Annotated in this window: 104 protein-coding genes (1 of these 104 running past the window's edge); 51 read left to right on the top strand and 53 right to left on the bottom strand. The window is 50.4% G+C overall.

All coding sequences use genetic code 11. The features are described 5' to 3' along the window. The 6 genes from Undi14_RS00520 to Undi14_RS00495 form a co-directional block, all read right to left on the bottom strand. Nucleotides 1–365, bottom strand: the 5' portion of a protein-coding gene (locus Undi14_RS00520) for an alpha/beta hydrolase (RefSeq protein ID WP_200177506.1). Its footprint begins 196 nt before the window's first position; 365 of the gene's 561 nt are visible here — the first part of the coding sequence; the start codon lies at nucleotides 363–365; its stop codon lies off the left edge, out of view. Between the two features lie 7 nt (nucleotides 366–372). Beyond that, nucleotides 373–1,266, bottom strand: a complete 894-nt coding sequence (locus tag Undi14_RS00515; protein ID WP_200177505.1) for a ParB/RepB/Spo0J family partition protein — start codon at nucleotides 1,264–1,266, stop codon at nucleotides 373–375. A gap of 2 nt (nucleotides 1,267–1,268) precedes the next feature. Then, nucleotides 1,269–2,045 (bottom strand): ParA family protein, encoded by a 777-nt coding sequence (locus Undi14_RS00510; protein ID WP_200177504.1) that lies wholly within the window; start codon nucleotides 2,043–2,045, stop codon nucleotides 1,269–1,271. 18 nt (nucleotides 2,046–2,063) lie between these two features. After that, nucleotides 2,064–2,711 carry a 16S rRNA (guanine(527)-N(7))-methyltransferase RsmG gene (gene rsmG / locus Undi14_RS00505; protein WP_200177503.1) on the bottom strand — a complete coding sequence of 216 codons (648 nt, stop codon included), beginning with the start codon at nucleotides 2,709–2,711 and terminating at the stop codon, nucleotides 2,064–2,066. Beyond that, on the bottom strand, nucleotides 2,711–4,663 hold the full coding sequence (gene mnmG / locus Undi14_RS00500; protein WP_200177502.1) for a tRNA uridine-5-carboxymethylaminomethyl(34) synthesis enzyme MnmG: 1,953 nt from the start codon (nucleotides 4,661–4,663) through the stop codon (nucleotides 2,711–2,713). Before mnmG ends, rsmG begins: the two co-directional genes overlap by 1 nt. A 176-nt stretch (nucleotides 4,664–4,839) precedes the next feature. Beyond that, nucleotides 4,840–5,601, bottom strand: a complete 762-nt coding sequence (locus tag Undi14_RS00495; protein WP_200177501.1) for a TSUP family transporter — start codon at nucleotides 5,599–5,601, stop codon at nucleotides 4,840–4,842. Nucleotides 5,602–5,724: 123 nt separating this feature from the next. Here Undi14_RS00495 and Undi14_RS00490 point away from each other — a divergent pair, with 123 nt between their 5' ends. Continuing rightward, nucleotides 5,725–6,882 (top strand): iron-containing alcohol dehydrogenase, encoded by a 1,158-nt coding sequence (locus Undi14_RS00490; protein ID WP_200177500.1) that lies wholly within the window; start codon nucleotides 5,725–5,727, stop codon nucleotides 6,880–6,882. A 287-nt stretch (nucleotides 6,883–7,169) separates the two neighbouring features. Here Undi14_RS00490 and Undi14_RS00485 read toward each other — a convergent pair whose 3' ends face one another. The 8 genes from Undi14_RS00485 to Undi14_RS00450 all read right to left on the bottom strand — a co-directional run bounded on the left by Undi14_RS00485 (nucleotide 7,170) and on the right by Undi14_RS00450 (nucleotide 16,693). After that, the gene (locus tag Undi14_RS00485) at nucleotides 7,170–8,150 is read right to left on the bottom strand and encodes a branched-chain amino acid ABC transporter permease (RefSeq protein WP_200177499.1); all 981 of its coding nucleotides are present in this window, start codon (nucleotides 8,148–8,150) and stop codon (nucleotides 7,170–7,172) included. A gap of 11 nt (nucleotides 8,151–8,161) precedes the next feature. After that, nucleotides 8,162–9,046, bottom strand: coding sequence for a branched-chain amino acid ABC transporter permease (locus Undi14_RS00480; RefSeq protein ID WP_200177498.1), 885 nt, complete (start codon nucleotides 9,044–9,046; stop codon nucleotides 8,162–8,164). 183 nt (nucleotides 9,047–9,229) lie between these two features. Further along, nucleotides 9,230–10,441: an ABC transporter substrate-binding protein gene (locus Undi14_RS00475; protein ID WP_200177497.1), complete on the bottom strand. Its 1,212-nt coding sequence runs from the start codon at nucleotides 10,439–10,441 to the stop codon at nucleotides 9,230–9,232. Between the two features lie 69 nt (nucleotides 10,442–10,510). Continuing rightward, complete coding sequence (locus tag Undi14_RS00470; protein WP_186884102.1) at nucleotides 10,511–11,245, bottom strand: ABC transporter ATP-binding protein; 735 nt, start codon at nucleotides 11,243–11,245, stop codon at nucleotides 10,511–10,513. Next, complete coding sequence (locus Undi14_RS00465; RefSeq protein WP_200177496.1) at nucleotides 11,242–12,015, bottom strand: ABC transporter ATP-binding protein; 774 nt, start codon at nucleotides 12,013–12,015, stop codon at nucleotides 11,242–11,244. Before Undi14_RS00465 ends, Undi14_RS00470 begins: the two co-directional genes overlap by 4 nt. Nucleotides 12,016–12,309: 294 nt before the next feature. Then, the gene (locus Undi14_RS00460; RefSeq protein WP_200177495.1) at nucleotides 12,310–13,935 is read right to left on the bottom strand and encodes a GMC family oxidoreductase; all 1,626 of its coding nucleotides are present in this window, start codon (nucleotides 13,933–13,935) and stop codon (nucleotides 12,310–12,312) included. A gap of 11 nt (nucleotides 13,936–13,946) precedes the next feature. Then, complete coding sequence (locus Undi14_RS00455) at nucleotides 13,947–15,008, bottom strand: nitronate monooxygenase family protein (RefSeq protein ID WP_200177494.1); 1,062 nt, start codon at nucleotides 15,006–15,008, stop codon at nucleotides 13,947–13,949. Between the two features lie 188 nt (nucleotides 15,009–15,196). Continuing rightward, on the bottom strand, nucleotides 15,197–16,693 hold the full coding sequence (locus Undi14_RS00450) for a CoA-acylating methylmalonate-semialdehyde dehydrogenase (protein WP_200177493.1): 1,497 nt from the start codon (nucleotides 16,691–16,693) through the stop codon (nucleotides 15,197–15,199). A gap of 169 nt (nucleotides 16,694–16,862) precedes the next feature. Between Undi14_RS00450 and Undi14_RS00445 the strand changes: the two genes are divergently transcribed. From Undi14_RS00445 to Undi14_RS00430, 4 genes are all read left to right on the top strand, one after another. Continuing rightward, nucleotides 16,863–17,756: a LysR family transcriptional regulator gene (locus Undi14_RS00445; RefSeq protein WP_186884107.1), complete on the top strand. Its 894-nt coding sequence runs from the start codon at nucleotides 16,863–16,865 to the stop codon at nucleotides 17,754–17,756. A 259-nt stretch (nucleotides 17,757–18,015) separates the two neighbouring features. Next, entirely contained in the window at nucleotides 18,016–18,702 is a 687-nt protein-coding gene (locus Undi14_RS00440) for an ABC transporter substrate-binding protein (protein WP_200177492.1), read from the top strand. Beyond that, on the top strand, nucleotides 18,702–18,965 hold the full coding sequence (locus Undi14_RS00435; protein ID WP_186884109.1) for a hypothetical protein: 264 nt from the start codon (nucleotides 18,702–18,704) through the stop codon (nucleotides 18,963–18,965). The genes Undi14_RS00440 and Undi14_RS00435 overlap by 1 nt, the downstream gene beginning before the upstream one ends. 82 nt (nucleotides 18,966–19,047) lie before the next feature. Continuing rightward, nucleotides 19,048–19,488 carry an FKBP-type peptidyl-prolyl cis-trans isomerase gene (locus Undi14_RS00430; protein ID WP_200178139.1) on the top strand — a complete coding sequence of 147 codons (441 nt, stop codon included), beginning with the start codon at nucleotides 19,048–19,050 and terminating at the stop codon, nucleotides 19,486–19,488. A gap of 40 nt (nucleotides 19,489–19,528) precedes the next feature. Here the strand turns inward: Undi14_RS00430 and Undi14_RS00425 are convergent, their stop codons facing one another. Continuing rightward, nucleotides 19,529–19,798 (bottom strand): hypothetical protein, encoded by a 270-nt coding sequence (locus Undi14_RS00425; protein ID WP_200177491.1) that lies wholly within the window; start codon nucleotides 19,796–19,798, stop codon nucleotides 19,529–19,531. Between the two features lie 112 nt (nucleotides 19,799–19,910). Between Undi14_RS00425 and glpK the strand changes: the two genes are divergently transcribed. From glpK to Undi14_RS00395, 6 genes are all read left to right on the top strand, one after another. Next, on the top strand, nucleotides 19,911–21,380 hold the full coding sequence (gene glpK, locus Undi14_RS00420) for a glycerol kinase GlpK (RefSeq protein ID WP_200177490.1): 1,470 nt from the start codon (nucleotides 19,911–19,913) through the stop codon (nucleotides 21,378–21,380). Between the two features lie 210 nt (nucleotides 21,381–21,590). Then, nucleotides 21,591–21,998 (top strand): hypothetical protein, encoded by a 408-nt coding sequence (locus tag Undi14_RS00415; protein WP_200177489.1) that lies wholly within the window; start codon nucleotides 21,591–21,593, stop codon nucleotides 21,996–21,998. Between the two features lie 125 nt (nucleotides 21,999–22,123). Continuing rightward, nucleotides 22,124–23,338 (top strand): DUF3419 family protein, encoded by a 1,215-nt coding sequence (locus Undi14_RS00410; RefSeq protein ID WP_200177488.1) that lies wholly within the window; start codon nucleotides 22,124–22,126, stop codon nucleotides 23,336–23,338. A gap of 13 nt (nucleotides 23,339–23,351) precedes the next feature. Further along, nucleotides 23,352–24,431: a hypothetical protein gene (locus Undi14_RS00405; RefSeq protein ID WP_200177487.1), complete on the top strand. Its 1,080-nt coding sequence runs from the start codon at nucleotides 23,352–23,354 to the stop codon at nucleotides 24,429–24,431. Nucleotides 24,432–25,455: 1,024 nt separating this feature from the next. Next, a complete protein-coding gene (locus Undi14_RS00400; RefSeq protein WP_200177486.1) occupies nucleotides 25,456–25,983 on the top strand; it encodes a DUF2059 domain-containing protein in 528 nt (175 codons plus the stop codon). Between the two features lie 264 nt (nucleotides 25,984–26,247). Further along, nucleotides 26,248–26,718, top strand: a complete 471-nt coding sequence (locus tag Undi14_RS00395; RefSeq protein ID WP_200177485.1) for a GNAT family N-acetyltransferase — start codon at nucleotides 26,248–26,250, stop codon at nucleotides 26,716–26,718. A 143-nt stretch (nucleotides 26,719–26,861) separates the two neighbouring features. On the opposite strand, the gene putA is transcribed toward Undi14_RS00395, so the two are convergent. Next, nucleotides 26,862–30,521, bottom strand: a complete 3,660-nt coding sequence (gene putA / locus Undi14_RS00390; protein WP_200177484.1) for a trifunctional transcriptional regulator/proline dehydrogenase/L-glutamate gamma-semialdehyde dehydrogenase — start codon at nucleotides 30,519–30,521, stop codon at nucleotides 26,862–26,864. Nucleotides 30,522–30,672: 151 nt separating this feature from the next. Here putA and Undi14_RS00385 point away from each other — a divergent pair, with 151 nt between their 5' ends. Then, the gene (locus Undi14_RS00385) at nucleotides 30,673–31,131 is read left to right on the top strand and encodes an Lrp/AsnC ligand binding domain-containing protein (protein ID WP_110254407.1); all 459 of its coding nucleotides are present in this window, start codon (nucleotides 30,673–30,675) and stop codon (nucleotides 31,129–31,131) included. Nucleotides 31,132–31,258: 127 nt separating this feature from the next. Here Undi14_RS00385 and Undi14_RS00380 read toward each other — a convergent pair whose 3' ends face one another. Further along, a complete protein-coding gene (locus Undi14_RS00380) occupies nucleotides 31,259–31,771 on the bottom strand; it encodes a MarR family winged helix-turn-helix transcriptional regulator (protein WP_200177483.1) in 513 nt (170 codons plus the stop codon). A 93-nt stretch (nucleotides 31,772–31,864) separates the two neighbouring features. Here Undi14_RS00380 and Undi14_RS00375 point away from each other — a divergent pair, with 93 nt between their 5' ends. Beyond that, nucleotides 31,865–32,749, top strand: a complete 885-nt coding sequence (locus Undi14_RS00375; protein ID WP_200177482.1) for an EamA family transporter — start codon at nucleotides 31,865–31,867, stop codon at nucleotides 32,747–32,749. 122 nt (nucleotides 32,750–32,871) lie between these two features. On the opposite strand, the gene Undi14_RS00370 is transcribed toward Undi14_RS00375, so the two are convergent. The 3 genes from Undi14_RS00370 to Undi14_RS00360 all read right to left on the bottom strand — a co-directional run bounded on the left by Undi14_RS00370 (nucleotide 32,872) and on the right by Undi14_RS00360 (nucleotide 36,850). Next, entirely contained in the window at nucleotides 32,872–33,576 is a 705-nt protein-coding gene (locus tag Undi14_RS00370; protein WP_200177481.1) for a riboflavin synthase subunit alpha, read from the bottom strand. A 121-nt stretch (nucleotides 33,577–33,697) separates the two neighbouring features. Further along, a complete protein-coding gene (locus Undi14_RS00365) occupies nucleotides 33,698–35,743 on the bottom strand; it encodes a sensor histidine kinase (RefSeq protein WP_200177480.1) in 2,046 nt (681 codons plus the stop codon). Nucleotides 35,744–35,881: 138 nt separating this feature from the next. Beyond that, the gene (locus Undi14_RS00360; RefSeq protein ID WP_200177479.1) at nucleotides 35,882–36,850 is read right to left on the bottom strand and encodes a LysR family transcriptional regulator; all 969 of its coding nucleotides are present in this window, start codon (nucleotides 36,848–36,850) and stop codon (nucleotides 35,882–35,884) included. Between the two features lie 139 nt (nucleotides 36,851–36,989). On the opposite strand from Undi14_RS00360, the gene Undi14_RS00355 reads away from it, so the two are divergent. Continuing rightward, nucleotides 36,990–37,307 (top strand): hypothetical protein, encoded by a 318-nt coding sequence (locus Undi14_RS00355; protein ID WP_186884124.1) that lies wholly within the window; start codon nucleotides 36,990–36,992, stop codon nucleotides 37,305–37,307. 47 nt (nucleotides 37,308–37,354) lie between these two features. After that, nucleotides 37,355–37,747, top strand: coding sequence for a DUF2798 domain-containing protein (locus tag Undi14_RS00350; protein WP_200177478.1), 393 nt, complete (start codon nucleotides 37,355–37,357; stop codon nucleotides 37,745–37,747). Between the two features lie 223 nt (nucleotides 37,748–37,970). Here Undi14_RS00350 and Undi14_RS00345 read toward each other — a convergent pair whose 3' ends face one another. Beyond that, on the bottom strand, nucleotides 37,971–39,821 hold the full coding sequence (locus Undi14_RS00345) for a phosphoenolpyruvate carboxykinase (GTP) (RefSeq protein ID WP_200177477.1): 1,851 nt from the start codon (nucleotides 39,819–39,821) through the stop codon (nucleotides 37,971–37,973). 341 nt (nucleotides 39,822–40,162) lie between these two features. On the opposite strand from Undi14_RS00345, the gene Undi14_RS00340 reads away from it, so the two are divergent. From Undi14_RS00340 to Undi14_RS00275, 14 genes are all read left to right on the top strand, one after another. Then, complete coding sequence (locus Undi14_RS00340) at nucleotides 40,163–41,137, top strand: D-2-hydroxyacid dehydrogenase family protein (protein WP_200177476.1); 975 nt, start codon at nucleotides 40,163–40,165, stop codon at nucleotides 41,135–41,137. Nucleotides 41,138–41,511: 374 nt separating this feature from the next. Further along, nucleotides 41,512–41,847, top strand: a complete 336-nt coding sequence (locus Undi14_RS00335) for a hypothetical protein (RefSeq protein ID WP_200177475.1) — start codon at nucleotides 41,512–41,514, stop codon at nucleotides 41,845–41,847. A 176-nt stretch (nucleotides 41,848–42,023) separates the two neighbouring features. Beyond that, nucleotides 42,024–42,665, top strand: a complete 642-nt coding sequence (locus Undi14_RS00330; protein ID WP_200177474.1) for a hypothetical protein — start codon at nucleotides 42,024–42,026, stop codon at nucleotides 42,663–42,665. A gap of 417 nt (nucleotides 42,666–43,082) precedes the next feature. After that, nucleotides 43,083–44,093 carry an alpha/beta hydrolase gene (locus tag Undi14_RS00325; protein ID WP_234030348.1) on the top strand — a complete coding sequence of 337 codons (1,011 nt, stop codon included), beginning with the start codon at nucleotides 43,083–43,085 and terminating at the stop codon, nucleotides 44,091–44,093. Nucleotides 44,094–44,292: 199 nt separating this feature from the next. Next, nucleotides 44,293–44,715 (top strand): hypothetical protein, encoded by a 423-nt coding sequence (locus Undi14_RS00320; RefSeq protein ID WP_200177473.1) that lies wholly within the window; start codon nucleotides 44,293–44,295, stop codon nucleotides 44,713–44,715. A 171-nt stretch (nucleotides 44,716–44,886) separates the two neighbouring features. Then, nucleotides 44,887–45,120 (top strand): hypothetical protein, encoded by a 234-nt coding sequence (locus tag Undi14_RS00315; RefSeq protein ID WP_200177472.1) that lies wholly within the window; start codon nucleotides 44,887–44,889, stop codon nucleotides 45,118–45,120. A 94-nt stretch (nucleotides 45,121–45,214) separates the two neighbouring features. Continuing rightward, nucleotides 45,215–45,502, top strand: coding sequence for a hypothetical protein (locus tag Undi14_RS00310; protein ID WP_200177471.1), 288 nt, complete (start codon nucleotides 45,215–45,217; stop codon nucleotides 45,500–45,502). A 98-nt stretch (nucleotides 45,503–45,600) separates the two neighbouring features. Next, on the top strand, nucleotides 45,601–46,014 hold the full coding sequence (locus Undi14_RS00305; protein ID WP_200177470.1) for a hypothetical protein: 414 nt from the start codon (nucleotides 45,601–45,603) through the stop codon (nucleotides 46,012–46,014). Nucleotides 46,015–46,091: 77 nt separating this feature from the next. Then, nucleotides 46,092–46,607 carry an SMI1/KNR4 family protein gene (locus tag Undi14_RS00300; RefSeq protein ID WP_200177469.1) on the top strand — a complete coding sequence of 172 codons (516 nt, stop codon included), beginning with the start codon at nucleotides 46,092–46,094 and terminating at the stop codon, nucleotides 46,605–46,607. A 37-nt stretch (nucleotides 46,608–46,644) separates the two neighbouring features. After that, the gene (locus Undi14_RS00295) at nucleotides 46,645–47,295 is read left to right on the top strand and encodes an SGNH/GDSL hydrolase family protein (protein WP_200177468.1); all 651 of its coding nucleotides are present in this window, start codon (nucleotides 46,645–46,647) and stop codon (nucleotides 47,293–47,295) included. Nucleotides 47,296–47,365: 70 nt separating this feature from the next. Next, nucleotides 47,366–47,638: a hypothetical protein gene (locus tag Undi14_RS00290; protein ID WP_200177467.1), complete on the top strand. Its 273-nt coding sequence runs from the start codon at nucleotides 47,366–47,368 to the stop codon at nucleotides 47,636–47,638. Between the two features lie 357 nt (nucleotides 47,639–47,995). Further along, nucleotides 47,996–48,793: a hypothetical protein gene (locus tag Undi14_RS00285; protein WP_200177466.1), complete on the top strand. Its 798-nt coding sequence runs from the start codon at nucleotides 47,996–47,998 to the stop codon at nucleotides 48,791–48,793. A 25-nt stretch (nucleotides 48,794–48,818) separates the two neighbouring features. Further along, nucleotides 48,819–49,145 (top strand): hypothetical protein, encoded by a 327-nt coding sequence (locus Undi14_RS00280; RefSeq protein ID WP_200177465.1) that lies wholly within the window; start codon nucleotides 48,819–48,821, stop codon nucleotides 49,143–49,145. A 376-nt stretch (nucleotides 49,146–49,521) separates the two neighbouring features. Next, on the top strand, nucleotides 49,522–50,052 hold the full coding sequence (locus Undi14_RS00275; protein WP_200177464.1) for a hypothetical protein: 531 nt from the start codon (nucleotides 49,522–49,524) through the stop codon (nucleotides 50,050–50,052). Nucleotides 50,053–50,368: 316 nt separating this feature from the next. On the opposite strand, the gene sugE is transcribed toward Undi14_RS00275, so the two are convergent. Together sugE and Undi14_RS00265 are read right to left on the bottom strand one after the other, a co-directional pair. Further along, nucleotides 50,369–50,689, bottom strand: a complete 321-nt coding sequence (sugE, locus tag Undi14_RS00270) for a quaternary ammonium compound efflux SMR transporter SugE (RefSeq protein ID WP_200177463.1) — start codon at nucleotides 50,687–50,689, stop codon at nucleotides 50,369–50,371. 321 nt (nucleotides 50,690–51,010) lie between these two features. Next, nucleotides 51,011–51,784, bottom strand: a complete 774-nt coding sequence (locus Undi14_RS00265) for an L-asparaginase (protein ID WP_234030347.1) — start codon at nucleotides 51,782–51,784, stop codon at nucleotides 51,011–51,013. A 119-nt stretch (nucleotides 51,785–51,903) separates the two neighbouring features. Between Undi14_RS00265 and Undi14_RS00260 the strand changes: the two genes are divergently transcribed. Both Undi14_RS00260 and Undi14_RS00255 read left to right on the top strand, forming a co-directional pair. After that, entirely contained in the window at nucleotides 51,904–52,389 is a 486-nt protein-coding gene (locus Undi14_RS00260; protein WP_186884211.1) for an asparaginase domain-containing protein, read from the top strand. Between the two features lie 10 nt (nucleotides 52,390–52,399). Further along, nucleotides 52,400–52,894, top strand: coding sequence for a hypothetical protein (locus Undi14_RS00255; RefSeq protein WP_186884135.1), 495 nt, complete (start codon nucleotides 52,400–52,402; stop codon nucleotides 52,892–52,894). Between the two features lie 132 nt (nucleotides 52,895–53,026). Here the strand turns inward: Undi14_RS00255 and hisC are convergent, their stop codons facing one another. Both hisC and alaC read right to left on the bottom strand, forming a co-directional pair. Continuing rightward, on the bottom strand, nucleotides 53,027–54,088 hold the full coding sequence (hisC, locus tag Undi14_RS00250) for a histidinol-phosphate transaminase (RefSeq protein WP_200177462.1): 1,062 nt from the start codon (nucleotides 54,086–54,088) through the stop codon (nucleotides 53,027–53,029). A gap of 162 nt (nucleotides 54,089–54,250) precedes the next feature. Further along, complete coding sequence (gene alaC / locus Undi14_RS00245; protein ID WP_186895928.1) at nucleotides 54,251–55,516, bottom strand: alanine transaminase; 1,266 nt, start codon at nucleotides 55,514–55,516, stop codon at nucleotides 54,251–54,253. A gap of 191 nt (nucleotides 55,517–55,707) precedes the next feature. Here alaC and Undi14_RS00240 point away from each other — a divergent pair, with 191 nt between their 5' ends. Continuing rightward, nucleotides 55,708–56,583: a Dyp-type peroxidase gene (locus tag Undi14_RS00240; RefSeq protein WP_200177461.1), complete on the top strand. Its 876-nt coding sequence runs from the start codon at nucleotides 55,708–55,710 to the stop codon at nucleotides 56,581–56,583. Here Undi14_RS00240 and Undi14_RS00235 read toward each other — a convergent pair. After that, the gene (locus Undi14_RS00235; RefSeq protein ID WP_200177460.1) at nucleotides 56,542–59,460 is read right to left on the bottom strand and encodes an EAL domain-containing protein; all 2,919 of its coding nucleotides are present in this window, start codon (nucleotides 59,458–59,460) and stop codon (nucleotides 56,542–56,544) included. The genes Undi14_RS00240 and Undi14_RS00235 overlap by 42 nt on opposite strands. 409 nt (nucleotides 59,461–59,869) lie before the next feature. On the opposite strand from Undi14_RS00235, the gene Undi14_RS00230 reads away from it, so the two are divergent. After that, nucleotides 59,870–60,184: a metal-sensitive transcriptional regulator gene (locus tag Undi14_RS00230; RefSeq protein ID WP_186895925.1), complete on the top strand. Its 315-nt coding sequence runs from the start codon at nucleotides 59,870–59,872 to the stop codon at nucleotides 60,182–60,184. Nucleotides 60,185–60,241: 57 nt separating this feature from the next. On the opposite strand, the gene Undi14_RS00225 is transcribed toward Undi14_RS00230, so the two are convergent. After that, a complete protein-coding gene (locus Undi14_RS00225; protein WP_200177459.1) occupies nucleotides 60,242–61,762 on the bottom strand; it encodes a B12-binding domain-containing radical SAM protein in 1,521 nt (506 codons plus the stop codon). A 273-nt stretch (nucleotides 61,763–62,035) separates the two neighbouring features. Here Undi14_RS00225 and Undi14_RS00220 point away from each other — a divergent pair, with 273 nt between their 5' ends. Then, nucleotides 62,036–62,350, top strand: a complete 315-nt coding sequence (locus tag Undi14_RS00220) for a hypothetical protein (protein ID WP_200177458.1) — start codon at nucleotides 62,036–62,038, stop codon at nucleotides 62,348–62,350. A gap of 205 nt (nucleotides 62,351–62,555) precedes the next feature. Next, the gene (locus Undi14_RS00215; protein ID WP_317889223.1) at nucleotides 62,556–62,771 is read left to right on the top strand and encodes a SlyX family protein; all 216 of its coding nucleotides are present in this window, start codon (nucleotides 62,556–62,558) and stop codon (nucleotides 62,769–62,771) included. A gap of 119 nt (nucleotides 62,772–62,890) precedes the next feature. Here the strand turns inward: Undi14_RS00215 and Undi14_RS00210 are convergent, their stop codons facing one another. From Undi14_RS00210 to Undi14_RS00200, 3 genes are all read right to left on the bottom strand, one after another. Beyond that, the gene (locus Undi14_RS00210) at nucleotides 62,891–63,856 is read right to left on the bottom strand and encodes an MBL fold metallo-hydrolase (RefSeq protein ID WP_200177457.1); all 966 of its coding nucleotides are present in this window, start codon (nucleotides 63,854–63,856) and stop codon (nucleotides 62,891–62,893) included. 131 nt (nucleotides 63,857–63,987) lie between these two features. Then, nucleotides 63,988–64,851 (bottom strand): HDOD domain-containing protein, encoded by an 864-nt coding sequence (locus tag Undi14_RS00205; protein ID WP_200177456.1) that lies wholly within the window; start codon nucleotides 64,849–64,851, stop codon nucleotides 63,988–63,990. Nucleotides 64,852–64,896: 45 nt separating this feature from the next. Beyond that, on the bottom strand, nucleotides 64,897–66,564 hold the full coding sequence (locus tag Undi14_RS00200) for a methyl-accepting chemotaxis protein (RefSeq protein WP_200177455.1): 1,668 nt from the start codon (nucleotides 66,562–66,564) through the stop codon (nucleotides 64,897–64,899). Nucleotides 66,565–66,876: 312 nt separating this feature from the next. Here Undi14_RS00200 and Undi14_RS00195 point away from each other — a divergent pair, with 312 nt between their 5' ends. Together Undi14_RS00195 and Undi14_RS00190 are read left to right on the top strand one after the other, a co-directional pair. Further along, a complete protein-coding gene (locus Undi14_RS00195; RefSeq protein WP_234030346.1) occupies nucleotides 66,877–67,485 on the top strand; it encodes a hypothetical protein in 609 nt (202 codons plus the stop codon). A gap of 40 nt (nucleotides 67,486–67,525) precedes the next feature. After that, nucleotides 67,526–67,954: a PaaI family thioesterase gene (locus tag Undi14_RS00190; RefSeq protein WP_186884213.1), complete on the top strand. Its 429-nt coding sequence runs from the start codon at nucleotides 67,526–67,528 to the stop codon at nucleotides 67,952–67,954. 61 nt (nucleotides 67,955–68,015) lie between these two features. Here Undi14_RS00190 and Undi14_RS00185 read toward each other — a convergent pair whose 3' ends face one another. Then, a complete protein-coding gene (locus Undi14_RS00185) occupies nucleotides 68,016–69,683 on the bottom strand; it encodes a long-chain fatty acid--CoA ligase (protein WP_200177453.1) in 1,668 nt (555 codons plus the stop codon). Between the two features lie 171 nt (nucleotides 69,684–69,854). Here Undi14_RS00185 and Undi14_RS00180 point away from each other — a divergent pair, with 171 nt between their 5' ends. After that, nucleotides 69,855–71,237, top strand: a complete 1,383-nt coding sequence (locus Undi14_RS00180; RefSeq protein ID WP_200177452.1) for a hypothetical protein — start codon at nucleotides 69,855–69,857, stop codon at nucleotides 71,235–71,237. A 22-nt stretch (nucleotides 71,238–71,259) separates the two neighbouring features. Here Undi14_RS00180 and Undi14_RS00175 read toward each other — a convergent pair whose 3' ends face one another. Next, a complete protein-coding gene (locus Undi14_RS00175; RefSeq protein WP_234030345.1) occupies nucleotides 71,260–71,715 on the bottom strand; it encodes a DUF2721 domain-containing protein in 456 nt (151 codons plus the stop codon). A 220-nt stretch (nucleotides 71,716–71,935) separates the two neighbouring features. Between Undi14_RS00175 and ygiD the strand changes: the two genes are divergently transcribed. Further along, on the top strand, nucleotides 71,936–72,712 hold the full coding sequence (gene ygiD / locus Undi14_RS00170; protein ID WP_200177451.1) for a 4,5-DOPA dioxygenase extradiol: 777 nt from the start codon (nucleotides 71,936–71,938) through the stop codon (nucleotides 72,710–72,712). 54 nt (nucleotides 72,713–72,766) lie between these two features. Here ygiD and Undi14_RS00165 read toward each other — a convergent pair whose 3' ends face one another. Then, a complete protein-coding gene (locus Undi14_RS00165; RefSeq protein ID WP_234030344.1) occupies nucleotides 72,767–74,116 on the bottom strand; it encodes an ATP-binding protein in 1,350 nt (449 codons plus the stop codon). Beyond that, nucleotides 74,116–74,841: a response regulator gene (locus Undi14_RS00160; protein WP_200177450.1), complete on the bottom strand. Its 726-nt coding sequence runs from the start codon at nucleotides 74,839–74,841 to the stop codon at nucleotides 74,116–74,118. Before Undi14_RS00160 ends, Undi14_RS00165 begins: the two co-directional genes overlap by 1 nt. Nucleotides 74,842–75,250: 409 nt before the next feature. Between Undi14_RS00160 and Undi14_RS00155 the strand changes: the two genes are divergently transcribed. Next, nucleotides 75,251–75,772 carry a Spy/CpxP family protein refolding chaperone gene (locus tag Undi14_RS00155; protein ID WP_186895916.1) on the top strand — a complete coding sequence of 174 codons (522 nt, stop codon included), beginning with the start codon at nucleotides 75,251–75,253 and terminating at the stop codon, nucleotides 75,770–75,772. A 76-nt stretch (nucleotides 75,773–75,848) separates the two neighbouring features. Here Undi14_RS00155 and Undi14_RS00150 read toward each other — a convergent pair whose 3' ends face one another. Beyond that, nucleotides 75,849–77,123: an Hsp70 family protein gene (locus Undi14_RS00150; RefSeq protein WP_200177449.1), complete on the bottom strand. Its 1,275-nt coding sequence runs from the start codon at nucleotides 77,121–77,123 to the stop codon at nucleotides 75,849–75,851. A gap of 82 nt (nucleotides 77,124–77,205) precedes the next feature. Further along, nucleotides 77,206–78,516: a hemolysin family protein gene (locus tag Undi14_RS00145; RefSeq protein WP_200177448.1), complete on the bottom strand. Its 1,311-nt coding sequence runs from the start codon at nucleotides 78,514–78,516 to the stop codon at nucleotides 77,206–77,208. 128 nt (nucleotides 78,517–78,644) lie between these two features. On the opposite strand from Undi14_RS00145, the gene Undi14_RS00140 reads away from it, so the two are divergent. After that, a complete protein-coding gene (locus tag Undi14_RS00140) occupies nucleotides 78,645–79,868 on the top strand; it encodes a TCR/Tet family MFS transporter (protein WP_186884154.1) in 1,224 nt (407 codons plus the stop codon). A gap of 79 nt (nucleotides 79,869–79,947) precedes the next feature. Here the strand turns inward: Undi14_RS00140 and Undi14_RS00135 are convergent, their stop codons facing one another. Together Undi14_RS00135 and Undi14_RS00130 are read right to left on the bottom strand one after the other, a co-directional pair. After that, nucleotides 79,948–81,258 carry a dicarboxylate/amino acid:cation symporter gene (locus Undi14_RS00135; protein WP_200177447.1) on the bottom strand — a complete coding sequence of 437 codons (1,311 nt, stop codon included), beginning with the start codon at nucleotides 81,256–81,258 and terminating at the stop codon, nucleotides 79,948–79,950. Nucleotides 81,259–81,464: 206 nt separating this feature from the next. Continuing rightward, nucleotides 81,465–82,982, bottom strand: coding sequence for a PLP-dependent aminotransferase family protein (locus tag Undi14_RS00130; RefSeq protein WP_200177446.1), 1,518 nt, complete (start codon nucleotides 82,980–82,982; stop codon nucleotides 81,465–81,467). 173 nt (nucleotides 82,983–83,155) lie between these two features. Between Undi14_RS00130 and Undi14_RS00125 the strand changes: the two genes are divergently transcribed. Then, nucleotides 83,156–83,482: a hypothetical protein gene (locus tag Undi14_RS00125; RefSeq protein ID WP_200177445.1), complete on the top strand. Its 327-nt coding sequence runs from the start codon at nucleotides 83,156–83,158 to the stop codon at nucleotides 83,480–83,482. A gap of 22 nt (nucleotides 83,483–83,504) precedes the next feature. Here Undi14_RS00125 and Undi14_RS18095 read toward each other — a convergent pair whose 3' ends face one another. Further along, the gene (locus Undi14_RS18095) at nucleotides 83,505–84,365 is read right to left on the bottom strand and encodes a hypothetical protein (protein WP_234030343.1); all 861 of its coding nucleotides are present in this window, start codon (nucleotides 84,363–84,365) and stop codon (nucleotides 83,505–83,507) included. 324 nt (nucleotides 84,366–84,689) lie between these two features. Between Undi14_RS18095 and Undi14_RS00115 the strand changes: the two genes are divergently transcribed. After that, nucleotides 84,690–86,399, top strand: a complete 1,710-nt coding sequence (locus tag Undi14_RS00115) for a DUF1800 family protein (RefSeq protein ID WP_200177444.1) — start codon at nucleotides 84,690–84,692, stop codon at nucleotides 86,397–86,399. 10 nt (nucleotides 86,400–86,409) lie between these two features. Continuing rightward, nucleotides 86,410–87,810, top strand: a complete 1,401-nt coding sequence (locus tag Undi14_RS00110) for a DUF1501 domain-containing protein (RefSeq protein ID WP_234030342.1) — start codon at nucleotides 86,410–86,412, stop codon at nucleotides 87,808–87,810. Here the strand turns inward: Undi14_RS00110 and Undi14_RS00105 are convergent. The 4 genes from Undi14_RS00105 to Undi14_RS00090 all read right to left on the bottom strand — a co-directional run bounded on the left by Undi14_RS00105 (nucleotide 87,807) and on the right by Undi14_RS00090 (nucleotide 90,573). Then, nucleotides 87,807–88,403: a chromate transporter gene (locus Undi14_RS00105; RefSeq protein WP_234030341.1), complete on the bottom strand. Its 597-nt coding sequence runs from the start codon at nucleotides 88,401–88,403 to the stop codon at nucleotides 87,807–87,809. The genes Undi14_RS00110 and Undi14_RS00105 overlap by 4 nt on opposite strands. Beyond that, nucleotides 88,403–88,975 (bottom strand): chromate transporter, encoded by a 573-nt coding sequence (locus Undi14_RS00100; protein ID WP_200177443.1) that lies wholly within the window; start codon nucleotides 88,973–88,975, stop codon nucleotides 88,403–88,405. The genes Undi14_RS00105 and Undi14_RS00100 overlap by 1 nt, the downstream gene beginning before the upstream one ends. 60 nt (nucleotides 88,976–89,035) lie before the next feature. Further along, nucleotides 89,036–89,524: a phage regulatory CII family protein gene (locus tag Undi14_RS00095; protein WP_186884161.1), complete on the bottom strand. Its 489-nt coding sequence runs from the start codon at nucleotides 89,522–89,524 to the stop codon at nucleotides 89,036–89,038. 155 nt (nucleotides 89,525–89,679) lie between these two features. Next, on the bottom strand, nucleotides 89,680–90,573 hold the full coding sequence (locus Undi14_RS00090) for a methylglyoxal synthase (RefSeq protein WP_200177442.1): 894 nt from the start codon (nucleotides 90,571–90,573) through the stop codon (nucleotides 89,680–89,682). 161 nt (nucleotides 90,574–90,734) lie between these two features. Between Undi14_RS00090 and Undi14_RS00085 the strand changes: the two genes are divergently transcribed. Beyond that, the gene (locus Undi14_RS00085) at nucleotides 90,735–91,499 is read left to right on the top strand and encodes a tetratricopeptide repeat protein (RefSeq protein ID WP_200177441.1); all 765 of its coding nucleotides are present in this window, start codon (nucleotides 90,735–90,737) and stop codon (nucleotides 91,497–91,499) included. Nucleotides 91,500–91,519: 20 nt separating this feature from the next. Here the strand turns inward: Undi14_RS00085 and Undi14_RS00080 are convergent, their stop codons facing one another. The 6 genes from Undi14_RS00080 to Undi14_RS00055 all read right to left on the bottom strand — a co-directional run bounded on the left by Undi14_RS00080 (nucleotide 91,520) and on the right by Undi14_RS00055 (nucleotide 102,479). Then, nucleotides 91,520–93,913 carry an EAL domain-containing protein gene (locus Undi14_RS00080; protein WP_200177440.1) on the bottom strand — a complete coding sequence of 798 codons (2,394 nt, stop codon included), beginning with the start codon at nucleotides 93,911–93,913 and terminating at the stop codon, nucleotides 91,520–91,522. Next, a complete protein-coding gene (locus tag Undi14_RS00075) occupies nucleotides 93,910–95,196 on the bottom strand; it encodes an HD-GYP domain-containing protein (protein ID WP_200177439.1) in 1,287 nt (428 codons plus the stop codon). Before Undi14_RS00075 ends, Undi14_RS00080 begins: the two co-directional genes overlap by 4 nt. A 251-nt stretch (nucleotides 95,197–95,447) precedes the next feature. Continuing rightward, nucleotides 95,448–96,467, bottom strand: a complete 1,020-nt coding sequence (locus Undi14_RS00070; protein WP_186895902.1) for a transporter — start codon at nucleotides 96,465–96,467, stop codon at nucleotides 95,448–95,450. Between the two features lie 286 nt (nucleotides 96,468–96,753). Next, nucleotides 96,754–100,497: a methionine synthase gene (gene metH, locus Undi14_RS00065; protein WP_200177438.1), complete on the bottom strand. Its 3,744-nt coding sequence runs from the start codon at nucleotides 100,495–100,497 to the stop codon at nucleotides 96,754–96,756. A gap of 335 nt (nucleotides 100,498–100,832) precedes the next feature. Beyond that, nucleotides 100,833–101,789 carry a TerC family protein gene (locus tag Undi14_RS00060; protein WP_200177437.1) on the bottom strand — a complete coding sequence of 319 codons (957 nt, stop codon included), beginning with the start codon at nucleotides 101,787–101,789 and terminating at the stop codon, nucleotides 100,833–100,835. A 3-nt stretch (nucleotides 101,790–101,792) separates the two neighbouring features. Beyond that, a complete protein-coding gene (locus Undi14_RS00055; RefSeq protein ID WP_190476422.1) occupies nucleotides 101,793–102,479 on the bottom strand; it encodes a Bax inhibitor-1/YccA family protein in 687 nt (228 codons plus the stop codon). A 159-nt stretch (nucleotides 102,480–102,638) separates the two neighbouring features. On the opposite strand from Undi14_RS00055, the gene nhaR reads away from it, so the two are divergent. Further along, a complete protein-coding gene (gene nhaR, locus Undi14_RS00050) occupies nucleotides 102,639–103,556 on the top strand; it encodes a transcriptional activator NhaR (RefSeq protein WP_200177436.1) in 918 nt (305 codons plus the stop codon). A gap of 136 nt (nucleotides 103,557–103,692) precedes the next feature. On the opposite strand, the gene Undi14_RS00045 is transcribed toward nhaR, so the two are convergent. The 4 genes from Undi14_RS00045 to def all read right to left on the bottom strand — a co-directional run bounded on the left by Undi14_RS00045 (nucleotide 103,693) and on the right by def (nucleotide 106,524). Next, nucleotides 103,693–104,262: a FlgO family outer membrane protein gene (locus Undi14_RS00045; protein WP_186884171.1), complete on the bottom strand. Its 570-nt coding sequence runs from the start codon at nucleotides 104,260–104,262 to the stop codon at nucleotides 103,693–103,695. A 2-nt stretch (nucleotides 104,263–104,264) separates the two neighbouring features. Beyond that, nucleotides 104,265–104,825 carry a hypothetical protein gene (locus Undi14_RS00040; RefSeq protein WP_200177435.1) on the bottom strand — a complete coding sequence of 187 codons (561 nt, stop codon included), beginning with the start codon at nucleotides 104,823–104,825 and terminating at the stop codon, nucleotides 104,265–104,267. A 209-nt stretch (nucleotides 104,826–105,034) separates the two neighbouring features. After that, nucleotides 105,035–106,000 carry a methionyl-tRNA formyltransferase gene (gene fmt, locus Undi14_RS00035; protein ID WP_200177434.1) on the bottom strand — a complete coding sequence of 322 codons (966 nt, stop codon included), beginning with the start codon at nucleotides 105,998–106,000 and terminating at the stop codon, nucleotides 105,035–105,037. Then, nucleotides 105,997–106,524 carry a peptide deformylase gene (gene def, locus Undi14_RS00030; protein WP_200177433.1) on the bottom strand — a complete coding sequence of 176 codons (528 nt, stop codon included), beginning with the start codon at nucleotides 106,522–106,524 and terminating at the stop codon, nucleotides 105,997–105,999. Before def ends, fmt begins: the two co-directional genes overlap by 4 nt. Before the next feature lie 159 nt (nucleotides 106,525–106,683). Between def and Undi14_RS00025 the strand changes: the two genes are divergently transcribed. From Undi14_RS00025 to Undi14_RS00005, 5 genes are all read left to right on the top strand, one after another. Beyond that, nucleotides 106,684–107,799: a LysM peptidoglycan-binding domain-containing protein gene (locus Undi14_RS00025; protein ID WP_200177432.1), complete on the top strand. Its 1,116-nt coding sequence runs from the start codon at nucleotides 106,684–106,686 to the stop codon at nucleotides 107,797–107,799. Between the two features lie 12 nt (nucleotides 107,800–107,811). Further along, the gene (gene dprA, locus Undi14_RS00020) at nucleotides 107,812–108,915 is read left to right on the top strand and encodes a DNA-processing protein DprA (protein WP_200178125.1); all 1,104 of its coding nucleotides are present in this window, start codon (nucleotides 107,812–107,814) and stop codon (nucleotides 108,913–108,915) included. Nucleotides 108,916–109,116: 201 nt separating this feature from the next. Further along, nucleotides 109,117–109,581: a DUF494 family protein gene (locus Undi14_RS00015; RefSeq protein WP_200177431.1), complete on the top strand. Its 465-nt coding sequence runs from the start codon at nucleotides 109,117–109,119 to the stop codon at nucleotides 109,579–109,581. Between the two features lie 165 nt (nucleotides 109,582–109,746). Then, complete coding sequence (locus Undi14_RS00010) at nucleotides 109,747–112,323, top strand: DNA topoisomerase III (RefSeq protein ID WP_200177430.1); 2,577 nt, start codon at nucleotides 109,747–109,749, stop codon at nucleotides 112,321–112,323. A 109-nt stretch (nucleotides 112,324–112,432) separates the two neighbouring features. Beyond that, entirely contained in the window at nucleotides 112,433–115,006 is a 2,574-nt protein-coding gene (locus Undi14_RS00005) for a DUF1631 family protein (protein ID WP_200177429.1), read from the top strand. The last annotated feature ends 337 nt before the right edge of the window (nucleotides 115,007–115,343 follow it).

Raw genomic sequence — 115,343 nt, 5'->3', positions numbered from 1 at the left:
TTGACTGGAAATGGAAAGCTCGTCGTCGGCATCGGCGCGAAACTTGGAGCAGGAAAGTTTTCCCGGTTCACGCCTGGCGGAGCAACCAATAAAGCAGCCTTGACTTTACTTTTGTCCCGAACACCGGGGAAATCCTGCGCAACCCACCATGCAGTCAATGCACAACCGAGGCTATGGGCTACCAGAACAATATCGTCGTCACAGGCATTGATTGCTGCGGATAAAGTCTGCACCCATAAATCACGGTCCGGCTGTTCCCAATTCGTTTGCTGAACACGTTCGACATCCGGCAAAGATGTCTCCCATAAACTTTGCCAATGTCCGGGCCCAGAATTGTACAAGCCCGGCAGGAGAAAAATTTTCATTTTGAATTTATTGACCTCGGATTTTCAAAATAATGCCATCCAGAGAATCCAGATCGGCGAAATCAATCACCATCTGACCACGTCCTTTGCTTCCCATCTTCAAAGTTACCTGTGTCACTAACACATCCGACAACTCTTCCTCCAGGCGCGTGATATCGCGTGATTTTTCGGATTTATCGCGAGGCTTTGCGCCAGTACTCATTTCAAGTGTCGTTTTTGCAACTAATTTTTCTGCTTCCCGCACAGACATACGCTTTGCGACAATCTGATTCGCCAGTTGTATCTGCGTCGCCGCGTCAGTCGCCAGCAGCGAACGTGCGTGACCCATATCGATATCACCAGCCATCAACATGGTTTGTACCGGCTTTGCCAGGTTCAACAAGCGCAATAAGTTCGATACTGCGCTACGTGATCGACCGACTGCGGTTGCCGCCTGTTCATGCGTAAACGAAAAGTCAGTAATCAAACGGTGGATACCTTGCGCCTCCTCGAGAGGATTCAGATCTTCACGTTGTATGTTTTCAATCAATGCCATCGCGGCGGCGGCCTGATCGTCGACGTCTTTGACCAGTACCGGCACTTCGTCCAGCCCGGCCATTTGTGAGGCGCGGAAACGGCGTTCACCGGCAATAATTTCGTAGCGAATCAAACCATTGCTTTGCCCCACCGGACGCACCAGTATCGGTTGCATCAGCCCTTGTGCCTTGATTGAGGCTGCCAGCTCTGTGAGTGCGCCTTCGTCCATGCGTGTGCGCGGCTGATATTTACCCGCTTGCATTTGCGTTACCGGCAAGCTCGTCGGTGCACCGCTGACCGTTGGTACTGCTTCTGCAAAATCCCCTGCACCACCTAATAATGCGTCCAAGCCACGGCCTAAGCCTTTTTGTTTTTTTGTGACCATGCTTATTTGTCCAATTGTTTAATTCTTTCAACCATTTCTGCACCGAACGCGATATACGCCTGCGCGCCTTTCGACGATGGGTCAAATACCACGCCAGGAATGCCATATGAAGGGGCTTCTGCCAGGCGCACGTTACGCGGAATCAGTGTTTTAAAAACCTTGTCGCCAAAATGTTGCTCCAATTGATCTGATACCTGCTGCGACAAGGTCATGCGTGGATCAAACATTACACGCAGTAAACCAACGATTTTCAGATCAGGGTTCAGATTGGCGGAGACCTTCTTAATGGTATTTGCCAGATCGGATAAGCCTTCGAGCGCATAGTATTCGCATTGCATAGGAATGATCACGCCATGTGCGGCACACAAGCCATTCAACGTCAGCATAGACAATGCCGGAGGGCAATCGATCAGTATGAAATCGTACTCATCAGCAACGGCTGAAAGCGCGTCACGCAGACGTTTATCACGGTTGTCGAGCTCGACCATCTCAACTTCGGCACCAGCCAGCTCACGGTTCGCCGGCAGCACGTCAAACTTACCCGATTCAGAACGCTGGCGAGCCGTCACTACATCGGACATGCCAAGTAACACTTCATAAACAGACGCTGTCAGCTTTGCCTTATTGATCCCCGCCCCCATGGTGGCATTGCCTTGCGGATCGAGATCGACCAGCAACACACGCTGCTCAAGCTTTGCCAGACCGGCGGCAAGATTAACGGTGGTCGTCGTTTTGCCGACACCACCTTTTTGATTTGCGACACAAAATATTTTTGCCATAGAGGTTCCGTGTAAATTTCAGACTGTAATTTTCTTGACAAAGACCAGGTGACGCTCTGCCTGCAGACCAGGTACTGACAGAGCTTGTACACCCGTCACAACCCACCCCTCTGGCAAACGCTCAATTTCCTGTGCAGGAGCGATGCCTTTCATCGCAATAAACTGGCCGCCATCGGCCAATAAATGACCAGACCAGTTAATGAAGTTACACAGCTCGGAAAATGCACGTGAAGTAATGACGTCGAACTTTTCCTTCACTTGCAAAGACTCGACCCGTCCTGTGTAGACCGTCACATTACTTAGGCCAAGCTCAGTTTTCGCTTGCGTCAGAAAAGCCGTTTTTTTACTGACGGTATCGATCATGGAAATTCGGGTATCAGGGTATGCAATTGCCAGCATCATTCCTGGTAAGCCTCCGCCAGCGCCGACATCCAAAATGTTTTTTGCGTCTTTAAATGCTGGTGCCGCAGACAGGGAGTCCAACAAATGCTGTTTCACCATTTCTTTAGGATCACGGATGGCGGTCAGATTATAAACAGAATTCCATTTAGACAACAATATTAAATAGGCAATCATTTTGTCGATTTGTGCATCACTCAGGTCGAGACCTAACTCCTGAACACCATTTACAAGCATATTCCGTAATGCTGAAATATCTCCACTCATTATGCATCTTCCCCTGTTGCGATCTCAGCGACAATTTCCGGCGTTGCAGCGAACTCTTTGAAGCCACGCTTTTTTAAGTGGACGAGTAAAAGCGAAATAGCTGCCGGGGTCACACCAGATATACGCCCGCATTGGCCCAAGGTTTCCGGCTGATGCTTATTGAGTTTCTGACGAACCTCGATCGATAAGCCATTCACTTCCATGTAATCAAAACCGACTGGCATTTTCAGGTTTTCGAAATGGGCGTGGCGCTCCACTTCTTTTGCCTGGCGATCAATATAGCCAGCGTACTTAATCTGAATCTCAACCTGCTCGCGGACAGCCTCATCGCCAACACCTGGCCCAGCCAGCGCCTGCCCTTCTACACCTTGCAAACTCATCAGACTTTCATACGTCACTTGTGGGCGACGCAGTAAATCAGCCAATGAATATTCACGCTCCAACGCTTTACCGATCACACGCTCGGCTTCAACATCAGCCAGAATGCGTGGATTCACCCAGGTGGAACGCAGGCGTTCTAATTCACGTGAAACGCTTTCCCGTTTTTGCTCGAACATCTGCCATTGCGCATCACTGACGCAACCAAGCTGACGACCGATTTCCGTCAGTCGCATATCGGCGTTATCTTCACGCAGACTTAGTCTGAATTCCGCGCGACTGGTGAACATCCGGTAAGGTTCCTGTACACCTTTGGTAATCAGGTCGTCAACCAGCACCCCGAGGTAGGCTTCATCACGGCGTGGCACCCACGCATCCTTGCCCTGCGTTTGCAATGCGGCATTCAGGCCCGCCAACATTCCTTGTGCGGCCGCCTCTTCGTATCCTGTTGTGCCATTAATTTGTCCGGCAAAGAACAGTCCCTGAATTTGCCGGGTTTCCAGCGAAGATTTCAATCCACGTGGATCGAAATAATCATATTCAATTGCATACCCTGGACGCAGGATGTAGGCATTTTCCATACCGCGCATTGATCGCACCAGATCAAGCTGCACATCAAACGGCAAACTGGTAGAAATGCCATTTGGATAGAATTCGTTCGTTGTCAAGCCTTCGGGCTCAAGGAAAATCTGATGCGACTCTTTGCTCGCGAAGCGATGAATTTTATCTTCAATCGATGGGCAATAACGTGGACCAACGCCTTCAATAACACCCGTGTACATCGGGCTACGGTCTAAGCCAGCACGGATGATGTCATGCGTTTTTTCATTGGTATGTGTGATCCAGCACGGCATCTGCTTGGGATGCATGCTCGCATTACCCATATACGAAAACACCGGCACCGGATCCAGATCACCCGGTTGCTCCTGCATCACTGAAAAATCGATACTACGACCATCGATGCGCGGTGGCGTTCCTGTTTTCAGGCGACCTTGCGGCAAGGCTAGCTTTTTCAACCTCGCTGACAAAGAAATCGCTGGCGGGTCACCCGCTCTGCCTGCGGAGTAATTATTCAGGCCTACGTGAATTTTGCCGTCTAAGAAAGTACCTGCGGTCAACACCACTGCACGGGCACGAAATTGAATACCCACCTGAGTTACAGCGCCGACAACCCGATTACCTTCCACCAGCAGATCATCTACTGCCTGCTGAAACAGCCAAAGATTAGGCTGATTTTCCAGCCGACTGCGTATTGCTTGCTTGTACAAAATTCTGTCGGCTTGCGCCCTTGTCGCACGTACCGCCGGCCCCTTAGATGAATTCAATATACGAAACTGTATGCCCGCCTCGTCTGTCGCAATCGCCATTGCGCCACCCATTGCATCAACCTCTTTCACCAGATGCCCCTTGCCAATACCACCAATAGATGGATTGCAGGACATCTGACCAAGTGTCTCAATATTGTGGCTTAATAACAGTGTGGACTGACCCATACGAGCCGAGGCAAGCGCGGCTTCGGTACCGGCGTGACCACCACCAACAACAATTACATCGAATTCTTTAGGATAAAACATAGCTAGCTTTTGACAAACAAGGATTGCACGAGGCTCGATTATAGTTTGTTTTACGCCCCACTCACTTTTAACAAAACAAAACAGTCAAAAAATTAGCCCGATTGTTTCACGTGAAACACCGGGCTAAATAATTAAACATCCGTTTTACCTCAAAAATTATGTTTCACGTGAAACAATCATCTCAAAAATCCATCGTAACTTGTTTTGCAAATCAGGCAGATAACAACGAACAAAAACATTTTTCTGACAAACCCAGTACCGTGTTTGATAGCGAGATGGGTTCCAAGCAACGACCCGCCTATACCGCAAACCGCCATTAAACCGCCAAGTATCCAAAGGACATGACCACTGAAGCCAAACCACGACAAGGCGGCGGCATTACATGCAACGTTTAACACTTTCGCGACAGCCGATGCTCTCAAAAAATCGTAGCCAAAAAATCTGACAAACAAAAACATGAAAAAGCTACCCGTTCCCGGGCCAAAGAATCCATCATAAAAACCTATGCCGGCACCCACCAGCATCGCCAGCCAGATTTCTTTATTTCCGGAAAATAGCGGCCTATCTGCCGAACCAAAATCTTTTTTCTTAAACGTATAAATAGCAACTGCAACCAATACAAACGGCAATGCTTTCCGCAAATGGGTAGGCGGAATATGTGTGACCAGATACGCACCACCAAAAGAAAAAAGGAAAGCCATGGCAGCTGCGGGTACCAACATCGCCCATCGCACCTTCACCTGACGTAAATAATTGCGTGCAGCTACTGTCGTTCCCCATACTCCGGCAAACTTGTTCGTTCCCAATAAGGTCGCAGGTGGCGTACCTGGAAAAAAAGAAAACAATGCCGGGACTTGCACTAATCCACCGCCGCCAACAATAGAATCAACAAAACCTGCGAAAAATGCAGCTAGCCCCAACAAAAGCATATCCATCATGAAATTTATTAACCTTAATCAAAATACAGACAACATCTGGCAAGCTAGGGAGAATAACAATTCTTCGCAGTCTTAGGTAACACCGACACAATTATCTTTTGCCCGTCAAGAAAGGCATGTGCCATGAACAATTTCGAATTCCAGACCGTCCCTCACCTCATCAGTGAATCCGGTGCGGCCAGTCGTTGCGGCGACATCATACGTAAATACTATCCAGAAGCCCGTCATGTGTTGATTGTCACCGATGCCGGATTTCTAAACACGGGATTAGTGCAACCGGCTCTCGATAACATAAAAAGCCAGCAAATCCGGGTCAGCGTGTTTTCTGATGTGATTGCCGATCCACCGGAAGCTGTCGTCATCCAAGCGGTTGCAAACGCGCGCGAACTCGGCATCGATCTGGTTGTGGGATTGGGTGGCGGCAGTTCTATGGACGTTGCCAAGCTGATCGCCGTTCTCGCCGGAAGCGAGCAGCCATTATCGACAATGTATGGAATAGGTAATGTAAAAGGTGAACGATTACCCTTAATACAGATTCCGACAACGGCAGGTACGGGTTCAGAAGTAACACCGATCTCTATCGTCACCACCGGCACCACTACCAAAATGGGGGTCGTCGCACCACAGCTATACGCCGACATCGCCATTCTTGATGCAACGTTAACGACAGGATTGCCAGCAAAAGTAACCGCAGCAACCGGAATTGACGCCATGGTGCATGCGATTGAAGCCTATACAACGCGTCATAAAAAAAATCCGATTTCTGACATGCTGGCGCGTCAGGCACTGAAATTATTGTGGAATAACATTGATCAGGCCTGCAGCAATGGCAGTAATTTAGCGGCGCGCCAGGCCATGCTGGTAGGTGCGATGATGGCCGGTCAGTCATTCGCCAATGCGCCGTGTGCAGCTGTTCATGCGCTCGCCTATCCGATAGGCGGCATCTTCCATGTTCCACACGGTTTATCAAACTCCCTAGTTTTACCACACGTCTTGCGTTTCAACGCGCCTGCGGCAGCAGAACTGTATGCGGAACTCGCTGAAATTATCGCGCCCGAGGCCATGGGTAGCGCGGAAGCGCGCACCAATGCCCTTATTACCGCGATGGAAGACCTCGCTGAGCGTACCGGTATCGAAACCCGTCTTACTAAGGTTGGCGTTACTGAGAGCGATCTCGACCGCCTGGCGGCGGACGCAATGCTACAAACACGTTTGCTGGGAAATAACCCCAGAGAAGTCAGCCTCGTCGATGCAAGAGCAATTTATGCTGCAACACTGTGAACTGCAGCTATTTGAAAAACCGGCAAAGACAAGACTGAATAGCTGCGCGGGTTTCACTACATAATCCTGCTGCGGGGATCATGGATATTGGACATCCGTTTTTTTACAAAGAGCTGTGTTTATCCGGCAGTGGATAACATCCGTGTTTCACGTAAAATAAGCAAGAGAAGGCTCGTCTTAAGATGAAACTTAATTGTCATTTTTATATCATATTAAAATTGATGTCATAAATGAAATACCCCGCTTTTGCGGGGTATTTTTTACGGCAGGACAAAATCTGAACTAGCTCAACTCAGTTTCGCTTTACGTACGCGCTGGAGCCGGTCACTCAACTCACCGACAATTCCTTTACGGAACGCCAGTACGCAAACAATAAAAATCAGCCCTGTCACGATCGTGACGGAATCACCAAGATTACGGAACCAGTCAACCGTCGTCCAGTCCGCCAGCAGATTGCCGAAGTCACCAAGTTTATTCTCCAGTGCGATGATAATGATGGCGCCGACAATCGGGCCCACCAAGGTACCTAAACCGCCCACCAGGGTCATTAACACCACGAGGCCAGACATTGTCCAGTGCACATCCGTCAGCGTCTCAAAACCGAGTACCAGCGTTTTAGTCGCGCCAGCTAATCCGGCAAGTGCGGCAGACAAGACGAAGGCCACGAGTTTGTACTTATCCACATCGTAACCAAGCGACACGGCACGCGGTTCGTTTTCTTTCACCGCTTTCAATACATGACCGAAAGGAGAATGAATCGCCCGCACGACCACTGCGAAACCTGCAATCGCAATTGCCAGCACCACGTAATACAAAGTCAGATCCGATGTCAGATCCAGGCTCCCCAGTAATTTCGCGCGTGGAACGCCTTGCAAGCCATCCTCGCCACCGGTGAACTTCGCTTGCAGAAACACGAAGTACAACATTTGCGCCAGCGCCAGTGTGATCATGGTGAAATAAATCCCCTGCCGCCGTATCGCCAGTACGCCCATCACCAGACCAATCAGAGCCGCGGCGAGGACACCAAGCAAGATGCCCAGTTCCATCGGCAAGCCTGCATCACGGATAGCCCAGCCGGCGATGTAACCGGCACCGCCGAAGAAAGCCGCATGACCAAACGACAGCAAGCCGGTGAAACCGATCAGCAAATTAAAAGCGCAGGCAAACAAAGCAAAGCACAACAACTTCATCAGAAACAGGGGATAGACATAAAACGGTGCTGCCAGCAATACGGCAAGTGCAATGCCATAGCCAATTTTCTTATTCATAGAAGCTCCGATTATTTTTCTTTACCGAACAGGCCAGCGGGACGAATCATCAGCACGATCGCCATCACGATGAAGACAACGGTCGCCGATAACTCAGGATAAAACACGCGTGTCAGACCTTCGATAATTCCGAGCGCGAGACCCGTCAGTATGGAACCGAGAATCGAGCCCATGCCACCGATCACCACGACCGCAAAAACGGTAATGATCAGATTCGAACCCATCAGCGGTGACACCTGAATCACCGGTGCTGCCAGCACGCCGGCAAACGCGGCGAGCGCCACGCCGAAACCGTAAGTCAGCGTCACCATTAACGGTACATTCACACCGAAAGCTTCGACCAGTTTCGGATTTTCCGTGCCAGCGCGCAAATAAGCGCCAAGCTTGGTTTTCTCAATCACAAACCAGGTTGCAAAACACACGGTCAGAGAAGCGATCACCACCCATGCGCGATAGTTAGGCAGGATCATGAAGCCAAGATTCGTCGCCCCCATCAATGCATCCGGTACTGAGTAGGGTTGCCCGGAAACGCCATAGACCGAACGGAAGACTCCTTCCAGCATCAGCGTGATACCAAAGGTCAGCAACAAGCCGTACAGATGATCGAGCTTATACAACCAGCGCAGCATCGTCTTTTCTATGATGATGCCAAACAAGCCGACCAACACCGGAGCCAGAATCAGCATCATCCAATAATTGATGCCGAAATAATTCATGCCCATCCAAGCCAGGAATGCGCCCATCATGTACAGCGCACCATGCGCAAAATTAATCACATTCAGCAAGCCAAAAATGACTGCCAGTCCGAGAGACAGCATCGCGTAAAACGAGCCATTGACCAAGCCCAGCAACAGCTGGCTCAGCATCGCCTGAAGCGGAATACCAAATATTTCCATGGCACTCTTTAGAAAATAACCCGCAAAACCAGCGGGCAGATGTCAGGAAAAGGATGTACTTCAACGTCGCTAAATCATTGCCAAGCAGCGCCAACGTACATCCGGCTTACGTATCAATTTATGTGTCAATACAAGCAGAATGAACTTCCCTGCTCCAAGGACAGGAGCAGGGAAATCAGTGCATTATTTCCACAGAGCGCACTTGGATTCGGCTTTCGTCGTGAAGGCCTGTTCACCTGGAATCGTCTGCGCCACTTTGTAGTAATCCCAAGGCTCTTTTGATTCGGCTGGCGACTTCACCTGCATCAGATACATATCGTGAATCATGCTGCCGTCAGCGCGGATGTAGCCATTTTTCGCATAGATATCGTTGATCTTGGCGGCCTTCAGTTTCGCCATCACTTTATCTGTATCATCTGAACCAGCGGCTTTGACTGCATTCAGATATTGCAAGGTCGCGGAATAATCAGCCGCTTGCAAACTCGATGGCATCTTTTTCATTTTTTCAAAATAACGACGTGACCATTTACGTGCTTCATCATTCTGATTCCAGTACCAGCTGTCCGTCAGATACATGCCACTCGTCAGGTTCAGTCCCAGAGAGTGAATATCATTAATAAACATCAGCAGACCAGCGAGCTTCATGGTTTTGGTGACACCAAATTCATTCGCTGCTTTAATCGCATTGATCGTATCGCCACCGGCGTTAGCCAGCCCCAGAATCTGGGCTTTCGATGCCTGTGCCTGCAACAGGAATGAAGAAAAATCAGACGCGGATAATGGATGTTTTACCGATCCGGAAACACTGCCACCAGCGGCTTTCACAACGCTGGACGTATCACCTTCCAGCGATGCACCAAATGCATAATCGGCAGTCAGGAAATACCAGCTTTTGCCGCCTTGTTTAACAACCGCTGAACCCGTTCCCTTGGCCAGCGCGACCGTATCGTAAGCATAGTGAATTGTGTTTGGTGTGCATTCTTCGTTGGTCAGACGTGCAGTACCGGCACCGATAGAGATGAACACTTTTTTCTTTTCTGCAGCCACTTTCGACATCGATAAAGAAGTGCCGGAATTAGTACCGCCGATCAGCATATCCACACCATCACGGTCAAACCATTCACGTGCACGGCTTGCCGCAATATCCGCTTTATTCTGATGATCGGCCGTTACAAGCACGATCTTTTTCCCGAGCACAGTGCCGCCGAAATCAGCGATCGCCATTCTGATCGCTTCTGCACCGCCGTTACCGTCGATATCAGAATACAAGCCGGAAATATCTGTGACGAAGCCAATCTTGACGACGTCGCCAGATACCTGAGCGCTGGCCGTCCCTGCGAAAGCCGCGAGTGCAGTACTGACAGCCAGGCTGGCAATTTTAAATTTTGTATTCATTTGTCTTCTCCTATCGTTTTTATAAACGCCCACGCCATTGCTATGGCTGCAGGAACCACCACCATCAATTTACACGCCCAACAACTCATTCAACACAGGCATTTTTTCCTGCAATTGCGAGGCTGCAAAAGTCTCGACAATCTGTCCATGTTCCATCACATAAAACCGGTCCGCCAATGGGGCTGCGAAACGGAAATTCTGCTCCACCATCACGATGGTGTAACCCTTCGCCTTCAGGGTGGTAATCATGCGTGCCAAAGCCTGCACAATCACCGGTGCCAGACCTTCGGAAATTTCGTCCAGCAATAACAAACGCGCCCCGGTACGCAGAATGCGGGCGACTGCCAGCATCTGTTGTTCACCACCGGACAGACGCGTACCCTGACTGTTTTTACGTTCAGCCAGATTCGGAAACATGTCGTAAATTTCTTCCACCGACATGCCTTGCGCATCACGCGAAACCAGCGGTGGCAACATCAGATTTTCTTCTGTCGATAAGGAAGAAAATATTCCGCGTTCTTCAGGGCAATAGCCAACGCCAAGATGCGCGACTTTATGCGTAGCTAAATGGATGGCTTCGACACCGTTGATTTTGATCGAGCCTTTGCGGGCGCCTGTCAGCCCCATGATCGCGCGCATCGTTGTCGTGCGGCCTGCGCCATTCCGACCAAGCAAAGTCACGACCTCACCCTGATTCACTACCAGGTTCACATCATGCAAAATATGCGACTCACCATACCAGGCTTGCAGATGCGAAATCTCCAGCGCTGGGTTTGTTCCGGCTTGATTCGTTGAAACACTCATGCGTGCGCTCCTTCCAATTCGCCGCTGGTGCTTCCCATGTAGGCTTCCATGACTTTAGGATTTTTCGATACTTCAGCATAAGTGCCCTCGGCCAGCATGGCACCGCGTTGCAACACAGAAATTTTGTCGCAGATACCGGAGACGACGCTCATATTGTGTTCAACCATCAGAATGGTGCGTCCTGCCGATACTTTTTTGATGAGCGCCGTAACACGATGCACGTCTTCATGCCCCATTCCTTGCGTTGGCTCGTCAAGCAACATCATCTCCGGCTCCATCGCCAGCGTCGTGGCAATTTCCAGAGCGCGTTTGCGGCCATATGGCAGATCCACGGTCATGGTATCGGCAAATTCAGTCAGATCGACTTCAGCCAGCAACTGCATCGCACGATCATTCAGGTTACTGAGGCTATTCGCGCTTTTCCAGAAATGAAACGACGTACCCAAACTGCGTTGCAAACCTATGCGTACATTTTCCAACACGGTCATGTGCGGGAAAACAGCAGAAATCTGAAATGAGCGGATGATACCCTGGCGTGAAATCTGTGCCGGTTTCGCAGACGTAATATCACGCCCGTTAAACAGAATTTCACCGGATGTCGGTACCAGGAATTTGGTCAGCAGATTAAAACAGGTGGTTTTACCGGCACCATTCGGCCCGATCAGCGCGTGGATATGCCCACGCTGCACCTGTAAATTTACTTCGCTTACGGCAGTGAAGCCCTTGAACTCTTTGGTCAAGCGCTTAGTCTCGAGGATGACATTGGTCATCGCGTCTCCTTATTGTCTTGCTTCAGGCCCTCTTTGGGGATCCAGTTTTTTTAACATGACAAACTTACTGTTCGTGCAGTAAGTATTTATTATTTTTTATTCAAAAAGCACCTGTCACCATCTCTGATGTTGCCGCAGCTCAACGCATTGAAGCGTTATGCCATGCGACTTCCGACAAATACAGTACTGGCGTTTCTTTGAATTTTTGATAGTACCTATCAAACGGATTTTTCAACAATACGGTATAACTACTGTACGTAGTTTCACGCAAGCTGACATAAAAATAAAGTTCGTTTATCGTTCTCCAGACAAAATAGACCGCGCCGCTTTTTCAGCAATCATGACAGTCGGTGAATTGGTATTACCTGAAGTGATTGTCGGCATCACAGAAGCATCTGCCACCCGCAGCCCGGCGATCCCTATGACGCGTAAATCGCTGTCGACAACTGCACTGGTATCATCACGCCGTCCCATCTTGCAAGTACCGACCGGATGAAAAATTGTCGTACCGATATCACCGGCTGCTCTCGCCAATTCTTCTTCCGTACGGAATTGCGCACCGGGTTTCATTTCCTCCGGCTGATATTTTTTTAACGCAGGTGCCGCAACGATCTTGCGTGTCAGCGTCAGCGAGTCTGCGGCAATCTTACGGTCTTCATTTGTACTCAGATAATTCGGTACGATTTTTGGTGCCGCTAAAGGGTCAGCCCCGGTGATCCGCACATAGCCGCGCGACGTCGGTCGCAGGTTACAGACACTCGCGGTAAACGCCGGAAAATCATGCAAAGGATCACCGAATTTTTCCAGCGATAAAGGTTGCACGTGGTATTGCAGATTCGGTGTTGCCTGCGACGCGTCAGAGCGGGTAAAAGCCCCCAGTTGTGACGGTGCCATCGACATCGGGCCAGTCTGGAATAACGCATATTCGAGACCGATACGCGCCTTGCCCAGCAGACTGTTAGCCATCTTGTTCAGTGTTTTCGCACCCGTAATTTTGAAGGCAGAACGGATCTGCAAATGATCCTGCAAATTACCACCAACTCCTGCCAAATCGTGGACAACAGACACACCGGCTTGCTGTAACTGGCTGCCGTCGCCGATCCCGGAATACTGCAAAATCGCGGGTGATCCTATCGCGCCTGCGGCCAGCACGGTCTCCTGAACGGCATCAGCAAACCACTCGCGGCCACCGCCAATAAATTCGACACCGGTACAACGTTTGCCGTGTTCATCGTCAACAATGCGCAGACGCCGGACCTGGCAGCCAGTCATGATCGTCAGGTTGCCGCGTGTTGCTGCAGGCTTCAGAAAAGCTTTCGACGCATTCCAGCGTATGCCGCGTTTCTGGTTCACATCAAAATAGCCGCAGCCTTCGTTATTGCCGCGATTAAAGTCGTCGGTTTTCGGGATACCGACTTCTGCCGCCGCATCGCGAAATGCATCCAGAATTTCCCACGACAAGCGCTGCTTTTCCACGCGCCATTCACCACCCTGACCATGAAATTCCGCATTGCCGCTGTAATGATCTTCGCTCTTTTTAAACAGTGGCAACACCTGATTCCAGCGCCAGCTATCGTCCCCGGTCAGCGCCGCCCATTCATCGTAATCACGCTGCTGACCGCGCATATAAATCATGCCGTTGATCGATGAACAACCACCCAGCACTTTGCCGCGCGGATAGATCAGGCTGCGTCCATTCAGACCCGGTTCGGCTTCGGTACGCAACATCCAGTCTGTGCGTGGATTATTGATGCAATACAGATAGCCAACCGGAATATGTATCCAGACATAATCGTCTTTACCACCGGCTTCGAGCAACAACACGCGCTTGTCCGGGTTCTTCGACAAACGGTTCGCCAATACACAGCCGGCAGTACCGGCACCGATCACGATGTAATCAAACTGTCCTGCTGATTCCATGGATATTTTCCTTAGCTTTTACGAGTCGCTGTCTGCATTTCCTGCACCAGCGTGGCGACCAGATCTGCGGCATGAACATCACGCGCGCGGGCAACGCCCTGCCCACACCACATTGACATGAATTCCGTCTTGTTTTCTTTCGCCGCTGCCGAGCGTATCACTCCGGTCAGCGCGTTTTGCACAGGGTAAGCTGGCACCTGATCTGCCACGGATTCCATCAGTTGCATGAAACGGTTATCCAGACCACGCGCAAAACGGCCGGAAAACGCGCGGGTCTGACGGGTGGTAGCACTGGTGTCGCTGGTCGCTGCCAGTAAACGCTGCTTGTAAGCGGGATGAATTCCAGACTCTTTCGTGGTAAGGAATGCCGTTCCCATCTGTACCCATTGCGCGCCGGCAGCAAGAGCAGCAGCGATATCTGCGCCATCCATGATGCCGCCCGCAACGATCAGCGGAATCTGTATCTGCGGACGGCAAACCGCCAGCAATTCTGCGGTGCTCAGCGTTGCGTCCTGCTGCGCCCCGATGAAAGTGCCGCGATGTCCGCCAGCCTCCGTGCCCTGCAGGCAAATCGCATCGGCACCGATCGCTTGCCACACGATTGCTTCCGCCAGATTCGTCGCGGTACCGATCACCAGTATTCCGGCCTCATGCAGACGCTGTACCTGGCTGCCATGCAGAACATCGAAAGTAAAACTGGCAACTGCCGGACGTGCGGTGATCAAGGCATCTAATTGTGCTTCAAAATCCTCGCACCAGCGGGTCGGTGTCGGCAAGGTCGTCCAGCCTAATTCGGCGCACACCGGTTGCAGCAATAATTTGGCCGCCTCTATCTGGGCAAAATCGACTTGCGGGCGCGTCTGTACAAACAGATTGATGGCAAAGGGTTTATCCGTCAGGCGGCGGATATGTTCGGCTTGCTCAATAATCGCCAGCGGTGTCAGCAAAGGCGCTGCGAGAGAGCCCAGCGCACCGGCTTCCGATACTGCCGCCACCAGTTCCGGCGTCGTCGCGCCGCCTGCCATCGGCGCCTGGATAATCGGGTACTGGCATAAGGTGTTGATCGTCAACATAATGTGGTTCTTTCACATACTGGGGAGGAGTATGAGTTACGGCACCCGTCATCCCCTTTATTTATAAGGACATCAAATGCAAACTGAAAGATACTCCCCCATCCCGCAGAGGCAATCTGGGTGCGGAGTGTTATTCGGGCGGCTCACGGCAAGTCTTTACAACATCAACGCACCGGGAACAGTGAAAATTACTTCGCTACCGGCATCGTGAATTCAGCACCTTTGCCTATACTGTCTGGCCAGCGCTGCATCACGGATTTGTAGCGGGTATAGAAGCGTATGCCTTCTTCACCATACGCATGCTGATCACCAAATAAAGAACGTTTCCAGCCGCCGAATGAATGCCATGCCATAGGCACAGGAATAGGCACGTTAATGCCGACCATCCCGACCTGAATACGGCGTGAAAATTCGCGCGCCGTATTGCCGTCGGAAGTAAACAAGGACACACCATTGCCGAATTCATGGCGGTTAATCAGCTCAACGGCCGACGCAAAGTCCGGCACGCGGATGATGCACAACACCGGCCCGAAAATTTCTTCGCGATGAATTTTCATGCCTTCTTTAACGTGATCAAACAGTGTGCCACCGAGGAAGAAACCGCCTTCATGACCAGGCACAGAAAAGCCGCGTCCATCAACCAGCAATTGCGCACCTTCAGCCACACCGTCGGCAATATAGCCTTCGATTTTTGCCTTGTGCACCGCTGTTACCACCGGCCCCATTTCGGCGTCGGCTTCTATGCCGTTTTTAATAATCAGCGTTTTTACGCGAGGCACCAGTGCAGCCACCAGTTTATCGGCCACATCACCGACCGCCACCGCCACTGAAATCGCCATGCAACGTTCACCGGCAGAGCCGTATGCCGCGCCCATCAAAGCATCAACGGCCTGATCCAGATTTGCATCCGGCATCACAACCAGATGATTTTTAGCACCGCCGAGCGCCTGTACGCGTTTGCCCAGGCGTGTGCCTTCGCTGTAAATATATTCGGCAATCGGGGTCGAACCAACGAATGAAACAGCGGACACATCCGGATGCTGCAGCAAGCCATCCACCGCGACTTTATCGCCTTGCAAAACACCGAACACGCCGTCCGGCAATCCGGCTTTTTTCAACAGATCCGCAATCAGCAATGCGCAGGAAGGATCGCGCTCAGATGGTTTCAAAATAAACGTATTGCCGGTCGCAATCGCCAACGGCGCCATCCACATCGGCACCATGAAGGGAAAATTAAACGGCGTAATCCCGGCAGTCACACCGAGCGGCTGACGCAGGTTGTAATTGTCGATGCCACCGCCGATGTTGTCAGAAAACTGGGTTTTCAACAGTTGCGGCATACCACAGGCAAATTCAACGATTTCAATACCGCGGGTGACTTCGCCCATCGCGTCCGACAAGACCTTGCCATGTTCACGCGTGATCAGCGCGGCGATTTCTTTATGATGCTGATCCAGCAGTTCTTTGAACTTGAACATAATGCGTGCACGTTTGAGTGGCGCGGTCTCCGCCCACGCTGGTGCTGCCGCTTTCGCCGCCGCCACCACCGCATTCACCTCGTCCAGATTCGCCAACACCACTTGCGCCACAACCGCGCCGGTCGCCGGATTAAACACGTCCTGCTGACGGCCACTGGCCGAGCTTACTACCTGGCCATTCATAAAATGCTGTATCAACGATGTCATAAGAAACCCTTAGTCAGAAATGGAAGTTCGATAGCAGATTAATGGACTACTCATAGCAAATCCAATTAATTATTTTCAATAGCAATATAAGACATGCTTATAATATTCAAAAAATTCTGCGTGCCAGTGTTATCAACACCAGTTTATATCCCACGCTGATGGAGACAACATGGATTTCACTCAATTACGCGCTTTTGTGACCGTCGCCAGAGAAGGTAATCTGACACGCGCCGCCGAGCGTCTGCATGTCACACAACCCGCCGTCAGCCTGCAAATCAAAGCACTGCAGGAAAGTCTGAATTTACAACTGTTCAGCCGCAGTGCCAGCGGCATGACGCTGACAAATGATGGTGCAAAATTGCTTCCGTATGCAGAACGGGTCTTAAGTTGCCTCGTTGAATTTCGTCAGGCATCGAATTCCTTGCACTCCACGCTGAGTGGCGAACTGGCGATAGGAACGATACTCGACCCTGAGTTCACCCGCCTCGGTGCGTTTCTGAAACGGCTGGTAGAAACTTATCCACAGTTATCCACACGACTGCAACAAGGAATGTCCGGCTCGGTATTACAACAAATCCGCGCTGGCAGTCTGGATGTCGGCTTTTATATCGGCGAAGCACCGGACGATGGAAAAACGCCGGTTTACAGTGTGGTACTGACCAATTTTACTTATCGCGTGGTCGCACCCAGCGGCTGGAATAAGCGTGTGCTCGGTCAGAGCTGGCAAAGCCTCGCGCAATTGCCATGGATATGGACACCGCCCGAATCGGCCCACAATCGTCTGTTGACGAAAATCTTTGCCGAACTCAATCTGACGCCGAATAAAGTCGCGCTTGTGGACCAGGAACCGTCGATGCTGGATCTGGTGAAATCGGGTGTTGGCCTGAGTCTGATCCGCGATGCGATTGCGATACGGGAAGCGCACGCACATGGTTTAGTCATCGCCGACGCCGTCAGCGTTGAAACGCAACTTTGTATTATTTGTCAGGAAAAACGGAAAAACGAAGCGATGATCGCCGCCAGTTTTGAATTGATCAAACAATGCTGGCAATTATTAATTTAGCTTTTTCAACAGAACCGACGACAACAGAAAGAGGCAAAAAAAATTTGCTGTCGCCCTCGCTTTTTTCCCAGATCAAATTCACGTTGTATTTGCAGCTTTTATTGTCATTCTCAACATCAATTTTTTGTCGCAGACGTATACAATCCGGACTACCGCAAATAAAAATAAATCTCGATGCCGGTAGTTCCTGTAAGCCGCACTGAAAGTAAATGCTTTGAAAGCCCAGACTCTTATTATTCTCTCCGCCGGTCTTATCTCTATGCCCTCAATTGCACTGGCTGAGAGTCTGCATTTGCTGATACAAGAATACGCACCGTTCTCGTATACCGAAGCGAAAACGGGAGAAATCCGTGGTTTCGTCACCGACAAAATTATAGAAATCATGAAGCGGGCAGGTGAAACCCCGGATATCAACAGCACCTCACTCGCACGCGGGCTGAACGCGACACTAAACGACGATAACACTTGCCTGTTTGCTTTTCGTCGTACACCTGAACGAGAAAATTTATTCAAATGGGTAGGCCCGCTCACCAATGATAACTGGGTTCTGTACGGGCGGAAAAACGATAGCCGCGTATTAAAGAAATTTGAAGATGCCAAACCTTACTCTATCGGTTCCTACAAAAATGCAGCGACCGGCCTACAGCTGACAGAACAAGGTTATCGCATCGCTTTCGCCAGCGAAGACGATGACAACCCGCGTTTACTCGTCAACAAACGCATCGATTACTGGGTGGTTTCCGAATTACATGGCATGTCGTTGGCCCAACAACTGGGTTTTGCCAATGACATCGTACGCGCTGCCCGCTACAAAAACATCGAACTCAATATGTTGTGTAATATCCGCATGGATAAACAACGCATTGATCTCTTTAACAAAATCAATCGCGAATTAGATAACGATGGCACGATGGAAAAACTGATGCGTAAATATGGAATCCGCTGATGGCACGCTCGACGAAAGCAAGTAATGCAGTGCAAAGACTGAAAGACCGTAGCAACGGCACCGCCTATTCTATGGTCAGCATGGCCGATGGTCGTTTTTTTCTGACGCGCTCCAACGGCACCAACACGCCAGACGTATTACATGAGCCGCTGGAAATCGATGCCTTCGTCGCCTACGTCAATTCTCTCGAAAAACAGGCGCCGAAAAAAGTCAGCAAACTCGATCTGGCGTTTGAGCAGAAATTACAAAATTCAAAAAAATAATTAATAGCCGTGGCGCGCATATCGAGAGCCGGTTGGTTTTCTCGGTTGCAGTCATGGCTTACTCAAAAAGGATGTTTTAGTGATGAAATCTCGTCTGCTTGTTGCTGCATTCGGTTTGTCTGTTCTTTTAACTGGCAATATTGCCACTGCACAGATGCAAAGTGATATCGCGACAGTCGGTAGCAGCTTGCAAAAAATCGACGTTAAAACCGGGACCGGACAAGAAATTGCAGCAGGAAATAATGCCCTGGTACATTACACCGGCTGGCTGCATGATCCTCTCGCTGCGAAAGAACATGGAACCCAGTTTGACAGTTCTTCCGGCAGACCACCGTTCAGTTTTACAGTCGGTGCCGGCAAGGTCATTAAAGGCTGGGATCAGGGAGTTGTCGGCATGAAAGTCGGCGGCAAACGTACCTTGATTATTCCGCCGGAACTGGCGTATGGCGCGCGCGGTGCTGGTGGCGTCATACCGCCGAATGCGACCCTGATTTTTGATGTGGAATTAGTCGGAATAAGGTAAAAAAGCCAGCTCTTCTGGCGCTTATCCTGGCTGAACGAGTTTATTCCCGGTCACTGGTTTGTCGGGGTTCCGACTGTGGTGGATCGAATGTATACACCGCATAAAAAAAACAAGAAACCACCAGCACGGTGGCCAGCGTACCTATAAAAAACAAGGGTTCTAAACCCTGGGGGAAAACAAACTGGTACCAGTTAACCAGGCCAGACAATACCATCGCGACGAACGACAAATTCATTAGCAAACGCGACCGACGCAAAGTCGCCACCGCAAATAACAGCATCACCAATAAAGATAATGAAAAGCTGATCATTCCCGCCACAATCTGACCTTTTGTTTTTTATATTATTAGCAAAATAACATAATGGTTTTGTCTCAGCCAAAGTTTTACATCTTTTTTCAATTTCCTTACAGCAGGATCATCGATGGCTTATTTGCTCGCACTTGATCAGGGAACTTCCAGTTCACGCAGTATTATTTTCGATGAACAGGGTCAGATAGTTGCCTCGGCACAGCAAGAATTCCGTCAGATATTTCCGCAGCCGGGTTGGGTCGAACATGATGCCAATGAAATCTGGCAAAGTCAGTTTTTCACCTGCCAGCAAGCCATGCGCAATGCACGTCTGCAGGCAAATGACATCGCTGCCATCGGCATCACGAATCAGCGTGAAACCACGGTGTTATGGGATAGAAAAACCGGTCAGCCTTTATACAACGCGATTGTCTGGCAAGACCGCCGCACTGCAGCGTATTGTGAAGAACTGCGCGCACAAGGTTATGCTGAAAAAATTCAGGCAAAAACCGGGCTGATACTCGATCCGTATTTTTCGGCAAGCAAACTTAAATGGCTGCTCGATCACATTCCCGGCGCGCGGCAGCGGGCGGCACGCGGCGAGCTGGCATTCGGCACCATAGATACCTGGCTGGCGTGGCAGCTCAGCGAAGGCAAGCTGCATGTGACCGATATCACGAATGCCTCACGCACCATGCTGCTGAATATTCATCAGGGACAATGGGATCAGGAATTACTTGATCTGTTTGATATTCCGGCTGCGGTGTTACCCGAAGTGTCGCCATCGAGCCATCTATTTGGTACTTGCAGTTTGCTCGGCAGCGCCATCCCCATCGCCGGTATTGCTGGTGATCAGCAAGCAGCGCTGTTCGGGCAGGCGTGTTTTACACCCGGCATGGCAAAGAATACCTATGGCACCGGTTGTTTCATGCTGATGCACACCGGCCCGCAAGTTGCGACATCGCACAATGGTTTAATCAGCACGAGTGCTTGTCAGACGGGCGTCACCAGCCAATATGCGCTTGAAGGCAGCGTATTTATTGGGGGAGCCGTTGTGCAATGGCTACGCGATGGGCTGCAGGCGATACAACATTCCACCGACGTTGAACAACTGGCCAGCAGCGTGCCGGATTCCGGCGGCGTGGTCTTTGTACCTTCGTTCACCGGCCTTGGCGCACCGTACTGGGTGGCCGATGCCAAAGCAGCGATTGTCGGCCTGAGCCGTGGCAGCACAGTCGCCCATATTGCCCGCGCAGCACTTGAATCCATTGCGTTTCAAAGCACCGCCGTGTTGCTGGCGATGGTGAAGGATGCGGTATCCCCGATCACAGAATTGCGCGTCGATGGCGGTGCGGCAGCCAACAATCTGTTGCTGCAATTTCAGGCAAATTTACTCGGCATTCCCGTCATCCGGCCAAAAGTAACGGAAACCACGGCTCTGGGCGCAGCTTATCTGGCCGGGCTCGGTGTCGGTATTTTTGCGAATCAGGATGAATGCGCGGCAACCTGGAGAATGGACAGACAATTTATCCCGACCATGAGCCGCGCGCAGGCACAAGCGCTGATGGCTGAATGGGAAACGGCGGTAAACCGGGTGCGCTGAACATTAACGCACAAGGCAGTCAGCCAGCGATAAGGTCACCATGAACACGGTTTATGGATAAAATGCAGGCTGGTTCGTGACCGGCAATGACGATGAACGAACCGAAACTGCCTTCGTTTTGCGAAATGCAGCGAAGCTTCACCTGCGATTGACGCGGCATTTGATGCTCAGCGTTTTATATTTTTCTGTACTTTTTACTGCTCTCCACTCATGAAACTCAAGTGCGCTCTGGTTCTGGCAATGCAATTATTCAGCGTCACAGTCTTTGCTGCTGATACCACGCCATCAGCGCCACCAGCACCAACCTCACCAACGTCACAATCAATCGCCCCATCCGTCTCGCAATCGGTGTTCGTCGTCGCGCCGGAAGATTTACCAAAACAAACGACCGGCGTCGTCATCGACACACCGAAAATGCCTGAACCGGAAAAGAAAAAAGAATCCGCCCCTATCACTGCTGCGCAAGTCTGGTCTGGCCCGGTGCCGCTGTCGGGTGGTTTGTTTTTTCTGGTCGCATCAATGCCCGTCTTAGCTTCGCTCTATTTTGCGTATCAATTGTATCTGTTCATCGTTGCCCGTCGCCGTCGCTTATCTATCCGGCATAGCAAAGAAAACTGAGCCCGCCGTTGGCGAAACACTGCTACCGCTGTTCGTTTTTCACCAAAACTTCATCTGTTTGTCACCAGCCTGTCACCTGCCCGGCCTACAGTCTCCATTATCAATAACGATAATCGGAGAACAATATGTCCAGCAAAGCACTGATCGCCAGCGCGGTGTTTAACTCGACGACCCAGGGTCGTAAAGGCGTCGCTGACAAACTGTTCGCGCACTGGTTCAGCCGCCTTGTCCATGCGCAGATCTGGGAAGACCCGCAAGCCGATCTGCATGCGCTGCAATTACGTCCCGGTGCCAACATCGTCACTATTTCCTCCGGCGGTTGCAATGCGCTGGCGTATTTATCCGCCGAACCGGCAGCTGTGCACGCAGTTGATCTGAACGCCGCCCATCTGGCGATGCTCAACATCAAACAGACCGCGATCAAACATCTGCCCGATTATGATGCCGTGCTGGCATATCTCGGTGACGCGAATCATGCGGATAATCTGAAACGGTATAAACGTCATATCCGCCAGCATTTATCCGAAGATGCGAGTAGCTTCTGGGAAAGCCGCACGATCACAGGCAAACCACGTTATCACTACTTTACCGATCAGGCATATCAACACGGTTTGCTTGGCCGCTTCATCAGCTTCGCCCACGGCTTTGTCAGATTGATGGGTGGCGACATGAGCAAAATGCTCGAAGCCCGCAGCGTGCAGGAACAACGCGATATATTCGACCATTACATTGCCCCGGTATTTGATACAGGCTTGTTCAAACTGCTGGCCCAACAGCCGCTGGCGCTGTATAGCATTGGTGTACCACTCTCGCAGTTCGCGGCGTTGAAAAAAGATGCCGGAGAAGGATTACATGTCTTGTTCAAAGAAAGAATGCGGCATTTATCCTGCGATTTTCCACTGGACCAGAATTGTTTCGCGCAACAGGCATTTGGCCGGCGTTATGATATACGGCGTCAGACTGCCTTGCCCATGTATCTTCAACAGGCCCATTTTTTCAGCCTGCGCCGCAATATCGACCGCCTGCATGCGCATCATCTGACGATGACCGATTTCCTGCGTACCCAGCCACGTGCTTCGATGGATGCCTATGTTTTCCTCGATGCACAAGATTGGATGGATCAATCACAACTCACCAGCCTGTGGGAAGAAGTCAACCGCACTGCTGCCCCCGGTGCCAGAGTCGTGTTCCGTACCGCTGGTCAATCGTCGCCATTGGAAGCAGCATTACCAAGCACATTGTTATCCACATGGCATACCGATACCGGACATAACCGTGCGTTGCACGCGCTTGACCGTTCGGCCATTTACGGCGGCATGCACCTCTATCAAAAAACCTGAGTCTTTTCCTGATTTGAATACTTCCATCCCACCGCGTCTGGTGGCTGATGCCCTCTGGTTGCTGACCGCACGTTCGCGCGGTGGCAATCACTGGGTCAGTAATGCCCATTGCCAGATCCAGACCATAGAATTTGATGGACACAGCCATCCCGTCAGCTTGCTTGAACACAGCGATTGGCAAGAATGCGCCGCGTCCAGCCCGCGTTCGGCTTGGCTGCGAGCACATCGTCAACGTCTGAAGCAATCGACGTCAGCCACCGCCCGCATAGCTGATGCCCTGTCTTGTCTGGTCTATGGGCCGTTATCGGCACTCATGCACGCCGGCAAGCTGGATCAGGCTGCCTTGGTCGCCAATTACCTGCTGCCGACCAGCCTTTATCCGGCCTGGGGTGCAGACGATATCCGGCTGATGACAGAACGATTGCACACAGCACATCCGCAACGTCCGCTGATGATGCAACATCTCAGCTCTGAAGTTTGTCCGCAACTGATGCAACATCTGTGTAATCTGGGTTGGAAAATGATACCGACACGTCACATCTTTCTGTCTGACCCACAGCAAACCCATCAAACCAGTTTCTGGTCTGACACTGATGTCGAGATTGTCCATCAGGATCAGCTCAACAATAGCGATCTGCATGCATTACATGCGCTATATCAACTGCATAAGCGATCTAACGTCGGGCAAACAAACCATCTGCAGACAGATTTCAGTCTGACATTTTTTGAATTATGTCTGGAAACCGGCTTTGTCGAACTAACTGGCCTGCGCTGGCAAGGACACTGGGTCGGCATCCTGGGAACTTATACACAAACAGACAGCGACTGGCTAACTGCCCCGTTGATGGCGTGGGATCACAACTTGCCTATGTCAGTAAAACCGGAACACCTCCTGCATGACTTATTCATCCGGGAAGCACGGCAAAAACAATTGCGCCTGCACTGGGGTACTGAGCAGAAAATCGCTCCCGACCACAGTCATAGTGCGATTGAATATACCGCCATTTACGATCAACACTTGCCAGCTACTCAGAAAATCGCCAACCGGTGGTTCTCTGCGCTGTTTCAGCAATGTGTTTATCGTCCTTCATAATCAATCGGTATCAATCTGCATCAATCAACAGCACGACATCGCCGTTTTACTGAATACCGGAATAAAAATAAAGACAACAGTTGCAAGCATTCAAGCTCAACGCTGAGCCTATAAAACCGCAACAAGTGCAAAAATCAACACAGAATCAGAGTTAAAACCCTGTGGATAAGGCTTTGCATATCCACAGTATCGTTTGGGGAAAACCGTCAGACTTTCCCCCAGGTTTTTATTTATCCCAAAACTGTCATCAAACGATACAAGGCTTATCAGAACAGATATACAGTCACTAAGTCTTTGTTTATGTGAATAAATAAGGACTTATCCACAAAATATCGCGCCGTTAACTATTACTACTATGTATATATAAACTAAGTTATATAAGTAAACCGGTTTTGAATATTTTTCAAAGTTTCAGCTCATCGCAAACCACAAACAGATTTAAATTTAAAAATTTTTAAATCTGATCCTGTTTCAACTCAATTTAAAAATAGATCAGCAATCCATGTAGAAAGAACGCCTGATTTTTTTTAAACGTCGAAAAAATGAATAACACCATGTTGAAAAGCCAGTTTTTTTACCCACAAAAGCCGTATGCCAGTGGAAAACAAGTTTATTGCTGACCATTTTTTTATCAAAACAGCCGCAAAAAGACAGAAAAGCCACGTTTTTTGAAAATATTTTTGTGGATAAGCTCACTGATATCCACTGCATACATTGTGCGTAAACAAGTAAATGCTGGCCGGATACTTTTCTATCCAAATTTTGTCCTGTGGATATACAGACTTTTTGCACCGCCTTATCAATTGCTTAAATAATTGATTCTGTGGACGTTTACTGACTTATCCACAGCACATGAATGGCGTTAACAACTACTACTATTTATATATAAAGTTATTATCTTTAAAGGTATCCACAGGCAAAAAAAGCTAAATCCCCACAAGCAAAAATTTCCTTTAGAATCCGTTACTTAGAAATCCAGCACCGCATTCCTACAGGTGCTTCGTTTTTTTTTCTGGGGATATTGATGAAACTTTGGCATACCTTGTCGCTTAGCCTGTCACTCAGTCTTTTTGTGGCAACAGCTCACGCTGCTGCACCGACCGATGCGTCCATCAGAGAGCTATTGCAGGCAACGCAGAGCAAAGAATTGCTGCAATCGGTTCAATCGCAAATTGATAATATGACCGCCGGCATCATGCGTGACGCTGCCAGCAGTACGAAAATCGATGAAGAAAAGCAAAAAGCGCTGGATAAATTCCGCGAAAAGATGATTGCGATTCAAAAAGAAGAACTTTCCTGGGAAAAAATGGAACCGATGCTGATCAGCATCTATGCCAGCTCGCTGACGCAGGAAGACGTTGATGGCATTACTGCATTTTATAAATCGCCTGCTGGCAAAGCCTATGTGCAAAAAATTCCGGCAATCATGCAGCAAACCATGATGCAAATGCAGGCAAAATTAAAGCCTATGGCTGAAAAAGTGAAACAGGCTCAAAAAGAATTAAACGAAGAATTTGCGAATATCGATAAAAAGAAAAAATCATTAAAGTGATTTATCTTCATTTAAAATTATTTTAATTTTCATTAAATATCGTTAATTTTTTTGTTAATTCATTTTTCTGCTGATGCCAAAAAAATCTTCATCAGAAAAAAATGCCTGATTTGTTCCAGTTTTTCATGCATTTCGGGGGAGTATCATTAATTTCGGCCCTAATCTCAGCGTCAATACTGGGCTTTAAAATATACTCCCCCCAGTATTTTTTATCGCTGAAAGCCGGTTCTGGCCGTTGGAATACGCTTATTTCGCTGACAATTTATGTATTTACGATCTCTCGATGCTGCCGACGCGACACATATTGCAGGCCTCTGGCTGACGGGAGCAGCAGAAAGTGGAAAAACAGAAGCCGCTTACTTACCGCAAGTATCTCAGCAAGCCTATGCGGCGACGCTCGCGGTCGATCTGGCCTCTGAGGCTTGTATAGGCTGGGGGATCTTTGATGCCGCCACAGCAAGCTTACTGGCCTATCTGACGGCAAAAATCGCCACCCCCGAAGCTGAATTTAAGCAAGTTCCGTATTTATACCTGTTGGATCTGGATGTGCATCCGCAACAGCGGCGGCGCGGATTTGGCGCAAAACTGATTGCCGCTGCCAGAGCGTATGCAGAGACGCAGAAACTTGGCAGCATCGAAGTCAACTGGCTCAGCGAAGACGCGCAGGCATCTGCGTTCTGGCTTAGCCAGGGATTTGGACAATTTCTGGTACGTGGACGCTATCGCTTGTCCTGAGACTGCCAGCACCGCTCAAAACGTCACTGGCCGCGTATTTGCAAAGCAAAAAGCAAAGCACTGAACAACATCCTAAGCAAATGCAGCTCAAAAAAAAAGCCCGCACATCAGCGGGCTTTTTGCAAATGATGATCAGGCCGCAATCAGCTCGCCATCGCCATCAGGCTGGCATTACCGCCAGCTGCTGTCGTGTTGACGCATAAAGCCCGTTCCGCGACCAAACGCCAGAGTGGAATCTCAGCGGCATGCGTTGTCTCGATCACGGATGCAATCGCCCCATCAAGCGCCGCAAAGACGGGTTTGTAAATATTCAGCAAGCTGCTTTCGACCAATGCAATCTGTGCGCCGCAATCCTGCACTTCCGCACTGATGATCTGCTGCCGCAGTTCTGCCGGAAAACTGGCTGGCAACAGCATCAATGCCTGTTGTGGCAGAACCGCTGTGTTACCGGTTGCCAGTGTCGCTGCAAGCTGATTCAACAGGCACGGCAGGCTGCTGGCCGCACAATAGATACGACCACGCGGTACAAAAGATAAAGTATTGCGTTCGCCTGTTGGACCAGGCAGCACTTGCGTGATCTTATATGGCGTCTGGTGGCTGTATTGTTCGCCGAGATTGCCCAGTTCCTGCATGTGCTGGGTTTTCGCCCACACGAGTAAGGTGCTCAGCGCGGCAGGTTCTTGTCGCTCATAGACGGTGTGGCCGCCAAGGCTGATATCCGGTGTGCGTTGCAGACGTTTCAGATAAAGCGGACCACCGGCTTTCGGGCCTGTGCCGGATTTACCTTCACCTCCAAATGGTTGCACGCCGACAACTGCGCCGACGATATTACGATTCACATAAATATTGCCGACATGAGCACGGCTGGTGATGAAATTAATTGTTTCATCAATCCGTGAATGCACACCCAGCGTCAGGCCGAAGCCTGTGCCATTGATCTGATCAATCAGTTCGGACAATTGATCGCGGCGGAAGCGCAGGATATGCAGTACCGGGCCGAATACTTCTTTTTGCAGTTCGGCCAGATTGCTGATTTCTATAACCGTCGGTGCGATAAAGGTGCCTTGCTGGCAGCTTTCTGGCAGTGTCAGGCTGAATACCGATTTGCCCTGGCCACGCATCGCATCGATGTGCCGTTGTAAATTGTTTTGCGCTTCTGCATCGATGACGGGGCCGATATCGGTTGCCAGGCGATCGGTCTGACCTATACGTAACTCCTGCATCGCACCGTGCAGCATTTCTATCGTTTTGTCAGCGATATCTTCTTGCAGACACAAAATACGCAGTGCTGAGCAACGCTGACCTGCACTGTCAAAGGCAGAGGTCAAGACATCGTTGACGACTTGCTCAGGCAGAGCGCTGCTATCAACGATCATCGCATTTTGGCCGCCGGTCTCTGCGATCAGCGGTATATCGATGCCTTCAGCGACCGCGCGTTTGCTGAGAGTGCGGTTGATGATCTGTGCGACTTCGGTTGAACCTGTAAAAATAACACCTTTGACGCGGGCATCTGCAACCAGTTGCGCACCGACGATTTCGCCGGTCCCAGGCAAAAATTGTAATGCAGCACGCGGGATGCCTGCTTCGTGCAACAGCTGTATCGCGCGATACGCAATCAATGGCGTCTGTTCTGCAGGCTTCGCCAACACCACATTACCTGCCGCCAGAGCTGCGCTGACTTCACCGATAAAAATCGCCAACGGAAAATTCCATGGGCTGATACAAACTACCGGACCGAGCGCTTTGGTATCGGCGTGTGATTCGACCTGCGCTGCGTAATAGCGTAAAAAGTCGACCGCTTCACGCACTTCTGCAATCGCATTCGGCAGCGATTTTCCCGCTTCGCGTATAGCGAGTGCCATGAATTCAGGAGTATTTTCTTCCAGTAAATCAGCGGCTTTTTTCAGGCTGGCCGCACGGATCGATGGGGCGGTTGTTTGCCATTCCAGTGCGTAGTGTTCTGCTGTGTACAAGGCTTGTTGCACGTCTTGCGTATTGGCTTCAATCACCGCACCTACGTTATCAGACAGACAGGCCGGGTTGCGTACATCGCGCTGTTCGATGGCGCTGCTGTCATTCGCTAATAATGGCGTGGCAACGATGAACTGGCTGGCGGCGCTATTGAATTCTTTTGATATTTCCTGCAGCGTGATTTCATTAGAAAAATCCAGCCCGGCAGAATTCTGTCGTTCATGACCAAACAATTCGCGCGGTAAGGCGATGCCTGCATGTGGCTTGCCACCGAGTTCGCGTGCAATGGCAATCGGATCTGCGATCAGTGACTCAATCGACACGCTTTCATCGACGATCTGATTCACAAACGACGAGTTGGCGCCGTTTTCCAGCAAGCGACGCACCAGGTAGGCGAGCAAAGTCTGATGCGAACCAACCGGTGCATAGATACGGCAAGGCTTATTCAGTTTATCTTTACCGACAACCTGATCGTATAAAGTTTCGCCCATACCGTGCAGACACTGGAACTCGTAATCCGTCACACCTGCTTCTTTTGCCCAGGTATAAATCGTCGCCAGCGTCAGCGCATTGTGCGTGGCGAACTGTGGATAAATCACATCGGTCGCCGCCAGCAAACGTTGCGCACAGGTCAGATACGATAAGTCGGTATACACCTTACGTGTATAGACAGGAAAATCACACATGCCATCGACTTGCGCACGTTTGATTTCCGCATCCCAGTAAGCGCCTTTCACCAGACGCACCATGAATTTGCTGCCGCTGCGGCGCGCCAGATCAATCAGGTAATCAATCGCATACGGGCAACGCTTTTGATAGCCCTGAACCACGTAGCCTATGCCTTCAAAGCCTTTCAGGTCGGGATCGAACGCCAGTGCTTCCATCAGATCCAGCGATAATTCCAGCCTGTCGGTTTCTTCTGCGTCAATGTTCAGGCCGATGTTGTAGTGCTTTGCCAGCATCAATAAATTTTTCAGCAGCGGCAATAATTCCGTCATCGTGCGCTCGCGTTGTGCACGTGAGTAACGCGGATGCAAGGCCGACAATTTCACCGAAATACCCGGACCATCTTTGATGCCGCGACCATTTGAGGCTTTACCGATCGCGTGGATCGCGGTTTCGTAAGACTGATAATAATAGGCTGCATCTTTGGCGGTCAGTGCTGCTTCACCCAGCATGTCATACGAATAGCGGTAACCGCGTTTTTCATTTTCCTGACTGTTTTTCAGCGCTTCTTCTATGGTTTGCCCGGTGACGAACTGATTGCCGAGCATACGCATGGCGAGATCCACACCTTTACGGATCAAAGGTTCGCCGCCTTTGGCGATCAGGCGCGTCAACGCAGCCCCCAGGCCTTGTTCGCTATTGGTTGCCACCAGCTTGCCTGTCACCAGCAAACCCCAGGTGGCAGCATTAACGAACATCGACGGAGACTCGCCCAGATGTTTTGCCCAGTCGCCTTTGCTGATTTTGTCCGCGATCAGGCGATCTGCGGTCTGATGGTCAGGAATACGCAACAGCGCTTCGGCCAGACACATCAGTGCGACACCTTCTTCGGACGACAAAGAAAATTCATGCATCAGCGCATCGACACCGGATGCACGCGTGCGTTGCTGACGTACTGAGCTGACTAATTTTTGCGCAAGTTCTGCAACATTATTTTGTAACGAGGGGTAAGAATTAACTTGTGACAGCAGATACTGCACAGCCTCGGTTTCATTGCGACGGTAAGCGTTGGTAATTGCATTTCTGAGTGGGCTGATATTCACTAACAGCTCGGCATGCAGTGCCGCAAACGGGGATGTAGATGTAGTCACAGAGGTCGCAGTCATATAGAAATAATAAAAACAAATATGATTTCATTGTATCGACGCTGCTCAATGATTAATTCTGGAAAATAGAACTCATATCGAAATTTTCTTTTTTGTGAGAAAATAATCCCGAATATTATTAATCACCACTCTGATCAATTTTTGACTTCTTATGCTAGACAAAATCAGTAAAAGAATTCTGGCCGAATTACAAAACGATGGCCGTATCAGTAATGTAGAACTGGCGACACGGGTTAACCTATCCCCGGCAGCCTGCTTGGAACGCGTGCGTAAATTGCAGGAGTCCGGCTACATTCTTGGTTACACAGCACAACTCAATCCGCATCTGCTGGATGTGGCTTTGCTGGTGTTCATCGAAGTTGTGCTCGACAGAACCACTCCCGATGTATTTGATGCGTTCCGCCGCGGCGTGCAGGCCATTCCCGAAGTACTGGAATGCCACATGGTTGCCGGTGGTTTTGATTACCTGGTCAAAGCCCGTGTGAAAGACATGAACGCCTACCGCGACTTTCTCGGTAAATCATTGCTGCAATTAAATGGTGTACGCGAAACGCATACCTATGCGGTGATGGAAGAAGTTAAAAATACCAGTTGTCTGCCGATCAAATAAGTGGCTTGCTGTTGCCGGTATCATGCCGGTAATGGGTTCACTACGATAAGTGGATAACCCGCCACATACAAACGCTGTAAAAAATATTGGCCACCTGACGCAGGTGGCCAATTTTCATGCTGCGTTGTTATTGCTGGTTAAGTTCCTCAAGCACTGCAAGCAATTCCGTCAGACGCGCGTTCAGCGCTGCCTGACTGCTCGCTTTCAGCGGTGCCAGTATCCGTCTTTCATTTTCCACATGCGCTGCGACAGCGCGATCGATCAGCTTCAGGCCACTGGCAGATAATTGCACCAGCATACTGCGTGCATCAGCCGGGTTTGGCAGACGCTTGATCAGTGCGCGGTTCTCCAGACTTTGCAGGCGGTGCGTCATCGTACCGGAGGTAATCATCATGCTGGAAAATAAGGCTGTCGGCGTCAGGCGAAATGGCTTACCTGAACGCCGTAGTGTCGCCAGCACATCAAATTCCCAGGCGCTGAGGTTAAACTCTGCAAATGTAGCGTCCAGCTGCGGTCGTAACAGCGCTGTACAACGCCCGAGTCTCCCAATAATTGCCATGGGGCTGACATCCAGATCAGGTCTTTCATTGCGCCATTGTTCCAATACTGCATCAACGGCATCTGATTGAATTTGAGTCATTCTAGTTCCTTCATTTATCTTGATATCAAGATTATATATCTTCTCTTTGTCTTCTTTGTGATAAGATTATTTATCTTGAATTGAAGATAAATAATGAAAAAATTTTCCGCAAACTCTGTCGCTTGTGGCGACATTTTAATTACGGCGCTCGCGCCGGTTATCTGGGGTAGCACGTACATCGTCACTACGCAATTTTTACCGCCAGATCGCCCATTTACAGCAGCGTTGATACGGGTGCTACCCGCGGGTATTTTGCTGTTGTTGATGACGCGTTGTCTTCCGCAATTTTCTGCCTGGCCACGATTACTGTTACTGGCCGCACTGAATATAGGATTTTTCCAGGCTTTATTATTTGTCGCTGCATACCGCTTACCCGGTGGTTTAGCAGCCGTGGTCGGTGCCTTGCAACCTTTACTGATGATCGTTCTGGTATGGGTTTTTGATCAGCGTAAGCCGGGTATGCCAGTGATTTTCGCCGCGATCACCGGCGTTCTCGGCATGGCTGCATTATTACTGGGGCCAGGCTCTGTTTGGGATCCGGTTGGCATTGCAGCGGCACTCTCAGGAACGGCCTGTATGGCAGTGGGAACTTATTTATCGCGGCGGTGGAACATTGCCTTACCAGTGCTGGCATTCACCGGATGGCAATTGCTTCTGGGTGGCTTAATATTGCTGCCACTTGCCTGTTTGTTTGATCCGCCATTACCGGTACTGACGCCGGTGAATATCGCCGGCTATGCCTATCTGTGTGTGATCGGTGCCTTGTTCGCGTATGTGCTGTGGTTCCGCGGTGTTGCACGACTACCGGCAGTGGCCATATCGTCGCTGGGACTGTTTAGTCCTTTGACTGCAGTATTGTTGGGGTGGATTTTTCTCGGGCAAACAATACGCGGGTTATCGTTGGCTGGATTATTGATGGTGCTGTTAAGCATCCTTGCAGTGCAATGGCTGAGTAAACCTGCAGCGCCGAAAAAATAGTGACAAGCGTCGTCTGTTCGACTTAACCTGCAAATGGTGTGATGACTGAATCTATGCAAGATGAATTCGTCATTAACCGAAAGAACGCATTTCACCGCGACAGTTGAAATGAGTTTTGCCTGTCACTTTTCTGCTTTGATACTGTTCAGTAGTTGTGCGCTGCTGACGCCTTGTTGTTGCAGCAGCGATTCGAGTGCTGGCAGCAAGGGCCCCAGCGTTTCACTCAGAATATTGTGCACCGTATCGACGATTACCTGAGTGCTGCGCTCGATTTCTATATTCAGTGCAGCACCTACTTTTTTCTCTGCAAATACTGTCATGCGCAATGTTTCCGGGATTAGCCAAACTTCAAACCAGGCTTCATCTCGGTTGACCTCAGCAATCGTCAGACTGGCACCGTTGATGGCGATGTAGCCTTTAGCGAAGATGTAACGTAACCAGACTGGCGGAACCTCGATACGGATCACGTAGTTATTTTCCAGTTCACGGATCTGGGCTACGTGCGCTGTGAAATCGACGTGCCCGGATAAAGGATGTCCACCGATTTCAGCGCCGTCTCTGGCAGCACGTTCAACGTTGACGCGGCTATTTTCAGCATAACTGCCGAGAGTGGTGATCGTGAGACTTTGTTGCATCACATCGAAGTCTGCTGCACGCTCACCGTGCAATTGCGTGACGGTCAGGCAAACACCATCAACGGCAACGCTGGCACCGATTTCCAGTGCGTTCGCAAAGCCATCGGGAAATTCAATCTGAAATGTGCGTAAGCCCGGTTTGTCGCTGATGTTGGCGATGCGGGCGATACCTTGTACTATGCCTGTGAACATGATGATAACAATGGAAAGTAAATGGAAAATTGGCGAGCAGCCGTGATTGTAAGGCGAATTGCAAATACAAATGCAGCTACACGGATAGTCGGTTATTTGATCCGCTAGTTCATTCGTTGGTTCAAGTGCCGGTCAGAACCTGCACCTGTGACGGAGATACCGCCGCTAGCGGTAATTCGACCATGAAACTGGTCCCAGCACCCAGCGTACTGACGCAACGGACGCAGCCATCTTGTGCTTCGCTGAGTTTTTTAACGATGGATAAACCCAGCCCGCTGGAATGTTCGCCAGCCGTTGGTGTCGGCGATAATTTTGAAAACTTCGTGAACAAATGTTGCTGATCTTCACCGGATAAACCCGGCCCCTCATCGCGCACTTCGAACCGGCCCATGCCAGTGTGCTGACTGATTGTCAGCCAGATTGTTTTTTCTGCCGGAGAAAATTTGATCGCGTTTGAAAGCAGGTTATCGAAAATACGTATGCAGGCATTCAGATCAGCGGTAACAAAAACACTGCTGTCGATATCCACAACTGTATGCAGTTTTTTCGCTTTCAGTGCCGATTCATATTGCTGAATGATATCTCTTAATAACTGACCGAAATCGACGGTTTGTGCCGACAGATGAAAGTGTCCTGATTCCAGCGCATTCACATCCAGCAGATTGGTGACGATATGCATCATCCGCTGACCGCTGTTACTGATGCGTTCAAGATACTGATGCTGCTGTTCTTCGGAAATCTGATGGCGCATCTTACGCAGCAGATCACTCATGCCAATAATGCTGGTTAATGGGTTTTTGAGATCATGTGCCGCAATCCCGAGTATGTCGTCTTTCTCTTTATCCAGCAGTTTCATGCGTTGAACTGCATCATCCAGTTCAGCGGTTCTCAATTGCACTTTGGCTTCCAGCTCATACTCAGCCTGCTGCGAAATTTTCAGCAACTGCCGCTGTATATCGACGCTTTCTTTTTTAATCAGACTGATTCTGTAAGCCTGTGCTAATGCCAGCAAGATGGCTTCCATTGCAGAGCCGATCTGGAAACCGTAATCCGTGATCCAGCTGGATTCCAGAATACCGAGATTGCGTAAAGGCAGGAGAAAAATACTGACGACCCAGGAAACAGACGCAACACAAACGATATACCCCGGCAGGTACCCACGCAGACCTGCCATAAAACAGATCGGTAAAAAAAAGATGACCTGAACCAATCCGACCAATTGCACAAACTCAGCAATGGTCGTGTTGTATCCAGCCAGAATAAGGGCAATAAAAATCATCACCATGACCTGCATGATTTTGAATGCCTTGTAGAAAAATGGCATCGTTTCTTTGAGCCGCAGAAAACTGCTGATAAATAACGAGGAGACGAGAATAATTAATTGCGGTAACAGTGCCGGCATGATGTCGACCAGCCAAGGCCAGTCGGGGGCGATAAACATGCCTATGTGGCCGTTGATACTCATACCGGCAGCCAAGGTCCCGAATGACAGCAGCAGGTAATAGAACATGGAAATATCGCGATAAGTGATCAGCAATATCGCGTTGTAGATAATCATGGCCAGCATCACACCGTAATAAATACCCATCAGGCTAGCGATGTAGTCAGAGGTCTCTGTGAATTTATTCGGTGTCCACAATACTGCGCGGAAAAAGACGGAGCTGGTGCTTTGTATCCGTAAATACACTGTCGTCGTTTCTGTATCCTGCAGATAAAGTTTAAAAATGGGATAGTGGTGCCGGATTTCCTGCTGCGAGAAAGCAATGTGATCGCCCGCCCGTTGAATTTCCATGCTGCCGTCTTTGCCGCGGCGATACATGCGGATATCGTCAAGCATAATGGGCATCATTTCCAGTAACCACATCTTATTGCTGTCGGCGCTGCTTCTTTGTAAATCCAGGCGTAGCCAGAATGCCGATTCGGAATAACCTGCGCTCAGATTTTTTGACAGTGGTTTGAATTGGCGCGCGATCTCCGGTGACAGAATATCCTGAATATCAAGCTTGCCAGTGGTGTCTTCAAATAATTGAAAATTATTATGGAGAGGTATTTTCTGTTCGCCTTTTTCGAGCAAAGTCACTGCCGCCTGCGCTGTTAATCCTTTGACTAAAAAAGATAACAGCAACAAGGCGAAAATAAAAAATCGGCGATAGCGGGCTGTATGCATCTTTCTGGGCGGGTAAGTCGCTATACGGAAACGAAGCGAAAAATCAACGCGGAATGTAAAAAACTGTTAAACAGATGAAGCAGCCTAACAAGTTTCAATCCGCTTAGCAATCAGAAAGAACAATAAGATACTTTTCAGTTATTCCGGTTTGTCCTGCTGCAATTCCGGGATCAGATTGGAATGCGTCATCGTGATCAGATTGTTTCTCAGCCATTGATGCGCGGGATTGCGGGCATCGCGTTCATGCCACAGCATATCGATATGTACCGCCGGGGTTTCAAACGGCAATTCTGTCCAGATCAGCGCGTCGGTCATGCCGGTGGCTGAAATCAGGTGTCTTGGCAAGACCGTCAGCAAGTCAGAATTCGCAACCACGCGGCCTGCTGTAAAAAACTGGTTGATGGTCAGCAAAATGCGTCGTTCACGGCCCATTTTGCTCAAAGTTTCATCAATTAATCCATGGGCCCGTCCTGAGAAACTCACCAGCAAGTGATTGGCACCGCAATAATCATCGACCGTCAGGGTTTTCCCTGCCAGTGGATGATTCTGCCGCATCACGCAGACATAGTGACCAGAATACAGCCGTTCATGGCGGATGGCGCTGTTACCAGCGGTCTGGCTTCCGGAAAGCTGAGCGACGACACCTGGAAAAAAACCGACCGCAATATCGATATCGCCATGTAGCAGCATAGGGCGGGGTTCGCGTGTTGTCAGCGGCATCATCCTGACGTTAATACCGGGAGCGTCATTCTGAATGGAGCGCACCAGTGTTGGCATCCACAGTGCTGCAGTGGCATCTGCCATTGCCATGCGAAACGTCAGCTGCGCCTGTGAGACATCAAAAACACCGGGCGCAATGGCTGATTCCAGGCTGGACAAGGCCTGCCGTATGGTCGGCCACAATGCCTCGGCGCGCGGAGTCGGCTTCACGCCGTATGCGGTGCGTATCAATAATTCATCGTTCAGTGAATGGCGCAGGCGTTTTAATGCATTTGACACGGCGGGCTGGGTCATTGCGAGTTTATCTGCTGCGCGCGTCAGGTTTTGCTCAATCATTACCGCATCAAACACCCGCAATAAATTCAGATCCAGTGTCAAAAAGTTCATGTTGTTTGCCTCCGTTAATATCGTTATCTGCAATTATTCACAAACAATATATTGATTATAGGAAATCGAAATTAGAATTATATGTTGCGATGCAATATGATCTGATTATTCCCAAATGTAAATAAAAGTAGAGATCATCATGACTTTCCTCAATATCGCTTTCCCTGCCACCAGTGCACTCCCTGTTGCCGAAGTTGCTATCAGCGCTTTGGTTGCCGCTGCCCGTCCTTTGATTGGCCTGAGCATCCTGACCACAATGTTATTGGTCTTTAAGCCATTGATTACAGGCATGTTGCGCGCATTGAAGCTGGCTGTATTCCCAAACAAAACACGCGAAGAAAAATCTGCCATGCGCAATTTGCGCAGCATGCTGGCCGTTCGCAATATCGCCAACGAACTCGACAGCACTTCGCCTAACATGGCCGCTGAGCTGCGCGCACTTGCGGCTCGCGGTTAATCAACAATTTTGCAATGCAACATAGCCCAGTGTACAGCGAGTTAACCATGTCTGCCTATACCCCAGCTTACCAGCGTACAACACCGCGTGAAGTCGCTGGTTCCAGAAGTCTGGCATCAATGCTGCCAAGTCTGCTGATGACAGGTTTGCTGACCTTGATCGTCACCGCCATCTTGCGTTTGTTGTGGGTTGGTCTGACTAACGACTTCTTCGCATCGTGGATGGAAGCGTGGCTGACGACTTGGCCTATCGCATTTCCACTGGCTTACATGGCGTTGCCTGTGATTCAGAAAATCTCACGCAGCCTGAGCAAACCTGCTGTGTTGAAGCGTCGTACACAGGGCATCACTATTGCAGCGATACAGCAAGTGTCTGATGAAGTCACCGTGCAGAATGGCTTAACAGTCAAAGCACCACAACTGCCGAAAATTGTACGTTAATTGCACGCTGACCGACCCGATTTGTCTCAAAAAAGCCGCTGATTCGTAGCGGCTTTTTTTACGTGCTCTGCTGCTGTCGGCGTGATTGTTAGCGTCAGTATTTTTGCTGCGCTGCTCAGGTCAAAACGGATAAACACTTATCACAGCTTGATTTGCATCGATATAAAAAAAGCGCGACATCGTCGCGCTTTTTTACCAGGCTGAATTCATTGCACTGAGAAACTTACATGCTCAGGCGGTTTTTCAACGCCACACGGGTTGCTTCCAGTTCTGCCGGCAGGCGATAAGCCAGTTTTTCAAACAACTCGGTATGCAAGACCAGCTCTTCTTCCCACGCAGCAACGTCGATTGATGTGATGGTGTGGAATTGTTCCTGAGTGAATTCCAGACCATCCCAGCTCAGATCATCGAATGTCGGTGTTACACCAAACACGTTTTCAATGCCGTTCGCCTTGCCTTCGATACGTTCCAGCATCCATTTCAGCACGCGCATATTGTCGCCGAAACCTGGCCAGACAAATTTGCCGTTTTCATCAGTACGGAACCAGTTCACGCAGTAGATCGATGGCAAAGTTGCGCCGATCGCGTCGATTTTCTTACCCATATCCAGCCAGTGCTGGAAATAGTCGCTCATGTTGTAACCCATGAATGGCAGCATCGCGAATGGATCACGGCGCACCACGCCTTGCTGACCAGCTGCAGCAGCGGTGGTTTCTGAACCCATGGTCGCGGCCATGTAAACGCCTTCGATCCAGTTACGTGCTTCCGTTACCAATGGCACTGTCGTTGAACGACGGCCACCAAAGATGAATGCAGAAATCGGCACACCAGCCGGATCATCCCATGCGGCATCAATCACAGGGTTTTGTGTTGCAGCGACAGTGAAGCGGGCATTTGGATGCGCTGCTTTACGGCCGGTTTCTTTGCCGATGGCTGGCGTCCAGTCTTTACCTTGCCAGTCGATCAGATGCGCTGGCGCTTCTTTCGTCATCCCTTCCCACCAGACATCGCCATCATCGGTCAGCGCGACGTTAGTGAAAATCGTGTTGGCTGTCAGCGATGCCATGCAATTTGAATTCGTTGCCGTGTTGGTGCCCGGTGCCACGCCGAAATAACCTGCTTCCGGGTTGATCGCATACAAGCGACCGTCTTTACCTGGTTTGATCCACGCAATATCGTCACCGATGGTTGTGACTTTCCAGCCCTTGATTGCCGGAATCAGCATCGCAAAATTCGTTTTACCGCAAGCTGACGGGAACGCCGCTGCCACATAATGTTTTTTACCTTCCGGTGATTCCACACCCAGAATCAGCATGTGTTCTGCCAGCCAGCCCTGATCACGACCCATCGTGGACGCGATACGCAGCGCAAAGCATTTTTTACCCAGCAGCGCATTGCCGCCGTAACCAGAACCAAACGACCAGATTTCGCGGCTTTCAGGGTAATGCACAATGTATTTCGTCGCATTGCATGGCCATGCCACGTCTTGCTGACCAGCGGCCAGCGGCGCGCCGACAGTGTGCACGCAAGGAACGAAATCGCCATCCGTACCCAGCACGTCATACACCGCTTTGCCCATACGCGTCATAATGCGCATGTTCACTGCCACATACGGCGAATCAGACAATTCAACGCCGATATGCGCGATTGGTGAACCCAGTGGACCCATAGAGAAAGGCACCACATACATCGTGCGGCCTTTCATGCAGCCATCAAACAGCGGTTTCAGCGTCGCGCGCATTTCTGCCGGTGCCATCCAGTTATTGGTCGGGCCTGCATCTTCTTTTTTCTCAGAACAGATAAAAGTGCGGTCTTCCACACGCGCCACATCAGTAGGATCAGAACACGCCAGATAGCTGTTCGGGCGTTTTGCATCATTCAGTTTTTTCATGGTGCCGCTGGCCACCATTTGCGCGCACAGGCGATCGTATTCTTCCTGTGTGCCGTCGCACCACACGACATTGTCTGGCTTCGTCAGCGCAGCAATATCAGCGATCCAGCTGATCAGCTTCTGATGTTTGACATACGCTGGTGCATTGATTGCCGCGATGTCATTAGTGGTTGTTTGACTCATACTGACTCCAATAAGATTGCAATAAAAAACCGGGGTAGCAGCGCGGCAGGGTCGTCATTAGAAAGTCAGGCGATGCGAGCACGAATGGGGAAATTCCCAGCTCCAGCAAGGCGAACACGATGGCGGCGGTTCTGTCGGATAATAGGCCACCGGGACGATGATCCCGATGCCAGCTTGCGTCGGCGCGGTAGGCGGACGGAAGAATCAAAAAGCTACGTAACCGGATATTCTACACGGACGCGCCCATTTGGGTGCAGTTCACATCAGATTTATTATCACAGTAGTACCGTTTTTGAAAGTGAAACTGTTTCAACAGTGGCGCTCTATAAGGAAAAAAAATCATGAAGATTGCCATCCTCGATGATTACCAGGATGTCGTGCGGCATTGCCAGTGCTTTGCCATGCTCAAAGACCATGACGTCAAAGTATTCAACAGCAGCGCCGTCGGCGTCGGCCAACTGGCGATACGCCTCGCCCCGTTTGATGCACTTGTGCTGATCCGCGAGCGCACCCGCTTTCCGCGCGCCCTGCTGCAACGCCTGCCGAATTTAAAACTCATCTCACAAACCGGCAAAGTCGCCGGACACATCGACCTCGCCGCCGCCAGAGAAAAAAACATCGCCATTGCCGAAGGCGTGGGCGACGCCACCGCCCCCGCCGAGCTGACCTGGGCACTGATCATGGCCGCCTCGCGCCGCCTCACGAATTACGCGTCTTTACTGCAACAGGGAACCTGGCAGGCATCCTCCGTCCAGCCCGCGCACAACCGCCTCGGCAGGGTCTTAAAGCAACGCCGCCTCGGCATCTGGGGTTATGGCAAAATCGGCAAACGCATCGCCAGTTACGCCACCGCGTTTGGCATGCAAGTCATCATCTGGGGCAGCGCAGCCAGCCGCGCCCAAGCAGTGCAGGATGGCTATCAGGCCGCCGCTTCGCGCGAGGCATTTTTTGCCGACAGCGACATCCTCACCCTGCACCTGCGCCTGAATGACGCCACGCGCGGCATCGTCCAGCCAGACGATCTGGCTCGCATGCAACCGGATGCCCTGTTTGTCAACACCAGCCGCGCCGAGCTGCTGGCACCGGACGCCCTCGTCCACGCGCTTGATGCCGGCCGACCCGGCTTTGCCGCCATCGACGTCTTTGAAACCGAACCCGTACCGCAAAACCACCCGCTGCTGCACCGTGAAAACGTCCTCGTGACACCGCACATCGGCTACGTCGAACAAGACAGCTACGAACTCTATTTCGCCGCCGCATTTCAAAACATCCTGAATTTCGCCGCCGGAACGCCGACCAATTTATTGTGGGAGTGAAGGTGGGGTGTGGATAAGGTTAGAGATATGCACAATCAGCGGCGGTGCGCGATGTGGCGACAGAACGTCTGATTTTTAACGAGCGTATGAAAAAACGTCTATCCAGTACACGCACACTTTTTCAGTCGATAAGCGGTCAGGCTGATAACGCAAACGTTCGCGCATCTGATCCAGCAAGCGCGGTTTTTGTGGGGTGATGTTTTTGTCGATTTGTTTATACTGTATTAATTATTAGTATAAACAAAAGTAGTCAATGTTCATGCGGTTTTCAAGAGGATTGCAACATGTTGACAGTTTGATCATTGACGGTTAATGTTGTAAAATGAGAATTAAAACACGTTAGGCGATTGGCCTGCTAATCTCCAGGATAGAAAATGAAATTCTCATACCAAGCTGAAAAGTTGTCGGTTGCTAGACGGAATCTTATGCTTCCGCATCCAACGGGAGAGGCAGCTTCAATCGCTGCCGCCTTCCACGAATGCCATAATGCCTTTCACAACATTGATCGTGAGGGCCTCGATGACAATTCCAGACAGTGGGTCGAAAAAATTGAAGGGTTAATGGGCACCAATGGGCTTCAAGATCCGAATGGTGTTGGCACTTGGCACATCAAAGCAGAGCAACTATCTGTTGATGAAAAGCGGGAGCTATCGAGTGCAGTTAATGAGTTGGCGCATTGGTTCGACCGCGCGTTTTGGCAAGATGTTTAATACCCAAGCTTACTGCCGAAGATCGCATAACCCTACAGTCAAGCGGATCGCCACAAGCTGCGCTTGTGGTTCCCTCAGCGCTTCGCGCTCCGGCGTCCGCTTACTTCCACGATGCTATTGGGGAGAATGTTTCGAGTTCAATAGCAAGTATAAGTACAACCAAAAGGAGAGTTCCAATGCCGATGATCAATTGCCCCGACTGCAATAAGGAAATGTCAGATGCCGCGCCGGCATGCCCGAGTTGTGGGCGCCCAAACTCGGTACCCACCGCAATGCCGACGGAACGTTCAGTAAGCATCCCTCTAGGCATCGGAATATTTCTGCTACCACTAATATTTGCTTGGTTCACCCTACGGAAAGGTTATTCCACTAAGGCGAAGGTGATTTCGTTTACTTGGCTTGCGGTGAGCTTGGCATTCTTCGCATTACAAGATGGCGGCAAGAATCCACCAACGCCAACTGTTTCGTCGCAAGCCTCAGTTGAGGCGGCAGCTCCTGCAGATACCGCACTACAGGTAGATATTCGTCAGATTCTTTCCGATTACGAAGGCAATGAGGTGGCCGCTGACAATCGCTATAAAGGAAATCAGGTGCAAGTCACCGGAATCGTCGGTGACATCAAGAAGGACGTCATGGATAACTTGTACGTTACGCTTGGAACTGGAAAGGAGTTTGAAATTCCCCAGATTCAGGCGTTCTTCGACGACTCAATGAATAGTCAGCTTGGCAGTCTCCGGAAAGGGCAGAAGCTCACAGTTGTCTGCACAATCAAAGGACTCATGATGAATGTCCTCGGAGAGGACTGTGTCATCAAATAGCATCTAACTAGTCGTTGAAGCGGACGGCTCTGACGGGCCGCCGCTTAACGCCAACGTTGAACCCCAATTCCCAACCTTCTTCCTACAACAACCATCGCATCAGCCTGAGTCTGGCATTATCCATTTGCCCTCGGTGATCGAATTCACTGCGTCCGACACCCTCAAAACACCAAAAATATACTCCCCTGAGTATGTTTACAAGCCCAATGTTTATGCTGAAATTTAGGGTGTTTTCTTAAAAACAGGGGGGAGTATGCAGAATTCTGGTTGTTTGCTTGTATTTTAGAGGCAGATGTACTCGCGTTTGCCGGATGCGCCTGTGCGTAAATCCGGCGTTATGCACAGGCGTATTTTCCAAGTTAAAACACGCTGGCTTATTTTGCTCATACGATAGACTCACACGAAGGTTTTTTTGCGATGAAACGATACTGTCCCTTTTTGTTGATGCTCTTCGTTGTCGTCGCCTGCGGCGCGAATGCTGGTTTGCCCGATCCGCGTCAGGCACCGGGCTCGGCGGCGAGCGTGTGGGAGCCGCCTTCTGGTTTGCAGCAAATCGCGATCTGGCCGAATGCTGCGCCGGATAGGTCAAAGCGGCCTCACATGCCTGAAACGGTTCAAATCAAACAGCCCCCCGAGGTGGCACCGGGGCGTGAATACACGCAGATTCTGGATGTGAGCACACCAACAATGACGATTTTCCCGCCCAAAGGTGTGAATACCGGCGCTGCGATGGTGGTGTTTCCGGGTGGCGGATTTCGCATCCTCGCAATCGATCTGGAAGGCACCGAGATCTGCGATTGGATCACGGCCAAGGGCGTGACATGTGTTTTGTTGAAATACCGCGTTCCTAAGGGCAACCACTACTGGGATAAAGACTGCAATTGCCACATCACACCCAAGGTTCCTTTGGCGCTGCAGGATGCGCAGAGAACGATCAGGCTGGTGCGCGCCAAGGCAAAGGAATTAGAGATCGAGCCTCACAAGATCGGCGTCATCGGTTTCTCTGCCGGTGGCTATCTCGTCGCGCAAACCAGCAACATCGTCAAGCCCAGCTACACGCCTGTGGATGCCGCCGATCAACTCAGCAGCCGGCCTGATTATGCGATTGCACTTTATCCGGGTCACCTCTGCCGCGCTGGTGCCACGTTCGACCCTTCGATCAAAGTCACCGCGCAAACGCCGACGACATTTTTACTGCAAGCGTGGGACGACCCTGTGGACAAGATTTGCAACAGCACGCTGTATGCGAAAGCACTGAACGAAGCGGGCGTTCCAACAGAAGTTCACCTGTTCGCCAAAGGCGGCCACGCTTTCGGCCTGCGACGCAATCCCCATCCCATTTCGTCATGGCCGACCCTGGTTGAACACTGGCTCAGAAGCATCCAGATACTCCCGCCATTGGCACCTGACCTGAACAGTGAACAATAGCGAAGCAATTGAGCTACATTCGGTGGTTTCAAGGCATTTGAAGAAAATTGTCTTTTTTAACATTCCGGGTTAAGCTTCACTTTCGTTAGATTAAATAGAAGTTGGGCATCAAGGTAACGTATCCGTGCGAATTCTGACCTACAAGCGAACACACACAGGCGACCCAGATAGTAGTGGGCACTTTGGCATCCATGGATGCATGGGTCAAGTTAGAGGCTACCATTTTGACGCGGTAATCGGAGTTGGTGGCATTGGTACAGACCCACGCGCAGATCGAATTGACCGAAAAATTAATTGGGTTGGCATCAATCCAAAACCGACAAAGAATCAAGTAAATGGTGCACCAGTTATTTCCTTTGAGTATTTCATTTTGCTTGAGCAAGATGGGCCGTTATTGCACGTCATCGCACCCAAATTAGCGCGCAGGATGTATGAAAATGGCGTCCGTATCTTAATAACTGGATATTCAGAGGAAGAAAAGGCCGAAGCCGTTTCCATAATAAACTGGGCTCGAAAAGCCAATCACAAACAAGTTGGCATCACGGCTATTCAGCCCTCGCCAAATGTGGGTGATTGTTCGACGGGATGCGGAACCAAAAAATCAAAGGGAGGGTGTAAATGATGCCCAACCTAACGTTCGAGCGGGACGCCGCAAAGCAGCCTGCGTTAGTCCCTCAACTTAACGTTATGCCGCATGATTTTCGCTATAGAAACTGAGGAACGAACTCTGATCGCATTCCCGAGCGAGCTGGACGCAGTGGGATACTGTGAGGGTCTTGATGTGGAGGCTGCAGTGTGGCTTTTTTGGAGCGACCGTGGCCAACTGCTCGAACCGCAATTCACAGTTCCAAACAAGCGAGGATTCTTCGTTGTGCGAAACGGTACTTACAATCTGGTACCTGCAGAAGCAGATCACCATGCAATACTGACGGAAGCGCTGGAGGAGGTGCTCACGTTTGAATCACCAGCGCCGTTTAACTCCGCGCAGGGTGTTCGTAGCTACTTGGAAAGTCGCAATACTGCATAGGCTGTCTCGGTCCAGTCGAGACAGCCTATGGCTGCCGCTGGGGATTCAACCACCACGGGCAACGTTCTTTTTCTGTTACTCAAAGGAAATCCAAGTGAATAGATTCGCCTATCGCGTGTATTATGAATACAATGGCTGGTCGCATGACGATCCTTTTCGTTCGTTGAAAAATCCCCACCAAATTTCCGAGGCGCTGAGAAACTTTCCAAACGACTTACCGCGCTACCTTTCTGATCATGACGCGACCGTTTCTCATGAGCCCACCAAGAAAGATGCCAATTCGATTATTGTCGTCGTCATAACATCACTTGACGAAACCAAGTCAGACGAGGCCATGAAACGATGTCTCAATAGCCTTGATCTGTTTGGCGAAAAAACTTGAGTTCGTGTGAGCTAACCCACCGATCAACCCCGTTCGCTTCGCTCTCTGGACGCTACGCGAAAAGGCCGCGCAGCGCCTAGCTCTACGTTATGGTGAATATGACCCCTGTACGCTTCTACCGACTCTCGTTGCTTGCTCCAATACTGCTTCCGTTACCCTTCCTACCGTTTGGAATCGGCGCACTCTTGCTTTTTACATTGGGTTTCGGTGGTGTTCAATACGCCATCTTTGCAGCCATTCTTTATGTTGCTATTGGTCGCCTCAAATCCGCTGAGAGTATTCAGAGGTTAGCGCGATGGGTGCCGGTTCTTTTTATTCCTTTCCAAGCAGCCGGGTGGTTAATCAATTGCTATTTCGAACGTCTGTCAAACCCAGCCTTAATCGGCAATTGGGACCCCTTACTCCCTTTTGCCGCTTATATACTTGTCGCGGGCTATGGGTATGTCGGTCTTGTGGCTTTAACTTACCACTTCGCAAAATCAGCAGGGTACATTGAGAACAATGAGCTCTAACCCATTATTCCCGTGGATCGCCTTAGGTGCCCGCTGAATTCAAACGTCAGGCGTTCCCAATTACTCATAGGTGTCAAATGTCGCTTTCTAGAATATTCCCAGATATATTGCGTGAGCTTCATAAGCTTGAATTTGACTATGCCGATGGAGATGGCATCGACTTCGAACCATACCAAGAGTTCACTTCGCGCATGTACGTTCAAGACTGGTTCAAAGCTTGGACCGGGAACCAGAACTCCGACTGTGATGACTATTTGATCTTCGGGCAGGATGGTACTGGTGGTTACGCCGCCATATGGCCTGTTCGGGAGAACAAGAGTCTGATCGAACAGCCCATTGTATTTTTTGGTTCTGAAGGAGAGTTGGGGATAGTTGCCTCAAATTTTTCCGATTATCTATGGCTTCTGGGTAACAACCATGGCCCATATGAGGCGGTTGCGTACCCGGACGACGAACGCTCATCAAACGAAGACTTCCTAGCGTTTGCCAATAAGCACGCGACAACACCTAGAAGGCAAGTTTCGGAAATAATTAAAGATGCTCAATCCGAATTCCCAAAGTTCGAGCAAAAAATCCGTGCCCTATGTGGCTAGAGATTCCTAACTGGACAATCAATTACACTGGCCCGCCATGCAAAACATCCTTGTCTACTCTGATTCTTTGTCCTGGGGCATAGTCCCGACGACGCGAAAGCGCCTGCTGTTTGAGCAGCGCTGGCCGGGCGTCATGGAAATGTCTCTCTGTTCCGCTGGTTCGAAGGTTCGTGTCATCGAAGATTGCCTGAACGGACGGCGTACGGCATGGGACGATCCCTACAAGCCAGGGCGGAACGGGCTTGTCGGGCTGGCTCAACGAATCGAAATGCATTCGCCGCTTGCGCTTGTTGTTCTGATGCTTGGCACAAACGATTTCCAGTCTATGCACGAGCACAACGCCTGGCATTCATCTCAGGGTATCAGTGCGCTTGTCTCCGCCATCCGCAGCGCGCCTATCGAACCCGGTATGCCCGTGCCAGAAATTCTTGTCGTTGCGCCGCCGCCGATCAGAACACCGAAAGGGCCGATTGCACCAAAATTCGCGGGTGGCGACGTTAAGTGCGTTGGTTTGTCCGCCGCCTACCGTATCGTGTGCGAAGAAGCGGGCTGCCATTTTTTCGATGCTGGCAGCGTCGTCACATCAAGCAAGGTCGATGGCGTGCATCTTGATCTTGAACAGCATTTGACCCTTGGTAGCGCGGTGGCTGACGTTGTTAAACCACTGCTCTCGAAAAATGTAGCCTAACCCTGAGGTTCACCGGACGCCGCGCGATAATGCCGCGTCTGTGTCGGGAGCCTTCACACCTTAAAACGCTATGACCATTAAAGACATCGTTGGGCTGATCTTCTGCGGCGCAGGTGCCACGTTGGGGACAATAGGCTATCGGTTGCTGGGTCTGGAATGGTTCTTTGGTGCCTGCATTTTATTGATCATTGGCACACGTCTCATTTGGGATGCATCACGTGATCGAAAATTACGCAATCCATTGGATGATGTGCCAGGTGATTGGGGTGATCGGCATTACATCTCGGGCACAAGTTCTACGGACGGTTTTGACGTCGGAGGAGATGATGGCGATGCGTCTTAATTTAATGTTCAACAAGGAATCAACGATATCTGCCACAAGGGGGCGTTGGTTTGCCAATCCACCACCTCCCACGCCCATAAAACGCCAAAAATATACTCCCAGGGTATCTCTACAAGCCCAATGTTGATGCAGTGATATGGGGTGTTTTCTTAAAATCTGGGGGGAGTATGCATAAATTGCGTTGTTGGTCTGTGGCTGACGCGATGATTTTTTAACGGTGTGCTTCAACTGTATTGGTATCAGGCATTCGCAATCGCAACCTGGCACTATGGAGTTTTAAGTGGGTGCAGCAAATTGTCTTTTTGAACAATCCTGATTAAGCTTTACTTTTGTTCAATTCAATTAATCTAAGAGGCGATGATGGGCGCGTGGGGGACGGGTCTTTATTCGGACGACACAAGTTGCGATGTGCGGGATGACTACGTCACGCATTTGACGCAGGGTTGTGCAAGCGAAGAGGCTGAACAAAAAATTCTTGATGGTTACGGCCCGCTTTTGGCACAGCCAGAAATTGCCTGCTGTGTTTATTTTGCTTTGGCAGACGCCGCCTGGAAATATGGTCGCTTGTCGGCGTCGCTCAAGGCGAAAGCGCTTTCTTTATTGCAATCAGGTGGTGATATCTTTGTGTGGCAACGTGATGCGCCGGCAAACGTCGCCGCACGAATCAAGGTTCTGAAAGCACTTGAGGCACGGTTGAACCGCGTTCAACCTCCAGAATTGCCGATGAAACTCACGCCGTCCAAACCCCAAAAAGTGCGTACCACAGCACCAATCGGTTCGGTTTTTTCCTTAGTTTTGCCGAGCGGTAATGCGGCACTACTCATTCTGGTTGGCTACAAAGAATTGGCGGAAAGTATTGATCCTGTTTTTTCAGCGTTGTCCTGGCGAGCTGCCTCGGTTGACGCTGCACCTCATCACATTGCGGCCACTGATCCAACCTTGCCCTTCAATGCATTTCGCAAACAGTGCGCGCATGTTGCGATTCTCCCGGGCGATCAACGACGCAATATTCTGTTCGGTCTGGAACAAACAAGTATCCGGGTCGAGGCTCTGCTGCCGTACAACCCGGAAAGCATCGTGTGGTTAGCCATCGGCAGAATCGCCAGAGAAATCGATGCTTTCTATCATAACCACGCGTCATCACCGACACGTTAACGCTTGATTCAGACAAGGATGAGCGATGCAGATGGAAAAAAAATTGATCGACTATAACGGCACGCAGGTCATCGAAGGCTGGCCGGAACGAATCGAAGAGTCGCAGTTGCAGCACAGCTATTCAATTGCTGGCGCAGAGCAACAACGCATTCGCTATGGCGAAGAGAACGAAGACTGGGGCGCCAATGAGCACCCTTGCCATGACTGCGCCGTTATCAAAGGCCAATACCACGTCATCGGATGCGATGTGGAAAGGTGTCCAAGCTGCGGAGGACAGGCGTTCTCCTGCGATTGCAAGTATGACGATGACGAGGATCAGGAAAAAGATGAGCAAACAGATCAAAACGAATAGCAGACACGACACCGCCATCAAGGGACAGGTTTGGGATGCCGGGATACGAAGTTCATCATCCAAACGACATGTGTAAAGACAGAAAATCCGCGCGCTTTAACAGACCAGCGCAGGAAAGAACGTGTCCGGTACACATGGTTTTTCAGTGGCGATGCACTTGTGGATAATTGAAACGTCCCGTGCCTGATCGAATAAACGGGGTGTTGGCGATGTCGGTGAAGTGATATTTTTTCATCTGGTTATACTGCATTGATATTCGCTACCACTAATTACAACGAGGCTGCATGCGGCTTTCAAGGCAGACTAAGAAAATTGTCTTTTTGAAATTCCAAGTTAAGCTTCATTTCTGTCAAATTAAATAAACGTTAGGTCTCCCATGCCAAGCCAGCTCCACATCGTTGGCACCGGCCATCACTACCAATTTGGTGCCGGCATGAAGTTTGGTGCGTATGAATGCACACTCGAGGATCAGGCAGTCTTCCTTGCCATGTTGAGAAGCCTTGCAGAGTCAGTCAAAGCTGACGCGATCGCTGAAGAACTTAGCGAGCAGTCCCTTTCAGAAGTAGGCGCAACGGCATCTGTTCCGCAGCTTCTTGCCAGAGGGCTCGGTCTCGTTCATCTCTTCTGTGATCCAAATCGAGACGAGAGAAGGACTCTCGGAATTTTTGACGATAATGCAATTCGCCTTTCTGGCTTTCCAAGTAAGAAGCCAGATGAAACAGAGATTCAACGCCGAATTGACGAGAGCTGCCGCTTTCGTGAGGAGGAGTGGCTTAGGCGGTTGCAAGCACTACCCTCGTCTCAGATTCTGTTCGTTTGCGGGGCAAATCATGTCAACACGTTTCAGCTACTCGCTATCGACGCAGGCTTCAAGGTTTCCGTTGCGTACGCCGACTGGAAGGCCTAACCCTTCGTATATGGGCTCTTTCCCAAAGTACAAGAAATTACTCGATAGATTTGGCGCGTGGAATCAATCCGAAGTAGACCATCCAGTATCTGTGCTCAAATCCACCATGCGCTCAAAACGCCAAAAATATACTCCCCTGGGTATGTTTACAAGCCCAATGTTTATGCAGAGATTTGAGGTGTTTTCTTAAAAACAGGGGGAGTATGCAGAATTCTGCCTGTTCATCTGCCATTTAGAGAATGATTTAATCGCTATTGCCGGATCCACCTGTGCGTAAATCCGGCCTTATGCACAGGCGCATTTTGGCGAGATAAGTTCAGGCAGGCGTGGCGAGTTTCAGGCTGATGATGCCGCAGACGATCAGGGCGAGGCTGAGCAGGCGGGCCGGGTTGGCGGGTTCGCCGAACAGGATGATGCCCAGAATCGCGGTGCCGACTGCACCGACGCCGACCCAGATCGCGTAGGCAGTGCCGACCGGCAGGCCTTTCATGGCGATGCCGAGTAAGCCCACGCTCACTGCCATGGCAGCCAGCGTCAAGGCACTCGGCCAGAAGCGGGAAAAGCCTTCGGTGTATTTGAGGCCGATCGCCCAGACGATTTCAAACAAGCCTGCGGTGATGAGGATAAGCCAGTTCATGTTGTGTTCCTTGTGCGGTGGCAGGGTCGTCCCTGCAAAAAATCGGAACCGCAGAGGTCGTCCTCTGGCGGGGATGCTGCTGAATTCGGCGTTACCGGCGATGGCGGTGTCGGCAGTTTTTGCCGCGCTTGCATGTTGGCCCGCATTGTTGTGCTCATTGTTGTGTACTCGGTGGCGCCGATAGTGCCAGTCATTGTGTGGCCATCAGGCTGCTACAGGCACTGAAAAATACTCCCCCCAGTATATTTTACAGCCCAATGTTCATGCTGAGATTTGGGGTGTTTCCTTAAAAACAGGGGGGAGTATATCTGTCGACACTATTTAAAAATCGATGGGCAGGCTCCAGCCGGACGGAATCACATCGTGGCGCACGACGGCGCGTTGCTGGTGGCGGCGGGCGAGGCTGTCGGGGCTCCAGGTGCGTTCCCAGCCGGGTGGATAGGGCAATTGCCGCTGCAGCGCGGGCTGGCGTTGGCGCACGCCGATCACCGGCAGATACAGCGGCAGCGGGTTGTCGGCGGTGTCGGCACCGAGGCTGTAGGCGTAATCGGGCAGCAGCGCATCGCAGACGCTGGCAAACCAGGCGCTGTGATCTTCGTCGCGGCCCAATGCCTGTGCCAACCCGGCGGGGTCGAACTGGGCCAGCGCCTGACTCAGTTCGGCGCTGCTGGCACCGGGCGCGTCGCCCCACCCCATTACCGGATTAAAAATATAGTCAGCCCCAGAGCCATACCAGCCTTCGCGGCACGGGCGTTGCATCCAGTTGCGCGTGCCTGTGAATAACTGCCAGCGCCAATGCAGGCCGGAGGCTTTCGGCCAGATATACAGATACAGTTGTTGATAACCGGCGGCGTGCAAGTCGCGCACCATCGCCATCAGGCGCGCTTGCGGCATGCGTTCCGGCGGGTCGCGCCGAAACAGGATGGCGCTGCCGTCGGCATGGTGAATCTCGTCTGTGGATAAGTTCAGGTCAAGGCTGCGCTTTTCATCGCCAAAACGGGCGGCGACCCAGCCGGTCAGCAGATTCACCGTCGTCAGCACGCCGTAGCCGCGATGACGGTGAAAGATAACAGTGCCGGGGGCGATCGTTTTCATGATGGTCGTGGGACAGAAAAAGCAGGTCAGCGATGATGAGGCGCAAGTGTAGCAGTTTTCAGCGCGCCGCCTGGCGCGTTACAATGACAGCCTCTGACACTTCATTTTTCCGGCACACCATGAGCTTGCGTATCCTCGCCACCGGCGGCACTTTTGACAAACATTATGATGAAATCGCGGGCAAGCTGAGTTTTGCCGACAGCCATTTGCCGGAAGTGATACGCCGCGCGCGGCTGACGGTGCCAGTCGAGCTGGACATCTGCATGTTGATGGATTCGCTCGATATGGATGACAGCCACCGTCAGACCATCTTAGCGGCGTGCCAGGCCGCATCGGAAAAAGCGATCGTGATTATTCACGGCACCGACACCATGCGTGAAACTGCCGAAGTATTGGGCGCGGCGAATCTGGGTAAAACCATTGTGTTTACCGGTGCGATGATTCCGTATGAAATTGCGAATTCCGATGCCTTATTCAATCTGGGTTTTGCCTGCGCAGCCGCTCAGTTACTTCCGCCTGGTGTGCATGTGGCGATGAATGGCAAAGTGTTCCCGTGGAACGATGTGCAAAAAAACCGCACGGCAGGCGTGTTTGTGAATAAATGAGGATGACATCATGAGATGGCTGCTGGCAGCGGTATTGCTGAGTTTGTCGACGTTGGCGTCGGCAGCAGATGTGCGTTTTGATGCGTTTTATTTCTTTCAGTCAGAAAGCGTGCTGCAACAAAAAGGCATCAATGTGGACAGCCTTGGCCGTTATACACGGGCGCTGCAATCGCAGATTTACAAAGCGTTCAAAAAATCGAAAGTTGCACCCAGCACGGGTTATGTCGTGATCGCGATTCGCTCGGATGGCGCGACGTATTCGTGGCTGGATATGACGCCAACGGTGCACGAATATTTTGATAATCAGATCTACGATATCGTGCAGAAACTGCCGCCACCAGATGTAAAAACCGGCATCTTTGTGTTTGCGATGAAGATGGCGATCGATACGCCGGTGTTCACCAGAAAACCTGTACCCGAGCCAGCTGATTGGCCTGCTGCGAAAAAGAAAATCAGCAACCCGGATAACATCGAAGAACTGGTGATGTCGCTCTGGCCGGATTAAAAAAATCAGTATTGGCGGGCATCATGTTCGCCATCGCAAAAAAAGCGGCGTGATTTCTGAGTAAGGAAATCACGCCGCTTTTGTTTGGATTGTCTTTTGCTGGCTCGTTGCGGTAGATGCAGTAGCGAATGATTACGCCAGCAATTCTTCCAGCGCTTCGATCAGCAATTGCGATTCCGCATCGGTGCCGATGGAAATTCGCAGGAACTGTTCTATCCGCGGCAACCGGAAATGGCGCACGATGATATGCCGCGCGCGCAGGTCTTGCGCCAGTGTTGCCGCATCATATTCAGGGTGACGCGCAAACACAAAATTGGCCGCTGATGGCAACACCACAAATCCTAATTCTTGCAAACGTGCCGTGAGCTTTTGTCGCGTGTTGATGACGGCATCACAGGTCAGTTTGAAATAGTCCTGATCTTCAAACGCCGCAATCGCACCGGCAACCGCAAGCCTATCTAACGGGTAAGAATTGAAACTGTTTTTGACGCGGTTCAGCGCTTCGATCAGATCAGGATGTCCGACCGCCAGCCCTACCCGCAAGCCCGCCAGCGAGCGCGATTTTGACAAGGTTTGCACCACCAGCAGATTTGGAAACTGCGCTACCAGGCTGATCGCCGAAGTGCCGCCGAAATCAATATAGGCTTCATCCACCACCACAACTGAGCGCGGATTATTCGTCAGCAACTCAGTGATTTTTGCCAGACCGAGCGCGCAGCCGGTTGGCGCATTCGGGTTCGGGAAAATAATCGCGCCGCCATTTGCCTGTGCATAATCCTCAACATCAATCTGAAATTGCGCATTCAGCGGAATGGTTTTGTACGCGATGTCGTACAGGCCGCAATAGACCGGATAAAAACTGTAAGTAATATCGGGAAACAGCAAGGCGCTATCGTGTTTCAGCAGCGCCTGAAACGTGTGCGCCAGCACTTCATCTGAGCTGTTACCGACAAACACATGTTGCGGTGTGACCGCGTAATAATCAGCAATCGCTTCGCGCAGACGGTCTGAGCCCGGATCAGGATACAGGCGCAGATCGCCGGATGTGGCTTGCGTAATCGCTGCCAGCACTTTCGGTGACGGCGGATACGGGTTTTCGTTGGTATTGAGTTTGATCAGATTTTGCAGCTTGGGTTGTTCGCCCGGCACATACGGTGTCAGGGTGTGTACAAGCTTGCTCCAGTATTGGCTCATGATGATGTTTTCATGTGGGATCGCGCACAGCAGATGCCTGGCGCTGATCTGGTGAAGATAAAAATATCGTTGGTGTTCGCGATGTTGCTGGTATTGCCGATGTTGCTGATTGCAGGAAAAAAGTAAGGGCATATCTGCCCTTACTTTTTTATCAGACATAGTTTAGCCGATCAGACCGTCTTCTTTGAACATGTGCTTCAGACCACGCAAAGCCTGACGGATGCGTGATTCGTTTTCGATCAACGCAAAGCGCACATAGTCGTCACCATATTCACCGAAACCGATGCCCGGCGAGACGCAGAGTTTGGCTTTCTCCAGCACTTGTCTGGCGAATTCGAGTGAGCCGAGATGGCGATAATGTTCGGGAATATGTGCCCAGATATACATCGACGCTTTCGGCTTATCGACCATCCAGCCTATATCGTGCAAACCTTTGACCAGCACGTCGCGGCGATTCTGATACTGATCGCGAATCTCGTGCACACAGGTCTGATCGCCTTCCAGCGCGGCAATTGCGGCCACCTGCACCGGTGTGAAACTGCCGTAGTCGTGATAGCTCTTGATGCGTGCCAGTGCCGCGACTAATTCCTTGTTGCCGACCATGAAACCGATACGCCAGCCGGCCATGTTATAGCTTTTCGACAGCGTGAAAAATTCCACCGCCACGTCACGCGCTCCCGGCACCTGCATGATGGATGGCGCTTTCCAGCCGTCATACACGATATCGGCATACGCCAGATCATGCACTACCAGAATATTGTGTTCTTTGGCGAGCTTCACCACGCGTTCGAAAAATTCCAACTCTACACATTGCGCGGTTGGGTTCGATGGGAAACCGAAAATCATCATCTTCGGTTTCGGATAGGTTTCGCGTATCGCGCGTTCCAACTCACTGAAAAAATCTACATCCGGGCTCATGCGTATCGAGCGGATATCCGCGCCGGCAATAACCGCCCCGTAGATGTGAATCGGGTAGCTCGGATTCGGCACCAGTACGGTGTCGCCTTTGTCCAGCGTCGCCAACATCAGATGCGCCAGACCTTCTTTCGAACCTATGGTGACGATGGCTTCGGAATCGGGATTGAGATCAACGGCGTAGCGGTCTTTATACCAGCGCGCAATCGCACGACGCAGGCGCGGTATGCCCTTGGAGGCCGAATAACCATGCGTATCAGGGCGTTGCGCGACTTCGACGAGTTTATCGACGATGTGTTTTGGCGTCGCGCCATCGGGATTTCCCATCGACATATCGATGATGTCTTCGCCACGGCGACGGGCGGCCATCTTGAGTTCGGCCGTGATGTTGAACACGTAAGGCGGCAGACGATTGATGCGGGAGAACGAAAATTTTGGCGAGGAAGCAGGCGTGGATGCAGGTGTATTTTCACCCGTTGAACCCCGGCCCGGCGGAGTAAGTGTGTTTGTCATGATCAGTTTGTATGTGGTTAACGTAGCGCCCGGAACCGTCCGAGCGACGTGGAAGCGCGAACTTCCTTTTTTTATTGTACCCACCAAATCAATATGTTCACAAGGCTTTTGTAAAGCGATTACTGTCAAAAAAAGAGGCATACGTTATGCTGTGGACATTGATAGATTTTGACAGAAAGACGGAGAAAATTATGTCGCAGCATCAGGCAGCAATCGTGCAGGATTTACCTTTGCACGCGGTGTATCTGAGTTTTGATTTGCAGGAAAATGTCAGCCAAAGCGCGGTACGCGAAGCTTTGCAGCGATTACAAACGCTCGCTGACGGTGAACGTCTGGTGATCGGCATCGGTGCTTCGCTGGCCGGCTTTTTACAGGCCAGCATACCTGGCTTACGTGAATTCACCGGCATCGCAGGCAGTAAAGTACGCTTGCCAGCGACACCGGCGGCGTTGTGGTGCTGGTTGCGTGAAGATGAACGCGGCGAGTTGTTGCATCAGCAAATCCGCTTGCAACAGGCATTGGCAGGCGCGTTTGTTTTGCAGCAAAAAACTGATGCGTTCAAATATGCCGGTGGCCGCGATCTCAGCGGTTACGAAGACGGCACAGAAAATCCGCAAGGCGATGAGGCGCTGGCGGTAGCGATTGCAGCCGATGGCGGCAGCTACGTCGCGATACAGCAATGGGAACACCGTTTTGAACGTTTGCAGGCCATGCCGCAAGCGGAACAGGACGATATGATAGGGCGGCGTAAAGACGACAATGAAGAATTGGAAGAGGCGCCGGAATCAGCGCATGTGAAACGCACCGCGCAGGAAAATTTCGAGCCGGAAGCCTTCGTGATGCGCCGTTCTATGCCGTGGGCAGATGGCGTGCGCGGCGGTTTGTATTTCGTCGCTTTCGCGACTTCTTATGATGCATTTGAAGCACAGTTGCGTCGGATGTCTGGTGCCGAAGATGGCATTACCGATGCGTTGTTTCAATTCACGCAGCCGCAAACCGGCAGTTATTTCTGGTGCCCGCCGCTGTTATCCGGTAAAGCCGATCTGCGCTTGCTTGGTGTGGGCTGAATGTTCCTGTTCTAACAAGCACATAAATTCTTCCATCGGCAAAGGTTTGGAAAACAGATAGCCCTGAAATGCCGTGCAGCTGTGTTTAATCAGAAATGCACGCTGGGCGCTGGTTTCCACACCTTCCGCAATAACGTTCAGACCGAGATTGATGCCAAGTGCGATGATAGCGCGAACGATGGTCGCATCATTTTCATCGTGGCTCAGATCCCTAACAAATGACTGATCGATTTTCAGCTGATTCAGCGGCAGTCGCTGCAGATAGGCTAATGAAGAATACCCGGTACCGAAATCATCCATAGAAAAAGCGATACCGAGTTTTTTCAGCTCGCGCATTTTTTCTGTAGTGGCGTCGATGTTGTCGAGAATGGCGCTTTCGGTCAGCTCAATTTTAAGCAGCGCTGGATTAATCTGATGCCGTGCGACGATCTCACTCAGTGTTTCGACAAACGACGCGAGTTGAAATTGTTTGGCACTGACATTCACTGCCAGGCTCAGGTTTGAAGTGGCTGCTGATTTTTCCCATTGCTTCAATTGCGCACACGCGGTTTCTAACACCCACTGACCGATAGGAATGATCAACCCGGTTTCTTCTGCCAGCGGAATAAATTCAGCCGGCGAGATGAAGCCGCGATCCGGATGCCACCAGCGTATCAGTGCTTCAGCACCCAGAAATTTACCGTCAGCATTCACCTGCACCTGATAGTAAAGCTGGAACTGGTTCTGTGATAATGCCAGTCGCAGATTCGATTCCAGCAGCATGCGCACCAGTAATATCGCCTGCATTGCCGGATCGAAAAAGCGAACGGTATTTCGCCCGGCTGTCTTGGCTTCATACATGGCGGTATCGGCCCGCTTGAACAAATCTTTGACCGTGATTTCGTCACCCTGAAATAAGCATACGCCTATGCTGCTGGAACCATGATGTTCAAAATCGGCAATCTGGTATGGTTCACTCAGAATCTGGCGGACTTTTTCTGAAATTTTATCTGCCTGAATAATCGCTTCTTTTCTGTCTGTACTGAGTTCTTCAAGTATGACAACAAACTCATCGCCACCTAATCGGCCAACGGTGTCGCTTTCGCGTATGCAACTGCTTAAACGCTTTGCTGTTTCTATCAATAACAAATCGCCCGCATCGTGCCCACGGGTGTCGTTCAGATTTTTGAAGTTATCCAGATCGATGAAAAAGATGGCGCTGTGACTGCTGTTGCGCTGACGAACAGAAATCAGATGTTCCAGGCGATCCATCAGCAAGCGGCGATTCGGCAACTGCGTCAGCGAATCGTAAAATGCGAGTTTGCGGATATCCGCTTCATAACTTTTGGAAAGACTGATGTCGGTGAATGAGGCAACATAGTTGCTGATTTCCTGGCCTTCCATGATGGCTGTCAGTGTCAGCATTTGCGGGAACGCTTCGCCATTGCGGCGGAGGCTCCACAGTTCTCCGTTCCAGAAATGTTTCTCTTTCAATGAGTCAAAAATTCTCTGAAAAAAAGCGCTGTCCTGCTCATCGCTTCTGTAAACAGGGGGGCGTTTTCCCAGCATATCTTCTGCGGTGAATCCTGTGATCCGGGTGAATGCCTGATTAACTTTCAGAATTTTCCAATTGGCATCGGTGATGAAAATGCCTTCTTGTGATTCGAAGGTGCAGGCAGCGATATGCAAATCTCTTTCCGCTTGTTTGCGGTCTGTAATATCGCTGAGAAAACAATGCCAGAGCATAGCGCCATCGGCTTCGCGCTCAGGCAGTCCATCGACAAACAACCAGCGCACACTGCCGTCAAGGCGATAAAAGCGAAATTCCGTTTGCCATGGCGACAGTTCTCGGGTTGCCTGTGCGAGTTGTTGTCTGGCTGTCTCGACATCACGAGGATCGATTCTGTCTATGAGCTGTTGCGCGTTATCTTTGACGTCTTGATGACTGACTTCTAACATCTGCAAGATGCCGATACTGGCGTAAGGGATACTCGTGGTTTTGTCAGAACGTACCCGGTATTGTATTGCCAGGCCGGGCAGGCGGGACGTCACTTTATTGAGCCGCTGATAGGTTTCGTTTATTTTTTTACTGGCGATCGCGTTTTCTGATCGCATGGCGTTGATCATCAGAGCAATCAAGGCAATGGTGCTCACATACGCCCAGACCACAACCAGACCGGACGCCTCGAAACTGGAAAACCTGCCGAGATTATTCGATGCGGCCCAGGTCGAGAATATGGCCAAGGCCAGGCTGATGCTGCTGACCGTCAGCAGACTGAATCGCATCGCGGCCCAGATCATCATGGCGACAATCACGAAACTGAGACGCAGATAGTTATACGGCGACAAAAAAACGAACCAGTTCGCAGCTACGAGCAGAATCAGAAACATCAAAATTTCTTTTTTATGCTCAAGTGCACGTAAAGAGTGTCGCGATATTGCAAGTAATACCGGGCTGGCCAGTAAAGCACCCACGATGTCACCGGCAACCCAGATGTACCAGGTGCTAACGGTGAAGGGTTTACCAGAAAGAATGCTTAAAGCCAGTGTGCCAAATGTGGCAGAAATCATCGCGCCGGCGAGCGAAGACAGCGTAAACCACAGTACATCGCGGCGCGCCGCAAAGTGCAGGTCGAAATTTTTTTTATGAAGCATCCAGCAGGTCGCCGCAGGCCCTGTCGTGGAACCGATGGCAAGTAAGATTGCTTGATAAATGGATAATTTCCACCATAACTCCGTGAGCAGAATCGCGATGAAAATTGCTGGAATCATCACTTTGCCATAGCGAAAAATAACCGCAATCGCGACACCGGCAGGCAACCAGAGCAGGCTGAGATTTGAATCGCGATAAGTAATGGAGATTGCCAGGCTGCAAGCGAGAAAATAGATCAGTATCACTGACAGTATCCGGGGAAGCGACTGCTTTGATCTGAAGCGGGCAAACAAGCTGGGGTTCTGCGTCTTTAACATGAAAATTGAATGATGACTAAGCCTGGCTATTATGCGTTATAACGGCAATGAATTGAGTTGGGACATTGCCGGAATTTTTTGTTCAGACATAAAGAACTGATGTCTCTCTTTTGATGTATCTCTTTCTTAGCGGAATGAATCATGCTAATAAAATGATGCTGCGGGTTTTGTCTGAGTCTGATCGGTTCTTCTGTGCAGAATGCTGTCCGGCATTTTTGCGTGTGTCGCATGAGGCGACACAGTTTCCTTGTCTGGCTTGAATGCTGTTAGCATACTCGGTAGAGTATAGGGGATCATGCCCGTATAACTCATATAAACACTACTCAGGAGAACGAAGATGGCAGATACTCCCCCATTAAAGATAGTTCCAGGGAATGCGTTAAGCGATGCACAGAAAAAAGATCTGATGCACAGACTGGCGCGTATCGAAGGTCAGTTGCGCGGTGTGCAGAAACTGATTGCCAAGGCGGATACAGCCGACGATTGTGAAGGTATCGCCCAACAGATGTCGGCGGCGCGCAAGGCGCTGGATCGTTCTTTCGTGACTTTGCTGACGGATTCTGTTGTTACTCAGGCTGAAAAAGCGAAGACGACGGCGGAAGCCATTGAGGGCAGCAAGCGCCTCGCTGCGCTGTTAGAAAAATTCGCCTGATGTTGCCAATGCCACAGACGCTGCCTGCCTGAAGCATCAGCGTTTGTGAGCCTGTATTCAGGCAGCGATATGTCTGCTTTGGCGTTGCGGAGTGGCTTTTGCCGTCGTTTTTTCTGCTACGGGTTTACTGCTGCTTTGTTTGTGCTTCGCATCACCAGCATAATCGCTGGATACCAGCGCCAGCGCTGCTTCTCTTTCCATGCCACGTTCTTCCTGTAACCATTTGCTGACCAGGCCGGCCAGACGATCAAGGGCAATTCTGTGGGTGGCATCTGTACTCGTGTAAATCCAGTCAGAGAAAGCCAGGAAGTTTTCAAATGGCGCGTCGGCCAGAATGACAGGGAGGGTGTTTGCAAAGCGTCCTGAATTAGCCACCATGTCCCAGTAGCGGGCAAAGCGCACCAGTTTTTGCATGTCGGCGAAGGGTACATCTTTATTCGCCAGTATCGTGTATGGTGGTTGCGGATCAAATACTAAGCCGAATGCTTCGGTATGGCGTATCACGGGTGTTCCGCGTAAGCGTTTCAAAATGCCGAATTGAATTTCATGCGGCCCGAGCGCAACCAGCTTGTTAAAACCCGCCGCAAAACTTTGCATCGTTTCACCGGGCAGGCCAGCAATCAGATCGACATGCAAATGGGCGTGCGAGTGTTCGCATAACCAGCGTATGTTCTCTGCCGCTTTGTCATTATTTTGCTTGCGACTGATCAGGCTTTGCACTTCAGGGTTAAAACTCTGAATGCCGATTTCAAATTGCAGCGTGCCTTCGGGGAATTTTTGTATTCCTTCTTTCAGGGCGTCGGGTAAATGATCTGGAACCACTTCAAAATGCGCAAACACCGGATCATCCGGCGCGGCTGCCAGCTTATCCAGAAAAAACTGCATGATTTTCAGGCTGGTTTTGATATTCAGATTAAATGTGCGGTCAACAAATTTGAATAAGCGCGCGCCGCGTTGATACAGACTTTCCATCTCAGCCAGAAAAACATCGATATCAAACGGCCACGCGGTTTTATCGAGCGATGATAAACAGAATTCGCATTTGAACGGGCAACCGCGTGAGGCCTCGACGTATAAAGTGCGGTGGCGGATATCCTGATCGCTGTAGAGCTGATACGGCAGGCGGATATCATTCATCGGTGGCTGCAGCCCGGCATGAATTTTCATTAAAGGTTGTGGGCCGCGCAAAATTTGCTGGCACAAATTGGCAAAGCTGATATCGCCCCAACCGGTAATCACATAATCAGCAAGACGGATAATTTCCTGATTGCCAGTTTCGTGCGATACCTCTGGCCCGCCAAGAATGACGATGACCTCAGGCGCCACCCGTTTCAGAATCGCAACGATCTGGGTAATCTCGACCACATTCCAGATATAGACGCCAAAACCGACGATGAATTTTTGTTCGGGTTGGCGATAGGCAAGAATTTTTTCCACCACGTCAGTGCTGCGCGCACCGATGACGAATTCATGAATCTTTGTCTGTTCCTGTAACTCTCCCATATTCGCGAGCAGATAGCGCAGCCCCAGTGAAGCATGGGCATAGCGGGCATTAAGGGTCGTCAGCAGGATAGTCATGGAGCGGAAAGCGGGCGGAAAGCCGCTATTGTACGCTGGGTGCGGGCTATCCCGATGAATGTCGCCTTGGCGTACACGTGCTTTCGTGGTTGATGCGGATTCATACCCGCAACCGCAGTGAAACGGAGGTGTTGGAAAGCATAGGATGTATTCTTTATTCCGGATATTTGTAATTTCAATCCTGCGTTTCTGCAGTTCGTCGCATACCGCTCGCTGCTGGACAAATGATCTTCTACAGTACACACATCAAACAACCACTGAAGGAGAAATAAAATGAAATCATCACTGAAAAACACCACAATTTTTGCAGTTGCTATGTGTGCTGCAGTCTTTATCAGCGGCAGCGCTTTCAACACTGTTAAGCATGGGACGCACGATAAAATCCAGACCGTCACCATCTCTGCGAAGGCGATGACGGAAGCGCAAAAACTGGCTTACGACGCTGAACAAAATGGGATACAAACTGTCGTGATTTCTGCGAAACGTCTGACGACAGAGCAAAAACTCGCTATGGATCAGCAAGATCAGCAAAATCAATTCAAGCAACAATCTGTCGCAGAGAAAAACAACCGTCGCACTGCGATCTGAGGATGAACACAGATGATGTATGCATTCTTAAAAAATGGCGGGCAATCAGGGGTTGCGACTAACTAGCACGGGTGCGTTTTTAAAACAAAGTGATGCACCTGATTTTTGTAGTGGATTGCTTTGCTTTGAAAACATGCCGAAACGTGAATTTTTTGTCGCCCCCAGTATGTGGCATACTGTGACCCCTTTCCTATCAAGTGGTTGCATGATGAATACCGAAGAACGTCTGATTGATCTGGAAATCCGTTTGTCACGGCAGGATGATCTGGTGGATACCCTGAATACGCAGGTGTATCGTCAACAGAAAAAAATTGATGAGCTGGAAGCTTTGTGTGCTGCGATGGCAGGCCGTATCCGTGAACTGGCTGTGATGGCGAGTCAGAAAAATACGGTACTCGATGAAAGACCGCCGCATTATTAAATTTTCACTCAGCATTGCCGGTTGCTGAAAAATACGGCGGATGGAAAAAAGGACGAAAGCCGCAAGGCGATTCGTCCTTTTTTGTTGTTGCCTGCGCTATGACGCAGGCACGAAGCAGATTATGGCTGTGGTGCGTAATTTAATGGTGCCCAGGCATAGCCTTTACCTTCCTTGCGCACATAACCCAGACCCGGGAATGCCAGATGTGCCGCGCCTACCAGATAAGACTGTTGTGCTGCATCGGCATAGCTTTTCTTGCGTTCAACAGCCGCAGCTTTCGAGTCAGAATCAAATTGTATCGTGACGGATGGATTCTCAAACTGTACCGCTGCCACATGCATCAGATCCCCCCAAAGTACCAGTGTCTGCCCTTTGCTTTCGATTTTATAAGTGCTGTGGCCTGCGGTATGACCGTGAGCTGGTATTGCCTTAATACCAGAAACCAGTTCGGTGGCGCCATCGAATGATTTGAATTGTCCTGCTTTGACATAAGGGTTCAGTGATGCCATTGCGCCTTGAAAGTAGCCTTTACTTTCTTGTGGCGCTTTGTCCAGATTGGCCTGACTCAACCAGAAGTCGACATCATGCTGATCAGCGCGTACTACTGCGTTCGGAAAGGCCATTTTGTCGCCGTTCATCAGACCGCCGACATGGTCAGGATGCATGTGCGTGATGTAAATTTCATCGACTTGTTCTGGTTGATAACCTGCAGCTTTCAGGTTGGCCTGCATTTTTCCCAGAGTCGGACCAAATAATGCGCCAGCGCCGGTATCGATCAGTATCAATTTGCTGCCGGTGTTGATCAGATAAGTATTGACAGAGGTGTCCAACGGGCTGTGCTGGTGCAATTTACCGAGTGCTTTGTTGACTTTCGCCGGCGTTGTGTTTGTCAGCAACTTATCGACAGGAAGTTGCACCGTGCCGTCTGAAATTGCCGTGACTTCAAAGTCACCCAACATCGTCTGGTAATAACCCGGCGCAGCAGTTTTTACCATAGGTGCGGCTGCATAGGCCGTGCTGACGGAGAGTGTCAAGGCACTGGCAGTAGCAAGGATTCCTGCAGATAACAGATGTGAAACTTTCATTTGTTCTTCCTTCAAAGTCATTGGTCGGGCAAACATGGGAAGCTGATTATGCCGAATAAATGCAAAGCCTGCAGATGACCAGTCTATTTTTAGTGGGCTGCTATGATTGACTGGGCTGGTTATGCAAAAAATCAGTGGATCAGCGCCTCGGTCAGGGAATCAAGGTCTTCTTTCGATTCATCCAGAATCTCTTGTAAAGATTTGTCTCCGACCATGAAGTCGATTTTTCCGGTGTTCGCTGTCAACTTCGTTTGATGGCGTTGCGTCAGCGGAGAGACCGTATCGGTAAGATGATTCGCCAGCAATAAGGTGTCGCCCAGACTGACCGGTGGAAATACCGCGGCGCCATGCCAGCAGCTTTCTATGCTGCTCATGACCCGCTTGGGAATCAGTAATTTTTGCAGCACTGCGCGGGCGATTTCCAGCTCGTGGGATTGGTCTGCAGATGGATAATCGATCTCTGTTCCGCTTTCTAATAATGCAGGAAATTCTTCTGCTCGCGACAATAAATAGAAACCGCCAACTTCATGGACAACACCGGCAAACAGCGCAGTTTCAGGATCAATTTTGCTGACTTTACGTGCTAACAGATGCGCCATTGCCGCTACGGTTGCGGAATGCACCCACAGATATTCCATCTTTTCCCGGATGGCATTATCGGAAATTGCCAGACATATCTGGCGCATGATCACGGCGGCGACAACGGAACGTAAGGTGCTGAATCCCAGAATGGAAATCGCCATGCGGACATTGGTAATGCCTCCGCCAAAACGGCTGTAGGCGACGGAATTAGCGACGGCAATGACGCGGGCGGCGACCAACGGTTCCTGAATAATCAGTTTCGCGATCTCGTCTGTCCCGTATTTCGGTTCATCAAGCGCTTCCTGAATTTTTAAAGTGGCCCGGACGTTGGCGGGAAAAACCAGTTCGCCCGAGCTGATCTGTGCAACGATATTACGTAATGCTTCTGACTTTATAACTGCTGACTTCTTCATATCTGCTGACTATCGTCTGTTTTTCCAGACGTCTGATGGTGGGAGTCATGTTTTCATCCCTAGAGTTTTTACAATTGCTCCAGCCGTCGCAGAAAGCAGAGACATGGGTGTAGCAGTGTCGGTGATTTCTTTCTGCACCCGCTGTACGGGACGATGGTGACGTCCGTCTGTGTCGAGTTTAAATGCAGATACCGCACGCGCAAGATTGCCTGCCTGTTCTTCCATACTTTCTGCTGCTGCGGCGGCTTGTTCTACCAGCGCCGCATTTTGCTGAGTCATTTCGTCCATCTGTGTGATCGCACGATTGACTTCTTCAATACCGGAACTTTGTTCCTGGCCTGCTGCGGTGATTTCAGCCATGATGTCCGCCACATGTTTAACGGAACGGACTATTTCATCCATGGTTTTGCCCGCTGCTTCGACTAACTTGTCGCCAGTTCCGACTTTTTCTACTGAATCACCGATCAGGGTTTTGATTTCTTTGGCTGCGTTGGCACTGCGTTGTGCCAGATTCCGGACTTCGCTTGCAACCACGGCAAACCCGCGCCCTTGTTCTCCGGCACGAGCAGCTTCTACTGCAGCATTGAGCGCCAGAATATTGGTTTGAAATGCAATTCCATCAATCACACTGATGATGTCGACTATTTTACGCGAACTTTCTTTAATCGAATTCATGGTGTGAACAACTTTGCCGACCTCTTCGCCGCCTTTGACCGCAAAATTCGAAGCCGAAGTCACCAGCGCGTTTGCCTGACGAGCATTGTCGGCATTCTGGCGCACGGTTGCGGTGATTTCTTCCATGGAGCTGGCCGTTTCTTCCAACGCGCCTGCCTGCGTTTCTGTGCGTGATGACAAATCGGCATTGCCGGTTGAAATTTCGACCGAAGCAATGGCGATGGCATCCGTGCCTTGTCTGACTTCGCTGACAATGTGATAAAGATTGTCGTTCATTTCTTTCAGTGCCAGCAGCAGTTCGCTGATTTCATCATTGCCTTCAGGTTCTGTATGAAAAGATAACTCACCGGCGGCGACTTGCTTGGCAATTGCCACTGCTTCGCGTAATGGTGAAGTGATACTGCGTGTGAGTAACACAGAAAAAGCGATGCCTGCGCATAAAACAAGCAACGCCATGAGCACCAGTGTTCCTATGGTTTTGTTTGCAGAACTTTCCGATTGCGCCGCCAGTTCAGCCGAGGCGGCATCTTGCAATGCAACCAGCTTGTTAATTTCCTGCAGTGCTTTTTGTTGCAAAGGATCGATCTGCGTGGAGATCACTTTGACTGCTTCTTCACCATTAAACGACAGCAGCATTTTGAATGCTTCTTTGGTCGGGCCATCGACTTGTTGATCTAAACTGAGCACGCTATCGAGAATTTTTTTCTCTGCATCGTTGAGCCCCATCGCTGTTAATTTCTGACGTGCTTCGTTAAATGCGTTCTGTTGGTTTTTGACGATCAGTTTTTGTTTGTCGATTTCAGCCAAATCTGTCTGCAATCCTATATTCCGGATTGCCATACCACCTTCCAGCATGCTGCTTCTCATTTTTGCTGCCAGTGCTGTTTTGCTATGAGACAGTTCTATGCCTGTCAGCATCTGTTGCCGGTTGCGTGCACTGAGCGCGCTGCCGATAACGAGCATCGCAATCAAAGAAACCAGGATAACGCCGAAACCAGTTGCGAGACGTGTTCCGATATGAAGTTGGCGGAGATTCATTTTGGCGTCCTTTGAGTAATTTTAATCAAATGATTGCATCTAAAATAACGTCCGTGAAATAATCGATCCGGTTCAGGTATCGCCTGTGACCGGACTTTATCGTTCACTCAATGCCGTCCAATCTTTTAAGCAAATGCAATGCCAGAAGCATCGTGTTGTTATACCAGCCTGTCAGCTTCTGAGTCCGCCATTCACTTTGTTGCATATCCTCTAAGATAGGAATTTGTCAGAATGATCCTGGTTGTTACTTTCGTATTGATATCTGCTCTTGCTGCGGCATTGCTCTTTGTCTGGTTGCGTACACGACGAGTTATGCGAGCCGACTATATCCGTAGTTATATGTTCCCGCCTGGCCTGTTGGAACGCTTGCATCAACGTCGTCCAGACTTATCATTAAAGGATAGACAACTGGTGGCCAGAGCACTGCGACAATTCTTCTTGGTGTATCTGAAGTCTGGATACAAGCATATCTCTATGCCGTCACAAGTGGTGGATGATTTGTGGCACGAATTCATTTTGTACACAAAAAACTACGATGCATTTTGTCAAAAAGCTTTTGGCCGTTACATGCACCACACACCAGCGGCCGTATTAGGTGAGAGCCAGCGTAGTAATATTGGTTTGCGTCGCACCTGGTGGTTTGCCTGCCTTGAAGAAAATATTAATCCACGCAGCGCTACACGCTTACCGTTGCTGTTTGCGCTGGATGCAAAGTGGAATATTGCAGATGGTTTTCGTTATGAACCAGATTGCAGTGCCTTACGCAGAAATGGCGATGGCACGGTGTACTGCGGCGGAGATTTTTATTCTGGGGGCAGTGTAGGAGACAGCATTGATTTTGGCGATTCGACCTCTTTTGGCGATGTTGCTGATAGCGGTGGTGACAGCTCATCATGCAGCGGTGGATGCGGCGGCGATTAACGATCGTTTGCCGGTGAATGAAAAAAACAGAAAGATGAAGATGGAACAAGTGTTATCAAATCAGGCAGAACATGCCGAAAAACTGAATCAGCTAGGCAGTAGTTTTTTACCTGGTCATCTTGGTGTACGGATGTTGTCGGTAGAAAAAGGTCGCTCACATGGTGAGCTGGAAGTGCTTCCTCATTTGCTGGCACCGAATGGTTTTTTACATGCCGGTAGCGTGATCACGCTGGCTGATACTGCTTGCGGTTACGCTTGCATGGCAAGCTTGCCAGAAGGCGCGCACAGCTTTACAACCATAGAATTAAAATCGAATCATCTGGGAACTGCCCGTAGCGGCAAAATCGAAGTGGTGGCGAGCGCATCTCACCTCGGGCGTACGACCCAGTTATGGGACGCCGAAGTGACATACGAGGGAAAGACGATAGCCTTATTCCGATGCACGCAAATGATACTTTATCCAAAATGAGGCTGGCTTGCAGATGGTGCATACAGTCGGTGCACCATCTCAGCGGAAGTTTCTCAGTCTGTTAAGCCGCGTTATTTGCGGCTTCTTTTTCTTGCAGCAGGCGCCACATGATTTTGCCCGAACCGGATTTGGGTAGCGTCTCGACAAACTCAATCAGACGCGGCACTTTATAAGCCGCCATTTTCTCGTGCGCCCAGGCGATGATTTCTTTCGGGTGAATCACTGCACCAGGTTTTTTGACTATCAGCGCCTTCACCGTTTCACCGCGATACGTATCCCGTGCTGCGATGATGCAGCATTCCTGTATAGCCGGATGTTGATACATCATGGATTCGACTTCGGCTGGCCAGACTTTAAATCCGCTGGCATTGATCATGCGTTTCAGCCTGTCCGTAAAAAAGAAAAAACCTTCCTCATCGATAAAGCCGAGATCACCGGAACGGAAAAATTTTTTACCGTCGAGTTCAGCGAACGCATCGGCTGTTTTTTCCGGATCATTCCAATAGCCTTGAAATAATTGCGGGCCGTGTATCCAGATTTCACCGGCCTCACCTTGTCTGACTTCCTGCATCGTAATGGGGTCAACAACGCGGGAATCGACGTTGAAAAATGGAATGCCCAGACATTGCTGTTTCATTCTTTGCGGCGGGTTCAGATGTGATGGCGCCATCGTTTCAGACAAACCGTAACCTTCCATATATACCTGACCTGACAGATCCAGCAATTTTTGTGCGATTGCCGCCGGCATCGCAGCACCGCCACCGGATACGCGCGTCAGTTTGGAAATATCATATTCTGGGAGACGTGGATTCGATAAAAAATCTATCATCATTGATGGCACCAGTGTCCAGTTGGTGACGTGGTAACGAGTAATCAGTTGCCCCGCAACGTCTCTGTCCCAGCGTGGCAAAATCACCAGCGTGCCGCCACAGTAAAGCGAAGCATTCATGACGGATTGCATACCGGTGACATGAAAGAAAGGCAGCACCGCAAGCGCGACGTTATTCGGCACGATAGGGCCGGACCAGGTCGGGCTGGCGACAATATTGAACATGACCGAGCGATGGGTATGAATGCAGCCTTTCGGATGCCCTGTTGTGCCAGACGTATAAGGCATGCAGGCCAGATCATCCGGTGTCGCCTGATGTGCTGCGGGAGACAGAGCTGCAGCAATCGCCGTTTTCCAAGGCGTGATCTGAGGTGACGCAGGTACATCGGCCGCGGCTTTAACGAACTCAGGAACGGTCAGCGTGGTGTCGCAAGTCAGATGATCTGAGTATGTCGCCACTACTGCATGCCGGAGTGCCGTGCTGCCGACGAGTGGTGCTAATCGTGAAAAGACATCCTGCGACACCAGTGCGGCTTTGGCGCCACTGTCTTTAATGTAGTAATCAAGTTCGTCCGTCATCAGCATCGGATTGACTGGCACGACCATCGCGTCCGCCCGCAGAATCGCGTAGAAACCGATGACGAACTGCGGGCTGTTCTGCATATCCAGCAACACCCGGTCGCCACGCTGAATACCGCAAACTTGTTGCAGATATCCGGCTAAAGCGAGCACCTCCTGATGTAGCTGACGATAAGTCAGCACGGAGTCGTAAAATATGATCGCTGCTTTATCCGGGTAACGTTGCGCGGAAATTTGCAGATTTTCATACACACTGATGGAGGGGACGATCAAATGGTGCGGCAGCCCTTTTGGCCAATGGACGTAGTGAGTGGTATTCATTCAGAGTCTCCTTGGAATAGTGTTTTATTTAGAGTGCCATATTTCGGCTGGAATTGCATGATCGTTCGTAAAATTGGAACTAATTTCTGAGTTTTGTAATTTTGAACATATTCTGTTTTACTGCTGACGTTACAATGTGCCGTCAGTCTCAATTTTCATATCGGAGTTACCGTGGTTTTCAGCAGATTAATTACTTTTAGTGCCATCAGCATTCTGTTGTCCGCTTGTGGTGGAGGCGGTACTGGCAGCACTAGCGCTGGCAGCACCCCGGTTGCTGTCAGCGTGCCCTCTGCATCCACGGTGTCAGTTGGCGATGCACTCAGCTTTGTCGGGCAGGCCAGCAGCTCTGCGGGACAGATAACGCAAATGTCCTGGCAGACCGAGGCTCTGACGCTGGGGGCCAATCCGCTGACAGCGATCACGAATGCCGACTGTAAAACGATGCAGACCTCGGGCAATTCGGCGAGTTGCACCTTACAACTGACGCCTCCCGCAAAACTGACTGCCGACTATACTTATAAGCTGACCTTGCTGGCAACTGATGCAAAAGGAAATACCTCTAGCTCTTCGACGACATTAAAGGTACTGCAATCCGCTTCGGTGACCAATAATCCTGTGGCGCAGACCGGTGCCGACGCGAGCGTGACTTCCGGTGATAAGGTCAGCCTGAGTTGCGCTGGTAGTGGCGGAACGCCTGCCACCAGTGGCGCCGCTTATGCCTATCAATGGGTGGTCGAAGATGCAGCCGGTCTGGCGATTTCTCTGGCCAGTACGACTGGTGCCAGCAGCAGTTTTGTCGCACCCGTAGTGAAAGATGCCACGACCGTCAAGTTGCAATGCCGTGTCACTGACGATAAACAAAAGACCGGTACCGCGACACAGAAAATCACGATCACGCCTGTTCTCAAGCCAACGATCGTCCCGATTTCTTACAGTGGCGGCACCGTGCAACCCGGCGCTGCGGTGGCGCTGGATGGCAGCAAAACTACGATGTATGACGTTAATGGCAAAGAAGTCAGCGGTACGATTTATTATCTGTGGAAATTCAAATCCGGTCCGGCGGGCGCTACCCCGCTGACGGTCTACAACCCGACCAGTAGCGTTGCCAGCGTTGTCTTTCCCAGCGTCGTCACGACCACGTCAACTTATGTATTTACCTTGAACGCCTCTACTGCACCGATTGCTGCGGATGGTACTTCGGCAGATACCGTTAAACAAAAAGATGTGGTGTTCTTTGTCAGTGCCCTGCCACCGATTACATTAACTTCATACAATCTGGTGCAGGTAGTACAGAGCGGAGCCAGCGTACAGTTGAAAGCAGAAACACCGAATTACACCGGATCATCGCCGCTGTATTTCAGTTGGACACAGACAAATACGCCGCTGGTGACACTGGTTGGTACGAATTCCCAGATTGCTGGTTTTATCGCACCGACCGTATCTGTCGCGACAACCCTGAGCTTCCGGGTATCGGCAGATTATTTTCCGATTACGGTGGCCAACCCCGGAAGTGCCAGTGTCGATTTGCTGGTGCAGGTACAGCCCAAGAACTGAAAGCGATATGCCGACGACAGAATCAGCGTTGTAAATGTCTGATTCTGTCGCGTTGATGTTGGCGATCCAGCGTTCTTGTTGCAACGATAATTTCACTCATAAAATAAACAAAGCTGCCGATCAGCGACAAAATACCGCCAACAAACAGACCCGCAATCAGTTTATCAAGGTTTAAACCCATTGCATCCCCGACGAAGAGCGCCGCAATCACCAGGCAGATCAATAAGCCGCAGGTTGTGCTCAGCGTAATCGCACGATTAATCAGATGTGAGCGTTGAAATAATTCAACCAGTTCCTCTTCGAGACCCACCGTTGCGTTTGTCTGCAGTAAATTTTCCACCACCCTCGCTCGGTCGATAATCCTTGCCAGACGGCTGGTCAGTACGGCGAGTTTCGTGCCAACACCGGTCAGCAGAAAAACGGGGGCAATCGCGAGTTGGATGATATGGCTGACGTCGCCAAGCTGAAGACTGATCATGGAATTCCTTTCTAATTTTTGCGTGATTCTACCTTGTGGTTGAATTGCATTGATGTTCTTCCCTACCTGCTTTTCAAAAATATTCTATCCTAGAGCCCGTTACCGTTAACTATCTGTAGCTTGTGTGCCTGCCTGATACCGGTTTGTGCTTGCAATAATTGACCTCAGGTTACATATATTGTTGATAGATTCAAAACCAGATCACTGTCAGGACTTATTTATGACTCAGTCACAGCGCATGCCAGCCATTTTCGTCGGACATGGCAGCCCCATGAACGCCATCGAAAATAATATTTATACCCAGGCCTGGGAGGCATTGGGGCAACGTTTTCCTGCGCCAAAAGCGATATTGATGATATCGGCACACTGGATGACGCGTGGTGTGGCGGTAACGGCGATGAAGCAGCCGCAGACGATTCATGACTTCGGTGGTTTTCCGCAAGCCTTGTTTGACATTCAATATCCGGCTCCCGGCGATCCGGCGCTGGCGCAGCATATTGCACAACATCTTGCACCGTTACCGGTGGTACTCGATCAGCAATGGGGGCTGGATCACGGTGCCTGGTCGGTATTGGTGAAAATGTATCCACAGGCGCAAATTCCAGTGATACAACTGAGTCTGGATCTGACCCAGCCAGCCGGCTGGCATTTCGAATTAGGACAGAGACTGGCGGCCTTGCGGGATGAGGGCGTCATGCTGATGGCGAGCGGCAATGTGGTGCACAATTTACGCCGTATGGCTTTTCAGTCGCCCGGTTTTGACTGGGCGCACCGCTTCAATAATGTTATGCGCAAGGCCATTCTTGAAGATGACACTGAAAAGCTGGTGAATTACCAGCAATTCGGTCAGGATGCGGCACTCTCCGTACCGACCTCTGAACATTTTCTGCCCTTGCTGTATGTGATGGGAAGTAAAAATGGTCATGACAAGACCGAGATCGTAGTGGATGGTATGGATCTCGGTGCCATTAGTATGATGACTGTCCTCATATCATGAGGCGAGTGCCGGAAAGCCTGCGACTATGTGACTATAGGGCTTTCTGGCAGACAGTTATTGCGGATTCTGAATGGGCAGGGTCAGGCGTACTTCCAGACCGCCCTCGGGCAGATTGCGTAGTTGCAGTTGTCCGTCATGTTGTTGTGCGATATTTTGCGCGATGGTCAGCCCGAGACCAGAACCGCCGGATTCGCGTGAGCGTGATGTTTCCATGCGATAAAACGGCTCGAATACTTTTTCTTGCAGTTCCGTTGGAATGCCTGCGCCGCCGTCCCGTATGAAAATCTGTAAAACGTCTTTGCCGCCTTCTTTTTCTTTTGACATACTGACTTTTGCGTAGTGTCCGTATTTGACAGCATTATCAATCAGATTAGTCAGGCAGCGGCGCAGCGCCTGAGGTTTGGCCAGGACGGTTATTCCTGGCAATCCTGAAAAACTGACGTCTTGCCCCGCCTCGCTGGCGTCACTGCAAACACTGTCGAGCAGTGAATCAATATCCAGCGGTCGGCGCGCTTCACTGCTTTCTATACTGCGTGCCAGATCCAACCCTTCCCTGATCATCATCTGCATTGCGGATAAATCACCGATCAATTTTTCGCGTAATTCAGCATCACTGACTTTTTCCAAGCGCAGACGCAAACGGGTTAAGGGCGTTTGTAAATCGTGAGTAATCGCCGCCAGCATATGTGTGCGCTGTGAAATATGGTGGCGTATCCGGGCCTGCATCGCATTGAATGCCCGCGTTGCGGTGACGATTTCGCTGGCACCTTTTTCAGGTAAGGGCGGACGATTAATGTCTTGCCCTAGCGCCGTGGCCGCTTCTGCCATATGACGCAGGGGACGCATCGTCATTCGGGCGATAATCAAGGCTAATACTGCAATGAAGGTCAGAAATAAAAAGAAATATTGTATGAAATCATCACGCAGCGGTGGCGCTGGTGTTTTTGGTGGCATCACCGTCAGACGTAACACGGTGCCGTCGTGCAAGGTAATACTGAGCGCCTCACATGGCACTCGCATCAGCACGGCATTTTTGGGTGGACGCGGGCAGGTTGACGGATCAGTTGGCAGAGACAGTACGCGGAAATTCCGACCCAGCCGTTCGCTGACAGCTCTGGCGTAATCCGAGCGTGGCCCGGTATTGCTGATATTTTCGGGTAATGTGGTGACCTCCAACCCCAACCTCGGAGCCGTCGCCAGGAAACTCTCGCGGTTTGCTGTGGGCAAGGTATCGAGCGCACTGATTAACTGTTCTATCCTGTCGATAGAATGTGATTCACGGTATTGCATCAGTGTTTTTTCGCGCTCACCAAAGGCCAGCCATACTGTCAGGGTGGCGGATAATAAAACACCGATCAGAAGCGCGCCAAAGACCCGTCCCCACATTGACGACAACATCGCCATCAGTGCTTCTCTGTCGTTACAGTCACCGCCAGCACATAGCCGCCGTTACGAACTGTTTTAATGATTTGCGGAGAGCGCGCATCTTCCCGGAGTTTCTGGCGCAGACGGCTGATCTGGATATCGATAGAACGATCAAAAGGATCGGCATCGCGGCCGTGCGTCATATTCAATAACTGATCCCGATTCAGAACGCGATTCGGGTGTTCGAGAAAAATATTCAACATCCTGTATTCGGCACCGGACAAGGAAACGACCATATCGTCCGGGGCGATCAGATGGCGAGCCGTCATATCCAGCACCCAGCCGGCAAATTTCAGTTTTTGCAAACCGTCGTTATTCGAGCCCAGCTGATTATTTTGTGTCCGCCTTAACACACTGCGTATGCGTGCCAGCAATTCGCGTGGTTCGAATGGTTTCGGCAGATAGTCATCAGCACCCATTTCCAGCCCGAGTATCCGGTCTAAAGGTTCGCCACGCGCGGTCAGCATAATGACGGGAATCGTCGATTTGCTGCGAAGATTCCGGCATAAAGTCAGACCGTCATCACCGGGTAAATTAAGGTCGAGGACGATCAGTTCAAATTGATGTTCCTGTAATGCCGCCCACATCGCGGTGCCATCTGCCGCCATGACAGCGGAATAGCCGTTCTGATCCAGATATTCAGCCAGTAAACTGCGGATATCGCGGTCATCGTCAACAATGAGTATTTTATTTGAGGTATCCATGGTCTTCATTATGAACCGGGTCTCCGTGAAAGGCATTGTGGGTTTGTATCGTCTTGTTATGATAACGCTTTGCCGACATAGTACGAAACATCGGACGGACACGCGTTCCGGCGTTGTTACACAGAGATACAAACCTGAACGTAATTGATATTTACCGGTTACAAGACGCAAGCACAATGAGGCCGTTGACTGTTACCCCGGCAAGATGTGTAACGGTTAATGTTGCTCAACTGCAGTTGTTTTATTTTATAGGACTGACGCAAAACCGCCCCAGCGGCGTTATGGCTCCTGGCCGTACTATTCGTACTGTCTTTGTCGCCATGCCTTGCCGGAGCAATTTTGCGTCAGTCCTGTTTAAAAAATAAGTATCTGCAAAGTCTGAGCTTTTTCCGTGCATTCAGAAAGATAAATGATGAAAAATTTCAAACAAACTTTGCTGGCAGTTGTCCTTACTTCCTGTTGTGGCGTCAGTGCGATAGCTTTGGCACAAACCGCACCGGACGTTCCTCCGCGTCCGCAACATCCTATGGGCGAGCCTGGTAAAAATCCAGAGCAGATGAAAGAACGTTTTGCCAAGCATCAGGCAGAGCTGCACGATACCTTAAAGATTACGGCAGCACAGGAGCCCGCGTGGAAAACATTCATACAATCGGTCACGCCTAAAGCCATGCCGCAGCGCGAAGACTTTAAAGAGCTGGATAAGCTGACCACACCGCAGCGCATGGAAAAAATGCTGGAAAAAATGAAAGAGCATCAAGCGGCATTGCAGGATCGTCTGGCTGCTACTAAGACTTTCTATGCAACATTGACGCCTGAACAGCAAAAGATTTTTGATGAAAGCCATCGTCGCCTGCAGCACAAAATGCAGAGCCACATGGCGCGGCAAATGCATAAACGCGGTGATGCTCCCGGCATGATGGACAAGCCATAAAACATTCAGAAGCAAAATAAAACGGGCACCTTCATCGGGTGCCCATTTTCTTTTTTAATCGGTATCTTTGATATCGTCAGGCGAATCGCCGTGCTGCATCTAAGCCCAGACCTGCACCGATACTGCCGAATAAATCGCCTTCCACCTTACGTGCGTTCGGAACAATCGCAGCAATTTGCTGACGCAAACCGCGCACGCCACTCGACCCACCGGTAAAGAAGACTGTATCCACCTGATCTGGACGAATACCAGCCTGCTGCAATACTTTGGCGACAGCCTGTGCAATATCGCGGCTCAGATGGCCGATGGCTGATTGCAAACCTTCTTGTTCCAGTATCAGTGAACAGGGCACAGATACCGGTTTGCTGCGCAGGCGTTCCAGCGGCAGATTGATGGCATCCTGATCCGACAATAAAATTTTTGCTTCTTCCGATTTGATCGCCAGCCAGTGTCCATCCCGGTCTTCGACCAGATTCAATAAGCGTTCAAAGCGTTGACGTACATCGCTGCTTTGTATATCGCGATATACATCCTGTAATTCCCGCCAGACTTTTTGCGTATACGCCAGATTAATTGTGTGCCACGTCGCCAGATTAAAATAATAACTCGATGGCACATCGGTCTGATTCGCCAGTCTGCCGCCTAAACCCAGCAAGGGCATGATGTGCGTTAGACTCAGATATTTATCGAAATCCGTACCGCCGATATGGATGCCGCCATTACCCAGAATATCATCACGGCGATCCAGCAAATGCGCGCGTTCCGGTGCCAGACGCACCAGAGAAAAATCGGAAGTACCACCGCCGATATCGGCGATCAGAACCAATTCTTCTTTTTCTATGCGCGACTCATAATCGAAGGCGGCCGCGATAGGTTCAAACTGAAAATGTACTTCCTTGAAACCAACCGCGTGGGCAATATCTTCCAGCGTGTTCTGGGCGATCTGATCAGCCTGGCGGTTATCGTCGATGAAATGGACGGGGCGACCGAATACCGCATGTTCAAACGATTGTCCGGCGGATTGTTCGGCACGTTTTTTCAGTTCACCAATAAATTGCGACAGTAAATCGCGAAATGCCAGTGGCTTGCCCATGACTTCCGTTTGACCGTCGATCAGACTGGTGCCCAGCAAGCTTTTCATCGAGCGCATCAGGCGCCCTTCGTACCCAGCCAGATAGTTCGCCAACGCGGCACGTCCGTAGCTGACTTCATGTTCTTCGGCATTGAAGAAAATGACCGATGGTAAAGTCAGCTTATCTTGTTCCAGCGCCAGCAAAACGGATTGCGCGCCACGATGCCAACCCACGGTTGAGTTTGAGGTACCAAAATCTACTCCACAAGCTTGCGACATGAAACTTCCTGATAAAAAAACGAAAACGCCGTCAACCTGATGCTGGCGGCGCTGAAAATGAGTGACCTCTATACAGAAGCCTTTATTCCGGTGTTGCTGGCGGTTCTTGCTGAAGAACGACAAGCAACTGATCTATACGGTAATGGTCGATATCGACAACTTCAAACTTATACCGGTCTACCATCACGAAATCGGTACGCTTCGGTATCTTTTTGAGCATCGTCATCATGAAGCCCGCAATAGTCTCATAGCTGCCCTGCCCGGGCAAGGAATCTATGTTCAGGGCACGACAAACGTCTTCTATCGTTGTCGCACCGTCAATCAGCCACGAGTTCGTGTCGCGCTGGACGATCTGGTCTTCCAAAAACGGATGCACCAGATTTCCCATCAGCGTACTCAGGACATCGTTGAGTGTGATAACACCGACAACTAGCGCGTATTCATTGAGGATCACGGCGAAATCCTCGCGCGTCCCTTTAAATTGCTCAAGCATCTCTGATAAAGTCAGTGAATCCGGTACTGCCAGCGCGGTTCTGATCGACAGTTCCTGCACTTTGGAAAACGCCTGATTGGTCAGGACGCGCTTCAGAATATCATTGGATTCGACGTAACCGACGACATTATCGATATGGCCGTCACAGACCAGAAACTTGCTGTGCGGATTATCCGCAATTTTCTGGCGTATCACGGCATCGGTGTCTTGCAAGGTAAAAAATACGATGCTGTCGCGCTGTGACATCGCGCTCGGAACAGTGCGGCTTTCCAGCTCAAACACATTGCCTATCATGTGGTGTTCACGTGCCTGCAGCACGCCAGCCTCAGCACCGGCATCCACCATCGCATAAATTTCGTCCGAGGTAATCTGTTCATCTCTTACGGTTGGTAAATTCAGCACTTTGAAAATCAGATTGGATAAGCCATTGAATATCCAGACCAGCGGCTTAAACAGGCGGGCGCACAAACGCATCGGGGTAATGACCACCATTGCTACTGATTCCGGTGCGATCATTGCCAGCTTTTTCGGAATCAGATCCGCAAACAGAATGAAAATGGAAGTAACAAAGACAAACGATGTCAGAAAACTTGCAGTATCGACCCAACTATTATTCCCAAACATCGCGTGGAATACGGTCGAGAAATACGGCGTCAGCGCTTGTTCACCCAGAATACCGCCAAGTATCGCGACCGCGTTCAGGCCGATCTGTACAACAGTAAAAAAATGACCGGGCGCCTGTTGCAGCTCCAGTACTTTCGTTGCGCGCAACTCCCCTTCTGATTCCAGTACCTGTAATTTCATTTTTCTCGCTGCGGCAAGAGAAATTTCTGCCATCGAGAAAAATGCACTGATCGCAACCAGTAAAGCAATCACCAGAAAGTGATCAAATAAGGCCATGTTAACTCCCGTGAAGCATGTTGTCAGGGTTAATCATATACTATGCAAACCTCCGCCTGAGAATGCAAGTAAGACGGCGACACCGCAAATTGATCCCTGAATTTTTATTGTATCGAAAGAGAGTGCAGATGCCTCCACCGGATTCTTCTGAGCAAACGTCTTTGTCGACGAATGTGCGTTTTGTGCTGATTACTGTCTTTCTGGATATTCTCGGCATCGGTCTGATCATTCCTGTTCTGCCCCGGTTGGTGGCGTCGTTTACTCTGCAGAGCGATATGCAGGCATATTGGTATGGCGCGATTGTCGCCATCTACGGTGTGATGCAGTTTTTCTTTGCACCGGTGATCGGCGCACTGAGTGACCGCTTTGGTCGCCGTCCGGTGTTGCTGACCTGTGTATTTGGACTGGGGCTGAATTTTGTTTTACTGACTCAGGCAACATCCATTTACTGGCTGCTGTTTATCCGGGCTTTAGGCGGTGTGACTGCGGGTAATCTGTCAGTCGCAACGGCCTATATTGCGGATGTCAGCGCACCGGAAAATCGTAGCAAGGCGCTGGGAAAAATTGGCGCGATGTTTGGTCTTGGCTTTATTTGCGGACCTGTGATAGGCGGGCTGCTAGGTGAAGTTCATATTCATTATCCGTTTTATCTGGCTGCCCTTGTGTCGCTGGCAAACGTGGTCTACGGCTATTTCTCTTTGCCTGAATCCTTATCGCCGGAACACCGTAAAGCCTTTTCACTGTTATCGGCCAACCCATTTGCAGGACTGAACGGGCTTGCGCATTTACAGAGCGTCGGGCCGCTGGTATGGGTGTACGCATTGTCGATGTTTGCCCAGTTTATTTTGCAAACGACCTGGGTTTTATCGACAGAATTACGTTTCGGCTGGACACCGATGCAAAATGGTTTTTCCCTGTTTATGGTCGGTATTTCCAGTGTGCTGATGCAAGGTGTTTTTCTGACGCGTTATATTCAGCGTGTCGGTGATGCGAATGCTGTTTTGTTTGGCCTCACGTCTTCGTGTATTGCGCTGAGTCTTTACGGCGTGGCCACGCAGGGATGGATGATGTACGTCCTGATCCTGTGCAATATGCTGGCGTTTGCTTCCGGGCCAGCTTTACAGGCCTTTTTCTCCCGTGCTGTGAATGCGCGTTCGCAAGGCTTAGCCATGGGTTCACTAAGTGCTCTGGCGAGTATTATGAGCGTTGCGGCGACACTCACTGGCACTGCTTTGCTGGCACAGGTGAGTCATTTTCCGCGCGGTAGTTGGATGCTTGGCGCGCCTTTTTTTATGGCGGCAACAGTACAATTATTTGCGCTCTTGCTGGCGATGCGTCACCTGAAAAAATAGCGCATTATCATTTGCGTACGATAATTTGTGCTCATAAAAAAAGCGGACTAATGTCCGCTTTTTTTTGATCATCAACCGATCAGCGATGCCGTGGTACATCCATCATCGCTTCGTAATCATCATTGTCCACTGGGTTGACTGAATTCAGACCGTTTTCCAGTTGCTGCATGTTGACGTCATTTCCCCACTTTGCCACGACGATAGTTGCAACGCCATTCCCGATCAGATTCGTCAAAGCGCGGGCTTCTGACATGAAGCGGTCAATACCGAGTATCAGAGCAAGACCCGCAACCGGGACGTGGCCTACCGCAGATAAGGTGGCGGCCAGCACGATAAAGCCGCTGCCGGTAATACCCGCCGCGCCTTTGGATGTCAGTAACAGTACGGCCAGCAAAGTGATTTGCTGCATCAGGCTCATCGGCGTATCGGTGGCCTGCGCGATGAACACGGCTGCCATCGTCAGATAAATCGAGGTGCCATCGAGGTTGAATGAATAACCCGTCGGAACAACCAGACCAACGACGGATTTTTTCACGCCCAGTTTTTCCAGCTTCGCGATAATCCCCGGCAATGCGGATTCCGATGAGGATGTACCGAGTACGATCAGCAATTCTTCTTTGATGTATTTGACGAATTTCCAGATACTGAAACCGTGGAACTTAGCAATAGTGCCGAGGACGACGAAAATGAAAATCAGGCAGGTGCCATAAAAAGTCGCCATCAGATAACCGAGTGACAGCAGTGAGGAAACGCCGAATTTACCGATGGTAAATGCCATCGCGCCGAACGCACCAATCGGTGCCGCTTTCATGATGTAGCCAACGATGACGAATAAGACGTGCGAAAATTTTTCGATAAAGTCAAAAACGAGTGTGCCGCGACCACCGAAACGATGCAATGCAAAACCAAAAAATACCGAGATCAGCAAGACTTGCAGAATTTCACCTTTGGCAAATGCATCGACGATGGTGGTCGGAATAATGGCCATCAGAAACTCGGTCGTTGTCTGCATTTTTCCCGGAGCAGTGTAGGCTGCGATTCCTTTGGTATCGAGCGCATTCACATCGATATGCATGCCGGCACCGGGTTGGACAAGATTGATCATGACCAGCCCGACAATCAGCGCCAGCGTACTGACAACTTCAAAGTACAGCAGCGCCATACCACCGGTTTTACCGACTTTTTTCATATCTTCCATACCGGCGATACCGATCACCACGGTACAGAAAATAATCGGTGCAATCATCATCTTGATCAGCTTGATGAAGCCGTCGCCCAGCGGTTTCATTGCCGCGCCGGAATCAGGGTAATAGTGACCTAATAAAACGCCGATGATAATGGCGCTGATCACCTGAAAATACAGGGATTTGTAAATTGGTGGCTTATTCATTTGCCGTCTCCGATAATTTTGTGGAATTTGATGGCGAGAATGAATGCGCCATAACAATCACAATGATTTCTAACCGGGAGCATTATCAAAAAATAGGCAAGTCCGGGCAATTGTGGGTTTCCACACGATTGCCAATCTGCCAAGCGGGGAGCTGAGTACGGAAAACCGGCGCTGAATCCTGAGCAGATTTTCAGGCAGGATCGATGTTAAGCAGCGATGTGCTGTTGCTGACGTTGACGTTGTTGTGCCATGGCTGTGATGATGTGTCCCAGCTGGCGCAGCGCATTATCCAGTTCCGGCGTGAAATGCTTGCCGCAATTTAAACGCAGGAAATGATCGAACCGGTTTGAGTTTGAATACAGCAAACCTGGCGACACTAATATCCCCTGTTCTAACGCCGCCTCAAATACAGCTTGCGACGAAAGCTGATGCGGCATTTCTATCCAGAGTGAAACGCCACCATCTGGTATCGTCAGGCGCGTACCCTCAGGAAAATAGGCAGCAATTGCTTCGGCGGTGCGTTCGCGTTGCTGAGTCAGAACATGGCGCAGTCGCCGCAGGTGGCGGTCGTAGGCGCTGGAGTTAATAAATTCGGCCAGCACGATTTGCGACCATTCTTCGTTGTACCGGGTCTGGGCATATTTCAACATGCTGATTCTGGCGTGCCAGCGTCCGGCGACCATCCAGCCTACCCGCAAACCCGGTGCCAGAATTTTATGCAGGGAAGCACAATAAATCACATTGCCGGTTTTATCCCAGTGTTTGGCGCTGACCGGTGTCGCGTCGGCATTGACTAAGGCACTGTACGAATCATCTTCAATCAAGGGTATTTGCTGCGTTTCACACAGGGCAACCAGTCTTTGTTTATGGCTATCCGGCATGATGCTGCCCAAAGGATTTTGCAAATGCGGCACGACAACGACGGCTTTGATATTGTCATAGGTGCGCATCGCCAACTCCAGCGCTTCTATCGAGATGCCGGTTTGCGGGCTGGTCGGAATTTCCAGCGCCTTCATACCCAGACTCTCGAGCACTTGCAACAGACCATAAAACGTCGGCGACTCTACTGCGATGATGTCACCGGCTTGCGCCACTGCACGTAAAGCCAGATTTAAAGCTTCGATACAACCCATAGTAACAACGACATCATCGGGCTTGATACTCATGCCTATACCCAGAGCACGCTTTGCCAATGCTGCTTTCAGTTCTTTATTGCCGCCTGGTGAGATCGCTTTGGTCAGCAATTGCGGCCGCTGTCGCAGCAAGCGTATGGCCAGATTTTTTAACTCTTCCTGTGGATACATATCCGGTTCACCATTGGCTCTGGCGAAATTGATATTCACCGGACGCTGTCCCTGCGCGATGATGGCCGACACTCTTTCGTGAATACCGACGAACTGTGCCGGGTCAATCGGCGCATTGACGGGGGGCTCTGTTGCTGGCACCAGATTAATGCGTCTTGGCTGACGCACAAAATAACCCGAGCGCGGGCGCGCTTCCAGCCATCCCTCAGTTTCCAGCTGGCGGCACATTTGCAAAGCGGTTGATAAGCTCACGGTATGCAATTGCATCAGCTTACGCACCGATGGCATACGGTCGCCAACTGCCAGCGTGCCCGTTTTCATCGCCGATAAATAATGGTTGGCCAGCCTCCTGTATAAAGGCAGAGGCAAATCATTGTTTTGATTCGGGTTGTGCAGTTGAAATGTGCTGTGCTTGGGCATACGACGATGATCCTCTCAGCCATACAGGATGAACAGATACAGTTAGCGTGAATAGACACAATAACAGATGCTGGAATTCTGGTTTGCACCGATGCAGTCTGTGCGTTTTTGTGTCTGTTATGGCTGTTTGCCCTGACCTATTCTGTGTGCATATCTTCAGATGAGAGCTCAGCATGCATATCACTACCTTGCAATCCACACAGTCGCTTCAGGTGTATGTTACCGCCGGGACTTTATTACATTTAAGTGTCGGCCAGGTCGTTATTCGGATTCCCTCGCCTGAGGTTGACGCTTACGCTTATACAACGCAAATTTACATGCCGGAAGGTGCTGTCTATGCTGTTGAGCACAGCGGTTGGATACAGATATCGGCACGGCGTCGTAGCGAGATTTTGACGCAACTGCCAGAACCCACTATGGCTGTCCGATTCTGGTGTTCCTTAAAAAATCTCGCTCGTCGCTGGTGGCGTCGCAGTTGGCGCAGGCGTGTACCTGGTTGATCGCGCAACTGTGTCTGAAGGGCTAACGGCCGCTGCCAAAAAACTCTTTCATCATGAAATTTTCCAGTTCTGCGGTGTCTTGCGGTCTGGCTGATAAGGTAACAACCCGGCCAAGGCGATGTGACTCCCAACTGAAATCGCCCTGATATTCCTCACGGATTAACATGATCATGCGCCGGATGATGGCGATCTCGATGTCGCCCCCCAGACCCGCATCCACTTCGATAGTTTTTTTGAAGCTGTTTTGCCGATCAGGTTTCCAACCGCGGAAGGTAAAGGTTGCTACGCGTAAGCTTTTGCTTGTAATCTGGAATACTCCGCCCGTACCTTCGCGGCCATTTGCTTGCTGCATACTGCGACGCACATTGGCTTCTGCGACTTCTTGCGGACTCATGCCGCGTCCAGGCTGGTTTGCCGCATTTTCCTGATTCGACGGATCCTGCGCACGGCGTCGTTCACGTGCAGCATTCAACATGCTCATCATATCTTGCTCAGGTGGTGCCTGAACGATGGGCGTGGGCGGTGTGACGGTTGTTTGCGCCATCTGAACCGGTGCTACCGGCGGCGTTACCGGTGAGACGACGGATTTTTTCGGACGTGGAATGACTACGGGCTTGGAAACCGGCTTTTTTGGTTCAGGTGCTGCCATTTTTGCGACGGTTGCCTTATCCAGCATCAGAACGATGGCATTTTGTGAGGCTGCGTCATCGCCCTGCTTTTTTTTCTTGACCGGATGCATATTCAGTAAGAAGTACAGCAGCAAGGCATGAATGATCAAAACAATCACGATACCTACGAAATTGGCGGGTCGAAACCGGATATGCAGATGAATTTCGCCAGACTTGGCAAGGTCATTTTCTGGTGCTTCGATACTCAACTTCATGGATGGCGGTCAAGAATTTCTGGATGGCAGGTTGGCAAGGATACCTTAATCTGTGGCACGGACTGTAACAAAGATTGATGATTTGGTAGCAGGCATCCTCTACATGAAGTTGTTTTCGGAAACGAATATGTAACAAGAATTAATGTCGTGGTTTTCAGCGACTGCGCTATTCTCCTATGAAATCGCTTGTTTTGTAGCGATTTTATGTGTTCATTTTGTGAAGAGCGCATACAAATTCAGTGTGCGAATCCAGCGGCTGTCTTCTATGCTATTCCGGATTCGCCAACGGTGTCTGGCATTGCATGCATACAGAGGGAGAAATACATGCTGGTTCAAACTGAAGATGAGATAGTTCTCGGGGATGATCCGTCCCGCCTGCATGGAAATTCCAGCGTGGGCTTGCCTGCTGCGGCGCTGGCATCGGCCGCTCTGTTGAGTGCTTGTGGCGGTGGTGGCGGAAGTACTGGTGGTAGCGGCAGCACCGCTCCCGTTATCAGTGCCCCGCCGGTCACCGAAATTCAGGCATCGCGGTTTCTGGCGCAGGCATCAATCGGTGCGACCCGCGAACAGATTGCCCGCGTCAGCGCGATTGGCTATGCGGCGTGGATAGACGAGCAGATGGCGATGTCGCCTTCCCAGACCCGCTGGGACTGGCTGGTAGCCAAAGGCTTTAACGCTGCGGCGAATATTTTTACCCAGAACGGTTTTGATTCTGTGGTCTGGTACAAGCTGATTAACGCGCCGGATACCTTACGTCAGCGCGTCACGTTTGCCTTGTCAGAAATTATCGTGGTCGGCATTGATGGTCTGGTTGGCGCTGGCTGGCAGGCATTTTCTGCAGCTCAGTTTCTGGATTTGCTGGAAGCGCAATGTTTTGGCAATTTCCGCACTTTGCTGGAAAACGTCTCCACCAGTGCCGCAATGGGGCAATACCTGACGTATCGCGGGAACACCAAATACAATGCCAAAACCGGCGCGCTGCCTGACGAGAATTATGCCCGCGAACTGATGCAACTGTTTTCTATCGGGTTGCTCAAGCTCAATCCCGACGGCACACCGCTGACCGTGAACGGGGTGCAGCAGGAAACCTATACCCTTGACGACATCACCGGTCTCGCCAGAGTTTTTACTGGCTGGGATTTTGATTTATCGACCAGCAAAACCGATACGCCGGATTTTTTAAGGCGTCCGATGACGCAGGTCGATAGTCGCCATGAAACAGGCGCATCGACATTTCTTGGTGCGACGGTGCCTGCCGGCTTAAACGGGGCGCAAAGTTTAAAAGCGGCTTTGGATATTATTTTTGCGCATCCGAATGTTGCCCCTTTTATCTGCCGTCAGCTGATACAGCGACTGGTGACCAGCAACCCGACGCCAGCCTATGTGCAGCGTGTTGCGAGTGTATTCCTGAACGATGGAAAAGGAGTGAAAGGCAATCTGGGCGCGGTGGTCAAAGCGCTGCTGCTGGATGATGAGGCGCGCAACGCAGCGAATCTCAGTAATCCGCAATCCGGTAAATTGCGCGAACCGGTATTGCGTTTGCTGGCATGGGCGCGCGCGTATAAGTTATCGTCCGTCAGTGGTAACTGGAGTATCGGTAATACCAGCGATCCGGCGACCCGACTTGGGCAAAGTCCTTCGCGCTCTTCATCCGTCTTTAATTTTTTCCGTCCCGGTTATTTGCCGCCGAATAGTGCGATCGGTGCCGCATCTCTGGTTGCGCCGGAATTTCAGATCACCAATGAATCAACTGTGGTCGGTTATGTAAACTTTATGCAGCGCCTGGTCAGTCTTGGCAATACTGATTTAATCCCCGATTACAGCAGCTTGTTGCCCTTAGCCGAAAATGCACCGGCGCTGCTGAAAGAAATCAATATCGTGCTGGCAGCGGGGCAAATCAGCGATGAAACGCTGAACAATATTGCCACGGCGGTCAACACCATGCCAACCGGTACGGATGCGCGCAAGAATAATCGCATTTATGCCGCACTGACTCTGGTTCTGGCTGCGCCAGAATTTCTCGTCATTAAATAAGGAATTCATCATGACCGATCAAACCAGGATGAATGCATCCCGCCGTGCTTTTTTACAGCGTGCTTCAGCTTTATCAGTGGCAGGTGTTGCGACACCTTGGGCCTTAAATCTGGCGGCGATGTCCGAGGCTGCAGCGGCCACCGCAACGGATTATAAAGCCATCGTCTGCGTGTTTTTATACGGCGGCAATGATTACGGGAATACCCTGGTGCCCTACGATACCAGCTCCTACAATGCGTATTCAGCATTGCGCCTGACTCTGGCGTATGCGCGGGATACGCTGACGGCGACGGCACTGAGCTCGCTCAACGATCCGAAAGACAGCGCCGGGGTCAGCCATCAATATGCGCTGGCACCGAATCTTGCGCCGCTGATGCCGATCTTCAATGCCGGTAAATTGGGCGTGATCCTGAATACGGGCACGCTGGTACAACCGACCACTAAATTACAGTACACAAACAAGAGCGCGCCTTTGCCGCCGAAACTGTTTTCGCATAACGATCAGCAATCGGTATGGCAGTCGAGCTCTGCCGAAGGTGCGCGTACTGGCTGGGGAGGCCGCATGGGCGATCTGTTTCAGGCTGCGAATACTAACTCCACATTTACCTGTATCAACGTCTCCGGAAACGCGGTGTATTTATCGGGAAATACAGCGGTGCAGTATCAGGTATCGACCAGCGGATCAGTGCCGTTATCGGCCTTGCAGACTTCGATGTTTGGCTCGAAAGAATGCTCTGCTGCCTTACAAAATTTAATCACCCAAAGTCGTACGCATTTATTTGAAAATGAATATAACCGCGTGACGAAACGGGCAATTGATGCAAATGTCATTTTGTCTTCGGCTTTGGCCAGCGCACCTGTACTGAACACGCCATTCCCGACGAAAAACAGTCTGGGTGATCAACTGAAACTAGTTGCCCGTATGATTTCCAGCGCGACGACACTCGGTGCAAAGCGTCAGGTGTTTTTTGTTTCTATGGGTGGTTTTGATACGCATGACGGTCTGGTTGCTAATCATCCCGGTCTGATGAAAACGCTGGCAGATGGCATGGCGGCGTTTTATAACGCAACAGTAGAGTTAGGCGTCGCAGACAGGGTGACCACGTTTACCGCGTCTGATTTTGGCCGTACGCTGAGTGGTAATAATGATGGCTCGGATCATGGCTGGGGCAGTATGCATTTTGTGATGGGGGGCGCGGTGAATGGTCAGCGCTATTTCGGTACACCACCTGTTGTTGCGTCGAATGGGCCGGATGATGTTGGTCAGGGACGTTTGCTACCGACGACTTCAGTTGATCAGTACGCCGCAACATTGGGTAAATGGCTGGGTGTATCCGACAGTAATTTACTGATGTTGTTGCCCAATCTGGTGAATTACAACGCCAGCAACCGTACTCTGGGTTTCGTCTAAACCAGCCCGAACCAACCCAAAAGCGCACCCGCCGCCAGCAGCCACAACAAATGCAGGCTGGTGCGCCAGACCACCACGGCACATGCTGCCGAGAGCAGCCACAGTGGCCAGTCGCGCACCACAACATTGTGTGAACTCGCCATGATCCAGCCTGTTGCAAGCAGCAGACCGATGACGATAGGCGTCATTGCGAGTTTAAAACTGCGCACACCGAGCAGATCGCGGTTTTCATGGCCCCAGCGGGCAGCCATGTAAGTGAGCGTGGTACTTGGCAGCAGAATGCCTGACATCGTGATCAGCACACCGAGTAAGCCCGCCCACATGCTGCCGCTGTTAAGGCCGACGTTCCAACCCATCAGGGCTATAAACAAGACATTCGGCCCTGGTGCGGCTTGTGCGATCGCGATCGAGGCATTGAATTGCGCATCCGTCAGCCAGTGTTGCTGATCGACCAGATAACGGTGCATGTCCGGCAGTGTAGATACCGCGCCGCCGATCGACAACAAGGACAGCATCAGATAATGCAGCCACAGATGAAACCAGTCGCCCCAATTCATGCTGATGTGTAAAACCGGATGGATTGCGTCACTCATTATTTCAGCTTCCTGAACACCAGCGCCCAACTGATCGCACCCAGCCCCAGCAATACATAAACCAGTGGGAGTTTAAGAAGGGCAACGCAAACAAAACACAGCGCACTGAACAGCAAGGCCAGACGCCGGGTCAGCGGGTGATTGTGAAGTGCAGGAACGAGTTTCAGACCGGTCGCAAAAATCAGCCCTGAGGTGACGGCACTCATGCCGCGCAAGGCACCTGCGACGCCGGGGTGTTGCGCGAATTGAGCGTATGCCACGGCCATCAGCAACACAATGATCAAGGGAATCATCAATAAACCGGCCAGCGCCATCAATGCACCCGGCAGACCAAAGTAGCGGTTGCCTATCATCAGACAAAGATTGATGACGTTCGGGCCGGGCATGATTTGCGCAACTGCCCAATCCTCCACAAATTCTTCGTTGGTCAGCCAGCGTTTGCGTTCCACTATTTCTCTTTGCACGATCGCGACGACGCCGCCAAAGCCCTGCAACGCCAGCACGGTGAATGAAAAGAAAATGTCTGCTAAAGATGTTGGACGTGCACGTGCAGGTTGTGGCTCGGTAGACATGGTATTGGAAATGTCAGCAGGAGCACTATTGTAAAACAGAGCTGCAGCTAACGCAGAGACTCACTCCTGAGACTTTCTATGGGCGCGGATACGGGCGCGCCATTCGCCGAGCGCGGTTAACGCACCCTGAAATTCACGCTCTATCAGATCAGCTTCGGCATCGGTGATGACGCCATCCAGCAAGGCAGTGGAAACGGCTTCTGCCACATCGCCAACCTGACTCATGACGCGGCAGACTGTTTGTGACAGATCATCTTTCAACACTTCATCTGGTTCCGGTACTACAAATGCTGCCATGCCGTGGCGTCCGAGCAAGGCGTGCAATGGCAGATGCGCTTCTTTTACCCCGGCGTTATGACAGTGTTCGATGATGATCGACAGTTCTTCAAACGAAGGATAGTGCGAGTCAATTCCGGGGGCCAGTTTGTTTCTGAGGACGTTGACGGAAATATCCATGCGCAGCGCCAGCGCTTCCAGCCCACCCGGATATGCACGCGCGACTTTATACAGTGCATCGTGCTGGTTCATATCTGAATATTTACGTGTCATCGTGCGTCCTTGATTGCCGGGAGATTGATCATGACCAGGCCGCATGGTGCAGCATAGTGGTACGCGATTGTACTGATTCAATATCTGCTTATCAATCAGTTGTAATCAAGGCACTGCCCACCGCAGAAAATATCAGTGGCAGCTTCTTTCTTCGCTCACGCGGCGGATCGCTCACTGAGGAAGGTCAGCCAGCGATCTGCACCTTCCACTTCGCTGAAGACTTGCGCGAAATCGGTCACGGTGCGGGCAGCACGTTCGAGTAACTGGATATCTGCTTCATGCTGACGGGCGACATGCGGGTCTTCCAGAAACAGGATGCGCCGTATTTTTCTGTCTAGTACCAGTTCCGCTAACTGGGCGTCGCCACCAAGCGGGCCGGAAAGAAAGGGCTGAACCCAGTCACGTCCAGCTTCGCCTTTGATTTTTTTTGCTAACTGGTTCAGCAGACCGCCAGTGGTGCCGGTCGCATACCGATACGCAAACTTATCCAGCACATTGAAATGCTTTTCTGCCAGCGCCAGCATTTTTTCTTTCATTGCATCGTGTGCAATCAGCGCAATACCTTCATTGTTCAATGCGAAGCTGGCGTTGAGTGCTGGATCGGCGGGAGCGCCATTGACGGTCGCTTCCAGTTCCAGCCATTCACGGGCACCTGCCAGCGTGGCCAGAAATGGCTTCCTGTGAATCACGCATTGCCGTTTTAATGCGACTGCCTCTGGAAAAACAGACGATGGATCGACCGGATCAATCAAATAAATCACCGCATCCACCGCTTTGGCCGGATCACTGTCAACAACGCGTGAGACCAGCTTCATCAGGCCACCGTCACGACCGTAAGGAAAACGTTCAACATGCTGGCAAATATCCAGCAGACCATGCATAACCATCGCATCCAGCGTTCTGCCGACGACGACAAACTCCGGTTGCAGGAATGTGATAGCCTGACGTGAACCGCGCAGTAGTTGAACTAAGGCGGAATCCTGTGCATCCTGATGAGAGCGGTTTGCAATCAGGCCAATACGCAATTTTTTAGCGACGGTAAAGCTCACGGTTCATCCTTTTCTTAAGGGCAGACCGTCAGTGTAACCTCGGCACAGGAACACGTCATCAAGGATGACTACATTTTGTTACCTTAATCGACAGAAGCGAAATATGTTTCCGTCAGGTCAAGACGTAACATCACGACTACCGACAATAGTGGAAGAAAATCATGAAAAAGTGGCGACATTTGTTTTGCGCGCTCGCAATCATGTCTTCGTGTGCGACGGCATCAGGCGATGATGATTTTGACGACGATGAACTGCAGGTTCAGCGTTGGGCTGTACTCGGCGATATGCAGGCACAAAATACTCTGGCGTTGTCGTATCTGAATGGCGACTTTGGCTATCAGAATGTGGACGAGGCCCGCTTCTGGCTGAAGCGCGCAGCCGAACAGGGACATCCTGGTGCGCAGACCAATCTCGGTCTGCTGTACTTATCCAGTCATACTAATGCAGAAGAAATGCAGCAGGCGGTGGATCTTTTGTATCAGGCTGCCGAGCAGGATTTCGCTGCAGCTCAGTTAGTATTGGGCTCATTACATGAATCAGGAACGCTGCTACCGCATAGTTACAGTGAAGCCGCTGCCTGGTATCAGGATGCTGCCGAACAGGGCAATGCAAGTGCGCAGTATCATCTGGCGATGTTGTATCTCAACGGATCAGGTGTACCGAAAGACGAAAAGCAGGCCGTGTACTGGCTCAATCTTGCTGCTGTTCAGGAACTATCGTCTGCTGAATTTGAGCTTGGTCGTCAATATTTGTATGGTGCTGGTGTGCCCAAAGATATCTTGCTGGCATATCAGTATTTACTCAAGGCCAGCATCAATGTCGGTAGTAAAGCGATCGATAGCCGGGATCTGGTCAATACCGGGCTGACAGCCGAACAACTTGCCGCCATTCAGGAAGATAGCCGTCACTGGCAATTCAAATCCTGAATGACCAAATTCAGTCTCACTTACAGAAATTTCTCTTCAAATTCGCTGGCAGATATGGCTGGTGAAAACAGATAACCCTGAAATTCATCGCAGTACAGATTGAGCAGGAAATTTTTCTGTTCCTCGGTTTCTACGCCTTCGGCAATGACTTGTAGCTTCATCGCATGCGCCAGATGAATGATCGCCGTCACAATCGCGACATCACTTTCGTCCGTTGGTAATTCATCGATGAAAGAACGGTCAATTTTCAACTTATGAATCGGAAAACGCTTCAGATAACTGAGGCTGGAGTAGCCAGTTCCGAAATCATCGATCGATAATTTGACGCCTAGTTTTGCCAGCGATTCCAGTTTCTTTAAATTCTCTTCGACGTCGCGGATCAGCACCGATTCCGTCAGTTCTAATTCAATTTTATCTGGGCTTAGCTGATGTTCTTCCAGCGTCGCTGCTATCGATTCCACAAAATTCGCTTGTTGGAATTGCAGCGCTGAGACATTGAAACCCATCCGCAGCGAATAGCCAGCGCGATTCCATTGTGCGGCCTGGCTGATCGCCGTTTGCATGACCCAGTTACCGATAGGAACAATGACGCCGGTTTCTTCGGCAATCGGAATAAACTGCGCCGGGCCTATTTCGCCGAGATCTTTGTCATTCCAGCGCAATAAGGCTTCAACACCGAAAATCTCACCGGTACTCAGATTAATCTGCGGCTGGTAATGCAAACGGAAGCGATGATGTTCCAGTGCCTGACGCATGGCGTGATCGAGCTTCATCCGCGACAACAAACCGATGTTCATCTGGCGCTGATAGAAGCGGAAATCCGAGCGTCCGCGTTCCTTGACGTGATACATCGCGCTGTCGGCGTTTTTGATCAGGTCATCCATGTTTGTGCCGTCATCGGGGAACAGCGCAATACCAATACTGGAGGTCACGGTAAAGCTCATTCCTTCCAGATTGATTGGTACGGATAATTCTTCCAGCACACGCTGCGCACAGACTTCAGCGCCGGCAGCATCGGCTTCATGAAGCAGCAAGACAAATTCATCACCACCCAGACGTGCTGCGGTATCGACCTGACGGATACACCTTTTAAGGCGTTCAGTCACTTCCAGCAACACCCGGTCACCGAATTGATGACCAAGTGAGTCATTGATTTGTTTGAAGTGATCCAGATCCAGAAACAGTACGGCAAAACTGCTGTTGTCCCGTCCTGAAATCATAATCGATTGCTTAATCCGTTCCGATAACAGCAGACGATTCGGCAAGCCTGTCAGTGCATCGGAAAAAGCGAGTTCCTCGATTTTTTGTTTGGCGACGTGCGTTTCGGTTCTGTCTTTAAAAAAGCCGATGTAGTGCAAAGTTTTGTTGTGATCGTCCTGCACTTTGACCAGCGTGATCATGCACAGATAGGCATGGCCGTTTTTGCGGCGATTCCAGAGTTCGCCTTCCCAGCAGCCGTCTTTTTCCAGCTTTGCCAGCAATTGATCAATCAGATCAACGTTACTTTCAGCGGCAAAAAAATCGCGCGGCGTCTTCCTTTGCATTTCGCTTTCGGTGTAGCCACTCAGACGTTCAAAACTGGGGTTGGTGGTGATGATGCGTTGATCTCTGTCGGTGATGAAAATCGCGTCGGTGCTGGATTCAAACACTTTTGCTGCCAGTTGCAAGCGCGCTTCATCGGCGAGTTTTTGCGTAATATCCCGATACGAATATACCCTGCCGATAGGACGTCCGCGCGCATATTGCGGTAAGGTCACGCGCTCCAGAATTTTCCCGGAGCGCAGTACCAGCACATCACTGGCTTCCATCAAGGGTGAACGGCTGATCGTGCCGAGGCGCTCGGTATAACGATCTGCGTCTATCATGCATTTATCCATCCATGCATAGATGGCCGCATCGTCTCTCTGCGTCATCAGTTCATCAGGCAAGCCCCAGAGATCGGCGAACAAATGGTTATAACTACGAATAGCACCATCGAGATCGGTGACAAGGATGCCGTCGGCAGTTGATTCCAGCGTCGCGCGCAGCTCGGCGATCAGTTTTTCCAGTTCATTTTCGGTTTGTTTCTGGCTGGTGCGGTCACGTACTGCAACTACAAAAATCGAGTTATCCAGACCAACTCTGACCAGGCTCACGCGGCGTTCCACCTGCACCACCGTTTTATCGGCGCGTTCGAGCAGCGTTTCAGAGTAAATATTTTCCGACAGACCCGCCGCGACATCTTCCCAGAAAAATACATCTTCGGGCGCCGCAGCCAATTCCACAATACCTTTGCCACGCAGGCTGTCTTCAGGCACTTTCAATAGTCCGTACACTGCGCGATTCGCCGCAAGTATGCGTAAGGTAACCGGATCCACCAGAATGACGGCTTCCAGCATACCCTCAATCAGCGCCTGAAGCTGGTGCGCTTTCATACCAGACCTTTGTTTGACTTGCCTGTACGAGCTTCCATTCCGCGTTCGAAGAAATAACATAAACGCTTGCGTGGCGACAGGTAGTCGTATGCGGCCTTAGGCAATTGCAATGGCTTCAGGCTGCGGTGTATGCAAAGTTGCTGTTCGTGTTCGAGATTGATCACCAGCGCTTCATCGCGGTCTATCGTGGGATCATGAATAATGACTTTTGGTTTGATCGGCCGGGCAGAATTCACCGATACCACCAACGCATATCGGTCATCGCTCAACTGCACCACTGAGCCTGGCGGATATATCCCCATCATGCGGATGAAAGTCGTCAGCGTCAGTTCGTGGAAGCGGGTTTTGTACTTGGTAAATATCTGCGACAAGGCTTCATGTGGCGTCAATGCCAGCGCCGGATTTGCTGGATTGCACAGATTGTCGTACTGATTCACCAGCGCTACGATGCGGCTCAACGGCGACATTTTTTCACCCGGAATACGGCTCGGGTAGCCGCTGCTGTCGTGGTGCTCGTGATGCTGTGCCATCAGCAGCATGGCGTTGGGTGCCAGATCCATTTTGCGTGCCAGATTCACACTGTGCATCACATGTTCCTGATACGCCAGTTTCTCTGATGCGCTGAAGTGTTCATCGATCCAGCGCACCCGATCCGGCAATTCGATTTTACCGATGTCGTGCATGAGTGCACCGACACCCAGATTGAGCATGTCGGTCTTATTCAGATCCATCGCTTTACCCAGCAACAGCGAAATGACGGTCACATTAATCGAATGTAGCGAAGTCTTTTCCCCTGCTTTTTCTGACAACAGGCGGATGGCAGCCTCATCTTCGCTGAGTATCTGCCCGAGGAAGCCCTGAATCAGTTGTTCGACCAGTTGTTTTGCCAGCCCCGGTTGCGCATGAACATGCTCGGAAACTTGTTTAAAAGTTTGTGCGGCGTGATTGAATTGCCGCTCACAGACCTGCAGACTGGCGGCCTGACTGGCAAGCAAGGCCCGGCGTCGCCGTAAAGCGTGTTCTGTCGGCGTTTCTGTCACGGCGGAGACGATGGCATCGGCAGGCGGTGCGTTATCAGCGGCCGCATCGGCGGCAGAGCTTTTATCGGGTGCATAACGGATGCGCTCTATTCCCAGCGAGCGTATGGTGTCGATCTGTTCCTGCGTACTGATTTTGAAGTTGCTGATCGGAAATGGATGATCCATCCAGCCCACGTCCAGATAGACGTACATTCCTATCCGCAGTTCGGATAGTTCGATAAATTGGGTATGAATGTCAGTCATCGCGTTTGCTGACAAAAGACCGGCAAGATGGAAGGGGATAGCCCCGTGGTATTTTCAATTTTAATCATTTAAAAAGCGAAATTTTTAACGGAAAACAGCTTTTTGTAAAAAATACCACGTTATTTTTTTCCAATACTAACTGAAATCTTCCCGAAAAATGACATGTGCGGGTTTAATTCTTTGTCGATGTTGTTATCGAATACACGACTCAACTGTTGCGTGTTCTATGGTAGCAGAAGAGCGTTGTTTTTTTAATCGCCGTCCCGTTTTCGGAACGCCAGCCAGCCGGCAATGACCGTAAATGTCAGCACGATCGCCACCACGATCCAGAAGCCGTATTCGTGCTGTGCGAGTGGAATGCCGCCGACATTCATGCCGAGCAAACCGGCGATCATATTGATAGGCAAGGCCAGCACCGTGACGACCGTCAGCACAAACAGCGAGCGGTTGTTTTGTTCATTTTCGCTGGCGGCGATTTCTTCCTGTAATAACTTGATGCGTTCCTGCAACGACGCCATGTCGCTCAGCACGACCGCAAACTCCTCAGTGGATTGGCGTAGTTCCTGCACGTCACTTTCTGCCAGCCATACCGGCGGCTTTTGCAGCAAGCGGAACAAGGCCGCAGGCTCCGGTGCCAGCAAGCGTTGCAGGCGCACCAGCACACGCCGGATTTCGCCCAGATTGGCGCGTTTTTTGTTGAGGCGATCTGCCAGCAAATGATCTTCGATGTCATCAATTTTTTTGATCACATTGCGCACGATGCCGATTAGCACGTCGGCCTGATCGCGTAACAGGTGCGTCAGCAATTCGCTGGGAGAATGGAAAATTTCACCGTGATTGACGGCATTGCGCAAACGATCGACTGATTGCAAAGGCTTGCGGCGCGCGCTGATCATGATGTTATTGGTCACACTCAGCCACAAGGTTGCAATATCGGATGCTTCAAATGCAAAGTCATGCAGCACATCGTTAATGACGGCAATCAGATTATGATCCGCATGTTCAATCCGGGTTGAACGCGAACCTTCGTGCAGGGTTTCGTAGAATTCTTCCGGCAGCGAAACATGCTCATGCAACCATTTTTCTGCCGCCACATTGGTCAGATTGAAATGCAGCCAGATAAAGCTGTTGTCATTCGCGGCGCGGTTCGTTTGCAGCCACGCCAGCGCTTCGTTAGTGTGCAGTGCTTTTCCTGCCTGACCATGGGCAAACAGGTAGCCGCAGATTAAACCAGACTGATCTGAGCCATACGATAAGTTATCCAGCACCATCTGATTTCCTGCACAACGATAGAGCCGCTATTGTAAGACAGCGCCTGTGCCGATACCGACATTTTTACTTCGCAGCCGATCAGATTTCATGCAGGTGTCACAATCCTCAACGCCTCGCACTTATGTCGGTGAAACTGGAACAAGGCACATGCAAAGGCCTCAGAGCGCTTCCCAGCGGCTAAATATACTGGGGGGGAGTATGTTTTCAAGCCCAATAAATACGCTGAGAATTGATGCAAAACGCCATATACTCCCCATTTACTCCACATTTTCTGCTGGTAAAGGATTACAGATTCGGTGCCAGCCAGCGTTCGACTTCTTCTTTTGCCACGCCACGTCGTGCCGCCATGTCCGTGACCTGATCGTCGCCGATTTTGCCGACGCTGAAGTATTTGGATTCCGGATGCGCAAAGTAGAAACCGGAGACCGCGGCACCCGGAATCATCGCCCATGATTCGGTGATATGCATGTCGATTTCTTCGCATTGCATCTGCTTGAACATCTCGGTTTTAACCGTGTGTTCCGGGCAGGCTGGGTAGCCGGGTGCCGGGCGTATGCCTTGGTAGGATTCTTTGATCAGCTCTTGATTGCTGAGTTTTTCATCGGCGGCATACCCCCACAGATCGGTGCGGATGCGTTCATGCAGATATTCGGCGAAGGCTTCGGCCAGACGATCTGCCAGCGATTTCAGCATGATGCTGCTGTAATCGTCATGTGCGTCTTCAAACCGTTTTTCGTATTTTTCTATGCCCAGACCGGCAGTGACGGCAAACATGCCGATGTAGTCAGCGACACCACTGTCTTTCGGCGCGATGAAATCAGCGAGACATTGGTTCGGACGCTGCACTCCATCAACCAGAGGTTTTTCAGTTTGCTGGCGCGTGCCGTAATAAGTGAACGCGACTTGGCTGCGGCTGTCGTCGGTGTAGATGTCGATGTCGTCGTCATGTACGCTATTGGCGGGCAGCAGAGAGACGACGCCGTTTGCTGTCAGCCAGCGGCCATCGATGATTTTTTTCAGCATCGCCTGGCCTTCGGCAAACACTTTGCTCGCCGCTTCACCGACGATCTCGTCCGTCAGGATCGCAGGATAAGGGCCCGCCAGATCCCAGGTCTGGAAGAACGGACCCCAGTCGATATACTGCGCAATCGTCGCGAGATCGACGTTTTTAAACACGCGGCGACCGATGAATTTTGGCTTCACAGGCGCGTTCGCACCGTCAAAGCGGAGCTTCATTTTATTCGCACGCGCTTGCGCCAGCGTCAGCAATGGCGTGGTTTTTTTATTCGCATGCTGCACGCGGATACGTTCGTAATCCGTCGCCAGCTCACCAATGTACTGATCGCGGCTTTCCGGCGTCAGCAAGGATTGCGCGACCGATACCGAACGCGACGCATCCGGCACATACACCACCGGGCCTTCGTAATTCGGCGCGATTTTCACCGCAGTATGGGCGCGGCTGGTGGTGGCACCGCCGATCAGCAGCGGGATCTTCATCATGCGGAAATGCGGATCGCGCTGCATCTCTTTAGCGACATACGCCATCTCTTCGAGTGACGGCGTGATCAGGCCGGAGAGGCCGATGATGTCGGCGTTTTCGGCTTTGGCTTTCGCCAGAATTTCCGAGCACGGCACCATTACGCCCATGTTGACGACTTCAAAATTATTACACTGCAAAACGACGGTGACGATGTTTTTACCGATGTCATGCACGTCGCCTTTGACGGTGGCGATGACGATCTTGCCTTTCGGTTTATTGTCACCGCTGCGTTTTTTTTCTTCTTCGATGAAAGGCACCAGATGCGCCACGGCCTGCTTCATGACGCGTGCTGATTTCACTACCTGTGGCAGGAACATTTTGCCCTGACCGAATAAATCACCGACGATATTCATGCCGTCCATCAGCGGGCCTTCGATCACCTGAATTGGGCGACCGCCGTTGTCCATAATGGCGGCGCGTGCTTCTTCGGTATCTTCGACAATCCATTGCGTAATGCCATGCACCATCGCATGCGCGAGTCGTTTGGCGACCGGCTCACTGCGCCATTCCAGCGTGGCTTCTTCTTTCTTGCCGCCGGCTTTCAGTGTTGCCGCAAATTCGATCATGCGTTCGGTCGCATCTTCTCTGCGGTTCAGCACCACGTCTTCGACGCGTTCACGCAATTCGGGATCAAGCTCGCTGTACACGCCGACCATACCGGCATTCACGATACCCATCGTCATACCGGCCTGAATTGCGTGATACAGGAAGACGGTGTGGATCGCTTCACGTGCCGGGTCATTGCCACGGAAAGAGAAACTCACATTCGAGACACCGCCGCTGATTTTTGCGCCGGGTAAATTTTGATGTATCCAGCGCGTGGCTTCGATGAAGTCCACGGCGTAGTTGTTGTGTTCTTCGATACCGGTGGCGACCGCGAAAATATTCGGATCGAAAATAATGTCTTGCGGATCAAAATCGAGTTGATCGACCAGCAGGCGATAAGCGCGTTCGCAGATTTCTATCTTGCGTTGATATGTGTCCGCCTGGCCTTTTTCATCGAACGCCATGACGATGACCGCCGCACCGTAACGCTTGCACAAGTTGGCCTGGCGCAGGAATTCTGCCTCGCCCTCTTTCATCGAAATCGAATTGACGATGGCTTTGCCCTGTACGCATTTCAGACCGGCTTCGATCACACTCCATTTCGACGAATCGATCATCAGCGGCACGCGGGCGATGTCTGGTTCCGATGCGATCAGATTCAGGAAGCGTGTCATGGCTGCCTGTGAATCCAGCATCGCTTCATCCATATTGATGTCGATGACTTGCGCGCCGTTTTCGACTTGCTGGCGGGCGACGGCTAAAGCGTCGTCGTATTGCTCATTCAGAATCAGACGCGCAAAGGCTTTAGAACCCGTGACGTTGGTGCGTTCACCGACATTCACAAACAGAGATTGTTCATCAATGGTGAAAGGCTCTAAGCCCGACAAACGACACGCCGGCGCAATGCTGGGAACCGCTCGTGGTGTCTGGGTTTGCAGGATGTCGGCAATCGCCTTGATGTGCGGTGGCGTAGTGCCGCAGCAACCACCGGCGATATTGATAAATCCGGCTTCGGCAAATTCTTTCAGCAAGGTCGAGGTGTCCGCTGGCAGCTCATCAAAACCGGTATCACTCATAGGATTTGGCAAGCCGGCATTTGGATAAATACAGACAAAGGTATCAGCAATTTTCGACAGTTCTTCTGCATACGGACGCATCAGCGCCGCACCGAGCGCACAGTTCAGGCCGATAGTCAGCGGTTTGGCATGGCGCACGGAATTCCAGAATGCTGGCACGGTCTGACCAGACAGAATGCGGCCAGAGGCATCGGTGACGGTGCCGGAAATCATGATCGGTAAGGTCTGGCCGGTTTCTTCAAAATACTGATCAATCGCGAACAGGGCTGCTTTACAGTTCAGCGTATCGAAAATGGTTTCAACCAGCAGCACATCGGCACCGCCTTCGACCAGACCACGGGTTTGCTCATGGTAGGCAGCAACCAGCTGATCGAACGTGACATTGCGCGCTGCCGGGTCATTCACATCGGGTGAAATCGAGGCGGTCTTTGGCGTTGGCCCCAACGCACCTGCGACGAAGCGGGGTTTATCGGCGCTGCTGTATTTGTCACAGGCCGCGCGGGCGATTTTTGCGGCCTGCACGTTCATCTCATACGCCAGATGCGCCATGTGATAATCGTCCTGCGCGACGGTGGTGGCACCGAAGGTATTGGTTTCGATCAGATCGGCACCGGCGGCCAGATATTGTTCGTGAATTTCCTGAATGATGTGAGGCTGCGTCAGTGTCAGTAATTCATTATTGCCTTTGACGAATAATTCTTTGCCGGGTACTGCAAAATCTTTGAAACGTTCGCCGCGATAATCTTCTTCCGTCAGCTTGTAACGCTGGATCATGGTGCCCATCGCGCCATCTAGGATCAGGATGCGTTGTTGCAGTAATTCGCGCAAACGGGTTTCGGTGGCGGAGACAGGCAGGGTTCTGGTCATGATCTTTACTCGCAAAAAACAAAACCCGATCGGCTCATGCATGCAGGCGGATCGGGCGACGTCCTTTTAGCAGCACTTATTACGCGCCCGCAATCTGAATCTCAAATCGGCGCTGGGAAGCGTAAATTATACGTCAAATCAAGGACTTGACTCCGAAGTTGCGGGAGTTTGCCGGTTTTTGCTTATACATTGTGGTTAGATCGATATATGTTGATCGCATCAATGGTGCACTTTTTTGCGTAAGTGTTAACAAAAAAGGGCATATCCTCAAACGAGAGATATGCCCAAAGGGAATACTTATTACGATTAAATCTGCAGCGTTGGAAAGCGTGTGATTAATGCTTTTTATGTCGGGTGGCGATCAGGCTGGCAATAATAGAACCGCCAAGAATCAGGCCAATCACCATCAGCGAAACATCGGTCGGCACATGCATCCATTTCACGATCAGCATCTTGATACCGACAAACATCAGCACAAACGCAAGACCGAATTTCAGTAAATGGAAACGGTCAGCCATATCTGCCAGCAGGAAATACAATGCCCGCAAGCCCATAATCGCGAAAATGTTTGAGGTAAATACGATGAACGGATCAGTCGTCACGGCAAAAATCGCTGGAATCGAATCGACCGCAAAGATGACATCGGATACTTCAATCAGGATCAAGACCAGCAGCAACGGAGTAAAGACGCGCTTGCCATCAACTTTGATACTGAATTTTTCTTTGTGAAACTCATTGGTAAATGGCAGTAATTTTTTTGCCAGTTTCAATACCGGATTGGCGTCGAGATCAGGTTCTTTTTCCGTCGATACCAGCATGCGGAAACCGGTGATCAGCAGGAACACACCAAACAGATACAACACCCATGCAAACTGGGTGACAACCCAGCTACCGGCGAGAATCATGATGACGCGCATGATGATCGCACCCAGTACACCGTACAGCAGCACTTTGCGCTGATATTGCGGCGGCACCGCGAAATGGCCAAAAATCAGTAAGAAGATAAAGATGTTATCGACCGACAGTGATTTTTCGATGACATATCCGGTCAGGAATTCCATGGCTTTGGCGGTAGCGATCTCGCGCCCGACGGTTTCTGTCAGGTATATCCACAGACCAAAATCAAATGCCAAAGCCAGGCTGACCCAGACAATCGACCAGGCCGCCGCTTCCCTGACGCTGACTTTGTGGGCGCGTGAACCACCCAGCGCCACAACGTCTATGGCTAACATCGCTAAGACAAATGCGATAAATGCGACCCACATCCAGGGTTGAGCGACGGTATGCAACATGATTTACTCTTTTTCGATAAAGCCCAGCAATTGCAGCAGGCTGGTGAACAGATTGAAGATTGTGACGTACAGGTTGACTGTCGCCATAATGTAATTGGTCTCGCCACCGTGGATGATATTGCTGGTTTCAAACAAAATCATGCCGGACATCAACAACACCATGACCGCAGAAATCGTCAGCGACAAGGCTGGAATCTGGAAGAAAATCGCGCCCAGACTCGCCACCAGTGCGACGATCATACCGACCATCAGGAAACCACTCATGAAGCTGAAATCACGTTTGCTGATCAGTACGTAGGCAGACAAGCCCATGAAAATCAGACCGGTCATACCCATTGCTGTCATCACGATGGAAGTGCCGCCCGGCATTTTCAGATAATGACTGAGGATAGGGCCGAGGGTGTAACCCATGAAACCTGTCAGGGCAAACACACTGGCAATACCCCATGCGCTGTTGCGCAGTTTGTTGGTGGCAAACAGCAGGCCAAAATAGCCGATCAGGGTCAGAAAGATGCCGGGACCCGGAATCGCGAAAGCGATGGTCGCACCTGCGGTCAATGCAGAAAACAATAAAGTCATCGACAACAACATATACGTGTTGCGTAAGACTTTCTGACTGTCACTGGCTGTGGTGTCGATATAGTCAACGGTTTGCACATCATGTGCAGTAGAGCGACTCAAGATTTTCATGCTTTTCTCCTGAAATGTTGAAGTCTGACGAAAAGACACAGGACTTCCCCTTCTCAACAGAAGGTGGAAACAGTCTAGTTGCAAGAGAATTGAAAGAAAAGTCGAATATAATTGATAAATACTTCGTAAAAATCGATGATTTGTCGATGATCTCTCTTTATGCCAGCACTGAACTACAAACACCTGCACTATTTCTGGATGGTTGCCAAGTCAGGCAGCATTGCGCGTGCCAGTGAACAATTGCATCTGACGCCGCAAACCATCAGCGGACAACTCACTTTGTTTGAAGAAATGCAGGGCGAGACTTTGTTCCGTAAGCAGGGGCGTAATCTGGAACTGACTGAGGCGGGTCGTTTGGTGCTGAGTTATGCAGAAGATATTTTTGCGCTCGGGCGTGAGCTGGAAGAAGTGCTGCATCACCGGCCGACCGCGCGCACTGTGCAGCTACGTGTCGGAGTGTCAGATGCGGTACCGAAAACGGTGGCGTATCAATTGCTGGAGCCGGCGATGACTCTGCCGCAGACCTTACGGATTAATTGCCGCGAAGGCAAACTCGAATTACTGTTAGCAGAGTTGGCGATGCATAAGTTAGATGTCGTGTTATCCGACAGCCCTATGCCGGTGACAGCGAATGTTCGTGGGTATAGTCATTTGCTGGCCGAATCCGGCATCAGTTTTTTTGCCACCCGTGATTTGCGTGCCAGCTTGTCCAGTACTTTCCCTTCACTGCTGGATGGCGCACCATTCTTATTACCTGGTGAAGACGCTGCGCTGCGCGGACGTTTGTTGCAATGGCTGGATCAGCAACAATTGCATCCAAAAATTACCGGCGAGTTTGACGATAGTGCGTTGATGAGTGCATTCGGTCAGGCTGGTGCCGGCGTGTTTGCCGCGCCGACCGTCATCGTTGATCGTGTGATACGCCAGTATGACGTTGAGCTGATCGGCCAGACGCAGGCGATTCAGGAACAGTTTTACGCCATATCGGTTCAGCGAAAATTGACTCATCCCGCGGTGTTAGCCATCAGTCAGGCTGCGCAACAGAACTGGGTGCAACCATTCTCAGCAGAAAAATAATCCTGAAGCGAACCGTGTGTTGAACTCATATGGAGTTCGCTGCCGCAAAGAGGCTAAAAAAAAGCACCTGAAAAATCAGGTGCTTTTATCCAGTGCTTTTTTAAGGCTGTGTTGCCAATACTTTATATTGATGCGATCAGCGACGACCCAGCAGAGATTTGACAGTACGATCCATAGGGACAGCGTAGTCATACGTACTGAGGACGATATTGTCGACTGGACGTATCAGTTTCAGGTTAACGAAAACCAGCTTTTCACTTTCCGCATACGTACCAACGATGACGGCCTGTGCCTGATGATTTTGTGCAACTTCCTTAATTTCGCGCGTCAGCAGCAGTTCACCGACATTTTGCTTGATCAGTACTTTGTCGCGGAATTTCATTTCCAGCATTTGATATCCAGCGCGGGAAAACTGACCGGAAACTTGTTCAGCGACAATACGTCCGAATGGAGAGGACTCTTCCAGCACATTGATATTCGCCAGCGTGGCAACGATCAGTGGGCGCGATTTATCCAGAGAATTACCGGCAGCAGCGATCAGGGCTGTTGCTGCTTTCTGATTGGTTGGGATAAATTCGTTCGTTTCAGCTTCTTTCCAGGACAAGGCGGCTGTCGATGTCGATGTGCTGGCCCCGGTGAGGTTCATATTTGAGCAAGCGCTGAGCAACAGACCACAACTTACTGCAAGTGCAATTTTCTTTACCATGATTAGCCCCCGATCACTTTAAAATTAAATTCAGTTTCTTTATTGTATAAAGACGCGTCATATTCATTGACGGGATACGCATCGGTCCTTCGTGCTACGTATTGTGCGTTTTTTATCAGTGACGTCGTCACAATTACTTCATAGACGGATGTTGTGCTAGTCGTTGACGTGCCACCGAAAACAAAACGGCGGTTAACTTGTCGATCAGTGGAGAAACGCACTAATTGAGTATCGATATCGACGATTTGCGCTGTACCATCATTGACTTTTCTGACGGTCACACCTTGATTGACCAGGGACGTTACTACCTGAGTGTAAAACGCCTGACTGAATTTACTCGGGTTTTGCGGCGGAGTGACAAATACTGGAGCACCAATTTTGTCGGTGCCTAATTTGATCTGGTCAGCAACGTCCTTCGCGATCAATAACCAATTTGAGACGACTTGAAGTTCCGGAGCAGCAGTCTTAGTGTTGTTATTATAAGACGTGTTAGTGTTATTCAATGGAGTTGAGCAACCGGCCATCAGCATGACGGTAACAACAACTGGAACGATTTGTTTCATGCACTTCCTTTTCTAGCGTTCGGGTCAGGGATTTGGGCGGCAAAATCCAGCGCACACCATTAGTTAGCGTAAGAGAATACAACAAGTCTCGCAGAGCAACAAAGAATTTACTTGTAACCAACAGTGAATCGGCCTAATTCCTGCTTAATGTGGGAATTGTGTATAAAAGTGTCCCGATTTGTCGTTTTTTTGCTTCACACTCAGCCGGTTCAGGTTCGATTGAATTGCATATCAGGAATCAGGGGAAAGCCTTGCAGGAACTCTGCAGCAGGTAAACGTTTTCCTCCTGGTTTTTGTAGTTCGGTCAGTTTCAGTACCCCTTCCCCGCAGGCAACCAGAATGCCTTCTTGTGCGGATGCCGTCAGAATTTGCCCCGGAGTTGCGCCAGTTTTATTCGCTGTGACCATTTGCGCAGCCCAGATTTTGATCGTGCTGCTGCCGTACTGAGCATGTGTGCCGGGAAACGGATTGAAGGCGCGGATTTTTCTTGCCAGTACATCTGCAGGCAGGTGAAAGTCGAGCGCAGCTTCTTCTTTACTGATTTTGGCGGCGTAAGTCACACCCTGTTCCGGCTGCACTGTCGCAGCCAGGGCGCCTTGTTCCAACTGGTGTAAAGCCTGCACTATCATTTCGCCGCCCATCGCTGCCAATTTGTCGTGAAGGCTGCCTGTGGTCTCAGTGTTGTTAATGCTGATACTCTGTTTTAACAGCATGGGGCCGGTATCCAGACCTTCCTCCATTTGCATGATCGTGATACCTGTTTCGGCGTCACCAGCCTCAATCGCTCTGTGTATAGGTGCCGCACCGCGCCAGCGTGGCAAGAGCGAGCCGTGAATATTCAGGCAGCCTAAACGGGGGATTGTCAATACAGAGAGAGGCAATATCAAGCCGTACGCCGCCACCACCATGACATCATGTTCTGTGTTGCGCAGTACGTCGTGCGCCTCTGCCGCAACATCAGGATATTTGCCGTTCAATTTCAACGAGATAGGTTGTGCAACGGGAATGTTTTGTTCCATTGCATATTGCTTCACGGCCGATGCGTGCAAATGCATGCCTCTGCCGGCCGGCCGGTCTGGTTGCGTGAGCACCAGAGGAATGTCAAAGCCCGCCTCATGTATGGCTGCTAAGGCGGTGGCGGCGAATTCTGGCGTCCCGGCAAAAATGACTTTCATTTGCGATTCCCGGAATGGCGTTGCATTTCACGTTCTTCCTTGACCAGTTTCGTTTTTATGCGGTTTCGCTTCAGCGGCGACAGATATTCAACGAAGACTTTACCCTTCAAATGATCAAGCTCGTGTTGTATGCAAACAGCGAGTAAATCTTTGGCATGAATTTCGAATTCTTTGCCATCGGCATCCAGTGCTTTGACTTTGACTTCGGCAGGTCGTTCAACGCCGTCATAAATGCCCGGTACAGACAGGCAACCTTCGTCGTAGACTTTTCTTTCTTCACTGGCCCAGATAATTTCGGGATTAATGAATACTTGTAACTGATCGTTGGCTTCAGAGATATCGATGACAACCAGTTGTTCATGCACATCAACCTGTGATGCCGCCAGACCGACGCCGGGCGCGTCGTACATTGTTTCAGCCATGTCCGCAATCAGTTGCTTGAGGCGTGCATCAAAGGAAGTTACCGGTTTTGCCACTTTGTGGAGGCGCGGATCGGGATACCGCAGTATATTTAGTATGGGCATATTACATTTCGCAACAAGCTGGTTTAGCTTTTGCGCTGTTTTTCTTGCTAGTTCAAGGATTTATGGGCAGAATTTGATCCAATTTGGCAATTATTATAAGCAGATTGCATGCTTGCTTGCCTGTTTGCTGTATGACAGCATCTCGTATCGGATATGTTTATGAAAAAGTTTAGCACAATCGCTGCCATCATCGTTGGCAGTCTGCCATTCGCTTCCAGCTCCGCGTTTGCGGTATCGGGAGAAGCGACGATTGCGCAAGCTCAGGTTGTGGCTCGCAGCAGCAAATGTGCTTTTCTGCCAGATGCTCCGGATAAACATGTCGTTGTCAGTGGCGATACTTTGTGGGGAATTTCTTCTAAGTTTCTGCAAAATCCCTGGTGCTGGCCACAAGTTTGGGGCATGAACAAAGAAGAAATTCGTAATCCGCATTGGATTTATCCAGGGCAGATTGTTTATTTTGACCGTGCGAATCAGCGCCTGCGTCTGGGCAATGTTTCAGGTAATGGCGTTGTCGGTGGTGTTCCTACTGTCAAATTGTCTCCCAGATCCCGTGTTGAAGGATTGGGAGCGAATGCAATTCCAGCTATTCCTGCGTCAGCGATTGAGCCGTTTCTGGTACATCCGATGATCGTCGAGGTCAATACACTGGAACGTACACCGCGCATCGTCGCGGCGCCGGAAAGTAAAGTGAATATGGGACAGGGCGAAAAAACCTATGTTCGCGGTGATCTTGATGGCGGCACCTCATTTCAGGTATTCCGTCCTGGCGTACCATTGAAAGACCCAGATAATGGCAACATCATTGGCTACGAGGCTGCTTTTGTCGGCACGGTAAAGCTGGCGCGCGAGCCAGATGATGATAACGACGTCTATACTTTCAACGTCGTTAATTCAAAACTAGAAATGTCTGTCGGTGACAGGTTGTTACCTGTAACACCGACACCAATTCTCAGCTACGTGCCTCATCCGCCGGAAGAGGAGATCCGTGCGCGTGTCGTCAGTGTTTATGGCGGTGTGTCGGTCGCCGGACAAAATCAGATTATTACGATTAATCGTGGCAAAGAGCACGGCCTCGATCTTGGTACTGTGTTGTCTCTGCAACGCTACGGGGAAGTAATCACGGATCGCACTGATGGTAACCGCAAGGTAAAATTACCGGATGAGCAATATGGTCATGTGTTTATTTTCCGCTTGTTTGACAATATCTCTTACGGCTTGGTGATGCAGGTCACTGATTTTGTCAAAGTTGGCGACGTCGCCAGATCGCCTCAATAATCAAATGGAGGTCTGGAATTGTTACCGGACTTCTTTTCCTGGTTAAGACTGGAACAAACACCGGGCGTTGGCCCTGGCACTGCCTGTAAGTTGCTTGCTGGCTTTGGCTTGCCAGAGCATGTCTTTACAGCAAGCTACGAGGCTTTGTGTTCTGTCGTCACGCCAAAAATCGCCCGCGCCTTATTACTCCCGCCGCAAGAAGATTTTCTCAGGTTATCTGAGATTACTCAGTCCTGGGCTATGCAGCCGGGCAACTATGTTGTCACGCTTGCCGATACGCTGTATCCACCGGCATTGCTGGAAATTCCCGACCCACCGCTGATGTTGTATGTGAAAGGAAGGCCGGAAATACTGCGACAGTCGGGGATAGGTGTGGTGGGCAGCCGGAATGCGACTGCGCAGGGGATACGGAATGCGGAACAATTTTCTGAAGTTTTAAGTCATGCCGGATTGACGATCAGCTCCGGTCTGGCCGCAGGTATTGATGCTGCAGCACATCAAGGAGCGCTTCGCGGTATCGGTTCGACAATCGCTGTGATCGGCACAGGTGCGGATATTGTTTATCCCGCCAGAAATCGGCTGCTGGCACATCAGATAGCAGCAGAGGGCTGCATCATCAGTGAATACTCACTTGGTACTCCCGCAATTGCCTCTAACTTCCCTCGCCGCAACCGGATTATTTCTGGGTTGACGAGAGGAGTGGTGGTGGTGGAAGCCGCTGCGCAGTCGGGTTCTTTAATTACTGCAAGGATGGCGGCGGATCAGGGGCGGGAAGTGTTTGCGATTCCCGGTTCCATCCATTCGCCGTTAGCAAAAGGCTGTCATCAATTGATCAGGCAAGGCGCGAAACTGGTCGAGTCTGCGCAGGATATATTAGAAGAGTTGCAACTCAGCCTACCACAAGCAACTGTTGTAGCGGGTTCGCTTCCAATAGCAGCAACGGCTGACGCATCGGCTGGTTTGCTGGCGCTGATGGGCTATGATCCGGTTCCGCTAGATGTGTTGGCATTACGTACTGATCTGGATGTCGCAAGTTTAACCGGGCAATTACTGGAACTTGAGTTGTGCGGGCAGATTGAATCATTACCGGGCGGAATGTTTCGCCGTCTTCATTAGGTTATGTACAAATCATGCGTTAAACCCGGTGTTGGCTTTTAAATATACTCCTAGGGAGTATATTTAAAAGCCCAGTATTTACAGAGACTTTCTGGCAAAAAATGCAGATACTGCCCCGAAATAGTTAAAAATCTCAAAAAACCGCGGGGATATCTCAGGACGGGACTTGTTTGAAACTGTTTCAGCAGATAGAGTACCGACATGTTTGATATTCTTGTTTACCTCTACGAAACTTATTATCGTCCTGACGCCTGTCCGGATACCGCCGCTCTGGTCAAAAAACTTTCCGCTGTTGGTTTCCCTGAAGATGAAATTTCTGAGGCACTGGATTGGCTGACCGGTCTGGCAAATACAACGGATCAGTCGTTGCCATCACCATTAAGTTCAAACGGTTTCCGGGTCTATGCTGGAGTTGAGCTTACCGCCCTCGGTACGGAAGCGATTGGTTTTATTCAGTTTCTTGAATCGGCAGGATTGTTATCCTCCTTGCAACGTGAAATCGTTGTCGAGCGTGCGCTGGCTGTGAACGAGTCACCGCTGCCGCTCAATAAACTGCGCATCATTGTCCTGATGATGTTGTGGAGCCAGGGCGCCGAACCAGATATGTTGATGTTTGACGAACTGTTGTTGTCAGATGACGACAATACGCCCCGTCTTTTGCATTAATCGTTTCATAAACAGAAGATTTCTGGCAAAAATCGCAGCTTGGTTGCGGGTTTTGCGTTTGCACGTTTATCATTCCGCACTAACTTAGGTTAGTCTTACGCTTATTTAGCAAAAAATGTTGTTTGTTAATCATTTTTTGTGCAAAAAACATTCGAGAATTCCGAAATGACAAAAACGCTCATCATTGCCGAAAAACCTTCTGTCGCCGCTGACATTGCGAAAGCACTTGGAGGTTTCACTAAGCATGATGACTATTTCGAATCGGATGAGTATGTATTATCTTCCGCAGTAGGTCATTTGCTGGAAATTACCGTTCCTGAGGAATATGACGTTAAACGCGGCAAATGGAGTTTTGCGCATTTGCCGATGATCCCGCCACATTTCGCGCTGAACCCTATCGCAAAAACCGAAACACGCCTGAAAGTGCTGAATAAACTGATCAAGCGTAAAGATGTTTCGGCACTAATTAATGCATGTGACGCGGGTCGTGAAGGTGAGCTGATTTTCCGTCTGATTGCGCAAAACGCCAAAGCCAAGCAACCGGTACAACGCTTGTGGTTGCAATCGATGACACCGGCAGCGATCCGGGACGGCTTCAAAAAACTGCGTAGTGACGCAGAAATGATGCCTTTGGCCGACGCTGCACGTTGCCGCTCGGAATCAGATTGGCTGATCGGTATCAACGGTACCCGCGCCATGACCGCATTCAATTCCAAAGAAGGTGGATTTTATCTGACGACAGTCGGGCGGGTGCAGACGCCAACCTTATCGATCGTGGTTGAGCGTGAAGAAAAAATTAAAAAATTCGTTTCCCGCGATTTTTGGGAAGTTCGCGCCGAATTCGTTTGTGCCGCAGGCATTTACGAAGGACGCTGGATGGATCAGCAGTTCAAAAAAGACGAGCATGATCCTGAGAAGAAAGCGGAACGACTGTGGAGTAAGCTTGCCGCCGAGTCCATCGTCGCGGCATGCCGCGGACGTCAGGGCAATGTCACAGAAGAGTCTAAGCCTGCAACACAGATGGCGCCGGCGCTGTTTGACCTGACCAGCCTGCAGCGTGAGGCGAATGCCAAATTCGGCTTCTCTGCCAAAAATACCTTAGGCCTTGCCCAGGCTTTGTACGAAAAACACAAAGTGCTGACTTATCCGCGTACGGATTCCCGCCATTTGCCGGAAGATTATCTGGATACCGTCAAACAGACGCTGGAAACGGTTTCTGAAAGTAATAATTATCATCAGTTTGCAAGCCAGATTCTGAAAAATAACTGGGTCAAGCCGAACAAGCGTATTTTCGATAATACGAAAATCAGTGATCACTTTGCGATCATTCCTACTGGTCAGGCACCAAAAAATTTGTCTGAACCCGAGCAAAAACTCTACGACCTGGTGACGCGTCGTTTTATGGCGGTATTCTTCCCGGCGGCAGAATTTCAGGTGACAACGCGCATCACAGAAGTGACAGGGCACCACTTCAAAACCGAAGGTAAAGTCATGACCAACGCTGGTTGGTTGGCGATCTACGGTAAAGAAGCACTGGAAGAAAAAGATACGGAAGGTAAAGGCACGCTGGTTCCGGTTGCCAAAGGTGAAAAAGTTCTTGCCGATAAAATTGAAGCGCATGGCCTTGTGACAAAACCACCGGCTCGCTACAGCGAGGCGACCTTATTGTCGGCAATGGAAGGTGCCGGCAAACTGGTGGATGACGGAGAATTGCGCGAAGCTATGGCGGGTAAGGGGCTTGGTACACCAGCAACTCGGGCGGCGATTATTGAAGGCTTACTGACCGAGAAATACTTGCTGCGCGAAGGTCGGGAGCTGATGCCGACGGCCAAAGCATTCCAATTGATGACCTTGTTGCGTGGTTTAGGTGTGGATGAACTGACTTCGCCGGAGTTGACCGGTGAATGGGAATACAAGCTGTCGCAAATGGAGAAGGGCAAAATCAGCCGTGAGGAATTCATGCGCGAAATTGCCCAGATGACACAAATCATCGTCAAACGCGCAAAAGAGTACGACAACGACACGATTCCGGGTGATTATGCGACTTTACATACGCCATGCCCGCATTGCGGCGGTGTAGTCAAAGAAAACTACCGTCGTTTTGCCTGCACTAAGTGTGAATTCTCTATGAGCAAAACGCCCGGTAGCCGTCAATTTGAGGTAGCTGAAGTCGAAGAATTATTAAGTAAGCGCGAAATTGGCCCTCTGCAAGGTTTCCGCTCGAAAATGGGTAGACCGTTTGCAGCTATTTTGAAAATTGTTCCGGATACAGAACACAATAATTTAAAGCTTGAATTTGATTTTGGCCAGAATCAGGATGACGGCGAGGATGGTGAGGGCGTTGATTTCACTGGTCAGACTGCATTAGGCCCTTGCCCGAAATGTGGCAGCGGCGTTTTTGAAATGGGCCTCGCTTATGTCTGTGAAAAGACCGTTGCCAAGCCTAAAGCATGTGATTTCCGTAGCGGCCGCATCATCTTGCAGCAAGAGATTTTGCCCGAGCAGATGACTAAACTATTGGTTGACGGCAAAACTGATTTATTGCCAGGCTTTATTTCTCAGCGTACACGTCGCCCGTTTAAAGCATTTCTGGTCAAGGCGAAAGACGGCAAAGTGAGTTTCGAATTTGAGGAACGCAAAGCCAAGGCACCTGCCGCTAGCAAAGCAAAAGCGGCGGCACCCGCTGATGAGGCTGCAAAACCCGTCAAAAAAGCAGCGGTCAGAAAGAAAAAAACCGCCTGATATTGCGTGAAGTCAGCTTTGACTGTGCTTATCCGCTCCGCTTTCAGTTGCAGCAGATGCCATTCCTTCGGTATATTGTATGAAATGATTTTCTTGCAATAAGGTATATATGGCATTGGTTGAAATACTGTCGAGCGCACGCAGAGAATTTTTTAATGCCTTTCAAAATGCCGCTGCAACTCTGGTTCCACGTACAGTGGAGGCTTTGTTTTCTAAGGTAAATTCAGAAAATAGCCCGATAGAACAGGCTGACATCGTCCGTGCTCAACTTTTGTTGCAGGAGCATCGTCACGAAATTGAGCTGCAACTGACGAAAAATATGCAACAGTTGCTTGATAGGAGCATGGAAACGACCTATCAGAACTTTCGCCCCAATTTATCCGCCCTTTCCATCTCTGCCGATAATCTGAGTCTGCTTGATTCATCTGCATTTGAGAGTTCGCTGCGCTTTAATGAAGTCACACAGCTGTTCCGGAATGTCGCAGAGCAAGAATTGATTGATCTGAATATCCGTATCGCTGTTTTGTTCGGTCAGGACGATATACGCGAGCGGGAAAATCCTTTCCGGCCTTATCTGATAACCCGTTGTATTTTTCTCGCAGTAGAAAGTTTGCGCCTCACTCAGGAAATGTTTTCGATACTGGCGATGCAGCTGGGCGAAACCCTGACGGTGGATATTCCGGGTATTTATCAGCAAACCAACGCCGAATTAGAAAAACATGGTGTGCACGCACACCTTTCCTTAAAAATAAATAAATCAGCAGAGACGTTGCATCCCAGAGGTAGCAGTAGCGTTGGGACGCAGCAGAATGTTATTAGCAGTCAACAGATCAATAACGCTTTTCCTGCATTTAATCAGTTGGATTTTCCTGCAGCGGAAGATGTCAGATCGGCGCCGTCATCTCCGTCTGGTAATCCGTCAATTAACATAGACCAGCTGTTTCAGGTTTTGCGCGGTAGAGAAAAAACGGCATTTTCAGCATATAGCCCAACGGTTGCTGCGCAAGACAATTCTTCGTCACCTGCATGGTTTGCCAATACATCCGATTTGGCTGAACTTTTGCGAAAAACCTTTGGACAATCTCGTCCTTTCCAACGCGGAAGGGATTTTGATCTTGCAAGCCAGGAAGCGCAACAGGAGACTCCTTTACCAAGCGCAGAGATGGCGCAATCTGTGATTCGCGGTTTAGTCGAGCGCTTTAGTCATTTACCTGTTCCCGAAAAAATTAACGCTGCGCCTCCAGAATTAGAGGAGTTGTTGATTGAAAAGGATTTGATTCGTACGCTCGGTTATTTGCACCTGTCAATGAAGCCGGATCTGAGTATTCTGAATGAACGCGGTGACGTCCGTAATCTGATTCGTGAACAACGTGAGGCATTTTCAGCGCTAGCTCGCTCGACCGAGGAGCTCATGATCATTGATGTGCTGGCGATGTTATTCGAGTCGATATTATTCGATGATTTGCTTTCGAAAGAATTACGAGAGCAGTTGGGACGCCTTCAATTTCTATTGTTGCAGTTGGCTTTGAGTGACCGTACGTTTTTGAGTAACCAACATCAAGCTGCCCGGTTGCTGCTGAACCGGATCGCATCCGTATTGCTTGGAACGCAGCATTTACCCGTGACTCAGCGCAAAATTGAAGAAGAAATTTCCAGGGTATTTAAAACCTTATCCCGGCATGATTGTCGTGTGCCAGAACTGTTTGAGCGAATATATAACCGATTCGATACGTTTATTTCTACTGAATTAAGAACTCAGGATAAGTTCATCAGGCGTACGGTGAAGTCGATAGAAGAAGCTCAAATCCGTTATCTGCGCTCGGAACAAACTTCTTCGCTGCTGATGGACGGCTTGGCGAAGCTGGACGTTCCCCAGCATTTCGCTAATTTTTTAACGACGGAATGGGTGCGGGCAATTAACATCGCCGAGCGAACAGACACGTCACTGGCCTCCCATTTGCGAGCACTTGTGCCGGATCTGATATGGAGCATCCAGCCTAAAAATTCTCAGGAAGAACAAAGTCAGCTTTCCGCGCTGCTGCCTGGAATGTTGACTGATCTCAGGCGCGGTATTGCGATGTTGGATTGGACTCAGTTTAAACAGAATGCCTTATTGAACTGGCTGCATGAAAGGCATCGTGGGGTATTGCTTCCCACGCAGGAATTTTCAACATCTAAGACTTTAGTGCAGGCTCGGGAGATATTTTTAAATTTTTTGGAGCAACCAGCAGTAGTTTTATCTGATTCCATCGAAAAAAATAAGTATCACGAAGTTGAAAAGTATCTGCATGAGGTACTCGCGGAATTGCAGTTGAACGTTGTTTTCATCGAGGCCAGCAACACACAAGTTCCCCTGAAAAATGACGATGTTTTATCTGTAGTAACGACGCAGGGCGAAAGTAAATCTTCGGAAATCCTGCAGCGCTTATATAGTGGCGCACCGATAGAACTTGCAATTGATAATCTCATTAAGCGAGGCTGTATTGCCTGGGTTAACCCTAATATGAGCAACCTCCTATTGAGTATGAATCAACAAGCTGAACCCGTCATTATCAGCTACGAAAGTTTCACCCATTATTCTGGCAATGGAGCACTGACGTTTGTTGAAAACGCTCCTCTGATAGACAGAGCTGTTCAGGCTGTACTTAAATCGGCAGAGATAATCGAGAAGCAAGCTAGCTGATTACCCTTTGGCTTCTGTGCCTGAAACATTAAATCCTTATCCATTAAAATAATTTACCTGTTAGATTGCGAATTGAGGAAGGTTTTGCTATAGTTCGGCTCCCGCTGAGAAGCGGGGGAAGAAAGTGAAGTGAAGCAAGAAGTCACTGGCAGTCAACAAGCCAAGGCCAAGCGATCCGATTGGTGGCCGCACAACAAAATGCGGACGCTGAGAAGAAAAAGCGAAGCGAAAGGGCGAAGGGAGTTGACAGTGAGTGAGAAGTACTTCATAATCTCGTTTCTCTGCTGCTGACGCACACAACGATGCGAAGCGAAACTCGGAAGAGTGAAGCGGAAAA

This window comes from Undibacterium sp. 14-3-2 (assembly GCF_016595265.1).
GTDB lineage: Bacteria > Pseudomonadota > Gammaproteobacteria > Burkholderiales > Burkholderiaceae_D > Undibacterium > Undibacterium aquatile.
The sequence above is the reverse complement of the archived record's forward strand: the minus strand, read 5'-3'. Positions and strand labels throughout refer to the sequence as shown.

Bases quoted from the DNA above. Each gene is read 5' to 3' on its own strand.
- hisC (WP_200177462.1), bottom strand. From the start codon at position 54,088: ATGAGCCAATACTGGAGCAAGCTTGTACACACCCTGACACCGTATGTG.
- Undi14_RS00055 (WP_190476422.1), bottom strand. From the start codon at position 102,479: ATGAAAATCTTGAGTCGCTCTACTGCACATGATGTGCAAACCGTTGAC.
- Undi14_RS00280 (WP_200177465.1), top strand. From the start codon at position 48,819: ATGCAGATGGAAAAAAAATTGATCGACTATAACGGCACGCAGGTCATC.
- Undi14_RS00145 (WP_200177448.1), bottom strand. From the start codon at position 78,516: ATGGCCTTATTTGATCACTTTCTGGTGATTGCTTTACTGGTTGCGATC.
- Undi14_RS00320 (WP_200177473.1), top strand. From the start codon at position 44,293: ATGGGTCAAGTTAGAGGCTACCATTTTGACGCGGTAATCGGAGTTGGT.
- Undi14_RS00165 (WP_234030344.1), bottom strand. From the start codon at position 74,116: ATGGCGATGTTGTCGTCAATGTGGGGACGGGTCTTTGGCGCGCTTCTG.
- metH (WP_200177438.1), bottom strand. From the start codon at position 100,497: ATGACCAGAACCCTGCCTGTCTCCGCCACCGAAACCCGTTTGCGCGAA.
- fmt (WP_200177434.1), bottom strand. From the start codon at position 106,000: ATGAAAGTCATTTTTGCCGGGACGCCAGAATTCGCCGCCACCGCCTTA.
- Undi14_RS00365 (WP_200177480.1), bottom strand. From the start codon at position 35,743: ATGCATACAGCCCGCTATCGCCGATTTTTTATTTTCGCCTTGTTGCTG.
- Undi14_RS00025 (WP_200177432.1), top strand. From the start codon at position 106,684: ATGAAAAAGTTTAGCACAATCGCTGCCATCATCGTTGGCAGTCTGCCA.
- Undi14_RS00380 (WP_200177483.1), bottom strand. From the start codon at position 31,771: ATGACTCAAATTCAATCAGATGCCGTTGATGCAGTATTGGAACAATGG.
- nhaR (WP_200177436.1), top strand. From the start codon at position 102,639: ATGCCAGCACTGAACTACAAACACCTGCACTATTTCTGGATGGTTGCC.
- Undi14_RS00485 (WP_200177499.1), bottom strand. From the start codon at position 8,150: ATGAATAAGAAAATTGGCTATGGCATTGCACTTGCCGTATTGCTGGCA.
- Undi14_RS00110 (WP_234030342.1), top strand. From the start codon at position 86,410: ATGACCGATCAAACCAGGATGAATGCATCCCGCCGTGCTTTTTTACAG.
- Undi14_RS00160 (WP_200177450.1), bottom strand. From the start codon at position 74,841: ATGGATACCTCAAATAAAATACTCATTGTTGACGATGACCGCGATATC.
- Undi14_RS00185 (WP_200177453.1), bottom strand. From the start codon at position 69,683: ATGAATACCACTCACTACGTCCATTGGCCAAAAGGGCTGCCGCACCAT.
- Undi14_RS00140 (WP_186884154.1), top strand. From the start codon at position 78,645: ATGCCTCCACCGGATTCTTCTGAGCAAACGTCTTTGTCGACGAATGTG.
- Undi14_RS00080 (WP_200177440.1), bottom strand. From the start codon at position 93,913: ATGAAAGCGCACCAGCTTCAGGCGCTGATTGAGGGTATGCTGGAAGCC.
- Undi14_RS00325 (WP_234030348.1), top strand. From the start codon at position 43,083: ATGAAACGATACTGTCCCTTTTTGTTGATGCTCTTCGTTGTCGTCGCC.
- Undi14_RS00210 (WP_200177457.1), bottom strand. From the start codon at position 63,856: ATGAAAGTTTCACATCTGTTATCTGCAGGAATCCTTGCTACTGCCAGT.
- Undi14_RS00440 (WP_200177492.1), top strand. From the start codon at position 18,016: ATGCCCTCAATTGCACTGGCTGAGAGTCTGCATTTGCTGATACAAGAA.
- Undi14_RS00285 (WP_200177466.1), top strand. From the start codon at position 47,996: ATGATGGGCGCGTGGGGGACGGGTCTTTATTCGGACGACACAAGTTGC.
- Undi14_RS00095 (WP_186884161.1), bottom strand. From the start codon at position 89,524: ATGACACGTAAATATTCAGATATGAACCAGCACGATGCACTGTATAAA.
- Undi14_RS00480 (WP_200177498.1), bottom strand. From the start codon at position 9,046: ATGGAAATATTTGGTATTCCGCTTCAGGCGATGCTGAGCCAGCTGTTG.
- Undi14_RS00445 (WP_186884107.1), top strand. From the start codon at position 16,863: ATGGATTTCACTCAATTACGCGCTTTTGTGACCGTCGCCAGAGAAGGT.
- Undi14_RS00435 (WP_186884109.1), top strand. From the start codon at position 18,702: ATGGCACGCTCGACGAAAGCAAGTAATGCAGTGCAAAGACTGAAAGAC.
- Undi14_RS00290 (WP_200177467.1), top strand. From the start codon at position 47,366: ATGACCATTAAAGACATCGTTGGGCTGATCTTCTGCGGCGCAGGTGCC.
- Undi14_RS00220 (WP_200177458.1), top strand. From the start codon at position 62,036: ATGAAATCATCACTGAAAAACACCACAATTTTTGCAGTTGCTATGTGT.
- sugE (WP_200177463.1), bottom strand. From the start codon at position 50,689: ATGAACTGGCTTATCCTCATCACCGCAGGCTTGTTTGAAATCGTCTGG.
- Undi14_RS00410 (WP_200177488.1), top strand. From the start codon at position 22,124: ATGTCCAGCAAAGCACTGATCGCCAGCGCGGTGTTTAACTCGACGACC.
- Undi14_RS00265 (WP_234030347.1), bottom strand. From the start codon at position 51,784: ATGAAAACGATCGCCCCCGGCACTGTTATCTTTCACCGTCATCGCGGC.
- Undi14_RS00040 (WP_200177435.1), bottom strand. From the start codon at position 104,825: ATGAAACAAATCGTTCCAGTTGTTGTTACCGTCATGCTGATGGCCGGT.
- ygiD (WP_200177451.1), top strand. From the start codon at position 71,936: ATGACTCAGTCACAGCGCATGCCAGCCATTTTCGTCGGACATGGCAGC.
- Undi14_RS00460 (WP_200177495.1), bottom strand. From the start codon at position 13,935: ATGGAATCAGCAGGACAGTTTGATTACATCGTGATCGGTGCCGGTACT.
- Undi14_RS00330 (WP_200177474.1), top strand. From the start codon at position 42,024: ATGCCGATGATCAATTGCCCCGACTGCAATAAGGAAATGTCAGATGCC.
- Undi14_RS00225 (WP_200177459.1), bottom strand. From the start codon at position 61,762: ATGACTATCCTGCTGACGACCCTTAATGCCCGCTATGCCCATGCTTCA.
- Undi14_RS00155 (WP_186895916.1), top strand. From the start codon at position 75,251: ATGATGAAAAATTTCAAACAAACTTTGCTGGCAGTTGTCCTTACTTCC.
- Undi14_RS00395 (WP_200177485.1), top strand. From the start codon at position 26,248: ATGTATTTACGATCTCTCGATGCTGCCGACGCGACACATATTGCAGGC.
- Undi14_RS00275 (WP_200177464.1), top strand. From the start codon at position 49,522: ATGCCAAGCCAGCTCCACATCGTTGGCACCGGCCATCACTACCAATTT.
- def (WP_200177433.1), bottom strand. From the start codon at position 106,524: ATGCCCATACTAAATATACTGCGGTATCCCGATCCGCGCCTCCACAAA.
- putA (WP_200177484.1), bottom strand. From the start codon at position 30,521: ATGACTGCGACCTCTGTGACTACATCTACATCCCCGTTTGCGGCACTG.
- Undi14_RS00130 (WP_200177446.1), bottom strand. From the start codon at position 82,982: ATGCCCAAGCACAGCACATTTCAACTGCACAACCCGAATCAAAACAAT.
- Undi14_RS00070 (WP_186895902.1), bottom strand. From the start codon at position 96,467: ATGGTGCTGGATAACTTATCGTATGGCTCAGATCAGTCTGGTTTAATC.
- Undi14_RS00205 (WP_200177456.1), bottom strand. From the start codon at position 64,851: ATGAAGAAGTCAGCAGTTATAAAGTCAGAAGCATTACGTAATATCGTT.
- Undi14_RS00335 (WP_200177475.1), top strand. From the start codon at position 41,512: ATGAAATTCTCATACCAAGCTGAAAAGTTGTCGGTTGCTAGACGGAAT.
- alaC (WP_186895928.1), bottom strand. From the start codon at position 55,516: ATGACAAACACACTTACTCCGCCGGGCCGGGGTTCAACGGGTGAAAAT.
- Undi14_RS00115 (WP_200177444.1), top strand. From the start codon at position 84,690: ATGCTGGTTCAAACTGAAGATGAGATAGTTCTCGGGGATGATCCGTCC.
- Undi14_RS00515 (WP_200177505.1), bottom strand. From the start codon at position 1,266: ATGGTCACAAAAAAACAAAAAGGCTTAGGCCGTGGCTTGGACGCATTA.
- Undi14_RS00340 (WP_200177476.1), top strand. From the start codon at position 40,163: ATGAAGATTGCCATCCTCGATGATTACCAGGATGTCGTGCGGCATTGC.
- Undi14_RS00190 (WP_186884213.1), top strand. From the start codon at position 67,526: ATGGAACAAGTGTTATCAAATCAGGCAGAACATGCCGAAAAACTGAAT.
- Undi14_RS00300 (WP_200177469.1), top strand. From the start codon at position 46,092: ATGTCGCTTTCTAGAATATTCCCAGATATATTGCGTGAGCTTCATAAG.
- Undi14_RS00085 (WP_200177441.1), top strand. From the start codon at position 90,735: ATGAAAAAGTGGCGACATTTGTTTTGCGCGCTCGCAATCATGTCTTCG.
- Undi14_RS00490 (WP_200177500.1), top strand. From the start codon at position 5,725: ATGAACAATTTCGAATTCCAGACCGTCCCTCACCTCATCAGTGAATCC.
- Undi14_RS00255 (WP_186884135.1), top strand. From the start codon at position 52,400: ATGAGATGGCTGCTGGCAGCGGTATTGCTGAGTTTGTCGACGTTGGCG.
- Undi14_RS00175 (WP_234030345.1), bottom strand. From the start codon at position 71,715: ATGATCAGTCTTCAGCTTGGCGACGTCAGCCATATCATCCAACTCGCG.
- Undi14_RS00425 (WP_200177491.1), bottom strand. From the start codon at position 19,798: ATGATCAGCTTTTCATTATCTTTATTGGTGATGCTGTTATTTGCGGTG.
- Undi14_RS00215 (WP_317889223.1), top strand. From the start codon at position 62,556: ATGATGAATACCGAAGAACGTCTGATTGATCTGGAAATCCGTTTGTCA.
- Undi14_RS00100 (WP_200177443.1), bottom strand. From the start codon at position 88,975: ATGTCTACCGAGCCACAACCTGCACGTGCACGTCCAACATCTTTAGCA.
- Undi14_RS00360 (WP_200177479.1), bottom strand. From the start codon at position 36,850: ATGAACTTTTTGACACTGGATCTGAATTTATTGCGGGTGTTTGATGCG.
- Undi14_RS00495 (WP_200177501.1), bottom strand. From the start codon at position 5,601: ATGATGGATATGCTTTTGTTGGGGCTAGCTGCATTTTTCGCAGGTTTT.
- rsmG (WP_200177503.1), bottom strand. From the start codon at position 2,711: ATGAGTGGAGATATTTCAGCATTACGGAATATGCTTGTAAATGGTGTT.
- Undi14_RS18095 (WP_234030343.1), bottom strand. From the start codon at position 84,365: ATGAAGTTGAGTATCGAAGCACCAGAAAATGACCTTGCCAAGTCTGGC.
- Undi14_RS00465 (WP_200177496.1), bottom strand. From the start codon at position 12,015: ATGACCAATGTCATCCTCGAGACTAAGCGCTTGACCAAAGAGTTCAAG.
- Undi14_RS00125 (WP_200177445.1), top strand. From the start codon at position 83,156: ATGCATATCACTACCTTGCAATCCACACAGTCGCTTCAGGTGTATGTT.
- Undi14_RS00305 (WP_200177470.1), top strand. From the start codon at position 45,601: ATGACCCCTGTACGCTTCTACCGACTCTCGTTGCTTGCTCCAATACTG.
- Undi14_RS00075 (WP_200177439.1), bottom strand. From the start codon at position 95,196: ATGACTGACATTCATACCCAATTTATCGAACTATCCGAACTGCGGATA.
- Undi14_RS00470 (WP_186884102.1), bottom strand. From the start codon at position 11,245: ATGAGTGTTTCAACGAATCAAGCCGGAACAAACCCAGCGCTGGAGATT.
- Undi14_RS00350 (WP_200177478.1), top strand. From the start codon at position 37,355: ATGTCTGCCTATACCCCAGCTTACCAGCGTACAACACCGCGTGAAGTC.
- Undi14_RS00240 (WP_200177461.1), top strand. From the start codon at position 55,708: ATGTCGCAGCATCAGGCAGCAATCGTGCAGGATTTACCTTTGCACGCG.
- Undi14_RS00430 (WP_200178139.1), top strand. From the start codon at position 19,048: ATGAAATCTCGTCTGCTTGTTGCTGCATTCGGTTTGTCTGTTCTTTTA.
- Undi14_RS00260 (WP_186884211.1), top strand. From the start codon at position 51,904: ATGAGCTTGCGTATCCTCGCCACCGGCGGCACTTTTGACAAACATTAT.
- Undi14_RS00345 (WP_200177477.1), bottom strand. From the start codon at position 39,821: ATGAGTCAAACAACCACTAATGACATCGCGGCAATCAATGCACCAGCG.
- Undi14_RS00230 (WP_186895925.1), top strand. From the start codon at position 59,870: ATGGCAGATACTCCCCCATTAAAGATAGTTCCAGGGAATGCGTTAAGC.
- Undi14_RS00105 (WP_234030341.1), bottom strand. From the start codon at position 88,403: ATGAGTGACGCAATCCATCCGGTTTTACACATCAGCATGAATTGGGGC.
- Undi14_RS00455 (WP_200177494.1), bottom strand. From the start codon at position 15,008: ATGTTGACGATCAACACCTTATGCCAGTACCCGATTATCCAGGCGCCG.
- mnmG (WP_200177502.1), bottom strand. From the start codon at position 4,663: ATGTTTTATCCTAAAGAATTCGATGTAATTGTTGTTGGTGGTGGTCAC.
- Undi14_RS00005 (WP_200177429.1), top strand. From the start codon at position 112,433: ATGGCATTGGTTGAAATACTGTCGAGCGCACGCAGAGAATTTTTTAAT.
- glpK (WP_200177490.1), top strand. From the start codon at position 19,911: ATGGCTTATTTGCTCGCACTTGATCAGGGAACTTCCAGTTCACGCAGT.
- Undi14_RS00010 (WP_200177430.1), top strand. From the start codon at position 109,747: ATGACAAAAACGCTCATCATTGCCGAAAAACCTTCTGTCGCCGCTGAC.
- Undi14_RS00060 (WP_200177437.1), bottom strand. From the start codon at position 101,789: ATGTTGCATACCGTCGCTCAACCCTGGATGTGGGTCGCATTTATCGCA.
- Undi14_RS00510 (WP_200177504.1), bottom strand. From the start codon at position 2,045: ATGGCAAAAATATTTTGTGTCGCAAATCAAAAAGGTGGTGTCGGCAAA.
- Undi14_RS00015 (WP_200177431.1), top strand. From the start codon at position 109,117: ATGTTTGATATTCTTGTTTACCTCTACGAAACTTATTATCGTCCTGAC.
- Undi14_RS00385 (WP_110254407.1), top strand. From the start codon at position 30,673: ATGCTAGACAAAATCAGTAAAAGAATTCTGGCCGAATTACAAAACGAT.
- Undi14_RS00045 (WP_186884171.1), bottom strand. From the start codon at position 104,262: ATGGTAAAGAAAATTGCACTTGCAGTAAGTTGTGGTCTGTTGCTCAGC.
- Undi14_RS00195 (WP_234030346.1), top strand. From the start codon at position 66,877: ATGCGAGCCGACTATATCCGTAGTTATATGTTCCCGCCTGGCCTGTTG.
- Undi14_RS00475 (WP_200177497.1), bottom strand. From the start codon at position 10,441: ATGAATACAAAATTTAAAATTGCCAGCCTGGCTGTCAGTACTGCACTC.
- Undi14_RS00375 (WP_200177482.1), top strand. From the start codon at position 31,865: ATGAAAAAATTTTCCGCAAACTCTGTCGCTTGTGGCGACATTTTAATT.
- Undi14_RS00295 (WP_200177468.1), top strand. From the start codon at position 46,645: ATGCAAAACATCCTTGTCTACTCTGATTCTTTGTCCTGGGGCATAGTC.
- Undi14_RS00400 (WP_200177486.1), top strand. From the start codon at position 25,456: ATGAAACTTTGGCATACCTTGTCGCTTAGCCTGTCACTCAGTCTTTTT.
- Undi14_RS00370 (WP_200177481.1), bottom strand. From the start codon at position 33,576: ATGTTCACAGGCATAGTACAAGGTATCGCCCGCATCGCCAACATCAGC.
- Undi14_RS00355 (WP_186884124.1), top strand. From the start codon at position 36,990: ATGACTTTCCTCAATATCGCTTTCCCTGCCACCAGTGCACTCCCTGTT.
- Undi14_RS00450 (WP_200177493.1), bottom strand. From the start codon at position 16,693: ATGACATCGTTGATACAGCATTTTATGAATGGCCAGGTAGTAAGCTCG.
- Undi14_RS00200 (WP_200177455.1), bottom strand. From the start codon at position 66,564: ATGAATCTCCGCCAACTTCATATCGGAACACGTCTCGCAACTGGTTTC.
- Undi14_RS00150 (WP_200177449.1), bottom strand. From the start codon at position 77,123: ATGTCGCAAGCTTGTGGAGTAGATTTTGGTACCTCAAACTCAACCGTG.
- Undi14_RS00135 (WP_200177447.1), bottom strand. From the start codon at position 81,258: ATGAATAAGCCACCAATTTACAAATCCCTGTATTTTCAGGTGATCAGC.
- Undi14_RS00415 (WP_200177489.1), top strand. From the start codon at position 21,591: ATGAAACTCAAGTGCGCTCTGGTTCTGGCAATGCAATTATTCAGCGTC.